The sequence below is a fragment of the Amycolatopsis sacchari genome, from assembly GCF_900114035.1.
GTDB lineage: Bacteria > Actinomycetota > Actinomycetes > Mycobacteriales > Pseudonocardiaceae > Amycolatopsis_E > Amycolatopsis_E sacchari.
On record NZ_FORP01000029.1, the window covers coordinates 1 to 84,750 of the forward strand.

An 84,750-nucleotide genomic window follows, 5' to 3' on the forward strand; every position below is an offset into this window, starting at 1 on the left:
GGACACTTCCTGGCCAAGCCAACCCCACACGGCGGCAGCGCCCTTGCCAGTCACCACGCAACCAAACCGGACCATAACCACCAAGCCACAGCCCATCCACACCCTCACACTGAGTGCCCTTGGGCCGCGCAGGCCAGCCGGCCGAACTCGCCCCGGTGTACGTGCTGCTCGCCTCCGACGAGGCCAGCTACGTTTCCGGAGCCCGAATCGCGGTTACCGGCGGCACGCCGGTCCTGTGACGTGACCCGCGCCCGCGGTCCGGTGAGGTGGTGCCCGGCGGGGACGGAGTGTGCCGCAGGACGACCAGGGCGGCTCGCTCCTCCCCCACCGCGCGGGCCGGGAGAACGGCCGCAGTTGTCCACAATGGACGCCGGAAGGCGGCCGCCACAGGCCGGGTCCCGGCCGTCCGGCCGCCGGTATGGATCACCGGCCCCCGCGCCGGAGCGTCCTCCTGATGGCCGCGAAGACCAGCCCGCCCGCCAGGACCCACGGCCCGGCGACGATGACCGGGTCCAGCATCTGGTGCTTGACGTCCGCGCGCTTCTTCCCCAACCGCGAGGACACGCCGTGCCGGGAGAACTCGCTGAGCACGCCGGTCTGCGTGACCGGGTTGTCGGGACGCAGGGTCAGCAGCGAACGGGCGTGGCTCTCCCACGCGTCCACCCGGTCCGCGGCCAGCAGGAGCAGCCAGTGCGCCGCGCGGCCCTCGCTGTACTTCCGGTAGGACAGTTTCCGCAGCATCCCCGAAAAACCCCTCGGCGGGCACGAAGTGCCGAAGACCGGGGTCAGGAACTCGTGCTCGATCGACCGTTCCCGGGGCCACTTCTCCGGCTGCCGCTCCGGGAACTCCCAGTGCGCGCCGGTGCGGTCCTCCTGCCACTGCAGCTTGGGCACCGACGGGCGGTCCTTCGGGTCGAGGTCGGCGCCCCAGCCCGGGATCCGGGCGCGCAGCTGGTCACTCGTCTCGGGCAGCGGCGGTCGTTCCGAGGTGTAGGTCATGGCACCTTTCCTTCCTTCAGCTGCCCGCGACGATGAGGGGCTTGATGCAGCCGTCCAGCTTCGCCGAGAACATGTGGTAGCCCTCGGCGATGTGCTCGAGCGGGATGCGGTGGGTGACGATGTCGCTGGGTTTCAGGTAACCGTTGCGGATGTGCTCGAACAGCCGCGGCCATTGCCGCTTCACGGGGCACTGGTTCATCCGCAGCGTCAGTCCCTTGTTGAGGGCGTCCCCGAACTTCACGGCGCTGAACACCGGCCCGTACGCACCCATCACCGAGATGGTGCCGCCCTTGCGCACCGAATCGATCGCCCAGTTGAGGGCCACCGGCGAGCCGCCCTGGAGCTTCAGCTTCGCCGACGTCACGTGCTGCACGAAGTTGCCGTCGGCTTCGGCGCCCGCGGCGTCGATCGCGACGTCGGCGCCGAGGTAGCCGGTGATCTTCTTCAGGTGCACGACGATGTCGTCGTACTCGCTGAAGTTGTACGTCTCGGCGTGGGCGAACGTGCGGGCCTTCGCCAGCCGGTACTCCAGGTGGTCGATGACGATCACCCGGCCCGCCCCCATCAACCAGGCGGACTTCGCGGCGTACAGGCCCACCGGGCCGGCCCCGAAGACCACCACCACGTCCCCCTCCACGATGTCGCCGAGCTGCGCGCCGAAGTACCCGGTCGCGAGCGCGTCGGTGAGCAGGACCGCGTCCTCGTCGTCCATCCAGCCGGGAATGACGGCGGGCCCCACGTCGGCGAACGGCACCCGCACGTACTCGGCCTGCCCCCCGTCGTACCCGCCGCAGGTGTGCGAGTAGCCGTAGATGCCGCCGACAGCGGTGGCGTTGGGATTGACGTTGTGGCAGTTGGAATACAGACCCCGAGCGCAGTACCAGCACGTCCCGCAGAAGATGTTGAACGGCACCATCACGCGGTCCCCCCGTGCGAGGTTCCGCACGCTGGAGCCCACCTCCTCGACGACGCCGACGAACTCGTGCCCGAACGTCATGCCGACCCGCGTGTCCGGCATCATCCCGTGGTACAGGTGCAGGTCCGAGCCGCAGATCGCGGCCCGGGTGACGTGGACGACGGCGTCGTTCGGGTGCTCGATGGCGGGAACGTCCTTCTCCTCGACACGGACCTTGTACGGCCCGCGGTAGACCATCGCACGCACGGCTTCTCCTCCGACCTGTGGTCGAACGGCCTCTGGGGCCCCCTCCCGGCACATACCCGTCCCGTCTCCGCGTAATCCTCCCGGGTGTTGCTCCGATGACGCCCGGCTGACCGGGCACCCCGGGTCAGGTCCCTCCACGGGCCTCCTGCTGGGCCTCCTCGACCCGGTGGGACACCCGGAGCAGCCGGATCGAGGTGACCAGTCCGATGCCCCCGATGATGTTGCCCAGCGAGGACCAGGCCAGCGCGAGGGCCCAGTCGGCCCACGAGTAGTGCGCCCTGCCTCCGAGCAGCCCGGCGAACATGAGGATCGAGTCGAGCACCGAATGGAACAGCTGCCCCCCGACGAGCAGGAACGGCATGGCCACCGCCGCGACGAGCTTGACCCCCATGTCGTTCGTGGCGTGCTGCATCCTGGTCATGAGAGTGATCACCGCGCCCGCGAGCACGGCCAGGAACAGCGAGCTCCAGGACACGCCCAGCGTCGCGTAGTGGTCGCCGGTCGCGGCGGCGGTGTCGCGAAGGCCGGGCAGCGCGACCACGATCATGCCGGCCATCACGAAACCCCCGGCGAGGTTCGCGGTGAGGGTGACCAGCCACAACCGGAACAACCGTGGCCAGGAACCGGTACCGGACGCCAAAGCGGTCACCGGCACCAGGAAGTTTTCGGTGAACAGCTCGCTGCGCGCGAGAAGCAGCGCGATGAACCCGATCGTGAACGCGGCGGCCGCCAGCAGCGGCTGGCCGGTCTCGTGCTTGACGACCAGGTAAGCCAGCACTCCCACGGCGACGTCGACGCCGCCGAGCAGGCCGGTGGCCAGCAACGGCAGCAACGGACGTCCCAGCCGGTCCCGCCCTTCGGCGATGATCCGGTCGAACGCCTCCTCGAGTTCCGGCTCGTCCCGGCTGCCGGCCTGGGACCGCAGGGGCAGAGTTGCGCGTTCGTCGTTCGAATCGTCTGACATCCTGCCTCCAACCGCGGCGGAACCCGGCGACCGACCGCATACCCGGACGGAGCGGACCTATTCGCGGGCGCCCCGCGGAGGTGCCACCGCGCCACGGCTGAGCGGGCCCTTGCAGGGCAACGGTTTCTTCCCGTGGGGTGGAGCACGGGAGTCGGCCGTGAGCGGGCGGCCGGTGACGACATGGCCAACGGCTTGCGGTGCTTGGGTCACGGCCGCAACGGTGCCCGCGAGTTCGATCCAGCTATATCCGCAGCCGAGCGGTGTGGGTGTCGTCGCCGGTGATCGTCAGCTCCGCCGGCTTCAGCATGACCGGATCGGGGCCGCTGGCCAGCAGATCCATCAACCGCGGCAGGTGCCCGACGAGCGCACCGTCGAGGTGTGCTTGGAACGCGGCGGGAGAGGCGTACTTCTCGATGAGCGTAAGTCGAAGCGGATCGGAGTCGGGCTCCACGTACAGCGCGAAGCGGAGGGTGCCGGGCTCGTCGCGAAGCACCTCGGTGCTCAGTTCGGAGAACTCCGCGAGCAGCTCGGCACCACGGCCAGGCTTGGCCTGGAACGTGGCGACAACGATGGTTTCGGCAGGAGACGGTTCGGACACGTGAAGCTCCTCAGGCGGAGAACGAACGGGGGAACTGCGACGGAGGCGGTTGGTGAGCGGCAGGTAGGCCGCGTCGGAACGCCATCAGGTAGCAGTGAAGGAGGCGGCATGCGCACGGGCGAAGCCCGCGAACGCGCGGGCAGGGCGACCGAGTAGTGCCGTCAGGTCGTCGGAGAGCCAGGGGGTATCGCCGTCGGCGATCAGCTCGAACGCCAGAGCGTTGTTCTCGGCTGCCGAGAGCGGCAGACCCGCTGCGCGGAAAGCGCTGACGTCCTCCTCATGCGACCGGGGTGTGAAGGTGATCCTGCGGCCCAGCACATCGGACAGGACGTCGGCGATGTCCGGGTACGACAGCAGCTGCGGGCCCGCAGCCAGTAGGTCTTGCCCGCGTGGGCACCGGGGTCGGACATCACACGCGCCGCCACGGCCGCGACGTCACGAGCATCGATCAGTCCGACTCGGCCCCTCCCTGTGGAGGCTGCGAAGCTGTCGGTCTGCGCGGTCCTCGGTGCCATGGCGAGCAGGTTCTGCATGAAGGCGTTGCTCCACAGGAGCGTGTATCCCATGTGGGTCAGCTTGACCACGTGCTTGACACGGGCCGCGGCGGTCGCTTCAACGACACCGAGCTCCTCGCCGGGCGCCGCGGGGCTGACCAGCACCACGCCGTCGGCATCTGTCACGGCGTCCTTGACGATCGCCGAGTCCCGCAGATCTCCAACGACGAGCTCGACGCCGGGAATACGCAGACCCTCGTGCCGCCCGACGTCGCGGACAAGCACACGCACACCGGCCCCAGCACTGGCCAACAACAGCGCCGCCTCGGTTCCGGCCTTGCCGGCCGTGGCCACCAGGATCATTGTTGCTCCTTCGAAGTCGGTCCGGGCAAGTCTGTCGCCGGCGGCGCGGGCGATCAACGAGACTTGTCGCAACGCAGCGATTAGTCTCAGTAATTGATGGAGATCTCGGTGGAGTTGCAGGAGTTGCGAATCTTCCTGGTCCTGGCAGAAGAGCGGCACTTCGGTCGGACTGCCTCGCGCCTGTTGCTGTCGCAATCCCGGGTCAGCCAGGCCATTCGGTCGCTTGAGCGCAAACTGGACGGCAGACTGTTCGAACGCACCAGCCGCTCGGTACACCTCACCGCGTTCGGCGAGGTCGTGCGTGACGACGTCGGGCAAGCGTACGCAGCCCTCGTCGAGGCACTTCAGCGCAGCAAGCACCGGGCGAGCTCGGTCGTCGGCACCGTCCAGCTGGGCATCTACAACAACTCGCTCAACGCCGGCCCGCAGATGACGGCGGTCGTGCGCGCCTTCACCGCCGCCCACCCCTCCTGCGCGGTTCATTTCGTCGACGTCGGTTCGGTACCCGATCCACTGGCGCTCTTGCGCAGCGGGCAGGTGGACCTCTACACCGCGAGGCTGCCACTTGATCAGCCCGACCTCACGATCGGCCCCGTGCTGGTGCGGCAACGACGCGTGCTGCTCGTCGCGGCGACCGATCCCTTGGCCGGCCGCGAATCGATCGACTACGACGAGATCGGAGAGCGCCCGGTGGGCACCCTCGGCCCCACACAGCCCCCCGAGTTCGCCGAGGCGTTCATCCCGTCCGTCACCGGCACCGGCCGACGGGTGCAGCGCACCGTCGGTAACCTCGGAACCGCCGTAGAGATCAACATGCAAGTCGCCCTCGGGCAGCTCGTCCATCCCACCGTGGAGGGCTGGACCGAGCACCACTACCACCCCGACGTCGTTGCGGTCCCGATCCGGGATCTCCCGCCGTCCGAGACAGCTCTTTGCTGGCTCACCGCCGTGAACAACCCGCGCACCAGCGCCTTCGTCGAGCAAGCCGTCGCGGTACTCGCGCAGTCGGACTCGCACCGCTGAGGCGATCTCAGCCAGGTCGTCGAGGTGGCGCGAGCGGACGCGCGGTCGCGGAGGGGCACCTCACCGGCGATTCCCCTTGGCCCAGCCCGCGTTCTGGACCCCGGAGCGCAGGCTGTCGAGGAGCACGGTGAAGCGCCCACAGCGTCGTGGTCACCAGGCGCGGGCCGAGGCCCCCGTCGCAGCGCCACCGCCTCGAGCTGCTTTTCCCGTGTTCCCCGGGCACGAGCAACGCTGCGGTCTCGTGCGGCGAGGTGGTGCGCGCACCTGGCGCCGATGGTGCCGGCTGGGAGGACCACGGTGTGCGCCCGGAGCCGCGAGCGGTGGTCCGGTGGGGCTGATGACGCGGGATGACCGTGCCTTGGATGTGACCAGCGAACGAGCACAGTGGACTCAACGACACATTGGCGATCTGGTCCACTCGGGGGCGGTGAACCACGACAACTGCGTGCGAATTCAGGTTTCCTCGCGGTGAGCTGAGCAGTTCCGCATCCCGCGCGGGCCTTTCGACGGGGCACGCTCCTCGGCTGCCCAACACGTTCTCGGGGCGATCCGTGCGCCCGCGTCGTTCAAGACCACGCAGATCGACTCGGTTCCGGGATTCTTCCCCTCAACGACCCGCTGGGGCGCGGAACCGTCAGGAGTGCCGTGCCGTCGATCTCGGCGCGCTTGCCCCACATCCGCAACACCTCCGGGTGCACATCCAGCCGGCCCGCGACCCCCGGCGGATCGCCGACCGCCGCCATCCACTGCCTCTCGGCCGCGATCGCCTCCGGTGCCAACCGCGTCGCCCATTCACGCAGCTCATCGCTGTACTTCCCCGGTGCCGGCATGCCCTGTGTCGTTCCTGGAATCACAGCCTGCACAAAACCCGGGGCGCATCACAAGCACGCCCCTGCGGATCCCAGGGCGGTGGATGCCAGCCGGCGCCGCGAAACCAAGCCAGATCATGACCGCCAATACCACAACGGCCGCAGTGATCGCCATCGCGGCGAAAGCTTCTTCGAAGCCCCGAAGTCGATAGTCCACATCGGCGGACCTCACTCACGCAATCGGATCAGTGCAGGAACCTCCGTGGGGCTGACGGGTGACGGCTTCCCTCCGCTGCGTCTGTGCCTCGTTGATCGCCTCGACCAGCGCGTCGATTACCGCGGAGCGGATCAACTACGCCGCAACCGTCTGGGCGGTCCTCGTTCCGCACGATGACGATCACTCCCGACGCCAAACGGGATCGCCATTCGGCCGCGATGCTCGGCCGTCGGTTCGGGGTGGCCACGGTCGCCGACGCCGGCCTCACGCGCCACCACCGATCCCCGTGCGGCGGTCAAACGATCGGATCAGGGTACACCGGGAGCGCCTCCGTGCTGTTCGCGTAGCTCTCCCACGCGCTCGCGAGCACAGCACACGCGTTCCGCAGCTCCGGCTCCGGGAGCGAATACGGCAGGCGGATGAACCGGTCCAGAACACCGTTCGGCGACAAGCGGGTGCCGGGCAGCAGGAGCAACTGGTGCCGCAGCGCGTGCTGGGCGAAGGCGCTGCTGGATCCGGAGGGCAGCATCGCCCAGCCCGAGAGTCCACCGGCCGGCCGGCTGACGGTCAGCCCGAGGGCGCGGGCGCTCTGAAGCGCCAGCTCGCGCTGGCGGGCCAGACGCTGCCGCCGGGTGACCAGGTACGTGTCCAGACCGCCTCCGAGGAAAAGACGTGCGGCCGCGAGCTGCTCCAGCAGTGGCGTGCTCAGGGTCGAGGTGAGCTTGAGGCTCGCGAGGGCCTGGATGGTCGTGGGCTCCGCGCGAACCCACCCGATCCTGAGCCCGGCCCACACGCATTTGCTCAGGGACCCCACGGTGATCGTGTTCCGCGCCGGCGCGAACGTGGCCAGGGGGGCCGGCATCACGAGGTCCTCGTCCACGGCGAGCTCCACGTTGGTCTCGTCCACGACGAGCGTGAGTTTCTCGCGTGCGGCGAACTCGGCCAGGTTCTCGCGAACGTCCTGTCCCATCAGGCGTCCCGTCGGGTTGTGGAAGTCCGGTGTCAGGTACGCCACCCTGGCCCGGTTGCGCCGCGCCAGGGTGGCCAGTCGTTCGACGTCCCAGGACGTCTCGCTGATGTCGAGACCGATGAGGTCGGCACGCGCTTGCCGGAGCCGGTCGATGACGCCAGCGTAGGCGGGTGACTCCAGCAGGACGGCGTCTCCCGGCTGGATCAGCAAACGGGTCACCAGGTCGATCGCATGCTGGGCGCCGGAGGTGACGAGGATCTGTTCGGAGTTGGTCGGAAGTCCCCGTCGCTCGAACCGGCGGGCGACGGCCTTCCGCAGTTCAGGAATGCCCAGCACGTCGTAGCCGTCACGGGCCGTGAACGACGCGACGTCGGCGGCGGCGCGCCCCAGGACCTCCACCACGACGTCGTCGGCACGGGTCGTCGCCTTCGACAGATCGAGGGGACCCGGCAGCGGCCCCGCCGCGGGGAGCCAGGAGCCGGATCTGGTGGTGGAGTCGTCGGGGAGCCGGACGTAGTTGCCGGAACGCGGATGGGAGTCGAGCAGCCCGGACTGCCGCAGCTCCTCGTACACCCTGACCGCCGTACTGCGGCTCAGGCCGAATCCCTCCGCGATGTGGCGGTGGGAGGGCAGCCGATCCCCGGGCGCGAGACGGCCGTCCAGGATGGCGTCCGTCAGCGCTCCGGACATTCGCCGGTACAGCGGCCCTGGCCTGCTCTGCCAAGGACCTAGAAGGCGTACCAGCCGGTCCAGTGACAGAGCAGCCTGCGATCTAGAGGTGACAGACATGGAAAAAACATACCAGCAATTGTCATCTGGCCTCTAATTATCAGGCCAGATTCGTCTTACCGTCAGCACCGTGAACATCACTACCTCGCTCATCCACGGTGACGACCACCTCCACTGGGACGCGGCTGTGACCCCGTCGATCGCGCAGGGCTCGAACTGGGAACTGCCCAGCACCGAGGTCCTGGCCCAGGTGGCGACGGAGCCGCTGTACCCCTACATGTACAACCGCAAGGGCAACCCGAATCACGAGCAGGTGGCCGCGATCCTGGCGCAGCTCGAGGGCGGCGAACGGGCACTGATGACCGCGTCCGGGATGTCGGCCGTGTCGACGCTGGCACTGGCACTGGTGCAGGCCGGCGATCACGTCGTCGTGCAGCGGAGCATCTACGCGGGGGTCAGCAACCTCTGTCACAACGTGCTTCCGCGGCTCGGCGTCGAGTGCACCTTCGTCGACCAGACCTCGACCGAGAGCTTCGAGACCGCGATCCGGGAGAACACGCGGCTGGTGCTGCTGGAGACGCCCAGCAACCCGCTGCTGGAGATCACCGACCTACCCGCGGTGGCGGAGATCGCCCACGCGGCCGGCGCCTACGTCGCGACCGACAACACCTTCGCGACCCCGCTGAACCAGCAACCGCTGGCACTAGGCAGCGACTTGTCCTGGCACAGCTGCACCAAGTACCTGGGCGGCCACTCGGACCTGCTCGCCGGCGCGGTGATCGGCTCCCAGGAGCTCATCGACCGGATCTGGCACACGCACGAGGTCCTCGGCGGGGTGCTGGCTCCGTTCAACGCCTGGCTCCTGCTGCGCGGTCTGCGGACGCTGTCCGTGCGGATGGCGCGGCACAACGCCAACGGGCTCGCTCTGGCCCGGGCGCTGGCGACCCATCCCGCCGTGTCCGCCGTCAACTACCCCGGGCTCGAGACCCACCCCGGGCACAAGATCGCCGCGCACCAGATGAACGGGTTCGGCGGCATGCTGTCCTTCACGCTTGCGGGTGGGTTCGAGGCGGCCTCGGCGTTCGTCACCGGCCTCAAGTACGCCAAGCACGCCTCCAGTCTCGGTCACGTGGGATCACTCGTCATCCATCCGGCCGCGATGTGGGGCGCGGCCATGACCCCCCAGGAACTCCGGGACGCCGGCGTCGATCCGGGTCTCATCAGGTTCTCCGCCGGTATCGAAGACGAGGAAGACCTGGTCGAGGACGTGCTCCACGCACTCGAGACGAGCGGGCGTCCTTGATGGCCACGGCCTTCCCTTCCCATGACGAGACCCGCGCCGAGATGGCGCGGCTCGTCGAGGCCGCGGTGAAGACTGCCGACATCGCCGCCGATGACGAGCTGATCGTGCGCGACCCGGACGACGGCAGCGCGGTGGCCTCCTTGCCGCAGCAGGATCACCGAGCGGTCGAAGCGGCCGTGACGGCGGCTTCGACCGCGGATGTCCCGCTGCCACTGGACGAGCGGATCCGCATCCTCGAGGCCGTCGTCGGCATCGTGTCCGCCGAGTTCGACGTGTTCGCACACGTGATCATGTCCGAGGGCGTCAAGACGATCCGTGAGGCCCGGGCCGAGGTGGACCGGTGCATCGAGACGCTGAAACTCAGCGCGGAGGCGGCCCGCACGGTTGCCGGACAGCTGATCCCGGTGAACTCCACGCGCCGGCTCCGCGCCCACACCGGCTACTACCGCTACCGGCCGCTCGGGGTGGTCGCGGCACTGACCCCGTACAACGACCCGTTGAATCTCGTCGCGCACAAGGTGGGACCGTCGTTCGCCGCGGGCAACCACACCATCTTGCGCCCGGACGAGCGGACCCCGGTGTCGGCACTTCTGCTGTGCCACGCGTTCTGGCGAGCCGGCACCCCTCTCCCGCAACTACAGATCGTCCTGGGTGAGGGGAAGACGGTGGTGCCCCCTCTCGTGTCGGACCCGCGGGTCCGGGCGATCACCGCGACGGGAGGACAGCGACTGCGACGCGAGATCGAGCGCGTCGCCGGGGCCCGGCGGATCCTGCTGGAACTGGGCGGAGTGTCCCCTGCCATCGTGACCCGGGACGCCGATCTCGCCCTTGCCGCGACCCGGCTCGCCGACGCCGCCCGGGGTGCCGCCGGCCAGAACTGCCTGCACCCGCAAGCTGTGTTCGTCGAAAGGCCGGTCCACACCGAGTTCCTCCGTTTGCTGTCCGAGCAGCTGGAAAAAACCGTGAGCGGGCCGAAGGCGGATCCCGCCACCGACATGGGCCCGCTGATCGACACTGCCGCTGTGTCCCGTGTGGACGCGCTGGCCGCCGACGCACTCGACCGGGGTGCGTCGCCGGTGTATCGGGGGCCAGAAGCGCTCTCGAGCCTGCATCGGCCACTGCTCGTGCTCCGGGACGTGCCCGGCGACGCGCGTCTCTGGCATGAGGAGGTCTTCGGTCCCGTGACAGCGACCCGGCCGGTGGACGATCTGGACCAGGCCCTCGCGCTCGCACGCGGAACCAGCGGCCTGCAGACGTCGGTGTTCACGAGCCGCCTCGACACGGCGGCGACGGCGGCGGCCGTCCTGCCGCACGCCAGCGTCGTGGTCAACGACACCGACACCAGGTTCGACGGGATGCCCTTCGGCGGCGACGGCAGCGCCGGACTCGGTCGCGAGGGGCCGTCGTTCGCGCTCAGGGAACTCTCCTCGGTCCAATCCGTACACCACAACCAGCCGATCGAGCGGCACCTGCCGCGCTAGAGAAGAGGCTCAACGATGAGTTCCGTCTCGACACCTGTCAGCAATGACGCCCGGCTGAAGAAGAAGCTGGGCTGGTTCTCGCTCGCGTCCATGACCTTCGCGAGCATGATGGGCTCCGGCTGGCTGCTCGCGTCCTACTACGCCGCTCAGACCGCGGGGCCGGCCTCGATCGTCTCGTGGATCATCGCGGGCGGCGCCACCGTCCTCATCGGATTCATCTACGCCCATCTCGGTGTGGCCTTGCCACTGGCGGGCGGGAACGTCCGCTGGCCACGGATGACCTCGGGGCCGTTCGTCGGGGCGATCGTCGGCTGGGCGGCCTTCGTCCAGATATCGGTGGCGACGCCCGGCGAGACGACGGCCATCATCCAGTACGTCTCCTCCTCTGTGCCCGGTCTCTTCGGCAACGGCCACCTGACTCCCCTCGGTTTGGCCGCGGCGGTCGCGATCCTCACTCTCTTCGTCGCGCTGAACTACTTCGGTGTCGTGCTGATGGCACGCTTGAACAACGTCCTGGTGGCCTTCAAGGTCGTCGTTCCGGTCGTGGCCGTGGTTTGCATCATCTACAGCGGGTTCGACTCGGACAACATCGCACTCGGCGGGGGCTGGGCGCCGTACGGACCGGGCTCGGCGTTGACGGCGACCACGAGTGGCGGCCTGTTGTTCGCCTTCGCCGGCGTGATGACGCCCGCCGTGATGTCCGGGGAGGCGCGCAACCCACGCAGGGACGTCCCACTCGGGCTGTTCGCGGCCGTCGGCGCCGTCCTCGTCATCTATGTCGGCCTGCAGATCGCCTACCTCGTGGGCGTGCCAGGCGACCTGCTCAGCGGAACGGGGTGGGCGGGCGTGAACTTCACGTCACCGTTCGCACAGATCGCCGTCCTGCTCATGATGCACTGGCTGGCGACACTGCTCATCGTCGACTCGGTGGTCGCTCCGGCGGGCACGCTGTTCACGAGTACCGCCTGGAAAGCGAGGGTGACCTACGGCCTGGCCGAGGACCGCATGCTGCCCGGGGCGGTGGCCGGCGTGCACCGGGGATCCGGAATCCCCCGGTGGGCCCTGCTGGTGAACCTCGCCGTCGCGATCTTTTTCCTGCTCGTGTTCCAGTCGTGGCACGAACTGGTGAAGGTCGCCGGATTCTTCCTGGCCATCGTGTACGCCGGCGCCTCGGTGGCCGCGGGCACGATCGACCTGCATCCCGGCAGGGCCGACACCCGCCCGTGGCTGCGGCACGCGTACCCGGTCGCGGGGCTGTCCTTCGTGGTGTCGGGGTTGTTGTTGTTCTGGTCCGGCTGGCGCAACGGGCGCGACGGCTTCCTGATCATCCTCGCGTTGTTCGTCGTCTACCTCCTCGTCAACCACGTCGGACCGAAGCGGCGCTCCCTGGCAGAGGTGAAGGACGGCTTGTGGTTCGGGGTGTTCATCACCGGTGTCGTACTGGTCTCCTTCCTAGGGACCTACGGCGGCCTGGGCGTCCTCGCGGAACCGTGGGGGTCGCTCGTCGTCGCCGTGATCGCGCTCCTGTGTTACCGGTGGGGAACTCTCAAAGCCCGAGCGCGGATAGCCGCCCAGGCCCCCGTCGAGGAAGCGACCGCTGCGCCATGAAAGCCACTCCCCCGCCCGCGACCGCGCGGCGAACCGAACACGACCTGCTCGGGACCGTCGACATCGACGCGACCGCCTACTACGGGGTGCACACCCGGCGTGCTGTGGAGAACTTTCCGATCACCGGCATCCCGATCAGCAGCCATCCCGACCTCATCGTCGCCCTGGCATGCGTGAAGCAGGCCGCCACGCTCGCCAACGCCCAGCTCGGGCTCCTCGATCAGGAGAAAGCCGACGCGATCGTGCTCGCCTGTGAAGAAATCCGCCGCGGCGAACTGCACACCGAGTTCGTGGTCGACGTCCTGCAGGGCGGGGCCGGGACGTCGACCAACATGAACGCGAACGAGGTCATCGCCAACCGCGCACTCGAACTCCTGGGCCATCGGCGTGGCGACTACGAAGTCGTGCACCCGCTCGAACACGTCAACCTGAGCCAGTCGACCAACGACGTCTACCCGACCGCGGTCAAGGTCGCCCTGCGGTTCACCGTCCACCGGCTGCGTACCGGCATGCTCCATCTGGCCGATGCGTTCGCCACCAAGGCCGAAGAGTTCGCCCACGTGCTCAAGGTGGGCCGGACCCAGCTCCAGGACGCCGTCCCGATGACCCTGGGCCAGGAGTTCGGCACCTACGCGGTGATGCTGGGCGAGGACGCCGAACGCCTGCTTGAGGCATCGGCGCTGATCGCCGAGATCAACCTCGGCGGTACCGCCATCGGAACGGGCCTCAACGCCGACCCCGCGTACGCCGAGCTCGCGTGCGGTCACCTCGCCCGGATCACCGGGCTACCGGTCACCACCGCGGCCGACCTGGTGGAGGCAACTCAGGACGTCGGTGCGTTCGTGCAGCTCTCCGGGGTGGTCAAACGGTCTGCCGTGAAGCTGTCGAAGGTCTGCAACGACCTGCGGCTGCTGTCGTCGGGGCCCAGAACCGGCCTGGCGGAGATCAACCTACCACCGGTGCAGGCCGGCTCATCGATCATGCCCGGCAAGGTCAACCCGGTGGTACCCGAGGTGGTCAACCAGGTCGCGTTCGAGGTCGTCGGCAACGACGTCACCATCAGCCTGGCGGCCGAAGGCGGGCAGCTGCAGCTCAACGCGTTCGAGCCGATCATCGCGCACAGCCTGTTCGAGTCGATCGCGCACCTGACCAATGCCTGCTGGACGCTCGCCGACAGGTGCGTCAGCGGGATCACCGCCAACACCGAGCACCTGCGCCATCTGGCCGAGCACTCGGTCGGCATCGTCACCGCGCTCAGCCCTCGCATCGGATACTCCGCGGCGGCGGAAATCGCGGCCGAGGCCGTCCAGACCGGCCGTCGTGTATCCGACGTGGCCATCGAGCGCGGTCTCCTCAACCGGGCGGAACTCGAGGAACTCCTCCTGCCGGAGAACCTCGTCCCGTCCTTGCGCACGCCGGGGAGCCGGCCCGCAACCGCACCGCCGGTGACGCGGCGGTCGTAGGCGGCGCGACCGGCGGAAGTGCGGGTGGGAAGGGCGGCCGACCCAACGGCGACGCTGGGTCCGGCCACGAACGGGAAGTAGCGGGCGCGGCACCCCCGCTCCGGGGCGAACCGGCCGGGGGCGTGGTACCGGTCGGGCCGTGGTGCCCGCGGGAAGGCGGAACCCGCCGGGTGTGATGTGCTCGACCACTGCTCGGGGAAGCCAACAACCTGGCGGGCAGGCGCAGTGCCTCCGTGATGAGGTGGCCGATCTCGTCAAGCTCGAACAGGTGCGCGAGGCACGCGGGTCCGGGGTTCAGCACCCGAATGACTCCGGTGTGCAGCCGTCGTTCAATATCGGGTTCCTGGCGAGCGGCGCCGGCAACAGGGCGCGTGATCGCCCGGGGCGGTCGCGCCGGGTGGCGATGATGTCGTGGACGGAGTGGCGCAGCGAGGCCCGGGAACGCCCGGAGCATCCCGTTCCCGGGGTGACGACTGCGGTCGTTTCGCTCGCGAGCAGATCGACGAGTGGCCACAGTTGCGGATTGTGATCGTAGTCGGGCGATACCGCGATCACGCCGGGCGCCGCTTCGAGGTAGTGGTGCATTCGCGCATGACCGAGCCAAGCGGGCCAGGCTTGTGACTCGGCCCGTGCGGGGTGCCGGAGGGGCTGAGGACGACATCACCCGGCTTGAGCTCCTGCGGAGGTCCCTCGGTCCTGATCAGCCAGGCGCTTCCTCGGTCGATTGGCTGTCACAGCGGCCCACCGTGGACACCTCGTGCGGGCGACCGACATTTCAATCGGATTGATCCGGCGTGCGGCGCAGCGCTTGTCGCCCTATCGCGGATGTTCCGCGGAAGTGATGGACGCGACCAGTCTGCAGTACAGCGATGACGAGTTCGACGCGGCATTGTCGATGTTGGGCGTGCTGCATCTCGGAAAAGCCGTGCCGAAATGGCTCGGGTGGTGCGACCTGGTGGCGTCGTCAGTCTGGTGCACCGGGCGGGCCCGGTGGGCGCAGGGTTCATTTTCGTGCCCCTGGCCCGTGCCCTCAATCGCCTGGAAGACCCCGAGGTCGGAAACATCTCGTTCGCCGTAACGTGGCCCACGAGCGCGCCCACCTGCACCTGCGCCACCACCTGTTCCTGATCACCGTGGCGCTGTCCTCGGCCCTCAACCCGCTGCTGCGCCCGCTCGGCACCGCCACCGCGTTCGCCCTCGAACGATGGGCCGACGAAACCGCGGCCACCCACCTCGGAGATCGCAGCCTCGTCGCGCGGGCAGTCGCGAAAGCCGCACTCGCCGGCCGCACGCCCCACCCGTTCGCCCTGGCCGCCAGCGGTGGTCCCGTACCCCGCCGGGTGTCCGCCCTGCTGGCGGCACCGGCCCCCACCAGGCCAGCCGCCATGCTGGCCGGCGCCCTCGTACTCGGCCTCGCCGCACTGTCGGCGCAGACCGCCCTCGACGGCGCATCCGACCTGCACGACGGCATCGAGATCGCGCAAGCAACAGCTCCCGGGCAGAACCCGGCCGCGCACCACGGCGCACCAGCCCACGTGGTTGTCTCGCATACCCGCTGATGCCCGCAGCCAGCCGGCATCGCACGCTCTGCCGCAGCGCCACCGAGCCAGCGAGCATCAGCCATCGACAGCGTCAGCGGGCCGCGTACGGCGGGCGTAGCCGGTTCCGGGGCGGGCCGTTCACCGCGCGGCCAGGGGCAGCCAGACCGCGTCCGCCGACCGCCGCTTCCTCCCCGTCGACGACGCCGACCCGTCGCACAGCCGGTGCCGAAGTGCGGAGTTGATCGCGGTGATCGGGCAGGTCGACTACTTCCCGCACCGGCCGACCTGGGACGAGGCCCGCCGGACCACGCCAGGCGTGGTCCGGCGGGCCTTCAGCTCATCCGTGATCGGCGCCGGAGTCCGCTGCGAGGAAGGGCAGGACCACATCGAGGAAGGCCTCGGGGTTTTCCTCGGCGATGTAGTGTCCCCCACGCAGGACGACGCCGGTGATCTCCGAGATGACCGGGCGCATCTCGGCTTCGACGTCGAGACCGGCGTCGGTGCCCGAGATCGCCAGCACCGGGATGTCGAGGGGGAGCTTCTTGCGCTGTTCGCTCTGCTCGAGGATCTGGTCGATTTCGCGGTAGAACTCGAAACTGGCGTGCAGGGCGCCGGGCATCCGCAGCGCCTGCACGTAGACGTCGACCGCGGCCGCCGGGATGGCGGTGGGGGTCGCGGCCTTCGTGGCGAACTGGTGGCCGAAGTAGAGGTGCTCGCGGCCTTCGACGAGTTTCTCGTTGATGTCGTAGGCGCGGTTGAACGGGAAATGCCATTCGAAGTCGTTCCACCAGCGGGTGCCGATGAGGGGCGGCGAGGTCGAGATACCGGGGATGATCATCTCGGCGAGCACCAGCCTCGTGATGGCGCCGGGGTCGTCGACGGCCATCGCGAACGCGGTCCACCCGCCGACGTCGTGGGCGACCATCGCGAATTGCTCGTAACCGAGGACCCTCATCAATTGGTGGGTTTCGCGGGCCAGGGTGGCCGAGTCATAGCCCTTGCGCGGCTTGTCGGACAGCCCGGTACCGCGGGGATCGACCGCGATCACCGTGTGGTTCCGGGCGAGGGCGGGCAGCACGAGACGCCACTGGTACCAGAACTGCGGCCAACCGCCCAGCAGCAGCAGCGGCGCACCTTCGCCACCGACGACGATGTGCAGGTGCACGCCGTCGACGTCGACGAGGCGGCTGGTGAAGGTGTCGGCGAACCCGTCCGGAAGGCCGGGAGTTCCGGTGACGGAACCGAAACCGCCGACCGGGTGACCGGCTCGCGCCGGGTTCGGGGATGTCGTGGTCATGGTGGATCCTTTCGTGTGCGGCAGGAACATGCGGTCAGGACGTGGGGCCGGGCCGTTGCACCCCCGGTGTGAAGGCGTGCTTCCGGGACACGAAGGTGATCACCAGTGCCGTGGTGACCAGTGCCAGCAGAGTCCAGGGGAAGGCGCCCGCACCGGCGGTGCCCAGCAGGATCGCGCCGAGGGCGCTGCCGCCGAAGATCGCGAGGTTCCACGCCGTGGAGACCAGTGCCGCGGCCGTGTCGACGTGCGGTGTGGCCGCATTGAGGACCGCGGTGTTGAGCTGTGTCGACGCTCCGCCGAAGGTCAGGCCCCAGACGACCACGGCGGCGTAGAGCACTGGCGTCACCCGGCTCGCGACACCCAGCACCACGGTGGCTCCCGCGAAAGCGGCCAGGCTGCACAGGGTCAGCCTCCGCAGCGCGCGGTCGACCAGCTGACCGGTGACCCAGATCCCAGCCAGTGCGGCGAGGCCGAAGACGAGGAGGACGACCTCCACCCGCCCGGGGCCGCCCACGGCGGCCAAGTAGGGCGCGAGGTAGGTGTAGAGCAGGTTGTGGGCCAGCATCCAGCCGAGGACGACCGCGAGCCCTGGCCGCACCCCCGGCGTGCCCAGCACCCTGAGGACGGGAGTCCTGGCCGTGGCGCGGCTGGCGCCGGGAACATCCGGCGCGCTCGACGCCATCCATCCGAGTGCCACGACCGCGAGGACGGACAGCGCGGCGAAGGTCCACCGCCATCCCAGGAGCGTGCCGCCGAACGTGCCCAGCGGAGTGCCGACGGACAGCGCGGCCGGAACACCGGCCATGGCCACGGCCAGGGCGCGGCCGGCGCGGGAGGGTGGGGCGATGCCTCGCGTGTAGCCGGGGATCAGCCCCCAGAGCAGACCGGAGCACATGCCGCCGACCGCACGGGCGACCAGCGTCAGCACGTAGGCGTCCGACACCGCGGTGACGGTGTTGGTGATCACGAACCCGGCGACGGCCGCGAGGTAGACGGGTTTGCGTCGAAGACCGCGGGTCAGCGCGATCACCGGTAGCGCGGCGACGACGGTCCCGGCCGCGTACACGCTCACGAGTTGCCCGGCGGCGCCCTCGCTCACCCTGAGGCCGGCCGCGATTTCGGGCAACAGCCCTGCGGGCAGCGTCTCCGTCATGATCACCACGAAGCCGGTCAGCGCCATGGCCGCGAGCGCGGACCACGGCAGGCGCGGTCCGTCCCGGCCGCTGCTCGAGCCGGCGGGACGCGTGGCTTGACGCGGCGGGCTGACCGTCGAGCGGCCAGCGATTTCTGGATTAGCCATGCCAGAAGTCTGCGCCGCCCGGCTCGCCGCAGTCAATGAATTCTGGATCACATGATCTGGAAATCGGCGCGGTTTTCGGTAGTGTTCTCCGGTGAAGCAGTATTGGAGGGGTAGCAGATGGCACGCACCGGACGCCCACGAGAGTTCGACGTCGACTCAGCTCTCGATACCGCGCTGCGCCTGTTCTGGCAGCACGGCTACGAAGCCACGACGCTCGCGCAACTGCGGGAGGCGATGGGCATCTCCTCGGCGAGCTTCTACGCCGCCTTCGGTTCCAAGGAAGCCCTGTTCGACTCCGTGGTCGGTCGCTACGCAGGCTCCTACGGGCAGGTCACCGACGACGTCGGCGATCCCGCACTGAGTCCCCGCGAGGCCGTCGAACGCGTCCTGCGCCGCTCGGCCGCTATGCAGACCGACCCCGCGCACCCCGCCGGATGTCTCGTCGTCCTGGCCGCGACCACCGGATCGGATGCGGGCCACCGGGCACGGGACCTCCTGCGCACGCGCCGGGACCTGGTCCGGCGGAATCTCGAGAACTGTGTCAAGCGTGCGATCGGCACCGGTGAGCTCCGCCCCGAGACGGACCCGGCTGCGCTCGCGTGCGCGCTGGAGAGCTTCCTGTGGGGCATCTCCACCGAGGCGCGTGACGGCGTGGACGTCGACGTCCTGTCGCTGGCCATCGATCACGTCCTGCAGATCTGGGACAACGCCCGGGTTCCGGCAGCGGTGTAGCCGACACGGGAGCAGGAGCCCGGAAGCTCCGGTCAGGGCACGACGACCGGCGGCACCGCTTTCGGCGGCCGGCGGCCACGGTGTGGCCCGCACCGGTGTTCCGGTGGGGCCTTCGGTTCATTTCGGGCGGTCCCGGCCGACCGTCCTTGCCGGGAGCGCCCGCCGCACAACGGTCCTGGTGCTGCTCCGGAGTAGCGCGAGCGGCAGGGGGACCTTCGTCCGGCGCGCCGAGAGGTCCGTGCGGCTACAGGTCTCCCAGTGCGGTGACCGGCGCTTCGACGCAGTCGGCGACGAAGCGGAGGAACCCGCCCGCCGTGCCCCCGTCGCAGACGCGGTGGTCGAAGGCCAGGGTCAGCTGGCACACCTTCCGCGCCCGCACCTCGCCGTCGACGATCCACGGCCGTGCCACGATCCGCCCGATGCCGAGGATCGCGGCCTCGGGGTGGTTGATGATCGCCGCGGAACCGTCCACTCCGAACACCCCGTAGTTGTTCACCGTGAACGTGCCACCCGTGAGCTGGTGGGGGGACAGCTGCCCCGCGCGCGCCGCGGCCGTGCGGGCCGCGATCGCCGCCCCGAGCTCGCGGGTGCTCATCCGGTCCGCGTCGGGCACCACGGGCACGACGAGCCCCCGCTCGGTCTGCGCCGCGAAACCGAGGTGGACCGCGCCGAGCACGACGATTTCCTCCCCTTCCACGCGGGCGTTGAGCTCGGGGAACCGCCGCAGCCCGGCGACCGTGAACCGCGCCAGCAGCGCGAGCAGGCTGACCGGGCGTGCGGGATCCGCCGCGTTGAGAGCCTCGCGCGCGGCCAACAGCGCGGTGGCGTCGGCGTCGACCCAGACCGTCGCCTCCGGAATCTCCCGCCGGGAGGTGCTGAGCTTGTCGGCAATCACCTTCCGCAGTCCCCGCAACGGAACCCGCCGGTCGCCGTCACCGTCCCGGCGTCCCTTCCGCTCCGCCAGTGCGGCCTCCACGTCCGCACGCCGGATAATGCCCCCGGGACCGGAACCGGAGATGCCGTTGAGGTCCAGGCCGTTGTCGCGGGCCAGCTTGCGGACCAGCGGCGAGATGACCCCGGCGGCCCCCGCGGGCCGGTCCAGCACCACGGTGCCCGCTCGCCTCTGGCGCCGTCGCGGGGCCGCGTTCGGCGTGCCGTACCCGATCAGGACGTTCCCGCTCCCTTCAGCCGCGGTCACCACGCCGGGTTCGGTGAAAGCGCTTTCTGCCACGGTGATCAACGGCTTGCCCACCTCCAGTGCCTCGCCGGGCTCGCCGTGCCGCGCCATGACGACCCCAGCGAACGGCGCCGGAACCTCCACGGCCGCCTTCGCGGTCTCCACCTCCACCACCGGCTGGTCGACGGTGATCGTGTCCCCCACCTCCACCAGCCACCGCACGATCTCCGCCTCGGTGAGGCCCTCACCGAGGTCGGGCAGCAGGAAGTCAGGCACCGTGCACGCCCCCGGCGGTCACGACCTCGTCGTCCCACTGCAACCGGTCCACGGCATCGAGGATGCGGTCCACCGTGGGCAGGTGGTGCTGCTCCAGCTTCGGGGCGGGATAGGGCACGTCGAAGCCGGTCACGCGCAGCACCGGTGCCTGCAGGTGGTGGAAGCACTGTTCGCTCAGCCGCGCCGCGATCTCCGCGCCGTACCCGCAGAACCCGGCCGCCTCGTGCACCACCACGGCGCGCCCGGTGCGGCGCACCGACTCGGTCATCGTCTCGTCGTCGACCGGGGCCAGCGTGCGCAGATCGACAACCTCCAGGTCCCGGCCCTCGGCGGCGGCCGCCTCCGCCGTCTCCAGCGCCGTGGCGACCATCGGCCCGTAGGCGATCAGCGTGGCGTCCGTGCCGGGTCGCCGCACCACCGCCCGGTCGAACGGGGTGCCGTCCCGTCCGAAGGACACCTCGTCCTTGGTCCAGTACCGGCACTTCGGTTCCAGGAACACCACGGGGTCCGGGCATTCGATCGCGTCCCGCAGCAGGTCGTAGGCGTCCTGCGGCGTCGCCGGTGTCACCACGCGCAGCCCGGCGGTGTGCGTGTAGTAGACCTCGCTGGAGTCGCAGTGGTGTTCCACGCCGCCGATCCCGCCGGCGTAGGGGATCCGGATCACCATCGGCAGCTCCAGCCCGCCGCGGGTGCGGTTGCGCAGCTTCGCGACGTGGGAGGTGATCTGCTCGAAAGCGGGGTAGGCGAACGCGTCGAACTGCATCTCCACCACCGGCCGGAACCCGCCCATCGCCAGGCCGACCGCGTGTCCGACGATGCCGGATTCGGCCAGTGGCGTGTCGAAACACCGCTCCTCGCCGAAATCCCGGGTCAGCCCGTCGGTCACGCGGAACACCCCGCCCAGGGTGCCCACGTCCTCCCCGGACACGAGGACCCGCTCGTCCTCCTTCAGCGCATCGCGCAGTGCCGCGTTGAGCGCCTGTGCCATCGTGATCTGCTCCACGTCACGCCTCCTGTGCGGCGAGTTCGGCCGCCAGCACCGCGCGCTGGGCGGCGAGCCGGCGCGGCGGCCCGGCGTAGACGTGTTCGAACAACTCCAGCGGCTCGACCGCGGGCTCGTCGTTCATGCCGGCCCGGAACCGGGCGGCGAACTCCTCGGCCGCGTCCTGGTCCGCCACCACGTCGGCGTCGCTGAGCACGCCGCGGTCACGCAGGTGCTTTTCCAGCCGTGTCACCGGATCGGCGGCACGCCACCGGTCCACCTCGGCCGGGTCGCGGTAGCGGGTGGCGTCGTCGGCGTTGGTGTGCGCGTCCATCCGGTAGGTGTGGGCCTCGACCAGGAACGGCCCCTCGCCACGCCGCGCGTGCGCCACCGCCTCGTCCAGCACGGCGAGCACCGCCACGAGGTCGTTGCCGTCGACCTGCTCGGACGGGATGCCGTAGCCGATCCCCTTGTACGCCAAGGACGGCGCCGCGGTCTGCTTCTCCAGCGGCACCGAGATGGCGTACCGGTTGTTCTGCACGAAGAACACGACCGGAGCGCGGAAGACCGCGGCGAAGTTGAGCGCCTCGTGGAAGTCGCCTTCGCTGGTGCCGCCGTCACCGATGAGCGCCAGCACCACGTTACCCGCACGCCGCCGCCGGAAGGCGTCGGCCAGCCCCGCGGCGTGGAGGGTCTGGGTGGCCAGCGGGGTGCACTGCGGCGCGGTGTGGGTGGTGCGCGGGTCGTAGCCGCAGTGCCAGTCGCCCCGCAGCAGCGTCATGACCTCCACGACGTCCAGGCCGCGCGCGACCAGCGCCATCGAGTCGCGGTAGGTCGGGAACAGCCAGTCGTCGCCGCGCAACGCCAGCACCGCCCCGATCTGACAAGCCTCCTGCCCCGCCGCGGAGGGGTAGACCGCGAGCCTGCCCTGCCGGGTCAGCGCGGTCGCCTGGGTGTCGAACCGCCTGCCCAGCACCATCCGCCGGTAGCCGTCCCGCAGCCGTTCCGCCGAGGGTTCCCCGTAGCCCGCGGGAGCCGGGCACGCGGTGCCGTCCTCGGCCACGAAGCGCACCGGCCCGGCTGTCGGCAGCAGGTCTGCCGGTGCCCGTTCCCCACCCGTCATCGCACATCGCCCTCCACCATCCGCTTGGCGCCGATGCTGGCCGATGGCAGACTACGTGTCCACAAAGAGCCGAAAATCAGCGACAACTGGTCGCTGTGAAGGGGGCAGTGCGGCGACATGTCCACGACGGATCCTCCTTCCCCGCCACAGCATGGACAAACGGCGAAGCGCCTCGACGCGATCGACAGGGCCATGCTCGCGGAACTGGTCGCCGACGCCCGGATCTCGATCCGCGCGCTCGCCGACCGGCTCAGCATCTCCCGCGCCAACGCCTACTCACGCCTGGACCGGCTGACCCGGGACGGGGTGATCACCGGGTACGGGGCACGGCTGGACCCATACCGCGCCGGACTGGGCACGAGCGCCTACGTGTGGTCAGCGTCGAGCAGGCCGCGTGGCGGCAGATGCGCGCGGGCCTGCGCACCATCCCCTACGTCGAGCACATCGCGATGGTGGGCGGGGATTTCGACGTGCTGCTGCTGGTGCGCACACCGGACAACGCCACCCTGCGCGATGTCGTGCTCGAACGCATCCAGGCGGTCGAAGGGGTGCGCTCGACGCGCACGTGGCTGATCTTCGAGGAAACGACGGGCCCCGGCGCGGTGACTTTCGGCCTCACTCCGTCGTGACGTCGCCGAAGCCCGCCTCGATCGTGCGCATCCGCTCGTCGGCGGCGCCGCCGAGCCGGGCGTGGACGGCGAACACCAGCGCTTCGACCAGCGCGGTCGCGGCCACGAGGCTGTCGAACGATCCGGCGGCCTCGACTCGGGCGGACAACACGACGTCGGCGAAGTCCGCCGCGGGTGAGAGCCAGGGGTCGGTGACCAGGACGATCTTCGCGCCCCGCCCGGCGGCGGCCTTCGCCAGCGCGATCGTGTCCCTCTGGTAGCGCCGGAAGTCGAAGACCACGCAGACGTCGCGGCGGCCGAGATCGACGACGAAACCCGGGTCCTCGTGCGGGTTCACGGCGTGCACGGAGGTGCCCGGGCGCATGAGGCGCAGATGCAGGTCGAAGTAGGTGGCCAGCAGGTGCGAGAACCGGCCGCCGAACACCGTGATCCGCTTCGCCGGACCGCACAGCAGGGCGACGGCCCGTTCGAACTCGTGCTCGGGCAGCACCGAGAAGGTGTGCTGGATGGCCTTGCTCGCGGTCTCCGCCACGACACTCGCGAGCTCCGACGTCGCCGAATCGGCGGTGATCCGCGCCGGCAGCGTCAGCGGCGACGCGCGCCGGGCCTGCACCTCCTCACGCAGCGCGTCCTGGAAGTCCCGGTACTTGCCGAAACCGAGGCGCCCGATGAACCGCAGCACGGTGGGAGCGCTGATGCCGACCTTCTGTGCGAGGGAGTTGGTGGACTCCAGCCCGGCCGCCGGGTAGTTCGCGAGCAGCGCCCGGGACAACTTGAGCTCGGCGGGCGAGAGGGACTGCTGGATCCGCCGGATCCGGTCCGCGACGGTCGGGCTGTCTCCCACTCCACCGGTCCGCGGCGGTGTGCTCACGGGCGACCTCCGGTCCCTTCGGCCGAGGCGTGCTTGCTGTCGGGAACCTTCTTAGCACCTCCGGTGACGACCTCGGCCGCCGCCAGGTACCCGGCCAGCAGCGCGCCGGCCACGTGTCCGACGTACTCGTCTCCCGGCGCGTAGGTCGCGGAGTGCAGCCGCTGCCCCGCTCCCCCGGTGCCGACGAACATCATCAGCGAGGGCATGGCCTGGGAGAAGTAGGCGAAATCGTCCGAGCCCGCCGAGCGCAGCGTGTCGTCCACCTCGGCCCCCAGCCGCCGCAACAGCGGGGCGGCCGCCCGGGCGATGCCTGCGTCGTTCTCCAGCACCGGTTCCCCCTCGGTGACCTCGACCCTGCCCGTGCAGCCGTGCGCGCGCGAGACGAGGTCCACGGTCTCCGCGAGCCGTTCGAGGATCACCTCGCGCGCCGCGGGGTCCAGCGAGCGGACGGTGCCACGGGCGGTGGCCTCGTCCGGCACGACGTTCGGCGCGGAACCGGCGGCGAGCGTGGTCACGCTGAGCACCACGGGCGTCATCGGATCCGTGCCCCGGCTGACCATGCTCTGCAGTGCCACGACGACGCTGGCCAGTGCCACCACGGGATCCGCTGTCTGGTGGGGGTAGGCCGCGTGCCCGCCGCGGCCCGCCACCGTCACGGTGAACTCGTCGGAGGAGGCGTTGACCGGACCCGGGCTGCACGCCACCGTGCCGGTGGGCAGCAGCGGCTGGACGTGCGCGGCCACGGTCGCGCCCGCCTGCTGTTCGGCGAGTACGCCCGACTCACTGATCTCCAGCGCGCCCGACGGGTAGGTCTCCTCGCGGGGTTGCAGCACGACCACCAGCGGCGCCGGGCCGCCGACGGCCTCGACTGCTCGTGCCAGCGCCACCGTGGCGGCCAGGTGCACGTCGTGCCCGCACGCGTGCATCACGCCCGGGTGCTCCGACGCCCAGGGCAGTCCCGTCCCCTCGGTCACGCTCAGCGCGTCGAGCTCCGCCCGAACCGCCACGGCGGAACCGGTGCCGCCGATCCGCAGCACGGCTCCGGTGCCGGCCACCGGCTGTGCCGACGTGCCTGAGGGCAACGCGGCCAGCACGGTGTCGCGCGTGGCGGCCTCGTCCCCGGAAAGGCGGGGTTTCCGGTGCAGCTCGTGCCGCAGCTGGACGGCGGCGGGCAGCTCCTGCTCCACGCGGTGCCGAAGCCGGTCGAAACCGTCGGTCACCGGGCCGCGCCTTCCCCGCCGGGCAGCCGGTAGACGCGGCGTGCGTTGCCGCCGCCGATCATCCCCGCGACCCGGATCGCGTCGGTGGCCGCCCAGTCCCCGTCGGCCACCCACGTGCCGAGCACCCGCGCCATGCCCCGGCGCCACAGCAGCGCACCGAGGTGGTGCAGTTCCGCGGGTCCCCACGCGTCGGAGGAGAACAGGATCTTGGCGAACGGGGCGAGCTCCAGCGATTCGGCGATCAGGGCGGCCGAGCGCACCCCGGTGTAGTTGATGCCGAGCCCGACATCGAAGTACACGTGCGGATACACCTGCGCCAGATAACCGGCGTGCCGGTGGTAGGGGTAGCAGTGCAGCAGCAGAACGTCCACTCCGGACGGTTCGACCAGTTCGAGCCAGTCGGCCAGCAGCAACGGATCACACCGGTTCAGCCGCAGATCCGGGTCGCCGTAGCCGGTGTGCAGCTGCAGCGGCAGCCCGCGGTCGATGCCGGACCACAGCAGGAACCGCAGCAGCACCGGATCGTCGAGCCGCGAGGTCCCGGCTTCTTCGGTGGTACGCAACCACTTCCCCGCCGCCACCTCGACCTCCGAGCCGTCCGGCCGGTGAGGTTCGAAGTCGAAGCCGTACCGGTAGGCCACGATGCTCTTGAGCCCGACGGCATCCGCCGTGCGCTCGGCCAGCACCTCCGGATACCGCCGGACGAACTCGCGGGCGGAGACCTGCGAGGCGGCGAGCTCCTCGGCGACCGCCTCCAGCCGCACGATCTCGTCCACGCGCGCGTTCGCCGCCGCGGCCATCTCGGCGGGGCCTAGGATGTCGTCTCCGCGGTAGCCGGTCTCCAGCAGGTAGTGCCCGGTACCGGAGGCCGCCAGCAACCGCCGGTTCACCTCGGCGGTGCCCAGCTCCGTCCGGCGCCGCACGTAGTCCTCGGGCGAGGCGTGTGGCTCCAGCCCGAGCACCGGCGCGCACCACCGGAGGACGGCGAAGCCGATCTGGGAGTCGAACTGGGTCGTCCCCGCCGGAATGGGCCGGTCGGACTCGGTCAGCATCCGTTCCAGCGCGTCCCGGCCGACGTCGTCGCGGAGCGCTCCGTGCACGTGGTGGTCGACGAGGGGCAGCTCGCCGAGGAAGTCCTCAATAGACATCGGCGATCTTCCGGATCCGTTGGGCCTCATCGAGACCGGCGACGGTGTCGAGCTCGTGCCGCTTCACCGCGAGGTAGCAGTCCAGCATTTCCCGGTCGAACCACGAGGCCGCCACCCGGTCCTCCCGCAACGACTCCAGTGCCCCGGACAGCGTGGCCGGCAGCCGGGGCACGTCCGCGAGATCCGCCTCCTCGGGCCACACCGCGGGATCGGGATAGACGTCCCCGCCGGTGAGCCCGGCGAGTCCCGCGCGCACCAGCACCGCGAGGGTGAGCCACGGGTTGGCCGTCGCGTCCGCGGCGCGGTACTCCAGGTTGAACTGCCGTGCGGGATCGCCGGGACGCGTGGGGCAGATCCGCACCAGTGCCTCCCGGTTGCGCTCCCCGAGGAAAGCGCCGCTGACACTCCAGTGGCCCGGCACGAGCCGGAGGAACGAAACGGGGCTCGGCGCCGTCCACGCGGTCAGCGCCGCGGCATGCCGCAGCAGCCCGGCGGCGAACCGGGAACCCAGGTGCGACAGCCGCCCCGGCCTGCCCTCGTCGAAAAGGACCGGATCCCCCTTCGCGTCGACCAGGCTCAGGTGGACGTGCACCCCGCTGCCGGTGCCGCCGGGGCGCTGCAGCGGGGCGAACGAGGCACGCAGGCCACGCCGGATCGCGAGATCGCGCACGAGTTCGCGCAGCACGACCGCACGGTCCGCGGCACGCAGGGCGTCGCCGGGCGCGAGCGTGATCTCGAACTGCCGCTCGCCGTACTCGGGCAGCCACGTCTCCGGCTCCAGCCCGCATTCGGTCAGCGTCCGCAGCAGGTCCGCGCCGAACGGTTCGGCATCGCGGTACCGGCGCAACGAGAACGGCGCGGACTCCGGCAGCCCGTCGAGCACGAACTCGTGCTCGAACGCGGCGATCACCTCGATCCCGGTCGCCTCGCGCAGGTCCGCCAGAGCGCGCTTGAGGAAGGTGCGGGGGCAGCAGTTCCACGGGGTGCCGTCGGGCAGGGTCTGGTCGGCCAGGTACAGCCGCAGGCCCGGCCGGTCCCCGTCGGCGGCCAGCTCGACCGCCGTCGCCTCGTCCGGCATCAGCCGGAGGTCACCGGTGGCGCCGAAGGGGCTTGCCGGGGCGATCTCCTCGAACGCGGTCAGGCCCAGGTTCGCCGGCACCCAGCCCAGCCCGGAGTCCAGCACCGCGTCGTGGGCTTCGGCCGGAACGGCGCGGCCTCGCACGTGCCCGGCCAGGTCGCAGGTCGCGACGAAGACGTCGGCGCTCACGCCGGTTCCCCGTCCGCGACGCCGCAGAAGTCCATCGCGGTCAGCGCGTAGGTCTTCGCGGCGGTGATCAGCTGGTGGATGGGCACGTACTCGTCCTCCGCGTGGGCGGTGCGGCCGACGCCGGGACCGTAGACGAGACCGTCGACGCCCTTGGCGTCCAGCCAGGTCAGGTCGCACACGCCGAGGAAGCCCTCCTGCACCGGCGGGGTGGAGACCTCGAACCCGCCGACCGCGTCGCTGTGCGCGCCGATCAGGCTGGCGACCAGCTCGTGCCCCGAGGGCGTGGTGTAGGGCGGCCACAGCAGTTTCCACTCGAACACCGGGGGGTGCTGCCGCAGCCAGGAGTCGTTCGCGCAGGCCCGCCGGACCGTCTCCTCGACCTCCGCGATGACTTCTTCGTTGGTGCGGTCCGGGTGGTGGTAGATGCAGTACTCGGCGGTGAGGGTGTCGGCGAGGAAGAACGGCACCTCGATGCCCTCGGGGTTGGCGCGCAGCACACCGGGCAGGATGTTGAAGTAGCCGGGGCGGAACAGCGGGTGCCGGTCCCGCAGTGCCCATTCGTTCTCCAGTTGCCGCAGCGCGCTGTAGACCACCCAGAACTTGTCGACGGTGTTCACGCCGAGCGCCTCACCTTCGAGCGTGGGGTGCACGGTCAGCCCCCGCAGTCCCGAATGCGCCGCTTTTCCTTCCAGGCTCACGGAAAACCACAGCAGACCGGGGGTCACCGGGACCAGGTTGGGGGCCTCCTCGCCGAAGTTCGACGGTTCGCAGACGATCGCGGCGTCGGCGGTGTACCCCGCCTCCAGCGCGGCCGTCGTGCCGCACTCGTGGTCGCCGATTTCCTCCCCCACCACGGCCTGGAGCACGAGGTCGCCGCGCAGCCGTACCCCGGCCTCCTTGAGCGCGAGCGCGGCGTAGGCGGCGGCCACGGTCCCGGCCTTGTCGTCGGTCGCGCCGCGGCCGAGCACGGCCTCGTCGGTGATCTGGCCGGAGAACGGCGTGGCGCTCCACTTGTGCTCCCGGCCGGGCGGGACCACGTCGACGTGACCGTTGAGCAGCAGGGAACGCCCGCCGCCGGTGCCGCGGATCCGCGCGCAGGCGTTGTCCCGCCCCTTCTCCACGGCCACCAGTTCGACGTCGGCACCCGCCCCGGCGTACAGATCCGCCATGAGCCGGGCGACCTCGCCTTCCGGGCCCACCACCCGGTCGTAGTCCTGGCCGGGATACTTCGGGTTCACGCTGGGAATCCGGATCGCCTCCGACAGCGAGGCTGCCAGGCGCCCGGCCAGGCGGTCGACGGCGTCGAGTACGGCGCGGCGGGAGGTCTCGTCAGGTCGCATGGGCGCGCTTTCCCTTCTTGGTGAGACTGCGGGCGGCCGCGGTGAACCCGTCGTGCAGGAGCCCGGCGAGGCCGCGGGGGAGGAAGACCAGCACCAGCACCGTGCCCAGCCCGATGACGACGGCGCTGTAGGCACCCAGCCCGGTGAGCTTTTCGTTGAGGAACGTCACGACGACACCGCCGAGGACCGGTCCCCAGGCGTAGCCGGTGCCGCCGAGGAAGACCATGCTCAGCCCGAGCGTGACGAAACCGAAGCTGAACAAGCTGTTGTCGGCCACGCGGAAGTACGACACGTAGAGCGCGCCGGCCGCGCCCGCGATCGCTCCACTGAGGACGAACACCAGCAGGTGCTGGCGGACGCGGCTGATCCCCCGGCTCACCGCCAGGTTCTCGTTGTCCCGCAGGGCGATGATGCTGCGGCCGAAGTCGCTGCGCAGCACCACCCCCAGCAGGATGAGCAGCAGCGCCACCGCCACGCCCAGCAGCCACAGGTAACCCAGCCCGTAGTAGCGGGCGAGCGAGAAGCCGCCGATGCTCAGCGACGGGACGCCGGTCAGCCCGACCGAACCGCCGGTGAGCCCCGGCAGCGCGAGCACCAGGTAGTAGCACAGCTGGACGAAGATGAAGGTGACGAGCGCGATGTAGATCCCCCGCATCCGCACCACCGGCAGGTACGCCAGGCCCCCGGCCACTCCGCCCACCACGGCGGCCAGCAGCAGGCCCGGCCACGGCGCCCAGCCCCAGCTCACCGTCGCGACCGCCATCGTGTAGCCACCGGCACCGAAGAACCCGACGTGCGCGAAGTTGAAGATCCCGCCGAAGCCGAGCGTGAGGTTCCAGCTCGCGGCCAGCAGGCTGTAGATCAGGGCGGTGATCGCGAGCAGCCGCGCCGGTCCCCCGGTCACCACGAACGGCAGCAACCCGGCCACCACGAGCAGCCCAGCCCAGCCGACGTAACGCCTCATGCGACCTTCCCCTTCACCAGGCCCTGCGGGCGCACGAGCATCACCACGACCAGCACGAGGAACACCGCGACCGGGGACCACTGCAACCCCAGCCAGTAGGTGGTCGCCGCGTCGAGAAGGCCGATCACGAAGGCGCCCACGAGCGTGCCCCACAGCGTCGCCGAGCCGCCGAACACCAGCACCACGAACGCGGTCAGCAGCGGTTCGAACCCCTTGGCCGGCGTGATCGTCGAGTTCGTGCCGTACACCAGTGCTGCCGCGCAGGCCAGCACCGAGGCGATCCCGAACACCAGCGCGTACACGCGGGCCGGGCGCACTCCGACGAGCATCGCCATGTCCCGGTTCTGCGCCACGGCCCGCAGCGTCACGCCCCATTCGGTGCGCGCGAGCAGCACGATGAGCCCGATCACCAGCACCAGCGCGAGCCCGAGCGCGACGAGGGTCGTCCCGGCGACCGCGACCCTGCCGACCAGGAAACTGCCCTCGACCAGCGGGGCGATCTGCACGTTCTCCGGTCCCCATACCAGTTGCGCCCCACCGCCGACCGCGTTGGCGACGGCCAGCGTGGACACCATGACCAGCAAAGTGCCGTTGGCGCGCCCGGCGAACGGCCGCACCGCGACGAACTCCAGCGCGATGCCCACCAGCGCCAGCAGCGGGACGGCGGCCGCGAACGCCAGGATCACCGGCAGCCCGGCCCGTGCCGAAAGTGTCCAGATGAGATAGGCGCCGACCAGCAGCAACGCGCCGTGCGCGTAGTTGAAGATGCCCAGGGTCGACCAGATCAGCGAGAGCCCGCTGGCGAGCAGCGAGTACAGCGAACCCAGCACCACCGCGGAGACCACGATGGACAGCAGTGCGTCACCCATCGGCCGCACCTCCGACGTACATGTCCATGACCTCCTCGTGGCTGGGTTTGACGTCCGCGGTGCCGCTGCTCGTGATGCGCCCCAGTTCGACCACGTGCCACCGGTCGGTGAGCGCGAACAGGAACTCCACGTCGCCGTCCGCGACGAGCAGGGACACCCCGGTGGTCCGGACCTCCCGCAACGTCGCGAGGATTTCGTGCCGGACCTTGGGCGCGAGGCCGAGCGTGGGTTCGTCGAGCACGAGGAGCCGGGGCCGCGTCATCAGCCCCATCCCGATCGCGACCATCTGCCGCTCGCCCCCGGACAGCGTGCCGACGAGCTGGTCCCGGCGCTGCTCCAGCTTGGGGAACAGCTCCTGCACGGTGGCCAGGGTTTTCGCGCGGTGCGGCTTCGCGTGCGGCAGCCGTCCGGCGAGCATCAGGTTCTCCCGCACCGTGAGCCTCGGGAACAGCGCGTCGCCCTGCGGGACGTGCATCATGCCCCGGCGGACGATGTCGTAGGCCTTCTCACCGGTGATGTCCTCGCCGTCGAACCGGACCGTGCCACCGCCGGTGCGGCCCAGCCCGGCGATCGCCCGCAGCGCGGTCGTCTTGCCGTGCCCGTTGGGACCCAGCAACGCCACGGCCTCACCGGGGGCGACGGAAACCGACAGGCCCCGCACCACCGGCAGACGGCCGTAACCCGCGTGGAGGTCCGTCACGGCGAGCAACGCGTCCTCGCTCACGCGACTCCCTCCCCCAGGTACGCCTCCATCACGCGCGGATCGCTGAGCACCTCGCGGGGCGTGCCCTCGACGAGCACGCTGCCCGCCGTGAGCACGATCATCCGTCCGGCGAGCTCCCGCAGCAGGCTGAGCACGTGCTCGATGATGAGCAGCGTGAGACCGGCGGCGTTGAGCCCGCGCAGCAGCTCGGTCAGCTCGCGCTGGTCCTCGGTGTTGAGGCCGCCGGCGGGCTCGTCGAGCATGAGCAGCCGGGGCCGGGCGACGAGCGCACTGGCGATCATCAGCTTTTTCTTGACCAGCAAGGGAACGTCACCGGCCAGGTCGGCGGCGTAGCCGGAGATGCCCGCCGTCTCCAGCGCGCGCTCGGCCTCGGCGCGGCGGGCTCGGTGCCCGAAGATCCCGCCGCCACCCAGATACGCCGCGGCGACCAGTACGTTGTCCAGCACGGTGAGCGCCGGGAACAGCTGCTCGGACTGGAAGGTCCGCCGCAGCCCGGCCCGGCTGATCCGGCTCGCCGCAAGGCGGTCGACACGCCGCCCGTCGAACCACACCTCTCCGCGGCTGGGGCCGAACGGCACCCCGGAGACGAGGTTGAACAGGGTGCTCTTCCCGGCGCCGTTGGGGCCCGCGATCCCGAGGATCTCCCCCTCCCGCACCTGGAGGCTCACGTCGGCCACCGCGGGAAACCCGCCGAAGAACCGGCTCACCGCGCGGACGTCCAGCAGCGGTGCGGTCACCGGATCCACGCCGGCTTCTGGAAGCTGCCCTCGGCGTAGTTCGCCGGGGTGATGGCGACGCGCTTGCCGCCCTGGATCTGGTAGTTGATGAACGGGACGCCGTCGTCGCCGGACACCGCGAGGTGGGTGGCGGGGTCGAACCGGATGCGGCCCAGCGTCGTGCCCTGGTCGTCGAGGGTGCCGATCGCGGGCCCGACCTTGTCCTTCTGCGCCGGATCGCCGACCTTGTCCGCGGCCTGTGCCCACATCCGCACCGCCTCGTAGACGATGAAGGCGTAGTTGGCGGGCGCGGACCCGTACTTCTGCGTGTACTTCGCGATCATGTCCTGGGTGACCTGAGTCTTCGTCACGGGCGCGATGGGCAGGTTGAACAGCACCCCGTCGGCGCTCGCTCCGGCCAGCGTCACGAACTCCGGCACGCTCGGCGCGTACTGTTCGAACACCAGCGACTGAGTGGGGTTCTGCCGGAACTGGGTGAGGAACTTCGCGGCGTTGGCGGTCTGGTAGTCCAGGTTGAGCACGAGCGCCGGGTCCAGCGCGTGGATCTTGTTGATCTGCGTGGTCCAGTCGTCCACCGCGCCGAAGGGCACCGTGTCCGGCCCGGTCACCTGCCAGCCCTTCGCGGTCAGGTTGGTCTTGAGCCCGCCGGCGATCTGGTTGGAGTAGGCGTTGTCGCTGGAGATCAGGTACGCCTTGCGGTTGCGCAGCGGGAAAGTGCCGTCGGTGTTCCACTGCTCGAGCTGGTTCGGCAGGTTGGTGCTGTAACCGTCGTACGACGGCGCGATGGACCAGATCCCCGGGTAGCGGTCCGGGGCCTTCGCCACGATTTCCTGGGTCTGCGCGCTGTTTCCGCCCAGCACGTAAGGGATCCCGGCCTGGGCGAAGGAGTCGATCTCGAAGTTGGTGGTGCTGGCGTAGCCGGTGAAGGCGGCCACCACGTTCGGGTCCGCGGTCAGGGTGGTCACCGCCGAGGACACCGCCGCCGACGTCTGGTCCTTGACGTCGATGGCCTGGAGCGTGAGCTTGCGCCCCTTGACTCCCCCGGCGGCGTTGAGCTGATCCACGGCCAGTTCGGCACCGTTCTGCATGGCCTTGCCATCCGCGGCGGCGGCGCCGGTCAGCGGCGCCAGCAGGCCGAGCGTGAGCTCGCCGTCGCCGGCGCCCTGTCCCCCGGAGCCGCCGGTGAGCGACGAGCAGGCGGACAGGGTCACGGCGAACGCGGCCATCGTCGCAACGGCGGCTCGTCGAACGGTGCGGCTGGCGAGAGTCATACCCACTCCTCACGGGGGACCGAGACCGCTCAAGTAACGTTTATTCCATCGCCGATGTCAACACCAGCGAATGTTACAAGTGTGCGAAGCGGGCAGCGCCTGCCCGCAAGGCACGAACGGCGGAAGCCCGGTGAGCGCATCGGCTTCCGCGGTCGTCTTGTCCTGGCGCCGGTACCCGTCCGGAAGGGCGATGCACCGGCACCGCGGGCGGGGACGGGCCGGATCGAAGCGCTGGCGATCAGCCGCTCGACAGATGACGTGCTCCGGCGGTTCCCCGTCACCCGACACGAACGGCAACGGCTTCTTCGGCCACCCGGAGCGCCCCGGCCCGCGCTCCCGAGCCAGGGACCACGCTGAGCACCGGACGATTTCCATCCTTGCAACGTGCGCAAAGCAGCAGTACGCTTTTTCAAACGATGGCAAAACAGCCGGGCGCTGGTCCCGGAGCAGAAAGCCTCCCCTCCCGACGAGCGGCGCTGAACGTCTCGTGCATCGACGGCACCCGGACAGCATGCGGAGTACGCGGGCGTGCTCGGTAATGCTGTGCGGCAGCACGTGGCATCCGAGAACACGCGTCCAGCGCGGCACGGCAGGCGCGGCAGCCGGCAGTGCTCGGCAGGGCCGGAGCTCGAACGGTTCCAGCGGGACGGGTGAGCCGTCCAGGGCTGTGGTGCCGTCCTGTCCTAGGAGTGAGGTCAATGGCGCCTGGTCCCCTGGTTATCCGTCACCACCACCCTGATCCCCGAGCGCGGCACCGCCGAGCGCGACGCGGTGCCGTGCTCGCCGCAGCCGTGCTGGCCGCCGCCGTCGCCGCCGCCGTTCCGGCGGCCGCGGCCACCGCGGCCACGACCTCCGGCGGGGTCCTCTACCGTCCGAGCACCGCGAGCGGGTCCACAGAGGACGCGAGCTACCCCCGCGTGATCCGCCTCGAACACAACGGCAGTGCGAACGGCACGTTGCTGGCCACGTTCTCCCATTCCGGCACGGGCGTGGCCAAGGCGAACTTCCCGATCTACCGCTCCACCGACAACGGCGTCACCTGGTCGTCCTCGCCCATCGGCACGGTCACCGACACCCAGCACGGCTGGGACCTCGACGGCCCGACGCTGTTCGAGCTGCCGCGTGCCGAGGGCTCGCTGCCCGCCGGCACGCTGCTCGCCGCCGGCACAGCCTGGAACCACGGCGACTACACCCAGCAGGCGGTCGAGGTGTTCGTCTCCACCGACCAGGGCGCGCACTGGACGTACCGCAGCTCCTGCGCGGCCGAATCAGGCACCGCCAACACGATCGGCCACGGCATCTGGGAACCGGAGTTCACGGTCACCGACCACGGGCTCATCTGCTACTTCTCCGACGAACGCCCCTCGGCGAACAACTACGCCCAGGTCCTCGCACACGTCGTCTCCACCGACGGCGGGCTCACCTGGGGCGCCGAGGTCTACGACGTCGCCCTGCGCAACGGCGTCGACCGGCCCGGCATGGCGACGGTGGTCGGGCTGCCCAACGGGACCTATGCGATGACGTACGAGGACTGCAAAGCCGGCGCCGACCCGGATCAGGCGTGCGACGTCTACTTCAAGACCTCGCCCGACGCCGAATCGTGGAACCCCGGCAGCCTCGGCACCCGGATCGAAACCAGCGACCACCGGTTCCTGCTCCACACCCCTTACCTGGCCTGGTCGTCCGCGGGTGGTCCGAACGGGACACTCATCGCGTCCGGACAACGGGTCGTCGCCGGGGCCGACGGCTCGTTGGCGATCCAGCCGGAGGACGGCCACGTGCTCTTCGTGAACCGCAACCTCGGGTCCGGTGCCTGGCAGGAGATCACGACCCCGGTCACCACGGCCCCGACCGGCGGCTACGACGCGGGGGAGACGGCCTGCGCCGGGTACAGTTCACCGCTGCTCGCCGCGTCCTCGGGCGGCACGTTCCTGATGCTCGCCGGCACCCACCTGTCGACGGGCAAGTGCGAGACGGACTTCGGTACGGCCACGCTGCCGAAGGCGCAGGGCCCGATCACGGGCCCTGGTGACACCGGCAAATGCGTCGACGTCAACACGAACACCTCCGTCAACGGCAACGCGGTGCAGCTCTACACCTGCGGGGTGGCGACCGGGCAACAGTGGTCGCTGGAGACCGACGGGACGATCCGCGCCTACGACAAGTGCCTCAACATCGTCGACGGCGGCACGGCCAATTCGTCCAAAGTAGAGCTGCGGGACTGCCTCGGCACGGCCGCGCAGCAGTGGCAGGCCCGCGCCGACGGTTCGCTCTACAACCCGCAGTCGGGCCGCTGCCTGGACGATCCCGCCGCCCAGACGGCGGACGGCACGCAGCTGCAGATCTACGACTGCAACGGCATGTTCACCCAGGTGTGGCACGTCCCAGCCTGACCGGGCAGCGCGAAAAGGGGAGGTCGGTCCACCCGGACCGGCCTCCCCTCCCCCGTACCGCTCAGTCCCGGCCGCCGCGCCGGTTCGGCTCCTCCACCACCGCGGCGTCCACGAACGTCCGCGCCACCACCCGGCCCTCCGCCTCCAGCCACAGGTGCAGGCGTGCCGGACCGCCGGGCGCCGGCACCCGCACCCCGATCGCGGCGGTGAGCCGGAACGGCTCCGCCTGCACCGCACGGGAATCCGCGGCCGCCCCGGGAAGACCGCGCGAACCCGGAGCCCCCCACGCCGCGTGCAGGGTCCCGGTGATCGGCGTTCGGCCGGTGTGCGAGACGTGCACGTCCAGGGTCAGCGGGGCGGCCGGCACCGGGATGTCGGCACCGGCGTGCGCGGGCACGAGATCCACCACCAGCGTGGTCGGGGCGAACGCGTCGGCCGGGTTGAGGCCGCCCCAGTCCTTGGGCCTGCGGTGCGCGTCCAGCAGGCCCGCCATTTCGTGCTCGACGTCCGTCAGTTCGGTGTAGATGTAGCCGGAGAACCGGTCGTGCCTGCGGATCTCCTGGGTCTGCCAGCGCACGTGCCAGGCCCGCTCCAGGCTGGTGAAGCCCGCGCCGAACTCGCTGTTGAGCACCGGCACTCCGGCGCGGGGGAAGTCGGGCGAGCCGTAAAAGGACTTGTCCACCACGAAGTCCGGCCGGAGCTTGACCTCGAACGTCTCCCGTGCGCCGGACGCGAGCGCGGCGAGGTTTTCCGCCCAGCGGCGCGGATCCTCGTCGTAGTAGTGCCAGTCGACGAGGTCGGTCTTCACATGCGCCCAGCCGGAGTTCTCCACGATCGGACGGGTGTCGTCGAGCGAGCGCATGAGGTCGTAGGCGTGCGCGGCCGCGGCGGCGCGTTCCGGGCTGCCCGGGATGTCCCAGTCCAGGCCCCACTCCTCGTTGTACAGCCCCCAGATCACGATCGACGGGTGGTTGCCGTCCCGGCGGACCAGGTCGGGCAGCTGCGCCTCGAACCCCGCCACCGCCGCCGGGCTGAACCGGCTCGGACAGGGTGGTTCCGCCCACACCAGCATCCCCGTGCGGTCGGCGTGGTCGAGCCACCGCGGTTCCTCGAACTTCAAGTGTTTGCGCACGAGGGAAAAGCCGAGTTCCCTGGCCAGGTCGAGATCGCGGAGCAGTGCTTCATCGTCCGGTGCGGTGAGGCCGGTCTCCGGCCAGTACCCCTGGTCGAGCACACCCCGCACGTAGAGCCGTTCCCCGTTGAGGTACAGCGCCTCGCCACGGGTCTCGATCCGCCGCAACCCGCCGGTCACGGTCAGCCGGTCGGCTTCGGGCCCTTCGCCCGTACGCAGCTCGACCCGGTAGAGGTGCGGCGACTCCGGACTCCACAACCGGGGAGACTCGACCTCCAGCCGTCCCTCGAACCGGCCCGCGCTCGCCGTGAGCACGGTCTCCCTGCCTTCGAGGCGGGCCACGACCACCGCGGTGTCCGGAGCGTCACCGGCCAGCTCACCGGCGATGTCGAACCCGGTCAGTGAATCCCCCCGCAGGGAGACTTCGGCGACGTAGGTGCGTCCGCGCGCCTCCAGCCACACGCTCTGCCAGATCCCGGACGTCGGCGTGAACGAGACACCGTCGTAGTCGTCGCGCGGGATCGAGCGCTGTTTACCGTGTGGGATCTCGCGCTTGTCCGCCGGGGCGTCCACCTCGACGGTCAACTCCGCGGGCCGTCCCGGCGCCAGCACGCCGGTCACGTCGAACTCGAACGAACTGTGCCCCCCGACGTGCGAACCGACCGCCACACCGTCGACCGACACGGTCGCCCGGTGGTGCACGGCACCGAAGCACAGCACCACCCGCCGTCCGGACCATGCGGCGGGCACGGTCACCGTACGCGAGTAGACCGCGTGCTCCAGCCAGGTGCGTTGGACGCCGGAAGCCGCTGTCTCCCAGGCGAACGGGACGATGATCGACCCGGGCGCGCCGTCGCCGGCGGTGAAGCGCCAGCGGCCGTTGAGGTTCAGCCACTGCGCGGAGCGGTCCCGGTCGGGCCGTGGGTATCCCGGCCGGGGCACCGCCTCCACGACGAGTGGGTCGACGGCGTTCTCGGCAATCGTCATGTCTTTCAGCCCTTTACGCTTCCGGCGAGGATGCCGTTGATGAAGTGCTTCTGCAGCACGATGAACAGGATCAGCAGCGGGATGAGCGCGATCGACGCGGCGGCGAGCAGCTCTCCGGTGATCGTCGCGTAGTCGGCCCCCACCCGGTTGCCCGAGATGTTCTGGGCCAGGGTCACCAGCACCACCTGGAGCGTGGCCATCCGGCTCGAACTGGCCGCCACCACCGGCCAGACGACATCGTTGTAGATGTTCATGATCGTCAGCACGCCGAGACCCGCCAGCCCCGGCCGGATCGCGGGGACGACCACGCGCCAGAAGATGCCGAACTCGCCGCAGCCGTCCACGCGAGCGGCGTCGAGCAACTCGTCCGGCACCGCCGCGATCACCTGGCGCATCCAGAAGATCGCGAAGGCGTCGACCGAGCCGGGCAGGATCAGCGCCTGGTAGGTGTTGACCCAGCCGAGCTCCTTCATCTCCAGCAGCAACGGGATGACCAGGACGATCGTCGGGAGCATCAACGTCAGCAGCACGGCGCCGAAGATCAGGTGCTGGCCGCGAAAGCGGTACTTCGCGAACGCGTAGGCCGCCAGCGGCGCGAAGAACATCGTGATCGCGCCCTTGCACAGCAGCACGACTCCGGTGTTGAGGAAGCCGCTGCCGATCGGCACGTCCTGGAACATGCCGCGGAAGTTGTCGAGCGTGAAGTCCGCCGGGTCGAAGGCGAGCGGATGCCGGATGATCTCGTTCGCCGGCTTGAACGACGACACCACCGCCCACACCACCGGCACGAGCAGTGCCACGGTCAGCACGAGCAGGAACACGTGCGAGCCGATCAGCGGACGGCCGGATCGCCGGCCCCGGACATCGAGGGTGGTCATGGTCAGTCCTCCGCCCGCAGCAGCCGGACGAACAGCAGCGACGCCGCCATCACAACGATCACCAGGAGGAACGAGTTCGCCGCCCCGGTGCCCAGGTCCGCGCGGTTGATGTGGTTGAAGAGGAAGAGCCCGGCCGTGGTGGTCGAGTTGTACGGCCCGCCCTTCGTCACCACGTACGGCTCGGTGAACATCTGGAACACCGCCAGCGTCTGCAGCACCACGCTGAACATCAGCGAGCGGCGCAGCAGCGGCACGGTGATGCTCCACAGCTGCCGCACCCGGCCCGCGCCGTCGAGCGACGCCGCCTCGTAGAGGCCGCGGTCGATCTGCTGGAGTCCGGAAAGGATGATCAGCACGACGAAACCCGTTGTCTTCCAGATGAACAGCAGCGCGAGGGTCGGCCTCGCCCACCCGCTGGTGACGAGCCAGCCGACCGGCGGCAGGCCGAGTGCGCCGAGCACCGCGTTCACCGGTCCGTAGTTCTGGTCGAACAACACGATCCAGATCTGGGCGACCGCGGCCAGCGGCGTCACGAACGGCACCACGAACGCCACCCGGTAGAACCCGCGCATCCGTTTGACGGCGCCCAGCAGCACCGCGACGACCACCGACACCACCAGCTGCACCGGCACGATCAGCAGCCACAGCAACCCCGAGTTGCCCAGTGACGACCAGAAGGCACCGTTGGTCAGCAGGTAGCGGTAGTTCCCGAGACCGACCCACTCCGCGGCACCTGTTCCGTGCCAGTTCGTGAAGCTCAGGCGCAACGTGAAGAACAGCGGGTACACGCTGAAGGCGAGGAAGACCGCCACGAACGGCAGCACGAACGTGTAAGGCGCGAGGCGGCGGCGCCACCACGCCGGCGTGCGCCTGCCGCGCCGGGTTCTCACCGGGCGGGGCCCGGCGGTGTCCGCCGTGACGGGTACGGCGCCGCGCTCCCGGAACACGGTCGCCGCACCGGTGGGACGGGTGGTCATTTGCGCTCGATCAGGTTGGTCTGGATGTCCTTGCTCGCCTGGTCGATGACCTGCTGCGGGGTCATGGTGCCGTCCAGCATCTTCTGCAGGTCGGTGCCCAGGTAGTCGACCGCGGCGGACCACCAGACCGGGATCGGCGCGCCGCCCGGAATCTGCCTGCCCGCCTCGACGGCGATCGGCCACAGGTCCTGGCCGCCCATCCCGTCGACCGGCTTGAACAGCGGCTTCGCCGGGTCGGCGGCGGGGTTGTAGGCGGGGATCGACGTGTTCGTCCCGCCGGGGTAAACGGCGTTCGGGCCGTAGACGGCGGTGTAACCGGCCTGGTCGAACGCCAGGAACCGGTAGAACAGCCAGGCGAGCTGCGGGTTCTTGGCGTCCTTCGGGATCACGAACGACGAGCCGCCCATCGCGCCGCTGCGTGCGCCGCCGGCGGTCCAGGCCGGCAGCGGCATCGCCCGCCAGTCGCCCTTCGTCGCGGTCAGCTGCTGCTGCGGGGCGAAGTCGAACCAGATGGCCCACGGGTAGAAGACCTCGTCGCCGGACTCCAGCGCGCCGACGTCGCTGGGCTTGAGGTATTCGGCGCGGGTGCCGAGGCCCTCCTTGCGCACCGTGTCGAGCCACGTCAGGATCTGCTGGTACGGCGGGGAGTTCAGCCGCAGCGCGCCGTCCGCGCCCGCCAGGCTGGTGCCGAACTGGCTGGCGAACATCTCCAGCTGGAGCTGGCTGTTGAAGCTGTCCTGCTCCAGGTGGATCGGTTTGGCGCCGGGCTTGTACTGCTGGTACTTCCTCGCCGCGGCGAGGAGGTCGTCGTAGGTCTTGATCCCGTTGGGATCGATGCCGGCCGCGCTCAGCGCTTTCGCGTTGTAGAACAGCAGGCCGGGGTCGAGGTCGAAGGGCACGCCGTAGATGCCGCCGTTGACGGTGTTGACGCCGACCTTCTGCTTCGCGATGTCCTTGACGTAGGGCGCGAGCACGTCCTTGAGGTTCCACAGGTGGTCGACGTAACCGCCGACCTTCGCGTCGTCGAGGAAGACGCCATCGGGCACGTCGGTCCCGGTGATCAACGTGTTCTGCAGCTTCGAGTCGATGTCGACGGCTTCGTGGTGGACCGTGACGCCCGGGTACTTCTCGGTGAACTTCTTGATCGCCGCGTCGAAGACCTTGAACAGGTCGCCGGAGCGGTCCCAGATCGTGATCTCGCCCTTCGGCGAGTCCTCGGCGGGAACCTGCAGCACGGAACCGACCGCCGTCGAGCCGCCGCCCGAACCGATGTCCGGGCCGCAGGCGCTCAGCCCGGCTGCGAACAGGGCGACAGCGGCCACGGCGGCGCCGCGACGGGCGAGGAGGCGTCCCCTCCGTCTGCGAGTGGGCATGATGGCACTCCTTTGTGCGGAACAACGGCAGGGCGGCGTGCGGAAGGTCTGCACGCGCCGATTTGCCAACGTGAGCAAACTCTACGACACGCTTGCACACGTTGCAAACGCTAGGATGACGGGTCGAGGAAGGGAGTGTCATGGCGGTGACCTTGCGGGACGTCGCGCACCGGGCGCAGGTCTCGGTGCGCACGGTGTCGAACGTCGTCAGCGGCTACGAGCACGTCAGCGCGAAGATGAGGCAGCGTGTGCTCCGGGCCATCGACGAGCTCGGCTACATCCCCAACCCCGTGGCGAGGACGTTGCGCACCGGGAAGACCGGGCTGCTGTCCCTGGTGGTGCCGGAGATCGACGTGCCGTACTTCAGCCAGCTCGCCCGCGAGGTCATCGACGCGGCCGCGCACCTCGGGTTCCAGGTGATGATCGACCAAACGGGGCACGACCACGAGCGGGAACGCCAGCTGCTGCGTGGCGGCGGACGGCGCAACCTGTTCGACGGGATGCTGTTCGCGCCACTGGCGACACGGGACGAGCTGCGCGACGTGGACCCCGCCACGTCCTCACCGCTGATCCTGCTGGGCGAGCACGTCTTCGACGGCCGTTTCGACCACGTCGCGATCGACAACGTCGTGGCGGCCCACGACGCGACTTCGCACCTGCTCGACCGCGGCCGCACGCGCGTCGCGGCGATCGGCGCGCAGCCGAAGGAGACGTACGCGACCCCGTTGCAGCGCACGGAGGGATTCCGGAAGGCGCTGCGGGAGCGCGGTCTGGCACCGGTGCACACCCTGGAACGCACGGCGGCCCACTACGGCCGCTCCGACGGCTACGCCGCGGCCACGTCGCTGCTGCGCGGATCGCCGCGCCCGGACGCCATCTTCTGCTACTCGGACCTGCTCGCGATGGGGGCGATCCGGGCGGTGTTCGACGCCGGCCTGAACGTTCCGGAGGACGTCGCGGTCATCGGCATCGACGACATCGAAGAGGGCCGGTATTCCCGGCCCTCGCTCAGCACGGTTTCGTTGGACACGCCCTTCATCGCCCGCACCGCGGTCTCCCGCCTCGCCGCACGCATCGAGGACCCGTCGCTGCCCGCGGAGGAGTTCATCGCCCCGCACACGCTGATCACGCGGGAAAGCACGGAGACCCGGTAGTGCCGGACAACTACATCGCCACGTGGGCCGCGTTCTTCGAGTTGCTTCCGCAACGTGGGCGTCGCCGGAGCCGACCGCTGCCGCGGGCTTGATCGTCTCTCAGCTGATCAACACCACCCCGGGTCCGTACTCCTCGAGCAACCCGGCCGGGTCCACCTACCCGCGCCCGTGGCGGGTGGCCGTTCTCGTCCGGAACGCGGCGAAGCCGAAACCCGCCATCACCCCCGGTACTGGGGAGGAGGAGCCCGTCCTCACCGGGTGAGGGCGGTGCGCACGAGCCGTGCGACGGCGTTCATGCCCGCCTCGTTCGGGTGGTACGGAGTGCGCCCGGACGGGACGGTGTACTTCTCCACCCACGGGGTGGCTGAACAGGCGTCGTGCCCCCGGCTGGCAGGGGTGACCTCGACGACGGTGGATCCGGTGCTCAGCGCGGCGGCGCGGGTGGAGTCAGCCAGCCGGAGGGCGATGCTGTGCTCGAACGCGAGCTGCTCACGCGTCAGTGGGACGCCGTCGCAGGCGACGGCAGTCGGCACGATGCTCAGGTACTCGACGAACACCATTTTCGCCTGTGGCGCGCGCTGGCGCACGGCGTTCGCGACGTTCTCCAGCCGGCTCTGCAGGACGCCGAAGGTCGCGTTGATGGCGTTCTGGTCCACGGTGCCGCACCCTGTGCGGCCGCTGGTCTGGCAGGAGTAGGTGTTCAGGCTGCCGATGTAGTTGACGTCATTGCCGCCGATGGTGGCCGTCACCAGCCGCGTGTCCGGTGTGACGGCCTGGATCTGCGGGGGCAGCCCGGCCTGGCCGGAGTCGAGGATGTTGGCCGTGGTGGCCCCGCTGCAGCTGACGTCGGTGAGCGCGAGTCCGAGCTGCGCCGCCAGAACGCTGGGGTAGTTGTGGTCCGACCGCGCGCACACCGACGGACTCCCCGGCTGGAGCGAGGGAATTCCGGGGCCCGCGGCGAAGGAGCTCCCCATGGCGACGTACTTCGTGCCATCGGCCGCGGCGGCCGTCGGCACGCTCACCGCGGTGACGATCAGCGCGAGCAGTGAAAGCACGACACCGCGACGACGCAACGAAGGCCTCCTCGAGTAGTGGAATGGTCTGAACCGGTTGCCCGGTCCACGACCGAGTGTCGACCGCTGGGGAACCCCGGTCAAGCGACCGCAGTGATTTTATCCGCCGGTTGGCCAGAAGTGCCCGGAACGGCCCCGGCTCGTGCCCGCGCCCAGGGCGGGCACGAGCCGGGGCGTTCAGGCGGGAGCGACGGCGGTGAGTTCGACGGTGTCGCCCTTCAGGGGGGCACCTGCGGGCCAGGCAATGGTGGTGGTGGAGCCGTCCGCGCTCGGCAGGTTCAGGTTCATCGCGGTGGGCACGAACGTCACCGGTGCCGCGGCGTCCTGGAGGAGGTACGACACCGCGGGGTGCTGCGCGGTCAGGTTCACCGGATCACCCGGCGCACCGGGTGCGTCAGGGGTGACGGTGATGTCGCTGCCGTTGTCGTGCCCGGCCACGAAGTTCACACCGGTGGGCACACCCTGCAGCTTGCAGTTCGTCGTCGGCGACGCCGCGGTGTAGCTGATCGCGTACGCCTCCTGCCCCGCCGCGGCTCCGGCATCCGGTGCCACCGAAACAGTCACGTCGTCGATACCGCACGGCCGGTCGGACGGCGAGGCGCCGGCCACCCCGGCGGCCAGCAACAAGCCCCCCGCGGCCATCCCACCGGCGACGACAACAGCAGCGGCACGTGCGCTCGTGCTGGTCATGATCTCCTCCTTCGGTTTCGATCCCGTCCACCCAGAGGATGCCCAGCACCACACTCAGGATGCGTCGCAGCGATCTGAACCTCATCAACGCAACCTTCACGCCCTTCAGACGTCCGTGTGTGCGAACTTTCCGCAGCGGCAAGGAGACCCCACCGTCCTTTCAGGACCGGAAGCCGACGCCGGGCGACGAGTTCGTCCTCAAGCAGGACGCCGTGAGACAGGGCGCGGCACGACCACGACCGACACTTCGGCAACCGCCGTTGCGGACATCGGTGACGATCCACCCGCCGCCGGACGGTGCGGCGGGGACGTCACTGGCCGCTCTCCCCCTCGCCGGCCACACCGGCTCCGCTTTGACCAGAGGCGGCGTGCCCGGCAGAACGCCATCCGGCCCGCACCCCGTTTCCGGACAGGTCCAGGACGAAACTCCGGCGATCGGCGCGCGGCCGCCACCGGTCGGTCAGGGTGCAACCGATGCGCCCAAGCCGTGCAGGGTGTGCCTGACGATCAGCCTGCGCCACGTCCGACGTCCGACGATCTTCAGGGTTGCTTCCGCGTGATCAATCCCATCCGGGCGCATCTCCACAGCGCATGTGGGCATCTTTCCTGATGCGTTCGATCAACGACGGTTGATCACGGAACGAGAGAGGAGAACGCCATGAAGCGCGTCATGATCGGGATTTCGGCGGCGGCGCTGACGCTGGCGGCTGGGGGTACCGCCGCGGCTGCTTCCACCGCACCAGCCTCGACGCCCCGGTGCGCCACCACGGATCTGGCGGTCTCGCTGGGTGCTCCGGTGGACAACGGCTCCGGGCAGTTCGATGTGCCGTTGACCTACCGCAACATCTCCGACCACACGTGCGGACTGTTCGGCGTCCCGGGCGTCGACCTGGTCGGCCCGGAGGACCCGATGGGCCCGGTGTACCACCTGCCGCGCGTCGACAACGGCGTCGAGTACAACGAGGTGACACCGGGGACGACGGCCTCGGCGACCATCACGGTGTTGCCCCCGGCCCAGGGCGATACGTCGTGGACGCCTTCGACGCTGGTGACGACGCCGCCGGGGCAGACGGAGCCACTGACCGTGGGCTGGCCGTCCGGCCTGCCGGTTCTGCGTCAGGACGCGGCGACCCACCCGGGCTCGTACGTGAACGGCATCCTCGCCGACCCGGCCTGACCCGCAGGTCCGGGGCGGCCCCCTGGGGCGTTCGGCGTGTCGAGGGAGCCGGACGTCTCGGCGCGTACCGGCCCATCGGGCGCTGGCGCGCTCGGCATCCTCCGGGGTGTCCGCGACGGGTGAGAACACGAACCCGCCCGCGCCGAAGTCGTTCACCGCGGTGGTGAGTTCGTCGACCCATTGCCGCACCGAACCACCCACCCCAGGTGCCATCGGGATCGATGACCTGCCTGGACGTACTGGCTCCGCCAGTCGTACCCGCCCCCGGGTTTCCACGCGTCCGCGAGCCTGCCCGTGACCGCGAGCGACTTCGGTCCCATCGACCCGCTCCAGATCGGTGGACACGGAACCCGGGAGGGAACCAGGTCGTCGACCCGGTGGAACTCGCCGTCGAAGGTCACCGGGTCACCACCGCCGGGGAGCAGCTTGAGTGGGTCGTCGCGCCGAGCACGTACCCCAGCGCCGCGTAGGCTTCGAACTGCTCGGCGGCGTAGGGGTGATCGGTCATCGTCACCACGTCCAGCCCGTCCCGGTCGGTGTTCCGCGCCTGCGAAACCAGGACGCCGGGCTCATGGATTCCCACCTCGACGCCGTTGAAGCCGGTGTCGAGCGAAATGCCGAAACGGACGCGTAGCGAAACGTGACCACAGCAGGTTTCCCGGGTACTCGCTACACGGCCGCCCAGGTGAGGAGGACTGCGCCGAAGGCGTCAGCGTCGAGCTCGAGACCCGCGGCGACGCGTTGCTGGAAGCCGCTGATCGCGCAGATGAGGACTTCCGCGCGTTGACCGCCACCGGGACACCGGCGTCCATCTGCGCCTTCAGCGGCGGTGTAGCCGTGGTCGATCCGCTCCACCTGGCACACGTCCAGCGCCTCCCGGACGTAGGAGGCGGGGCCTTCCTCACCGGCGTGGCACGTGGTGCGGTAGCCCTCACGGTGTGCGGCGGCGAAGTAGCGCGCGAACTTCGAGGGCGGGTTCCCGCGCTCAGCGCTGCCCAGGCGGACGCCGAGGATCCGGTTCCGCAACGGCCGGACCAGCTCGAGCAGCTCCAGGGCGCCGCACGCCCTGCGCGGCAGCGCGGCGAAGGTAGGCGCTGGCCAGATCGCGGAAGCCCGCGCGTGTGCGCGACACGCGGTGCGGGGAGGCCGCCCGGCCGGCCGGATCTTCGTGATCGAGCCGGCCAGACGGCTCCCCGTATAGGTCGTTATACGGTCCTCGTCAGCGCATCTGCTCCACCCGCACCCAGTCCACGGCGAGGTTCACGCCACCCGCCGCCACCTTGTCCACACTGGACTGCGGCAGCCCCCAGTACGGGGTGGCCACCTGGTTGTAGCCCGCCGGGTAGGCGCCGCCGAGCGCGAAGTTCAGGATGACGTACTGGTCGTGGTCGAACACCCACGCCCCGCGCGTCGCCTCGATCTTGGCGCGCAGCAGTTCCAGGTACTGGACGCCGTCGAGGGAGAACCGCATCCCCGAGGGTGTCCACTCGACGCTGTAGACGTGCCAGCCATCGATGCCCTGGCCCGCCGGGAAGTTCTCGATCGCGCCGATGTTGCCGTCGGCCGAGTACCCCGGTCCGTGCAGCGAACTGCTCGTCCACGTCGCGTAGCCGATGTTCTCCATGATGTCGGTCTCCCCGCAGCCCGGCCAGGACACCGACGGATCGTCGACGTTGCTGCCCAGCAGCCAGAACGCGGGCCAGAACCCGTCGCCGACCGTCATCCTGATCCGGGCGCTCACCCGGCCGTAGGTGAAGTTCACCGCGTGGCTCGTGTCGATCCGGGCCGACGTGAAGTGGTACGTCCCGCCACCCGGCGCGGCGTAGCCACCGGGCACGTACCGGGGCGTGATGACCAGCTGGCTGTCCGAAACCCTCAGCGTGCTCGAATCGTCGATGTAGGCCTGCGCCTCCCCGTTGACCGAACCCATCGTGGAACCGGTGACGACCACCCGCCACTTGCTCCGGTCCAGCCCCGGCCCGGTGAAGTCGTCGAAGAACACCGTCTGGTAGGTGCCCGCCGGATCCGCCGGGGGCGGCGCGTAGTCCGCCGCGGCGCTACCCCCCGTGCCCCACACCTGGAACTCGTACAGCGAGTAGCCGAACTGCGCGGTGGCGGGCGCCGGGTTGTAGAAACTGCGCCGCCGCAGGCCCTGCAGCCGCACGTACCGCCCGGTCACCGCGCTGGGCAGGGTGATCGCGTCGTGGATCCCCGTCGAGCTGCCGGGCGTGCCGACGTCGGCGGCACGACGCGCCACCTCGGCGGCACTCGGCTGGTACACGGTCTGCCAGTTCTGGTTGTCCTGCGACACCTCGATCCGGTAGTCCACCGCGTAGGCGGACTCCCAGTACAGGTCGAAGCCCGTGATCCGGGCTCCGGCCCCGAGGTCGACCGCGATCCACCGGTTGTCGTTCCAGTCACTGGCCCAGCGGGTCGCGTCGCCGGTGAGCGGGTTCGGGACGCCGCCGTCGAAGGCGTTCTGCGGGGTGTGCCCGGCGTCCTGGTAGTAGTTGCCGAACGCCGGTTTGCCGAGCGCGAGGTTGGCGGTCGCCGTCGCCGCCGGGGTGGGCACGGACCCGAACACCTGGAAGGCGTACAGCGAATAGCCGTACGGGGTCGCGCGCTGGAGGCCCCGCATCCGCACGTACCGCGCGAGCGAGGGCCGCGGATAGGTGTGGATGGTGACCGTGCCGCCCGTTCCGGCGTTCTCGGCGTACACCGGTGTCCAGCTCGTGCCGTTCGCGGACACCTCGACGACGTACCGGCTGCCGTAGGCGGCCTCCCACACCAGCGTCACGCCGGTGACGCGGATCGTGGTGCCCAGGTCGATGCGGATCCAGGCGTCGTCGGCGAAGTTGCTGGCGAACCGCGTCGAGGGGTTGCCGTCGAAGGCCGCGCCCGGCCCGAGTGCGGAGCTCTCGGCCCCGGAAGCCGTCGCGGCGGCGGGGTTGGCGGCGTAGGCGGCGGCCGCCCAGTCGTCGTTCCAGCCCGGCGCGGCCGCGGCGGCGGGAGCGCTCCGCAGCGTGCCGAGCCCGGTGGCGGCGAAGGTGGCCGCGGCGAGCAGGATGGCGTCACGGCGGGGAAGTGCGGACATTCCTGTCCTCCGTTCTGGGGGGAGGTGGGGATCAGGGGTACGACACGACGGTGCTGGGACCGCCGTTGCCGGAGTTGACGGCGGCGCCGGTGCCGTTGATCACCGAGTCGATGCCGCCGGATCCGTTGAGGAACACGGTGAGGAGGTCGTTGAACCGCACCCCGGGCGTACTGGGTGCCTGGAACGCCATCGAACTGTGGATGTCGGCGCCCTGGTTGAAGTAGGAGTAGCTGCCCATGCCGTAGCCGGTGAACGACGTGACACCGGCGGGGAGGTAGAACGCCGGGTAGCCCTTCTGCGCCGGGCTCGCCATCCACGCCGCCTGGTCGGGCACCTCGTACGGGTTCTCGTTCTGGAAGAAGATCACCGTGCCCTGCTGGCCGTTCCACACGGTTTCGTACTGCTGGAAGTGCTCGACGAACAGCCCGTAGGCGGTGACGCGGGCACCGTTGACGACGACCCCGGTCGGTGCCGGGCTCGACGCCCAGGTACCGGCGCCGGTGCCGTGGTCGGCGCGCCACGCCCATACGTCGTCGAGCAGCGCGTCGTTGCTGTTGACCACCAACGCGGTCTGCGCGGTGCCCGCCTGCGCGCCGCCGACGCGGAAGAACACGTCGTGCACCGCGGCCGGGTCGGCCGGGTGGTCGGCCGTGCCGCCCTGCGCGCCCAGCCGCAGCAGCGCCGGTGAGCTGACCGGGCCGGCGTCGAAGATCATGCCGGTCACATCCACCCCGTCGACGTCCGCGACACTCATGGTCACGTTGCCGTTGGTGGGGATGAGCGTCGGGAAGCCCAGCCCGAGGACCTTCGTGCCCGGCCTGGTGACGTTGATCGTCGTCGGCACCCGGTAGACCCCCGGCGTGAACAGCAGGTTGTCACCCGCCGCCAGCGCCGCGTTGATCTGGTCCACTGTGGACGAAGGCTGGACGACGAAGAACGCGCTCAGCGGCAGCGAGGTTCCCGGCGTGCCGCCGTTGGCCCAGCTGGGGCCGGTGGAGTTCGTGCGCACCGACGGCACGAACACACGGTAAGCGCCGCTCGCGTCGGTGTAGAGGTAGGGCGCCTCCCTGGTGACGGGACAGGTGGCGAGCGTCGTGTAGTGGTCCGCCGGGAACGACTGCGGGGGCGCCCCGTTGGTCCCGCAGAACACCTGGTTCCACACGCCGTTGCTCCAGCTGCCGAGACTGCTGTTGCGCGTCAGGAACTGCTGCTGCGAACCGTTGGTGACGGTGCCGCTGATCACGGAGTCGGCCAGGAACCCGCCGCTGGCCCACGCGGGCGAACCGGTGCAGTAGTCCATCAGCGTCAGGTTGCCGTTGATGTGCACGCGCCGCATCGGCGCGGCCTGGGAAACCGCCCAGAAGTCGTTCCCGCTGTAGCAGCCGCTGTTCCCGGCGACGTTGATGGTCAGGTTCGACAGCGAGCGCCAGAAGTTCGTGGTGGCGTAGCACTGCGACTGGTCGCCGCCGTTGCACTGGTTGAAGACGTTGACCGCGCCGTTGATCACCACGTCACCGGGGTTCTGCCCCAGCCCGGCGACGCTTTCGTAGAAGCCGACGGTGAAGTTCAGCGGGTCGGCGGCCGAGCCGTAGGTGCCGGGCTTGAACAGCACGGCGTAGCGCTGCGGGCCGAACTCGTTGCCGGCCTGGGCGTTCCCGATCGTGTCGAGGGTGCTCTGGATCTGGGACTGCGGCATCGCCGGGTCGAAGACGTAGACGTTCGGGCCGAGGTCGCCGCCCGTCGCGGGCGGCGTGGTCGTGGTGCCGTGGACGGACAGCTCCCACAGCGAGTACCCGTAGGTGGTGGTCCGCGCGGTGCCGTAGAGCCGGAGGTAGCGGCCGGAGCCGGAGACGGTCAGCGTCTCGGTGCCGCCGGTGGCGTTCGCGGTCGAATAGACCGTGGTCCAGTTCGCCGCGTCGGCGGAAACCTGGATCTGGTAGGACTTCGCCGCCGCGGCCTCCCAGGTCAGCACCACCTGGCACAGGTCGTGCGTGCTGCCCAGGTCCACCTGCAGCCACTGTGGATCAGACCACTGCGAGGACCAGCGGGTACCGGTGTTCCCGTCGGTCGCCGCCGCCGCGGCGGTACCGGGGTTCTCGGCCGAAGAGGCCGTCGTGGGCTGGTTCAGCGCGAGGTTCGTACCGGTGTCACACGTTGCGGCAGCAGCGTCAGTGGTATGGACCAGCGGCACCGTGAGCACGGTGCCGAGTGCGGCGAGCAGGGCGAGCAGCACCCTGGCGCGGGGGACCTTCATGATCTCTCCTGGGACGGTCGTGGGGGCCCGAAGCCCGCACGGCGGAACCGGCTTCGCGCCGGCCCCGCAGCCCCGTCCAGAGAGCGCTCTCCGCACGCAGCATGATGGGCCGCCTCAGGGCGGGTGTCAACGCCGCGCCCGGGAAAAGCCCGCAGCCACGCGCTTTCTCAGCCCGCCACCCGGCCGGGTGCGGGCAGTGCGGGCCGCTGTCCGCCCGAGGCGAGGAAGGCGGCGACCGGCAGGGTCGCCGCACCGCGGGCGACGGCGTCCGGTCCGAGCGCGCCCAGTTCGATCGAAACCTGCGAGAACGGCAGGCGCAGGGCGTGCTCCCGCGCCGCCTCCCGGATCCTCGGCAACAACGGCGCGAGGGCCAGTCCCGCCCAGCCGCCGATGATCACGCGCCGCGGGGTGAGCAGGTTGACCAGGTTCGCGATGCCGACGCCGAGCAGCAGGGCGGTCTCCCCGAGGACGTCCCTGGCCGCCTGCCCCGCGGCCGAGGGATCCCGCTCCGCCAGCTCCAGGATCCGCCCCAGCGCCCGCTCCTCCTCCGCCGGGTCGATGCGGGCCGCGCCCTCGCTCTCCAGGTAGCGCGCGATCACCGACTCCGCGCCGACGTAGGCCTCCAGGCAGCCACGCGCACCGCAGCGGCAGCGCCTGCCGCCGATCTGCACCGTGGTGTGGCCCCATTCCCCGGCACTGGTGACCGAAGCTCCGTCGGCGATGAGGGAGGCACCGGCACCCGACCCGAGCAGCAGGAAGACCGCGCTGCCGGTACCGGCACCCGAGCCGAACCACAACTCGGCCTGCCCCATGGTGGCGGCCCCGTTGTCGATGAACAGCGGCAGGTCGGTGTGGGCCCGCAGCAGGTCCTCGAGCGGGACGCCGTCCCAGCCGACGGTCTGACCGTGCACGACGGCCGTCGGGTCCTGCCGCACGATGCCCGGCACGCCGATCCCGGCGCCCAATACCGGGTGCGCGTCGGCGGCCAGCTCCGCCAGCCCCACCGCGATGCCCTCGACCACCTGCCGCGGATCAGGGCGGGCACCGTCCACGGGGAGATCGGCCGACGCCTGCTCCGCCAGGCCGAGGTCGAACCGCTCCACGCGGATCCGCGTCTCCCCCACGTCGATCCCGATGACCTGGAACCGCGCCGTGTCCACGCGGAGCAGGATGCGGGGCCGCCCGCCGTCGGACTCCACCGCCCCCGCCTCGACCACCACACCGGCCTCGATCAGGTCGGCGGCCACGTTGCTGACCGACGCCGAGCTGAGCCCCGTCGCGGAGATCAGGTCCTGGCGGCTGAGCGGGCCGCGGAAGTACAGCTCGCGCAGCAACCGGGACCGGTTGGCCCGGCGCAGGTCACGGACGTTCCGGCGGCCGGCGTCGGTCATGCGTCTCCCCTTCACACCCTGGCGCGGCCGTCGCGGCCACTCCCCGATTCTGCTCCACCTGTTGACGTGAGACTTACCTCACAGGTTAAATCACGTCGTGAACTAACCCTCGAAGAAAGTGTTCACCACCGTACCCGTCCCCCGCGGCCTCCCCCGTCCCCCGCCGCGCTCCGCAGCCCGTCCCCCTCGAACCTTCCACCGCTGAAAGGTCCGGAATGCGCCCTCCCCACCGACTACGCTCCGCCCTGCTCACCGTGGCCGTTTCGGTCACCCTGCTCGCCACCGCGTGCGGCGGGGGCGGCTCCTCCAGCTCCGGCGGTCAGCCCACCATCACCTACTGGGCCAGCGACCAGGGCAGCTCCATCGCGCAGGACGTCAAAGTGCTCACGCCCGAGCTCGACGAGTTCACCCGGCAGACCGGGATCAAGGTCGACCTCGAGGTGATCGGCTGGAACGACCTGCTCAACCGGATACTCGCCGCGGCCACCTCCGGCCAGGGCCCGGACGTGGTGAACATCGGCAACACGTGGTCGACCTCGCTGCAGGCCACCGGGGCGTTCGTGCCCATGTCCGGCGAACTGCTCGACCGGATCGGCGGCAGGAGCCGCTTCCTGCCCAACGCGCTCGCGGCCACCGGGGAACCCGGCAAGGACCCGGTCGGCGTGCCGCTCTACTCGATGGCTTACGCGCTCTACTACAACAAGGCGATGTTCGCGGCGGCCGGGATCGCGAACCCGCCGGCCACCTGGGAGGAGTTCGTCGCCGACGCCCAGCGGCTCACGCACGGCGACCAGTGGGGCGTCAGCGTCGAGGGCGCGAGCACGTCCGAGAACGCCCACCACGCCTTCACCTTCAGCCAGCAGCAGGGCGGCAGCTTCTTCGACGCCGCGGGCAAGCCCACGTTCAACACGCCGCAGAACGTCGCCGGGATCAAGCAGTACGTCGACTTCATCGCGAAGGACAGGATCGCCAACCCCAGCGCCGCCGAGTACTCCAACGGCACCGAGGCGGTCCAGGACTTCGCCACCGGCAAGGCGGCGATGCTGCTGTGGCAGACCGCCGACTCGCAGCTGGCGAACTACGGCATGGACCCCGCGCAGTACGGCGTCGCCCCGATCCCGTTCCCGGCGACGCCACCCGCCGGGAGCAAGCACGTGAACTCGATCGTCGCGGGCATCAACCTGTGCGTGTTCGCCGGCACGAAGAACCAGGACGCGGCCCTGCGGTTCGTGCAGTTCATGACCAGCAAGCAGACCCAGATCGACCTCAACAAGGCGTACAGCTCCCTGCCTTCGGTGACCGACGCCTACTCCGACCCGGCCTTCCAGACCGAGACCGCCGCGGTCTACCGCAAGATCCTGACCGAATCAGCCGCGCCCATGCCGGCCGTCGCACAGGAAAGCCAGTTCGAGACGGCGATGGGCACGGTGCTGAAGAACCTGTTCGCCGCCGCCGCGAGCGGCAAGCCCGTCACCGAGCAGACCGTGGCGGCCCAGCTGGACCAGGCGCAGCAGCAGCTGAACGCGGGCGGCTGACCGCGCACCTCCTCGTCGTGGGCCGGGGTTCCGCCACCCCGGCCCACGGCCTTCGCCGCCCTCGTACCGCCCGGGAGGACAACCGATGACCGTCGCCGAAGTCGCCAGGCCACCCGCCCCCGCGCCCGCGCCGCCGCGGGCGCGCCGGTCGTGGGTCCGGCTCCGCCGCGTGGGCCTGCCCTACCTGCTCCTGCTGCCCGCGGTGGTGTTCGAACTGCTCGTGCACGTCGTGCCGATGCTCGTCGGCATCTTCATGAGCTTCAAGCAGCTGACCCAGTTCTTCATCCGGAACTGGAGCGCCGCCCCGTTCACCGGACTGGCCAACTACCGTTTCGCGCTGGACTTCGACGGCGCGGTCGGCCGCCAGCTGCTGCACTCCTTCACCGTCACGTGCGCGTTCACCGTGCTGACGGTCGGGCTGTGCTGGCTGCTCGGCACCGCCGCGGCGGTGCTGACGCAGGACCCGTTCCGCGGCCGTGGCCTGCTGCGCACCTACTTCCTCGTGCCCTACGCGCTGCCCGCCTACACCGCCGCGATCACGTGGGAGTTCCTGTTCCAGCGCGACAACGGGCTCGTCAACCACGTGCTGGTGGACCAGTTGCACCTGTTCGCCGAGCCGCCGTTCTGGCTGCTCGGCGGCAACAGCTTCGCCGCGCTGGTGATCACCGCGGTCTGGCGGATGTGGCCGTTCGCGTTCCTCGTGGTGACCGCGGGGCTGCAGAACATCCCCGGCGAACTGTACGAGGCGGCGGCGATCGACGGAGCGGGTGTGTGGCGGCGGCTGCGCTCGGTCACGCTGCCCCAGCTGCGCCCGGTCAACCAGGTGCTGATCCTGGTGCTGTTCCTGTGGAACTTCAACGACTTCAACACCCCGTACGTGTTGTTCGGCAACGTCGCACCGCCGGAGGCGAACCTGCTGTCACTGCAGATCTACGACACCTCCTTCCACAGCTGGAACTTCGGCGCCGGATCGGCGATGTCGGTCCTGCTGCTGCTGTTCCTGCTGCTGGTCACCTCGGCCTACCTGCTGGCCACGTCACGCAGGGGGAAGGCCGATGCCTGACCGCCGCTCCCCCATGGCCCCACCGCGTTCGTTCCTGTGGACGCGCCGGATCGGGCTGAGCCTGCTCGCGCTGCTCACGTCGGTGCCGCTCTACGTCATGCTCTCCAGTTCGGTCAAACCGCTGAGGGACGTCCAGGCGGCGTTCACGTGGATCCCGACGCACCCCACGCTGGCGCCGTACGTGGACATGTGGAGCACCGTGCCCCTGGCGCACTACTTCCTGAACAGCCTCGTCGTGTGCGTGTGCTCCACGGCGGTGTCGGTGGTGGTGGCGGTCCTCGCCGCGTACGCGGTCAGCCGCCACCGGTTCCCCGGCCGGCGCCTGTTCAGCGTGACGGTGCTGTCGACGCAGATGTTCCCCGGGATCCTGTTCCTCCTGCCGCTGTTCCTGATCTACGTCAACATCGGGGCGGCGACCGGGGTGCAGCTGTCGGGTTCCCGGCTGGGCCTGGTGATCACCTACCTGACGTTCACGCTGCCGTTCTCGATCTGGATGCTCGTCGGCTACTTCGACTCGATCCCGCGCGAGCTGGACGAAGCGGCGAAGGTCGACGGCAACGGCCCGCTCGGCGCGCTCGTACGGGTCATCCTGCCCGCCGCCGTGCCCGGCATCGTCACCGTCACCGTCTACTCGTTCATGACGGCCTGGGGTGAGGTGCTGTTCGCGTCGGTGATGACCGGCGACGCCACCCGCACCCTCGCCGTGGGCCTGCGCAACTACGCGTCGCAGAACGACGTGTACTGGAACCAGATCATGGCGGCCTCGCTGGTGATCAGCGTGCCCGTCGTGGCGGCGTTCCTGCTGCTGCAGCGCTACCTCGTGGCCGGCCTGACCGCCGGTTCGGTCAAGTGAGTCCCCGTCCCCGCGATCCGAGGAGTCCCATGCGCCTTCCCGACCTCACCGCCTTCGGCCCCGGGTTCCGCTGGGGTGCCGCGACCGCCGCCTACCAGATCGAGGGCGCCGTCGCCGAGGACGGCCGGTCACCGTCCATCTGGGACACCTTCTGCGCGGTCCCCGGCGCGGTGGACGGCGGCGACACCGGTGAACACGCGTGCGACCACTACCACCGCTGGCGCGAGGACGTGGGGCTGATGCGCGAGCTCGGCCTCGGGGCGTACCGGTTCTCCGTCGCGTGGCCCCGGGTCGTGCCGGGCGGCACCGGCGCGGTGAACCGGGCCGGGCTGGACTTCTACGACCGCCTGGTGGACGCGCTGTGCGAGGCGGGGATCCGGCCGAACGTCACGCTGTACCACTGGGACCTGCCGCAGGTGCTGCAGGACCGGGGCGGCTGGCCGGTGCGGGAGACCGCGCAGGCGTTCGCCGACTACGCGGCCGTGGTCGCCGCCCGGCTCGGCGACCGGGTCACCGACTGGGCGACGATCAACGAACCGTTGTGCACCGCGTGGATAGGGCACCTGGAGGGCCTGATGGCCCCGGGGCTGACCGACCTGACCGCGGCCGTCCGGGCCGCGTTCCACCTGCACCTCGCGCACGGCCTGGCCGCGCAGGCGGTGCGCGCCGCGTCCCCCGGGCCCGTGCGGCTGGGCATCACCAACAACCTGAGCACGTGCGAGCCCGCGACGTCCGGGGAGGCCGACAAGGCGGCCGCCCAGCGCGCCGACGGGCACATCAACCGCTGGTGGCTCGACCCGGTGCTGGGGCGCGGCTACCCGGGGGACATGCTGGAGGTGTACGGAGTGGACCTGCCCGAGCGTCCCGGTGACCTCGCCACGATCGCGCAGCCGCTGGACTGGCTCGGCGTGAACTACTACTTCCCGCAGATCGTCGCGGACGATCCGGGGGCCGTCCCGTACTTCCGGCAGGTGCCGGGGCCGGGGCCACGGACGGGAATGGACTGGGAGGTGCACGCGGCGGGCCTGGAAGAGCTGTTGCTGCGCCTGGCCCACGAGTACGGGGTGCGTGAGCTGGTGGTCACCGAAAGTGGCGCGGCGTACCGGGACGTCGTGTCACCGGACGGCGCCGTGCACGACCCCGAGCGCGCGGCCTACGTGACCGAGCACGTGGCGGCGACCGCGCGCGCCGCAGCCGCGGGAGCCCCCGTGACGGGGTTCTACGTCTGGTCGCTGCTGGACAACTTCGAGTGGGCGTACGGCTACGACAAACGCTTCGGCCTCGTCCACGTCGACTACGCCACCCAGCGCCGCACGATCAAGGACAGCGGTTACCTCTACGCCGACCTCATCGGGGAACACCGGCGCCTTACGCACAGGCCCACTTCGTCCGGGTAGCAAAGGGTGGGCTCGCCGCCAGCGCGGTCACGGCAGCGAAACCCGCCGCCGTATGACGGGCGGCCACATCTCCTGTGCCACGGTGCGCGCAGGCGTGCTGGTGCGCGGCCGCGAGCCACATACCTGGCGCTCGCCGTACTTGGCGGCTGTCGGACCGGCAACGCGCGAGCCGGCGGATCCGCCGATCCACGGTACGGCAAGTGCGAGTCCGTACTGCCACGGCGCGAAGTGGAGGTCACACAGCACGAGCACCCCAACCAGCGGATGGCGACGAGGGCGCCGAAACACTGGCAGGGCTCGAACGCACGACGCTGAGGGCGATCAAGGGCGAAGGCGCCGAACCCGAGACCGGAGCCGTAGGCACTGACCGCATACGCGGCCCACAGCCATCCGAATCCCGCCCGAGCTTCCGGTGCGCCACGTCGTTCCTTCATCGGGTGTGTCCGCGACCGCCGGTTCTGCCCGGGTTAGGCAATCCCGAGTGGCGACTTGGGAGGTAACAACCGATCTTCTCGGAAGGACGGTTCCAGAGCGCGGCCGACGAACTCGGCCTCACCCAGCAGGCCGTCTCGAAGCGCATCGGTGCTCTAGAGCGTGAGCTCGGCGTGGTCCTCTTCGCCCGCGGACCCCGCGGCGCCACGCTGACCGTCGACGGCCAGGCGTTCCTGCCGCACGCCCGCGAGCTGCTCCAGGCCGAGGACCGCGCCCTCGCATCGGTGCTGCCCGGACGCCGGGCGCTCCGCGTCGGCGTGCGGAACCGGCGGACGGCACCGGCCACGCTCCTGCACGCCTTCTACCAGCAGCGCCGCGTGCGCGACCTGGACGTTGTCACATTGCCCGACCTCAACCTCGAGGCGGCGCTGGCCGCCGTCGCGGACGCCGTGGACGCCACGTTCCGCGGTCTGACCGACCCGAGGAGGCAACTCTCAGGCACGGGACTCTCGAGCGCCCTGGTCATCGAGGACCGCCACGAGCTGCTGGTCGGCCCGAAGCACCCGCTTGCAGATGCTCCGTCTGTGACCCCACACCAGCTCGCCGATCACCCGATCTGGATGCCGGGACTGCCCAGCGGGGACGAGGTCTCGGCCTACTACACCGAACTCAGCGCCACTTCCGGGATCACCATCGACGTCCTCGGCCCCGCGTTCGGCGCCGAGGTGCTGATGACCGAGATCGCCGAGTCGGCGACGCCCGCCAACCTCGTCGGCGAAGGCTCCCGCTATCTCTGGCCCACGCACTACGACCTTCGACGCATACCGATCGTCGACCCCGGACCGGTCTTCCCGCTGTGGGGCATCTGGCGTACCGACAACCGGCAGCCCGATCTGGCCGAGCTACTCGCCTTCCTCGAAGCCGACTCCACTGGCCGGCAACGCAGCGACACATGGCTCCCGTCCTGGGCCCGCCAAGACCACTAGCCAGAGCTGCTGCAACTTCGGTGAGCAGCTACGACGCCGTCGTCGTGTCAACGGGCCCCAGTCCGCAGTTCTAGTCGCGCGGATAGTGTCGCAACCCCCCCTCGGGCACGGACGCCACAACAGTTGAGCCTGCGTGAACTCCTCAACGCTGCCAATCGCCGGGCTCGCCGGTGTCCGGCAACGGATGACCCGATCCGGCGCCGGTTACCTCGCTCTCAAGGCCGCGGTGGCGACCGGGCTCGCCGTGCCGCGCTCACCCTTCCCCCATGACCACTCCCCTGAACTCCGAAGACCGCATCGACCGCTCCCTGCGCACGCTGATCTGGGTGGGGGTGATGGGGGCGTTCGCGCTGGGGTGATCACCGAGCACCTCCGCGGGTTTGCCTCCTCGTGTACTGGAGGAAGCACCTGCAGCTTGACACTTAGACCTCTAACAGTTAGTCTTCTAAGTGTCAGCGGAGTCGACCGACAGGAGTACGAGATGCATGCGAAGCAGCCGGGAATGGTGCTGAAGGTCAAGGCGAAGCCCGGAATGGGGGACGAACTGTTCAAGGCTTGCCACGAGCTCCACTTCAACGGTGACCCGGACGGCCCCGTCGAGTGGGTGCTCGCTCGCTCGGACGAAGACCCCGACCTCATGTGGGCCTTCGAGTTCTACCGCGACGACGCGTCGTTCGACCGCCACTATTCGAGTGCGGCGCTCCAGGAAGGGCAGCTCGACGAAGGGCACCAGCGAATCGCCGACCTCGTCGCCGACGGTGCCGACGAATGGGGCGTCCGGGCGCCGGTGCACGTCGTCTCGGCCAGTTGAGGGTTCGACGTATGGATGCGCGGGAAACGACCAGCAGCCTCGAACTGATGCGCTGGATCGTCTGGGCACAACGGAAAAGCGGCGAGGACTGGATCCGGGAGCGCGGGCTCACCCACGAGCAGAGTGCCGCGCTCGTCTACCTGGTCCACAACCCCGGGGCGATCCAGCGTGACATCGCCCAGATGAGCCGCACCAGCGCGGCGAGCGTGTCCAGCCTCCTGCAGGGGCTCGAGCGGCGCGGTCTCGTCGAGCGGCGCACCGAACCCGGCAACGAGCGCAGCAAACGCGTCTACGCGACACCGGCGGGGCGCGAACTCATCGCCGGGTTCGACACCGCGATGACCGGCGTCGAGGAGACGATCCTGGCCCCGCTGGACCAGGCCGAGCGGGCCACCCTGCAGACCCTGCTCGGGAAGATCGCCGCGGACCTGCCGCAGCCGGCCGGGTCCTGACCCCGCGCGTGACTTCCTCGCGCGTCCGAACAGGAGCATCATGACCACCCCTCACGTGACGATCATCGGCGCCGGTCTCGGCGGCCTCACGCTCGCCCGCGTCCTGCACGTCCACGGAATCCCGGTCGCGGTCTACGAAGCCGAGCCCGCGCCGACGGCCCGCGCGCAGGGCGGGATGCTCGACATCCACGACTACAACGGGCAGCTCGCCATCGAGGCGGCAGGCCTGATGGACGAGTTCCGCGGCATCATCCTCCAGGGCCGCCAGGCCATGCGGATCCTCTCCCCCGACGGGACCGTCCTGCTCGACAAGCCCGACGACGGCGACGGCGGACGACCCGAAGTGCAACGGGGCGACCTGCGGCGGATCCTGCTCGGCTCACTGCCTGCCGGCACCGTGCAGTGGGGCCGGAAGGCCGTCAGCGCCCGTTCCCTGGGCGAGGGGCGCCACGAGGTGACCTTCGCCGATGGCGGCACCGTCACCACGAGCCTGCTCGTCGGAGCCGACGGCGCCTGGTCACGGGTGCGGCCACTGCTTTCCGAGGTCACCCCCGAGTACACCGGTACGTCCTATGTGGAGACATATCTGTTCGATGTGGACATCCGGCACCCGACTGCCGCACACGCCGTCGGCAGCGGCTCCATGGCCGCGCCGGCGGCGGGCAGCAAGGGGATCCAGGCCCACCGCGAGAAGGGCCAGACCATCCACACCTACGTCGTACTCCGCCAGTCGCAGGAGTGGTTCGGCGCCATCGACTTCGCCGACGGTGCGGCCGCCGCCGCACGGATCGCGAAGGAGTTCGACGGGTGGGCGCCGGAGCTCGCCGCGCTGATCACCGATGGCGACGTCCCACCGTTGCTGCGCCCCATCTTCACCCTGCCGCTCGGGCACAGGTGGGAGCGGGTGCCCGGGGTGACCCTGCTCGGCGACGCCGCCCACCTCCTGCCACCGAACGGCGAGGGCGCCAACAGCGCCATGTACGACGGCGCCGAGCTCGGCAAGGCCATCGCCGCACACCCCGGCGACATCGAGGCCGACCTCACCCGGTACGAGGAAGCCATGTTCTCCCACAGCGTGGAGTTCGGTTCCATCGGCGCGGAACTCCACGACGTCGACGACGACCCGGCCGCCGCTCTGATCAAGTTCTACACGGAGCACACACCGCACTAGCCGCCGGGAAGCGGGCACGGACGCGGCGGCGTCCGAGGTGGACGGTGTGCCGGGCGTGCTTCTTCCCGGGGGTCAACCGCGGGGCACGACCACCCCCGCGGACGTGCCCCCTCGCCGCACGGGCTCCCCGGCCGCGAGCACCTTGCCGTGTCCCAGGAACTCCAGGCCCGCCGCCACCCCGATGTCCGGCGGGATCGTGATCGACGGGTCGAGCGGCGAGGTCGTGTTGACCGTGAAGCGCTGACCGAGCCGCTGCAGTTCCGGCACCGCGGGATCGGCGAGGAAGCCCGGCTCCGCCTGCGTGGTGGTCGAGTTCCGCTGGGACGCCCTCGGCGCGGCGATCGCCTGCGGCAGGGTCATCCCGAAGTCGATCCGGTTCACCAGGACCTGCAGCACGGTGGTGATGATCGTGGCCCCGCCGGGCGAGCCGAGCGCCAGCCACGGCCTGCCGTCGCGCAGCACGATCGTCGGCGACATGCTCGACCGCGGCCGCTTGCCCGCCGCGGGCAGGTTCGGGTCGGGAACCCCGGGCTGCAGCGGCGTGAAGTCGAAGTCGGTCAGCTCGTTGTTCAGCAGGAACCCGCGGTGCGGGACGACGATCCCGCTGCCGCCCAGCTGCTCGATGGTGTTGGTGTAGGACGCGACGTTGCCCCACCGGTTGGTCACGACGAAGTGGTTGGTGTGGGTCTCCCCGTCCGGCTGCCGCGCCTGCACCGGCCCCGCCGGCGTGCAACCGCCCGCGCCCGCGGCCGGATCGCCAGGGGCGACGGGACTGGTCAGCGCGTGCGCCGGATCGATCAGGCAGGCCCGCTGCCTGCCGAACCCCGGCGACAGCAGCCCCGCCAGCGGCACGTCCGTGTAAGCCGGGTCGCCGACGTAGCGGTTCCGGTCGGCGAACGCCAGCCGGGTCGCTTCCAGGTAGTGGTGCAGCGCCTGCGCCCGGCTCATCTCGCCGAGCGCGAAGTTGCCGAGGATGTTCAGCGACTCGCCCACGGTGGAACCGCCGCTCGACGACGGCACCATGCCGTAGACGTCGTAACCGCGGTAGTTCACGTGCGTCGGCGCCACGGGCAACGCGCGGTAGGTGGCCAGATCCCGCAGCTGCATGAGGCCCGGCCGCGGCCGCAGCGTCGCCCCTGGCGCCAAGGGCAGCTCGTGCACGGTGCGCACGACGTCCGCGCCGATCGGACCGCCGTACAGCGCGGTGATCCCCTCGCGGCCGATCTGCCGGTAGGTCGCGGCGAGATCCGGGTTCCGCAGCGTCGTCCCCACCTCGGGCAGCTGCCCGCCGGGGAGGAACAACGCGCTCGTCGAGCTGAACTGGGCGAACCGCGCGGCGTTCTGCCGCGTCTGCTCCCGCAGCGTCTCCGTGACCCGGAAACCGCGCTCCGCGACGTCCACCGCCGGCCGCAGGTCGTCGGCGAGCCGGAAGCGGCCCCACCGGGCGAGTGCCTGCTGCCAGGTGGCCAGCATCCCGGGCACGCCCACGGACAACCCGCTGGTCACGGCGGCGGGGAAGGCGAGCGGCTGCCCGGTCGCGGGGTCGAGGAACAGGTCGGCGCCCGCGGCGGCAGGGGCCGTCTCCCGGCCGTCGATCGTGTGCACGGAGCGCGTCCGCGCGTCGTAGTACACCAGGTACCCGCCCCCGCCGAGCCCGGCGACGTAGGGGTCCGTGACGCCGAGCGTCGCGGCGACGGCGACCGCCGCGTCGGCGGCCGTCCCGCCCGCGCGCAGGATCCGCAGGCCTGCCGCGGTCGACTCGGGCGTGTCGGACACGACCGCGCCCCCGCTGCCCACGGCCACGGGGCCGAGCACCGGGGCAGCCGCCGCCGGCGTCAGTGATGAGCCGAGCAGGGTGACGGCCACGGCCGCCGAGACGACCGCGAAACGCGAGGTTCCCATCGGGCATCCTTTCCGGGGTGGGGCCGGAGCTGCTCCTCCGATCCTGTCGCACATCCGGCGAGAGCGCTGCCCGCCGGCGGAGGGAACGGCCCCCGCGCTATCGACCCGCGGCTCCACGGCGCGAGCGGCGACGGCTGCGCCACAGCTCCAGGAAAAGCGGGACCAAGGACACCACGACGATGATCGCGATGATCGGCAGCAGGTACTGGTCGATGCCGGGGATGCTCGCGCCCAGCAGGTAGCCGGCGAGCGTGACGCCGATCGACCACAGCAGGCCCCCGAGCACCTGCCACAGCGCGAACTTCCGGGCCGGGACGGCCAGGATCCCGGCCATCGGGTTGAGCACCGTCCGGACCACCGGGATGAACCGCGCCAGGACGATCGCCTTCGCGTAGCCGTAGCGGCCGAGCAACTCCTCCGCGCGCTCGACCCCGCGGTGCAGGTGCGGGTTCCGGACCCGCGCCAGCAAGGGCCGGCCGCCACGACGGCCCAGCACGAAACCGGCCTGCGCGCCGCTGATCGCGCCCGCCGCCGCGGCGAGCAGCACGACCGGCAACGAAAGGTGCACGACGGTGGCGCTCGTCGTGCAGAACAGTCCGGCGGTGAACAACAGTGAGTCGCCGGGCAGGAAGAACCCGATCAACAGACCGGTCTCCGCGAACAGCACCAGGAACACGCCCGCCGCACCGAGATCGGCCAGCCAGGACGTCGCACTCAACGGGTTCACGCCGACCGCCACCGGCCTTTCAGCGCCAACACTTGCGCGCCCGTCCCGACCAGCGGGGACAGCCGCCCCTCGCGACCCCGGCGGACCAGAGCCGCGAGTGGCCGCCGGGCCACGAGGCCACAGGCCGCCACCGCCGCTCCGAGGACAGCGCCGGCGAGGACGTCGTGCGGATAGTGCGCCCCGACATACACCCGCGAGAACCCGACGAGCGCCGCCAGGACGAAGGCGAGCAGGCCGACCCGCCACGCGACCAGCAGCAGCCCGACCGCCGCCGACACCGCGAGCACCACGTGGTTGCTCGGGAACGAGTAGTCCGTGGCGAAATCACACGGCGCGACCGTCGGCGTGCCGGGATAACGCAAACACGGCCGGGGCTCCCGGACGAGGACCTTCACCAGGTTGCTCAGGCCGTAGGCCAGCAGGACACCGAGCGGAACCCACAGCGCTGCCGCCATGGCCTCGGCCGGCCTGCCGCGCGCCCGCCACCACATCGCCGCCACGAGAACGGCGAGCAGCACCAATCCGGCATTGGTATAGACCTCGAAGAAACCGTGCAACCACGGCGTCGACCGCGCGAACCCGGCCACGTCGAGGTACCAGCCACCGTCGATCACTCCTCCGTCCACGTGAAGGCCTCCTTTCCGGCATCTACTTCTACACGAGTGTAGAAGTAGCGTCGGGGAGACGAGCTCGGCGGGTACGACAGCGGTGTAGATTGACGTCATGCGGAACCGGCGGAAGGACGCGCTGCGACGAGCACCCGGCGCTCTCGAGGCCGAGGTGCTGACGGTGCTGTGGAACGCGGAGGAACCGCTGTCACCCGCCGAGGTCCAGGCGCGCCTGGAGGACGACCTGGCTTACACGACCGTCGTGACCATCCTCACCCGGTTGCACGACAAGGGCGTCGCGACGCGGGAGAAGCACGGGCGGTCCTTTCGCTACCACGCGGTCGACGACGAGGCCGGTCTCGCCGCGCGGAAGATGACCAAGGTCCTGGAAAGCGAGCCCGATCGCGGCAGTGTGCTGGCCCGGTTCGTGACGCAGCTGTCCGAGTCGGACGAAGAGGTCCTGCGCGCGTTGCTGCGCGGCGACTCCGGGGGCTGACCGCGTGGACGCCGACATCCTGGTCCCGCTTCTGCTGCCCCTGCTGGCCTGGCCGGTGTCGCGGTTCGTCGCGCCCCGGCTCCCACCCCGGGTGGCCGGCTGGCTTCTCACCGGCAGCAGCCTCCTCCTGGCCGCGGCCAGCACCGTCGCGCTGCTCCTGCTGGCGTTCGCCGGGCTCTCTCTGATCCCGGCCGTCGCCGAGGCCGGACACTGGTCGCCCGGCGTCCTGCGGAACCTGGACGCCGTGAACGTCCCCGTCTCGATCGCCAGTGGTGTGCTGCTGGTGGTCCTGGGCGGCCGGTTGTTCCGCACCGCCGTTCGCTACCGGCGCTGGGCCCGGCAGTTGTCGCGGGAGCTGGACGAGCACAGCCGGGACGGCGGCGTGGTGATCCTGCCCGGCGCGGAGCCGGTCGCGTTCTCCGCGCCCGGCCGGGGTGGCCGCATCGCGATCTCCAGCGGCATGCTGGCCGCCCTGAGCCCGAAGGAACGCGGCGCGCTGCTGGCCCACGAGCGTGCCCACCTGCACCTGCGCCACCACCTGTTCCTGATCACCGTGGCGCTGTCCTCGGCCCTCAACCCGCTGCTGCGCCCGCTCGGCACCGCCACCGCGTTCGCCCTCGAACGATGGGCCGACGAAACCGCGGCCACCCACCTCGGAGATCGCAGCCTCGTCGCGCGGGCAGTCGCGAAAGCCGCACTCGCCGGCCGCACGCCCCACCCGTTCGCCCTGGCCGCCAGCGGTGGTCCCGTACCCCGCCGGGTGTCCGCCCTGCTGGCGGCACCGGCCCCCGCCAGGCCAGCCGCCATGCTGGCCGGCGCCCTCGTACTCGGCCTCGCCGCACTGTCGGCGCAGACCGCCCTCGACGGCGCATCCGACCTGCACGACGGCATCGAGATCGCGCAAGCAACAGCTCCCGGGCAGAACCCGGCCGCGCACCACGGCGCACCAGCCCTGCGGTGAGCACGCCTTCTGTCAGGACGTGCGTTCGGCGCCGACGAGGACGTAACACATGAGCGCGGGCTTGTCGCTGCGGTTGTGCCAGGCGTGGCGGGTTCCCTGCTGCACGACACAGGCCCCGGGGGTCAGTTTGACCTCCTTGCCGTTGTCGAGCTCCAGGTGGAGTTCCCCTTCGAGGCAGATGCCGTAGTCGACCGTGTCGGTGGTGTGCATTCCCGGGCTGTCCGGTTCGAACACCCCCATCAGGCCGGGGAGCCGCTCTTCGGCCTCGGCGGCGAGCTGGTGGGGTCGCCGAGTTGCTCCGGTGCCGAGGACTCCGGCGCCCAGCGGAGAAACAGCACCCTGGTGCCGCCGGGGCCCGGGAAGAAGGGGAACAACTTCGGCTGCTGTGGTTTCGTGCCGACCGTGGGTCCAGAAGTTCAACCAGGCCGTCGCCCAGCGGCCGGACCTCCTCGTCGTGTCCATCTTGGACACACAGGCGATGGCGGTGCCGATCAAGAAGGCCCGGAGCGCCGGGATTCCCGTGCTCGCCGTCGACGGGCCGCCCGACCCGTCGGTGGCGGGCGACGTGATGCCCATGTTGTCGGACGACGAAAAGCTCGGTGAGTTCGCCGCCCAGAACATCATCGAGGGCCTGAAGGCCCAGGGGCGCGACTCCGGCAAGATCATCGTCCTCACCGGCACGAAGTCCATGCTCGTCACGCAGGACCGTATGAAGGGCTTCGGCCGGGTGCTGGCGACCGCCCCACGTTCGTCGTGGCCGGGCTCGTACGCTGGTTCACCAGGCTGGGGCGTGAGCTGCGCGCGGTCGGCGGTGACCGCCGGGCCACCCGGGTGGCGGGTGTCGCCGTCGAGCGGCGGCTCGCCGGGATCTTCACCGCGTCCGGCACGCTGGCCGCACTGGGCGGTGCCCTGCTCAGCTACAGCTTCGCGTCGGCCAACCCGGCTCCCGGGCTGCAGCCGCTGATCCTCGCCGCCGTCGCCGCGTTGCTCGGCGGTGTCTCGCTGGCCGGCGGCCGTGGCACGGCGGCCGGCCTGCTGGCCGTGATCGTCGCCATCGAAAGTCCGGGGCTGCACAAGCTGCTGCCGCGGCGAGGAGCACCGTCCCATCCGGACAGCCGGGCCGAGGTCACGGAATGAGGCCGAGACGCCGTGCCCGGACCACGGCCTCCATCCGCCCTTGGGCGCCGAGCTTGACCAGCAGGTTCTTGACGTGGTCCTTCACCGTGTAGACGCCGATGCCCAGCCGCTCGGCTATGGCCTGGTTCGGCAAGCCCGTCGAGAGCAACGCCAGCACGTCCTTCTCCCGTGCGGTCAGGTGCGGCACGGGCGCGTCCGGTGGCGGCTCGTCGACCAGCAGGCGGGCGGCGTTCAGCAGTCGCGCACGCAGCCGGGGATCGCCGATCTCCCCGGCGAGCGCACGCAGGTCCGCGTAGGCCTCGGCGACCCGTGACTGCCGGACGCGCTCTCGCGGCCCTTCCTCGTCACCGTGCCGTTCAGGCAGCCGCCGCAGAACGTCGTCGACAGCCAGATCTTGTTCCAGGACACGGGCTTCCTGCGAGACCGCGTCGAGGAGCCTGCCCAGCTGCCGCTGCGTCGCGCGCAGGGCGACGTAGAGGACCGCGACCGACCGGCGTCCCACCACCACCGGGGCCGCCGCCATCGCCCGCAACGCCTCGGCCCTGATGACCTGGTCGTAGTGGTGCGTGATCGCGGGCGAGCCGACGTAGTCCGGGAGGGACAGCGCGCGCTGCTGGTAGGCGACCCGCCCGCCCATCCCGTGCCCGGCGTTGAGCAGGACGCCGCGGAGCGGCCCGACCACGTGACCGTCGAACGCGTCCAGCAGCACGCCTGATGGCGTCACCCGCCCGGCGAACGCCAGGCTCACGCCGGTCCTGGCGCGCAACCTCGCCAGTGCGGCGGTCACCGGATCGACCCCCCTCTTCGGAGGGTGGCTCGCGTCGTTGCTCACGGCCACAGTGTTACCCGCGTGCCGACGCGCTGACAATCACCCGCCGTTCCGACCCGGAGAGCCCGATGCAGCCTCGAACCCTCGACGTACAGCCCGTTGTCGACGCCTGGCTGGCTGCGTACGACACCGCTGACACCGATGTCGCCCACCTGCTGTGTGACCGCCACGACGCTGACGCCGTCGCTTTCACCTTCGTAGAGCCGGATCTCACCTCCCGTGACGTGACGTACGGCGAGCTGGCCGACCGCTCCCGCCGTCTCGCGACCGTCCTCGCCGGGCGGGGCGTCGAACGGGGTGACCGCGTACCGGTCCTGATGGGCAAGCGCCCCGAACTGGTGACGACACTGCTGGCGATCTGGCGGCTCGGCGCCGTGCACGTCCCGTTGTTCACCGCGTTCGCCACGGGCGCCATCCAGATGCGTGTCGAAGCGTCGCGTGCCCGGCTGGTCGTCACCGAGCCGTCGCAGCGGGCCAAGCTCGACCCCATCGAGGGCATCGAAGTCCTGGAGACGGGCGACGCGTTCGACCGGCTGATCGACGAGGCCGAGCCGCTCGCGTCTTCGGTCGCTATCGGCGGCCGCGGCACGATGCTGCAGCTGTTCACCAGCGGTACCACCGGCAAGCCCAAGGGAGTCCCGGTGCCGGCCCGCGCGCTGGCGTCGTTCCACTGCTACCTGCACTACGGGCTCGACGTCGGCGAGGACGACGTGTTCTGGAACGCGGCCGACCCGGGTTGGGCGTACGGGCTGTACTACGGAATCCTGGCCCCGCTGGTCGCCGGACGCCGCAACCTGCTCCTCAACGCGGGCTTCACCCCGGAGTCCACAGTGGCCGTCATCGAGAAGTTCGGGGTCACGAACTTCACCGGCGCGCCGACGATGTACCGGGCGCTGAGCAAGAGCGGTCTGGTGCGGAACCTGCGCCTGCGCCGGGCCTCGTCGGCGGGTGAACCGCTGACGCCGGAAGTCGTGGACTGGGCGCGCGAAGCGCTCGGCGCCGAAGTCCGCGACCACTACGGCCAGACCGAGCTCGGCATGGTCATCAACAACCACTGGCACGCCGACGTGGCCCTCCCGGTCAAGCCCGGCTCGATGGGGCAGCCCATGCCGGGTTACACGGCCGGCATCGTCGACGGTCAGATCGCCATCGACACCGAGAACAGTCCCCTGCTGTGGTTCACCGGCTACCACGAAGCCCCGGACAAGACCGCGGAACGGTTCACGCCCGGCAACCGCTGGTACCTCACCGCCGACTCCGGCCGGCTCGACGACGACGGGTACTTCTTCTTCACCGCCCGCGACGACGACGTGATCCTGGCCGCGGGCTACCGGATCGGGCCGTTCGACGTCGAAAGCGTCCTGATCACCCACCCGGCCGTCGCGGACGTCGCGGTCGTCGGCCGCCCCGACCCCGAAGGGATCCGCGGCGAGGTCGTCGAAGCCTTCGTGGTCCTCGACGCCGGAACCGAAGCACACGACGACCTGGCGCGCGAACTCCAGCAACTGGTGCGGGACAAGTACTCCAAGCACGCCTATCCGCGCACGGTCCACTTCGTCGACACCCTGCCGAAGACGCCCAGCGGCAAGGTCCAGCGCTACCTCCTGCGCAAGCGCTGAGAGGAGCACCCAGGCGAGCCGTCCACGCGGATGTACCAGCGTCCTTGATCCGGTCCGGTGACCCCGGCCGTCACCGCACCGGATCGCGCACCGGCTGTGACTTCCGGCTTCACCTGTCCGCCGGGGTCTTTCGACCCGGGCTGCCTATCGCCACGGCGTCCAATCAGGACGATGCTGAACCGCGTCCACACAGGACCTCACGAGGGGATGCCACGATGGCGAGCGAATTCCAGCGGCACAAGATCGCGGGCGTGTTCGAGGCGATGGACTCCGAGGACCGCGGGTTCCTCGTCGAGGGCGACTTCGAGGCCCTCGCGGCGCGGTGGACCACGCTGCGGGGCGTGGCACCGGGTTCCGGACAGTACGCACGTCTCCGGTCGATCATGCTGGGCTGGTGGGAATCCCTCAGCTCCACCGCGCGGGACCGCGAACGCGTCCGGCTGGACGACGTGCTGGAGGTGGTCGACCGGCTGCCCGCGATGACCGACGCGGTGACCGCCACCGCCGACTCCATGTTCGAGGCCATCGACGAGAACGGCGACGACCGGATCTCGCGGAGCGAGTACCGCCAGCTGATCGAGGCGTGGACGGGACGGGAAACCGACACCGACGAGGTCTTCCCGTTGCTCGACCTGGACGCCGACGGCCACCTGTCCCGTGAGGAGTTCCGGCTCCTGTGGACCCAGTTCTGGGCGGGCGACGACCCGGAGTCACCCGGGACGTGGGTGTTCGGCCGCGTCGGGACGACGCCGACCACCCGCTGACCGCGGTCCGGCGGCGGAGCCGCAGCTGACCGATAAGCTGGCGGACGATGCCCGAAACCCGCCTGCCCGGCACACCGCCTCCGGCTTTCCCCGCGAAGGCTCCCCAGGGCGCGGGCTGGCTCGACCACGGCTTCCACGTCGACAACCACTCCCACACCGACGGCCAGCTGGTCTACCCCGCTTCCGGCGCCCTGGCCACCACGACCGAGCGCGGCACCTGGCTCGCTCCCGCCAACCGGGTGACGTGGACGCCGCCCGGGTTCGACCACTCCCACCGCTTCTACGGCAGGACCGACGTCCGCCTCGTCGTCATCCCGGCCCACGAGTGCGGCGCGCTCGTCGCGCACCCCAGCGTGTTCGCGGTGAGCCCGCTGCTGCGGGAGGCGCTCCTGGCGCTGACCGACCGGCCGGAGACCCGCCCTGGTGCCCACGAACGGCTGCGCGCGGTGGTGCTCGACGAGCTCGCCGCGGCGCCCGAGGAGTCCCTGCACCTGCCCGAACCGCGCGACGATCGGCTGCGTGCCGTCACCGACCTCCTGCACGCCGACCCCGGCCGGGCCATCACGCTGGCCGAGCTGGGGCGGACCGCGGGCGCGAGCGAGCGCACCCTGAGCCGCCTGTTCCACACCGAGCTCGGGATGAGCTTCCACCGCTGGCGCACCGTCCTGCGCATCCATCACGCCCTGGTCCACCTCACGAACGGCCACTCCGTCACCGACACCGCGATGGCGTGCGGGTGGTCCAACCCGTCGAGCTTCATCGAGGTGTTCACCGAGGTCGTCGGCCAGACGCCCGGCCGCTACCAGGCCGACGTGCGCCAGGGCTGAACTTGGCGGGTTTCCGGTATCCGTTGTCCTGAGAGCGGTTGGCGCGTTCCGGTGCCCCGGCGAAAGTGGGCGCATGACCGAAACGAACGAGAAGACCACCGTCGTCGTCGTGGGTGGCGGAGTCGCCGGGCTCGCAGTCGGCAATTTCCTGTTGCGCAGCGGAATCGCTTGTGTGGTGCTGGAAAAGCACAGCCGCGAACACGTCGAACAACGGCAGCGGGCGGGGGCGCTCAACGGCCGCGGGGTGCGCATGTTCCGCGAGTGGGGACTGGACGAGGTCTTACCGGAACCGTCCTCGTCCGACTCCATCGATGCGCCGGGCATGCCGATGCGGATCGACGGAAAAGAGCGGATGTGGAAGGACATGGAGGACGACGGGGAAGGCGTTTTCTGCCCGCAGCAGGTGCTCGTCCGGAACCTCATCAAGGTTTTCCTCCCCGACGGCGGAGACCTCCGTTTCGAGGCCGACGACGTGACACTGGACAATCTCGACAGTGACCGCCCCGCCGTGCGTTACCGGGACGCCACCGGCGCGACAAACGTCCTCGACTGCGATTTCGTCGCCGGCTGCGACGGCTACCACGGCGTCAGCAGGCAGTCCATTCCCGCCGGCGCCCTCACCCGCTACTCCCACGAGTTCGGCTACGCCTGGCTGGCGGTTCTGGCGGAGGTGCCCGCGGATCCGCTGGCGACCATGGCGGTGCATTCCCGCGGCTTCGCCGCCCAGATCACCCGCGGACCGAAAGCCAGTCGCCTGTACCTCCAGGTCCCGCTCACCGACACCGTGGACGACTGGCCGGAAACGCGGATTTGGACCGAACTCGAAACGCGTTTCGGGGATCCGGTGTCCCCCAAGGGCCCGATCACCACCAAGCAACTCGTACCGCTGCAAGGCGTGGTGTACAGCCCCATGAACTACGGCAGGCTCTACCTCGCCGGCGACGCAGCGCACCTCATTTCCCCCATGAGCGCGGAAGGGATGAGCCTCGCGCTCCACGACGCCGAAGCGTTCGCCCGCGCCGTCGTCCACCACGTCGAAAAGGACGACCCGAGCCTGCTCGAAAGCTACTCCGGCGTCTGCCTGCGCAACACCTGGGAACGCCAGGCCGCCGCGGTCTGGATGACCGACACGATGCACGATTCCGGCGACGCCTCCCACCGAGGGGAATTCCTCAGGCAGGTCGCCCGGGTGAATCTGGAGACCCTGCTGGAACCGCCCGCTGAGCCGTCCACGGCGTGACGGGTCAGGAAGCGGTGCGGGGAATCGCGCTGTCGAAAGCCAGATGACTGGCGCCTTCCCCGCGGCCGATGCTCGTGCGCCGGGCCGTCCAGCGCTCGTAGCGGCCGTCGGCCCGGCGGGCGAGCACCGGGACGCGCTGTGCCCGCACGCCTTCGCGCGGGATCTCCTCGTCCTGCACGGTCAGCGGCCGGCCCGGCTCCAGCAGGCGGCCCAGCGGCTCGACGAGGCGGTTCCCCTTGCGGAGGGCGCCTTTGCGGAGCGCCACGACGCCGGGGGCGACGGCCACCGGGACGAACGGGATCCACCACTCCGGCACGGGCGAGGCCAGCAGGTAGTCGTGCGTCGCGAGCGGTTGGGCGCCGGGCGCGGCCGACGGTGGCGCCGCCTCGGCGAGCCGCGTCCGGGGGTCGCCGCTGGGTGCCTCGACGACGCGCTCGACGGCCCAGACCATGTTGGCCGCCTCGTCGCGCAGGTAGTGCACTTCCTCCAGCGGCCGGCCTTCGAGCGTGGCCGGGGCCGCGGGCGGCACCAGGAGCCCCGGCACGCCCGGGATCTCGTACATGCTGAAACCTTCGTCTTCGGCACGGGAAACGGTGATGGTGTCGCCGAAGGTGGTCGTGTACGACAGCTCGCCGAGCGTCGTGAGTGACCCGCACGGTACCTCCAGGGGGACCACCAGCCAGTCCTGGCTGTGCACCAACCCGAACTCCGCGATGATCAGCCGGGCCAGGTCGTGCGGCCGCACCTCCAGCGCGCCCAGGTTCACCTGGCCGTCCTCGAACTGCCAGTACCGGTCGGCCGGCATGCCCGTGTAGCGCAGGGGTGTGGCCAGTACCGTCGGGGCGCGGCCGGTGGCCGGCGCGTCGCCGGTGTCGAGGGTGGGTGCCGTGGGCGCGAGGTCGAAGTCGTGCCAGTCGATCCGGCCGCCGCCGTAGGACGAGGTGAGCACCTGGCCGGCCACGCTCAGGTCGAACCCGTACTCCAGCCGCGGGGCCGTCCAGCAGTCCGCCGCGGGCGCACCCTGGTACCACTCCAGCCACTCCCGCGCGGCGGCCAGCGCGGTGGCGGGCAGCCAGCCCGGGGCGGCGGGCGCGCGGAGCGCCTCGGCGATCTTCTCGCCGTCCGGCACGCGCCCGGCGAACAGCCGTGCCAGCGGCGCACCGGTGCTGTCGTAGGGATCGGCATCGGCGTCGTGTTCGAGCGGGCAGGCCGCCAGCACCGCTTCGCGGACCGCCGCGTCCTGGACCATCGCGAGGAACTGGGCCCCGCCCATCGCACGCCGACGCAGCCCGGCCTCGCCGGCCGGCATGCGCTCGACCAGGGGCTCCAGGAGGTCGTCCGCGGTCAGTGCCTGGACCGTCCCGGTCGCGGCCGACCGCAGACCGGTGATCCGGTCCGAACTCGCCGCGAGCCGGACGGAGATCGGGCTGCCGCCGTCCTCGCCCTCGAACTCACCGAGCTGCCATTGCCTGCCGCACAGGAACAGCGGGTCGGCGACGCGGGCTTCGAGGGCGGGGCTCGGGTCCCAGGACACCGACTGCGGTTCCAGCCGGGTCCAGGCCGGGGGCTCCTTGATGGCGATCAGCTTCTCCGCGCTGGATGCCAAGGGGACCGCGGAAAGCCCGTCTGCGATAGGCATCGTCAGTGCCTCACTTCCTTGACATACGGGATCATGTCGGCGGGGTCGCCGATCTCGTTGACGAGGCGGGCGGCGTCCAGCCCCTTCTCGCCGTTGAGCGAAGCGTTGCGGGTGACGAGCGCGGGCAGCACGCGGCCCACGACCTGGGTGCGCTCCAAAGTGATCAGCCGGGTCCTGGCCAGGTCGAGGGTGTCGTTCAGCGCCTCGGCGAGGGTGTCCGCCGTCCACGGCGAGCCGTCCGGCGACACGGCGAGCAGCACGCACTGCGGCGGCCGGGCGCCGGGCGCATCGGCGTGCACCGCCACCCCCGTCGTGATCAGCGCTTCGGACCCCTGCTCCCGCGGCAACCGCCTGGGCACGGTCTCGACCCATTCGTCGATCACGAGCCCCGCCAGGGGTCCGGCGCCGGGCGCGCCGTCGACCACGAAGCTCGTCACGGGCGAGTCCAGCGGCGGGCCGGAGGGGTCGAAGGGCAGCGCGATCCATCGTTCCGGCGTGCCGAGCTGGGCGACCCGGAGGCTGTCCGGCGTTCCCGCCGCCATCAGCACCTCGACGTGCCGGGCCACGCCGTCCCGCACGGTCGCGACGTCGAACAGCAGCCTCGTGATGTCCGCGCGGTCCGGGTTCAGCCGCCCGAGGGCGGCCTGGAAGCCGTCGTCGGCCGGCTGGATCACCGGCAGGATCCGGAAGTCCTCGCCGAACAGCGCCTCCCCCGCGGCGATGGGATCGTCGTCGAGAAGTGCTGTCGCTTTCGCCTCCCGCCGCCGCGCCTCGGCCGGGTCATCGATGCCGAACCCGGTGGCTTCGCCGTGAGAAAGCGCTTCCAGCGCATGGGAAACCCGGTCACGCAGGTCGCCGTGGTCGATGCCGCAGGCGGCCTTGTCCCCGGGGCGCGTGAGATCCGCGGGCAGCAGGGGCCGCGCCCCGGCGAGCAGCCGGTGCAGCGACCGGGCCTTTTCGGCGGCGGTCAGGACCGGATCCGCGAGCGCGCCCAGGCCCGGCAAGGCCGCGCGCAAGCGGCGTTCGAGGACGCCCGGCCGGGCGGCGTCGTACACGAAGTCCAAGGCGCTCAGTCCCGCCAGGTCCAGGCTCTCGCCCCCCGCGCCCACGGTGATGGCGGTGGCGGGACCCAGCATGGTTCGGGCCCATTGCTCGAGCCGGGGTTCCACCAGCTGGCGAGGCGTGCCCACAGCCCATCCCCCGGAAGCTCCGGTGGCAGGCTCGCCGGCGATCACCAGGTCCCGGTGCGTGACGGGGATGCCGCGGGTCGGGGTGCGGACCACGTCGAACTCCGCGGGCGGCGGACCTCCGGCCGCGACCACGTCCATGACGGCGGCGGCCCGCGCGGAGTTGCCCGACGCGAACTGGTGCACGCCCTCGGCGACCAGCAGGTCGGCCACCGCGTCGTACGCGGCCAGCGCCTGGTCGAGGACCTCGTTGACGGCCGCCCATTCCCCGTCGTCGGGTCCGGTCCACCCGTCGAGGAACGGGTTGTCTGCCGGGCCCTGGTCGAGTGCCGGGCGGATCACGGTCTCGCGGTCGAGGGTGAGCAGCGCGACCCCGTCGACGACATCGGCCACCACCATCGCCTCGACGTCGGCGCGCGGCGGGGTGCCGCCGACGTCGGTCAGCTTTCCCGTGCGCAGCGGCGCGAGTGCGCGCAGCGAAAGCACGAACCGTGCCAGCGCACCGCCGGTGGCCGGGTGGTCGTGCAGCCCCCGTTCGACCGTGTAGCCGAGCAGAGCCCCGAGCTGCTGCCCCTGCCGCACGCCCTCCAGCAGCCGCAGCCCGGTCCGGACCTGGCCGCTGGACAGGTCGAACGAGAACGCCCCGCTGGCCCGGTGCGCGAGGTTCGCCGCACGCAGCACACCGGCGGTCGTGGCCTGCGCCAGGCTGGGGGCGTGGATGTAGCCGCCAGGGCGCTCGGCGGGATCACTGGGGACGATGTCGTGCACCCAGCCGTAGGCGCCCAGTGCCAGGCCCCTCGGCTCGCGTGACCGGAGGACAGCGAGCCGGCGGGTGGCGAGCGCCGTCAACCCGGCGTCGATCCGGTGGGAGCAGCAGTCCAGTGTCTGGGCCACGAGGAGGGCGCGCTGGGCGGTGTCGGCCGACAGGACCAGGTCGAGGGCGGACCGGAACGCGTTCCGCCGGTCGCTCGCGCGGAGCCAGGCCTGTGCCGCGGCGATCGCCAGCTGGTGCCGGGCGTCGGGCACCGGGTGGTTCACCGCGACGTCCGCGAGCGACGTGCGGGTCGCCTCCAGCGGCTGGTACTGCGCCAGGAGACTGCTGCCGGCGAACCCGGACTCCGCGGCGAGCCGGTCGGCGAGGGGCCTCAACTCCGAGGCGGAGGCCCGCCCGGCGAACGCCTCCGTGACCGCGGGAGCGTGTGCGGCCGCCGGCCCGGTGGCCAGCAGTGCGCTGACGGCGTCGAACCGCTCCGGCGGGATCGCCGTCCCGGCGGCCCGCGCTTCCACGTCGTCGGCGATCTCGACGAGGGCTTGCAGCACGCTCCGCACCTGGCGTGGCTGGTCCTGCCGGAGTGCCGCCACGAAGTCCGCGTCGGTCCCGTCCGCGAGCGGCAGGCCCAGCGGGCGCGTCGTCGGGCCGGGCACGGCGTCCGCGAGGTTGCCCATGACCAGGCCGAGCTTGTCGTAGAGGGTGTCCAGGAACGAGGTCGTCTGCTCGTAGACGCGGCCCGGCACGTTGTCCACGAGCGTGGCGTACATGTTCATGGTCTGCGACAGGATCGACCGGACCCGCAGGCCGAGCATGGCCGGCGCGGAGCCCAGCACGTCCAGCAGCGTCTCCGGCGAGGAGTCCGCGCGGACGGCCGGTGCGACGGCGTCGCCGTAGAACGCGTGGATCGTGGTGAGGACCCGGTTCAGCTGGGGTTCCACCGGATCGGCCTCGTCGGGGGCGAACCGGTGGACCGCGGTGACCGGGAGCAGCCCGTACGGCTGGTCACCGATCCGCAGCGTCGGGAGGGGTCCCGCGCCCCGCACGTGGTCCTGGAAGAAGTCGCGCACCGCCTCGAGCTGCTGCGGCGTGATGTTCGCACCGGAGGGTCCCACCTTGAGGAGTTCGCTGAGGAAGGTGCCCCAGGTGGCCGGCCACAGCACGGTGTGCGCGGCGCGGGCCAGGTCCTGGTCGCGGTCGAACGCACCGGGGACGTCGGCGAGCACGGCCGGATCGATCCCCAGCGCCGCGGTGAGCAGCGCACCGTCGGAACCCGGGGTCGGCGCCCAGCTCACGCCCGCGGGCGGGGGCGCCGGTGGCTGGCGCCGCTGCCACGCGCTCCGGTCGGTCTCGGTGTTGTTGGTGGGGGTGCCCTGCGGGACGAAGGCCATCCCGGCGGTGTAGCGCTGCGCGGTGAGCAGCCGTTCCAGCTCCGCCTGCCCGTCCTCGCGGACGCCGAACACGACCAGCCGGTCCACCTTTTCCGCGGGCCGCGGCAGCGGCACGGTGACCGCCATGCCCACCCGTTCGGCTTCGGCGTAGTCCACGAGCCACGACATCCCCTCGGCGAGGGGCAGGTCCCCGTGCCGGACGACGGTGCCGCCCGCCGCGGGCGCCACGACGAGACGGTCCGGGATCGGCCGCCCCGCCGCCTTCGCCGTGTCGGTCCCCTGCCGTACGACGGCCACGAAGTAGGCGGGCAGCCCGCGTGCCGTGACCGGCCCGCCTTGGCGCGGTGGGACGTCCGGGAAACGGAGCTCGCCGCTGAACGGGTCGTCGAGGTTCAGGGGCGTCATCGCCTTGGCGACCCAGGGCGCGCGGTCCGGTTTGGTCCTCGTGGCGAGCAATGCGAACGCGGCGTCGCTGTCGCCGCCGCTCGCGACCGACGTCCAGTACTCCCTCGCCGCGGTCCGCTCGGTGTCGTCCAGACCGGGGTCGAGCCGGTCGATGTGCGGGTCGTCGGGGTAGACGCGGACGCGCAGTGCGCCGTCGGTGAAGCGGGTTTCGAGCCGGACCGGCAAGAGGACCAGCGGGCGCTCCGGCGGCGCGGTGAAGGGCGTGGTCATCGTCAGCCGGCTCCCATCGGTCCGAGCAGGTCGTGGATGTCGAAGGCGGCCCGTACCGGTTGCTGGAGCAGTGCGCGGGCGGTGCCGGCGGCGTTCGCCACGGGCGGGGTCAGGAAGGGTTCGGCCGACTCCCCCGGCCCGAACCGGGGCGCCGTCGGGTGCTCGGCGAGGACGAACCACCACGGGGTGCCCGCGCTGTGCGCGTCTCGCACCTCGGTGACGGTGAGGTCGAACCCGGCGAGCAGCGCCCCCGAGCGCAACCTCCGCTGGAACAGGAGCGGAGCGGCGGTGTCCCCGGTCTCGGGCGACCCGCCGCGCAGTGCCAGCGCCACGGTGTCGGGGTAGCGGCGGATCAGCTCACCGCGGACCAGCATCACCAGGCGGCCGTCGAGGTCGGCCGAGATGTGCGAGCCGAGCGGCCCGTCGTCGTTGAGGTGCAGTTCGCCGGTCAGCTCGTCGCCGTGGTGGTCGCCCCAGAACCGCCGGAAGTACGTCCCCCGCTGGTCGGTCGGGTAACCGCGCCACAGCAGCTCCCGGGCCATCTCGTGGCTGAGCCCGGCGAAGAACGCTTCCAGGAAGACCGCGTTCGACACCAGGGTGGTGACCAGGTCCGGCTCGTCGAGCGTGGCCGTGCCGGCGATCAGCCAGTCCGGGTCGTAGTCCTCGAGCGCCTGGTACATCGGCCGGTCGAAGCGCGGCGCGGCCATGATCGGCTCGGCGGGCCTGCCGTCGAACCAGTTCCCGGGCACCCAGCCGGGCAGCCGCAGGCGCTCGGCGACCTGCGCGGCGGTCGAGCGGTCCGGGTCCAGCTCGGTGAGCAGCTGGTCCTTCGCGACCGCGTAGGCGGGCCGGATGGGCGTGCCCTGCCAGTCCGGTGACACCAGTGCTCCGGTCGCCGGCTGCATGGCGGCCTCGATGTCGCGGGGCTCGATACGTGCCTGCAGCGCCTGTTTGAGGGGTTCCGTGGCGGTGATCCCCGCGCTGTCGACGGCGAGCCGGGCGCGCGTGGCGGGAGCGAGGTGCGCGCGCCCGAGATCGGCGAGCGCCGCGACGCTCATCCGGTCCTTCGCCAGCTGGGCCAGCGTGGCGGTGTCCAGGTCGAGGCGCGCCAGCTCGGCCAGCGTGGTGTCGGGCAGCTCGGTGCGAGCCGCCTCCGCCAGCACGTCGGGGTGGAGGTCCAGCGCCAGCCGCGCGAGCGCGCCGGTGGGCAGCTGCGCGCGTGCCATCTCCGCGCGCACACCGGTATCGAGCCCCGCGGACACCCCCAGTTCGGTCGTGGCGGCGCGCGCCAGGGTCTCGGTGGCCGCGTGCTCCCTGGCGATCCCGGCGAGGGTGGTCTCGGTCAGGGCACTCTGCGCGGCACCGGCGAGCGCTTCCGTCCTGGCCCCGGTCCGGGCGGCGTCGGCCAGGTCCGCCGTCTCCAGGTGCTGACGGCCCGCTGCCGCCAGCAGGTCGTCGCTCACGCCGCCGTGCCGCACCACGCCCGCCACCGCGTCGTCGCCCGGTCCGAGGCCGAGCTGCTCGGTGACCGTGGCGAGCTGTTCCCCGGCGAGATCGCCGGCCTGGCCGCCGACCTCGGCCACCGCGGCGATGTCGCCGAGCAGGCCGGCCGCGAGCTCGGGGTTCACCTCCGGATCGGACGGCATCGCCTGCTGCAGCACGTCGAGGGCCTGCTCCGCCGCCCACTGCTCGATGTCGAAGTCCGGGTCGATGTCCGGCATGGGCCAGAAGCAGTGCAGGACCATGGCCTCCCACTCGTCCCACCAGGCGAGGAACTCCTCGGCGGTCATGCTCTCCCAGTCGGGCGGCGCGGCCAGCTCGTAGTCCCGCGCGATCTCGACCACGCGCAGCTGGGAAAGCCGGGCGATCTCGCCGTCGTCGTAGGGGCGCTGGAAGTCGCGGGGCACGTCCCCGGGGGCCAGCAGGTCCGCCGGGCTGGTGCGCCGCACGACCCGGCGGAAGGCCTGCGTGGACGCCATCGGCGCGGTGCTCGACGCGGCGAGCTCGGAACGGGCGCTCCCGTTCTCCGCGCCCGGCACCGCGTCCTGGACGGGCCTGCCGATCTGGAGGAGGTCGCCGTATCCGAGCGGGCTCAGGTGCCGCGCGAACATCGACGACCGGACGGCGCGCGCCAGCTGCGCCTGCCGTAGCCACTGGTTCACCTCGCCCAGCCGGCCGACCTGGGCCCACGCGGACTGCATCAGCTGTTCCTGGTCGCGCTGGACGACGCGGGCGCCGAGCGCGGCCACGATCCGGTTGGCCGGGTCGAGGTTGAGCTGCGGCAGCCACGCGGTCGCCGGTGCGGACACCAGTCGGCCGGAGCCGGCCTGGGACCCGGCGTAGACCGGCGGGCAGAGCGGCAACGGCTCCCCCGGCTCGTGCGCGCCGGGCTTGCGGGCGAGGACGGTCGGCAGGAGGAGCAGGTCCCGCAGCTCGCCGGTCACCTCCGCGGGCCAGCCTCCGGCGCGGGCGGCCGCGGCCTCGGCGGGATCGTCGCTGGCGGCCCGCGGCGGGATCGGGGACACCAGCGGGCCGCGGACCAGCTGCAACTGCCCGGACGGGATAGCCGGGGCCTCGTCGCCGAACAGGTCGCCCCACGGCCGGGAGGTGTCGACCAGCCTGCGGCCGACCTGCCAGGGCGCCGGGCTGGGGACCAGTTTCCCCGCCAGCATCCCGAAATCGCCGCCCTCGCCGGTGTCGAACCGCCACGAATGCAGGACCGGCAGCTCGATCTCCTCGTCGTCGCCACCTTTCCGCCACGCGGGTTCGAGGGTGCCGGTCTCGTCGCCGGGGTTCAGCGCGGCCCGCCTTCCCGCGTCGAACGCCGGTACGACGCAGGCCAGGTAACGGGTGAAGGGCTCGAGGCGGCGGGGGCACATCAGCCGGGACAGGTTCGTCGGCGCGAAGTGCGCCGACAAGCGGTCGTCGATTGCCGGGCCCGCGATGGGCCCGTGGATCTGTGCGTGTGCCCACGCCCAGGAGTCGTCCAGCGCCTGCAGCTCCGAATACCGGGCGAGGACGGTCGGTACCTGCCCGGCGCCGGGCCGGTAGCGGCCCTCGCGCAGGACCACCAGTGCCAGCCACGGCGCCAGGCGCTCGCCGTCCGGTGCGAGCGGCGTGAACTGCCACAGCGCCTCCGGGCTGTCGAACTCGACGTGCACCAGGTGGGTGGTTTCCGCGCTGGTCGCGCCGGGCTCCGGGTAGCGGCGCACGATCTGCTGGTCGACGAGCGCGCGCACGTCCGCGGGGCCGCGCAGCCGCAGCTGGTAGGTCGCCGTGACATCGGGCTGTCCCGGTGCCTGGACCGGCACCACGATCTCCACGCTCGCCCGGGTGCCGCCCGGTTCCGGACCGCGCGCCGCGGCGGCCAGCCCCGTGCGCACGTACGGCAGGAAGGTGTACGTGCCGAGGACCGTGCTCTCCGCGGCGAACGCGGTTTCCGGTGGCGGCAGGGTGAAGTCGGTCGTCATCGGAGCTCCACGGTTTCCCGTACGGTGGCGTAGCTGTTGCCCAGGCGGCCACGGCTCCGCGCGACCGGTGACAGGTTCACGACGGCGGCGACCAGTTCCCCCGGCAGGTCGAGCGACCCGGCCAAGGGCTGACCGGGCGCCGGGTGGCGCGGGTACACGGTCTTCCAGTCGTACTGCGCCTCGGCCGGCGCGCCGAACCGGGCTTGGTCCGAGCCGTACAGGCGCTTGCCCGAAACGCACTCCGTGAACGCGGGCTCGTGCAGCTTCTGGTCGTCGGTGAGGTCGCGGAACTGGCCCAGCGGGAAGGGGTCCCGGGTGTCTTCCGCGGTGCGCAGGGCGTGGCCGCCGACGAGCGGCTCGCCCAGCGTGACCCGCGGGGTGGACACCTGGCTGCCACCGATGTGGGTGATCTCGGTGTCCAGCGGGACGACGTGTTGCCGGAGTTCGAAGCCGCTTGCCGGGTCGACGACCGGACCGTCGCCGGCCGCCGGGGCGTGGAAGATCGCGACCGGCTGGACGCCCTCGGGCAGCCGCGGTGCACAGGCGCCGGGTTCGCCGAGTGCCTTCACGACCAGCTCCCGCGGATCGATCCGTGGCGGCGTCTCGTGGTCCTCCTCGCCCCACCGGAGGGGGCCGAGGTCGAAGTCGATGTCGGGGAGGATCGGCAGCTCGAGGGTGGCCGTGCCGTGCGCGATCCACGGCGCGGGGCCGGACAGGTGCAGGCTCAGCTCGACACCGGCGAAGCTCTCGCCCGCGAACAGCAGCGACACCCCGGCACGCAGGTCGATCGCGAAGCCGAACGGGTCCCACATCAGGAGGGCGTCGAAGGACAGGTGCCCTTCCGCGCCGACGCCCGCCACCTCGGCCCGCAGCTCGGCGCGGCACCCGAACATCACCGCGTTGGTGGTCAGCGCCAGGTAGGCCTCGGCGCGCAGGGACAGCAGCGCGGGCGGGGACAGATCGACGCTGAGGCGCCGCATCCCGGCCAGTTCGGCAGGCGCGTGGTAGGCGGGGTGGAAGCCACCCGCCGAGATCGCGAAACCGGGCTCCGCTCCCCAGGAGATCAGCAGGCCCAGGTCACCGGACAAGGTGAAACCGGCGAACCGCGAACGGCCGAGCCGGACCAGCACGAGCAGGTGGTCCTCGTCGATCTCGCCGTAGACGTCCGCGTTGAGGTCGACGACCGGTGTCTTCGGGGTGGGCAGCGTGACCCGGACCGCCCCGAGCAGGAGCACGGCCGGAGCCGGGAGCGTCAGGATCACGGCCACCTTGGCGGTCGCGTACGAAGTCGGTGCGCCCCAGCCGAGTTCCAGGGCCGGGCCGACCGCGACGGCACCCGCGCGCGGCTTGAAGACGCCGGACAGGGTGTCGGCGATCCCGGCGGCGTCGGCCTGCGGGTCGGCGGGGAACAGCAACCGGTCGGCGGTGTGGTCGGACAGTCCGGCGCGGAGCGCGTCGGGGTCCGGTGCGCGCTCGACGGCCAGCAGGCCACCGACCCCGTTCAGCGTGAACCCCAGGCCTAGCTGTATCGCGGGCACGAACTCGGCGAACAGCAGCACGACGAAGGAGAACGGGTCGGTGCCGATCAGGCCCATGGCTTTGACCTCGACCGGTCCCACGGTGAGATCGAGCGTCCCGGCGTACTCGGAGCCACGGCGTTCAAGCGAGCCGCCGCCCTTGATCCGGCCGGCGTCGATCCGCACCCCGGCCCCGGCCGGCAGGACGTGCTCGACGGCGATGTCGTGGCCGTCGTCCAACCCCAGCCGGACGCCGGTCTCCTGGACCGTCACCGCGATCACGCCGTTGAGCGTTCCCGCCAGCGTCCCGGTCAGGTCGAACCCCGCGTCGCTCGGCAGCAAGCCGAGATCCCGCAGCTCGTAGCCGGGCAGGCGGGGCCTGCCGGGCAGGGACAACCGTCCGCGTACGCCGGGCCCCAGCGTCACACCGTCCCTGGTGTCCACGGTGACCGCCAGCGTGGCGGTCACGTCGGCGGTCCCGGCGAACGCCGCCACCAGCGCGTCGCCTGCCGCCAGCCCCGCGGTGACCTCCGTGCTCATCGCGAACGTGAGGCGCGGGTCGCCGAAGTCCAAAGTGGCCGACAGGACGGAGTTCGCGAGCTTCACCTCAGGCGCCAGCGCGCGTTCCGCCGGATTGGCCCACCGCCACGACACGGTCGTGCCGTTCACGGTCAGACCGTCCGCCGGGGTCAGCCCGGGTGGTACCAGACCGAGGCGGCTCACCAGCCCGCCGAACGGGAGGGCGCGGAGCACGCGGTCCAGGAGCCGGGTCAGGGCCGGTTCGGCGGAGGCGCCGCTGACCCGGCGGCAGGCGTCATCGAGTGCGCTCAGGGCGGCGGACAACTCCCCCAGAGCCGCGCTCGCCGCATCGAGGGTGTCGGGAGGTGGCTCCAGCGCCGCGGCGAACGCGCTCGCGTGTGCCCTGGCGCGTTCCAGGTCGTCCTTGAGGGCCACCAGGAGATCCGGCGCGGCCGGGGCGGCGCCGGGGGCGATGAGGTCCAGTAGCGCAGCCGGGTCTGTAGGCACCAGCTCGGTGAGCAGGCCCCGGGCGAACCCCAGTCCGGCGGCGACCACCCTGCCGGCGAGATCACTCATGACGGTCCCCGGCTCAGCCGCGGCTGGAAATGATCAGCACGGAGGGGTCGAGGCCCTGTTTGTCCACTGTGGTCGCGTTGTGGAAGCACTGCTGGTCCATCGCGTTGCGCAGTTCGATCGTGCCCCGGTGCGGCCCGAAGACGCACTCCTCGGCCGCGGTCTCCCAGTCGCGTTGCGCGACGGCGTCCTGGAAATGGGGAAAACGGAACCCCGCGCCGAGCGCCCACGCCATGCTGAGCAAGCCGAATTGCGCGTCCGCCGGCCACGAGTCGAAATCGGCGAATTCGCTGCGGTTGGTCAGGAACCTTTCGTTGGACGACAGCTTGTCGCCGACGATCCGGTCGATCTCGTCGCTTTCGATGTGCAGGGACGTGAATGGCGCGAAGGCGCCCCCGCCCCGATCCGCGAGGTCGGTCCGCTTCTTGACCGCGTCCCATTCGTCGGCGACCTGCTCGAAGGTGGCCGTGTCGCCGTTCTCCGTGAGCCAGTTGATTTCCGCGGCCAGCGCATGTGAGGCGTCACGTTGCGCGTCGGTGGGCGTGGCGGGAATCGGCTTGCTCTTGTCGATGAGGTTTCCCATTCCTGTGGTGACCAGACCTCGCACGTCCAGATACATGAACGGGAGCACCCCTTCGAGGGGCTCGTTCAGCGCCACCCAGTTCTCACGCACCGAATCCCACATCGTCCGCCCCTTTCTCCGGCAACCGAGTGTCCGCGAGGCGCGGTGGTGTCCGGAAGGGGGCGGTCCGCCCAGTGAACCGCGGACTGGGGTGCCGGCCGTTTCGGTGCTAGTTGTTGCGGGTCGTGACGTTGGTGACGTGGGTGAGGGCCTGAGGTGAGGGGACGGGTCTTTCGGCGGCAGGATGAGAAGTACCACCAACTCGTCCGTCACGACTGAAAGACCCGTCCATGCTCCACCGTAATGCCCCGCTGTCGGTCGAAGGCCGGCGGCGGCTGGTCCAGCGTTGTCAGA

General features: G+C 70.8%; 72 protein-coding genes and 2 pseudogenes. 29 read left to right on the top strand and 45 right to left on the bottom strand.

The window, feature by feature from the left end:
• Positions 1-113: 113 nt before the first annotated feature.
• The gene (locus BMZ92_RS31585) at positions 114-239 is read left to right on the top strand and encodes an SDR family oxidoreductase (protein WP_281245242.1); all 126 of its coding nucleotides are present in this window, start codon (positions 114-116) and stop codon (positions 237-239) included.
• A 184-nt stretch (positions 240-423) separates the two neighbouring features.
• On the opposite strand, the gene BMZ92_RS31590 is transcribed toward BMZ92_RS31585, so the two are convergent.
• The 5 genes from BMZ92_RS31590 to BMZ92_RS31610 all read right to left on the bottom strand — a co-directional run bounded on the left by BMZ92_RS31590 (position 424) and on the right by BMZ92_RS31610 (position 4,580).
• The gene (locus BMZ92_RS31590) at positions 424-999 is read right to left on the bottom strand and encodes a hypothetical protein (RefSeq protein ID WP_091515168.1); all 576 of its coding nucleotides are present in this window, start codon (positions 997-999) and stop codon (positions 424-426) included.
• Between the two features lie 16 nt (positions 1,000-1,015).
• Positions 1,016-2,152 (bottom strand): zinc-dependent alcohol dehydrogenase, encoded by a 1,137-nt coding sequence (locus tag BMZ92_RS31595; RefSeq protein ID WP_245783383.1) that lies wholly within the window; start codon positions 2,150-2,152, stop codon positions 1,016-1,018.
• A 133-nt stretch (positions 2,153-2,285) separates the two neighbouring features.
• Entirely contained in the window at positions 2,286-3,125 is an 840-nt protein-coding gene (locus tag BMZ92_RS31600) for a formate/nitrite transporter family protein (protein WP_091515173.1), read from the bottom strand.
• Between the two features lie 241 nt (positions 3,126-3,366).
• Complete coding sequence (locus BMZ92_RS31605) at positions 3,367-3,723, bottom strand: putative quinol monooxygenase (protein WP_177228958.1); 357 nt, start codon at positions 3,721-3,723, stop codon at positions 3,367-3,369.
• Between the two features lie 200 nt (positions 3,724-3,923).
• Positions 3,924-4,580 carry an SDR family oxidoreductase gene (locus tag BMZ92_RS31610; RefSeq protein ID WP_245783374.1) on the bottom strand — a complete coding sequence of 219 codons (657 nt, stop codon included), beginning with the start codon at positions 4,578-4,580 and terminating at the stop codon, positions 3,924-3,926.
• 96 nt (positions 4,581-4,676) lie between these two features.
• Between BMZ92_RS31610 and BMZ92_RS31615 the strand changes: the two genes are divergently transcribed.
• Positions 4,677-5,603 carry a LysR family transcriptional regulator gene (locus BMZ92_RS31615; RefSeq protein WP_091515178.1) on the top strand — a complete coding sequence of 309 codons (927 nt, stop codon included), beginning with the start codon at positions 4,677-4,679 and terminating at the stop codon, positions 5,601-5,603.
• A gap of 1,321 nt (positions 5,604-6,924) precedes the next feature.
• On the opposite strand, the gene BMZ92_RS31625 is transcribed toward BMZ92_RS31615, so the two are convergent.
• Positions 6,925-8,289, bottom strand: coding sequence for an aminotransferase-like domain-containing protein (locus BMZ92_RS31625; RefSeq protein ID WP_177228959.1), 1,365 nt, complete (start codon positions 8,287-8,289; stop codon positions 6,925-6,927).
• Between the two features lie 169 nt (positions 8,290-8,458).
• Here BMZ92_RS31625 and BMZ92_RS31630 point away from each other — a divergent pair, with 169 nt between their 5' ends.
• Genes BMZ92_RS31630 through BMZ92_RS31645 form a run of 4 tightly spaced genes read left to right on the top strand, consistent with a single transcriptional unit; the run spans position 8,459 to position 14,183 of the window.
• Entirely contained in the window at positions 8,459-9,631 is a 1,173-nt protein-coding gene (locus BMZ92_RS31630) for a trans-sulfuration enzyme family protein (RefSeq protein WP_091515184.1), read from the top strand.
• Positions 9,631-11,112: an aldehyde dehydrogenase family protein gene (locus BMZ92_RS31635; protein ID WP_091515186.1), complete on the top strand. Its 1,482-nt coding sequence runs from the start codon at positions 9,631-9,633 to the stop codon at positions 11,110-11,112. Before BMZ92_RS31630 ends, BMZ92_RS31635 begins: the two co-directional genes overlap by 1 nt.
• A gap of 15 nt (positions 11,113-11,127) precedes the next feature.
• On the top strand, positions 11,128-12,720 hold the full coding sequence (locus BMZ92_RS31640) for an APC family permease (protein ID WP_091515188.1): 1,593 nt from the start codon (positions 11,128-11,130) through the stop codon (positions 12,718-12,720).
• Positions 12,717-14,183: an aspartate ammonia-lyase gene (locus BMZ92_RS31645; protein ID WP_091515191.1), complete on the top strand. Its 1,467-nt coding sequence runs from the start codon at positions 12,717-12,719 to the stop codon at positions 14,181-14,183. Before BMZ92_RS31640 ends, BMZ92_RS31645 begins: the two co-directional genes overlap by 4 nt.
• 294 nt (positions 14,184-14,477) lie before the next feature.
• On the opposite strand, the gene BMZ92_RS37085 is transcribed toward BMZ92_RS31645, so the two are convergent.
• Together BMZ92_RS37085 and BMZ92_RS38890 are read right to left on the bottom strand one after the other, a co-directional pair.
• Positions 14,478-14,768: a hypothetical protein gene (locus BMZ92_RS37085; protein WP_143249989.1), complete on the bottom strand. Its 291-nt coding sequence runs from the start codon at positions 14,766-14,768 to the stop codon at positions 14,478-14,480.
• On the bottom strand, positions 14,735-14,908 hold the full coding sequence (locus tag BMZ92_RS38890) for a cupin domain-containing protein (protein WP_091515304.1): 174 nt from the start codon (positions 14,906-14,908) through the stop codon (positions 14,735-14,737). Before BMZ92_RS38890 ends, BMZ92_RS37085 begins: the two co-directional genes overlap by 34 nt.
• Between BMZ92_RS38890 and BMZ92_RS38895 the strand changes: the two genes are divergently transcribed.
• A complete protein-coding gene (locus tag BMZ92_RS38895; protein WP_143249990.1) occupies positions 14,908-15,261 on the top strand; it encodes a class I SAM-dependent methyltransferase in 354 nt (117 codons plus the stop codon). The two genes, BMZ92_RS38890 and BMZ92_RS38895, sit on opposite strands and share 1 nt — an antisense overlap.
• Before the next feature lies 1 nt (position 15,262).
• Entirely contained in the window at positions 15,263-15,742 is a 480-nt protein-coding gene (locus BMZ92_RS31655; protein WP_245783375.1) for a hypothetical protein, read from the top strand.
• Positions 15,743-16,061: 319 nt separating this feature from the next.
• On the opposite strand, the gene BMZ92_RS31660 is transcribed toward BMZ92_RS31655, so the two are convergent.
• Together BMZ92_RS31660 and BMZ92_RS31665 are read right to left on the bottom strand one after the other, a co-directional pair.
• The gene (locus BMZ92_RS31660; protein WP_091515193.1) at positions 16,062-17,021 is read right to left on the bottom strand and encodes an alpha/beta fold hydrolase; all 960 of its coding nucleotides are present in this window, start codon (positions 17,019-17,021) and stop codon (positions 16,062-16,064) included.
• Between the two features lie 34 nt (positions 17,022-17,055).
• Positions 17,056-18,321 carry an MFS transporter gene (locus BMZ92_RS31665; RefSeq protein ID WP_091515196.1) on the bottom strand — a complete coding sequence of 422 codons (1,266 nt, stop codon included), beginning with the start codon at positions 18,319-18,321 and terminating at the stop codon, positions 17,056-17,058.
• A gap of 117 nt (positions 18,322-18,438) precedes the next feature.
• On the opposite strand from BMZ92_RS31665, the gene BMZ92_RS31670 reads away from it, so the two are divergent.
• Positions 18,439-19,053: a TetR/AcrR family transcriptional regulator gene (locus tag BMZ92_RS31670; RefSeq protein ID WP_091515199.1), complete on the top strand. Its 615-nt coding sequence runs from the start codon at positions 18,439-18,441 to the stop codon at positions 19,051-19,053.
• Between the two features lie 244 nt (positions 19,054-19,297).
• On the opposite strand, the gene BMZ92_RS31675 is transcribed toward BMZ92_RS31670, so the two are convergent.
• Genes BMZ92_RS31675 through pdhA form a run of 3 tightly spaced genes read right to left on the bottom strand, consistent with a single transcriptional unit; the run spans position 19,298 to position 22,611 of the window.
• Positions 19,298-20,506, bottom strand: a complete 1,209-nt coding sequence (locus BMZ92_RS31675; RefSeq protein WP_091515202.1) for a dihydrolipoamide acetyltransferase family protein — start codon at positions 20,504-20,506, stop codon at positions 19,298-19,300.
• The gene (locus tag BMZ92_RS31680) at positions 20,499-21,494 is read right to left on the bottom strand and encodes an alpha-ketoacid dehydrogenase subunit beta (protein ID WP_091515305.1); all 996 of its coding nucleotides are present in this window, start codon (positions 21,492-21,494) and stop codon (positions 20,499-20,501) included. The genes BMZ92_RS31675 and BMZ92_RS31680 overlap by 8 nt, the downstream gene beginning before the upstream one ends.
• 16 nt (positions 21,495-21,510) lie before the next feature.
• Positions 21,511-22,611, bottom strand: a complete 1,101-nt coding sequence (gene pdhA, locus BMZ92_RS31685) for a pyruvate dehydrogenase (acetyl-transferring) E1 component subunit alpha (RefSeq protein WP_091515204.1) — start codon at positions 22,609-22,611, stop codon at positions 21,511-21,513.
• Between the two features lie 192 nt (positions 22,612-22,803).
• Between pdhA and BMZ92_RS31690 the strand changes: the two are divergent.
• Positions 22,804-23,240 (top strand): annotated as a pseudogene (locus BMZ92_RS31690) (Lrp/AsnC family transcriptional regulator).
• On the opposite strand, the gene BMZ92_RS31695 reads toward BMZ92_RS31690, so the two are convergent.
• Genes BMZ92_RS31695 through BMZ92_RS31740 form a run of 10 tightly spaced genes read right to left on the bottom strand, consistent with a single transcriptional unit; the run spans position 23,227 to position 33,651 of the window.
• Complete coding sequence (locus BMZ92_RS31695) at positions 23,227-24,111, bottom strand: MurR/RpiR family transcriptional regulator (protein ID WP_218153588.1); 885 nt, start codon at positions 24,109-24,111, stop codon at positions 23,227-23,229. The pseudogene BMZ92_RS31690 and the gene BMZ92_RS31695 sit on opposite strands and share 14 nt — an antisense overlap.
• A complete protein-coding gene (locus tag BMZ92_RS31700; RefSeq protein WP_091515208.1) occupies positions 24,108-25,331 on the bottom strand; it encodes a M20 metallopeptidase family protein in 1,224 nt (407 codons plus the stop codon). The genes BMZ92_RS31695 and BMZ92_RS31700 overlap by 4 nt, the downstream gene beginning before the upstream one ends.
• On the bottom strand, positions 25,328-26,479 hold the full coding sequence (locus BMZ92_RS31705) for an amidohydrolase family protein (RefSeq protein ID WP_091515210.1): 1,152 nt from the start codon (positions 26,477-26,479) through the stop codon (positions 25,328-25,330). Before BMZ92_RS31705 ends, BMZ92_RS31700 begins: the two co-directional genes overlap by 4 nt.
• Positions 26,469-27,746, bottom strand: a complete 1,278-nt coding sequence (locus tag BMZ92_RS31710; RefSeq protein ID WP_177228961.1) for a glutamine synthetase family protein — start codon at positions 27,744-27,746, stop codon at positions 26,469-26,471. Before BMZ92_RS31710 ends, BMZ92_RS31705 begins: the two co-directional genes overlap by 11 nt.
• Positions 27,743-29,086 carry a M20/M25/M40 family metallo-hydrolase gene (locus BMZ92_RS31715; protein WP_091515212.1) on the bottom strand — a complete coding sequence of 448 codons (1,344 nt, stop codon included), beginning with the start codon at positions 29,084-29,086 and terminating at the stop codon, positions 27,743-27,745. The genes BMZ92_RS31710 and BMZ92_RS31715 overlap by 4 nt, the downstream gene beginning before the upstream one ends.
• Positions 29,076-30,050 carry a branched-chain amino acid ABC transporter permease gene (locus BMZ92_RS31720; RefSeq protein ID WP_091515214.1) on the bottom strand — a complete coding sequence of 325 codons (975 nt, stop codon included), beginning with the start codon at positions 30,048-30,050 and terminating at the stop codon, positions 29,076-29,078. The genes BMZ92_RS31715 and BMZ92_RS31720 overlap by 11 nt, the downstream gene beginning before the upstream one ends.
• The gene (locus BMZ92_RS31725; RefSeq protein ID WP_143249992.1) at positions 30,047-30,919 is read right to left on the bottom strand and encodes a branched-chain amino acid ABC transporter permease; all 873 of its coding nucleotides are present in this window, start codon (positions 30,917-30,919) and stop codon (positions 30,047-30,049) included. The genes BMZ92_RS31720 and BMZ92_RS31725 overlap by 4 nt, the downstream gene beginning before the upstream one ends.
• Entirely contained in the window at positions 30,912-31,643 is a 732-nt protein-coding gene (locus BMZ92_RS31730; protein ID WP_091515218.1) for an ABC transporter ATP-binding protein, read from the bottom strand. The genes BMZ92_RS31725 and BMZ92_RS31730 overlap by 8 nt, the downstream gene beginning before the upstream one ends.
• Positions 31,640-32,389, bottom strand: a complete 750-nt coding sequence (locus BMZ92_RS31735; protein WP_091515310.1) for an ABC transporter ATP-binding protein — start codon at positions 32,387-32,389, stop codon at positions 31,640-31,642. The genes BMZ92_RS31730 and BMZ92_RS31735 overlap by 4 nt, the downstream gene beginning before the upstream one ends.
• Complete coding sequence (locus tag BMZ92_RS31740; RefSeq protein ID WP_091515221.1) at positions 32,377-33,651, bottom strand: ABC transporter substrate-binding protein; 1,275 nt, start codon at positions 33,649-33,651, stop codon at positions 32,377-32,379. Before BMZ92_RS31740 ends, BMZ92_RS31735 begins: the two co-directional genes overlap by 13 nt.
• Before the next feature lie 776 nt (positions 33,652-34,427).
• On the opposite strand from BMZ92_RS31740, the gene BMZ92_RS31745 reads away from it, so the two are divergent.
• The gene (locus tag BMZ92_RS31745) at positions 34,428-36,044 is read left to right on the top strand and encodes a sialidase family protein (protein WP_245783376.1); all 1,617 of its coding nucleotides are present in this window, start codon (positions 34,428-34,430) and stop codon (positions 36,042-36,044) included.
• A gap of 61 nt (positions 36,045-36,105) precedes the next feature.
• Here the strand turns inward: BMZ92_RS31745 and BMZ92_RS31750 are convergent, their stop codons facing one another.
• From BMZ92_RS31750 to BMZ92_RS31765, 4 genes are read right to left on the bottom strand one after another with little or no spacing between them, the layout of a single operon-like run.
• On the bottom strand, positions 36,106-38,163 hold the full coding sequence (locus BMZ92_RS31750; protein ID WP_091515223.1) for a glycoside hydrolase family 2 protein: 2,058 nt from the start codon (positions 38,161-38,163) through the stop codon (positions 36,106-36,108).
• Between the two features lie 5 nt (positions 38,164-38,168).
• Positions 38,169-39,041, bottom strand: a complete 873-nt coding sequence (locus BMZ92_RS31755; protein ID WP_091515226.1) for a carbohydrate ABC transporter permease — start codon at positions 39,039-39,041, stop codon at positions 38,169-38,171.
• Between the two features lie 2 nt (positions 39,042-39,043).
• A complete protein-coding gene (locus tag BMZ92_RS31760; protein ID WP_091515228.1) occupies positions 39,044-40,018 on the bottom strand; it encodes a carbohydrate ABC transporter permease in 975 nt (324 codons plus the stop codon).
• Entirely contained in the window at positions 40,015-41,391 is a 1,377-nt protein-coding gene (locus BMZ92_RS31765) for an ABC transporter substrate-binding protein (protein ID WP_091515231.1), read from the bottom strand. The genes BMZ92_RS31760 and BMZ92_RS31765 overlap by 4 nt, the downstream gene beginning before the upstream one ends.
• A 140-nt stretch (positions 41,392-41,531) precedes the next feature.
• Between BMZ92_RS31765 and BMZ92_RS31770 the strand changes: the two genes are divergently transcribed.
• Positions 41,532-42,545: a LacI family DNA-binding transcriptional regulator gene (locus tag BMZ92_RS31770; RefSeq protein ID WP_091515235.1), complete on the top strand. Its 1,014-nt coding sequence runs from the start codon at positions 41,532-41,534 to the stop codon at positions 42,543-42,545.
• Positions 42,546-42,796: 251 nt separating this feature from the next.
• On the opposite strand, the gene BMZ92_RS31775 is transcribed toward BMZ92_RS31770, so the two are convergent.
• Together BMZ92_RS31775 and BMZ92_RS31780 are read right to left on the bottom strand one after the other, a co-directional pair.
• Positions 42,797-43,618 carry an SGNH/GDSL hydrolase family protein gene (locus BMZ92_RS31775; protein ID WP_218153589.1) on the bottom strand — a complete coding sequence of 274 codons (822 nt, stop codon included), beginning with the start codon at positions 43,616-43,618 and terminating at the stop codon, positions 42,797-42,799.
• A 177-nt stretch (positions 43,619-43,795) separates the two neighbouring features.
• Positions 43,796-44,308, bottom strand: a complete 513-nt coding sequence (locus BMZ92_RS31780; protein WP_091515238.1) for a DUF4232 domain-containing protein — start codon at positions 44,306-44,308, stop codon at positions 43,796-43,798.
• Between the two features lie 658 nt (positions 44,309-44,966).
• On the opposite strand from BMZ92_RS31780, the gene BMZ92_RS31785 reads away from it, so the two are divergent.
• Entirely contained in the window at positions 44,967-45,485 is a 519-nt protein-coding gene (locus tag BMZ92_RS31785) for a DUF4232 domain-containing protein (RefSeq protein ID WP_091515240.1), read from the top strand.
• Positions 45,486-45,637: 152 nt separating this feature from the next.
• Here the strand turns inward: BMZ92_RS31785 and BMZ92_RS38410 are convergent, their stop codons facing one another.
• From BMZ92_RS38410 to BMZ92_RS31810, 6 genes are all read right to left on the bottom strand, one after another.
• Positions 45,638-45,886, bottom strand: coding sequence for an LLM class flavin-dependent oxidoreductase (locus tag BMZ92_RS38410; RefSeq protein ID WP_245783377.1), 249 nt, complete (start codon positions 45,884-45,886; stop codon positions 45,638-45,640).
• Entirely contained in the window at positions 45,883-46,068 is a 186-nt protein-coding gene (locus BMZ92_RS38415) for a hypothetical protein (RefSeq protein WP_245783378.1), read from the bottom strand. Before BMZ92_RS38415 ends, BMZ92_RS38410 begins: the two co-directional genes overlap by 4 nt.
• A gap of 86 nt (positions 46,069-46,154) precedes the next feature.
• Entirely contained in the window at positions 46,155-46,694 is a 540-nt protein-coding gene (locus BMZ92_RS31795) for a hypothetical protein (RefSeq protein WP_091515242.1), read from the bottom strand.
• A 10-nt stretch (positions 46,695-46,704) separates the two neighbouring features.
• Positions 46,705-48,579, bottom strand: a complete 1,875-nt coding sequence (locus BMZ92_RS31800; protein ID WP_091515245.1) for a discoidin domain-containing protein — start codon at positions 48,577-48,579, stop codon at positions 46,705-46,707.
• A 31-nt stretch (positions 48,580-48,610) separates the two neighbouring features.
• The gene (locus tag BMZ92_RS31805; RefSeq protein ID WP_091515246.1) at positions 48,611-50,833 is read right to left on the bottom strand and encodes a discoidin domain-containing protein; all 2,223 of its coding nucleotides are present in this window, start codon (positions 50,831-50,833) and stop codon (positions 48,611-48,613) included.
• A gap of 167 nt (positions 50,834-51,000) precedes the next feature.
• Complete coding sequence (locus BMZ92_RS31810) at positions 51,001-52,224, bottom strand: ROK family transcriptional regulator (RefSeq protein WP_091515249.1); 1,224 nt, start codon at positions 52,222-52,224, stop codon at positions 51,001-51,003.
• Positions 52,225-52,478: 254 nt separating this feature from the next.
• Here BMZ92_RS31810 and BMZ92_RS31815 point away from each other — a divergent pair, with 254 nt between their 5' ends.
• From BMZ92_RS31815 to BMZ92_RS31850, 8 genes are all read left to right on the top strand, one after another.
• Positions 52,479-53,759, top strand: a complete 1,281-nt coding sequence (locus BMZ92_RS31815; protein WP_245783380.1) for an extracellular solute-binding protein — start codon at positions 52,479-52,481, stop codon at positions 53,757-53,759.
• 85 nt (positions 53,760-53,844) lie between these two features.
• Entirely contained in the window at positions 53,845-54,822 is a 978-nt protein-coding gene (locus BMZ92_RS31820) for a carbohydrate ABC transporter permease (protein ID WP_091515254.1), read from the top strand.
• Positions 54,815-55,675: a carbohydrate ABC transporter permease gene (locus BMZ92_RS31825; RefSeq protein WP_091515256.1), complete on the top strand. Its 861-nt coding sequence runs from the start codon at positions 54,815-54,817 to the stop codon at positions 55,673-55,675. The genes BMZ92_RS31820 and BMZ92_RS31825 overlap by 8 nt, the downstream gene beginning before the upstream one ends.
• Before the next feature lie 29 nt (positions 55,676-55,704).
• The gene (locus BMZ92_RS31830; protein ID WP_091515258.1) at positions 55,705-57,072 is read left to right on the top strand and encodes a GH1 family beta-glucosidase; all 1,368 of its coding nucleotides are present in this window, start codon (positions 55,705-55,707) and stop codon (positions 57,070-57,072) included.
• A gap of 506 nt (positions 57,073-57,578) precedes the next feature.
• Positions 57,579-58,490, top strand: a complete 912-nt coding sequence (locus BMZ92_RS31835) for a LysR family transcriptional regulator (protein ID WP_091515261.1) — start codon at positions 57,579-57,581, stop codon at positions 58,488-58,490.
• A gap of 481 nt (positions 58,491-58,971) precedes the next feature.
• The gene (locus tag BMZ92_RS31840) at positions 58,972-59,301 is read left to right on the top strand and encodes a putative quinol monooxygenase (RefSeq protein WP_091515264.1); all 330 of its coding nucleotides are present in this window, start codon (positions 58,972-58,974) and stop codon (positions 59,299-59,301) included.
• An 11-nt stretch (positions 59,302-59,312) separates the two neighbouring features.
• Positions 59,313-59,753: a MarR family winged helix-turn-helix transcriptional regulator gene (locus tag BMZ92_RS31845; RefSeq protein ID WP_091515267.1), complete on the top strand. Its 441-nt coding sequence runs from the start codon at positions 59,313-59,315 to the stop codon at positions 59,751-59,753.
• Positions 59,754-59,793: 40 nt separating this feature from the next.
• Positions 59,794-60,924, top strand: coding sequence for an FAD-dependent oxidoreductase (locus BMZ92_RS31850; protein WP_091515270.1), 1,131 nt, complete (start codon positions 59,794-59,796; stop codon positions 60,922-60,924).
• A 72-nt stretch (positions 60,925-60,996) separates the two neighbouring features.
• On the opposite strand, the gene ggt is transcribed toward BMZ92_RS31850, so the two are convergent.
• The 3 genes from ggt to BMZ92_RS31865 all read right to left on the bottom strand — a co-directional run bounded on the left by ggt (position 60,997) and on the right by BMZ92_RS31865 (position 64,179).
• On the bottom strand, positions 60,997-62,826 hold the full coding sequence (gene ggt, locus BMZ92_RS31855; RefSeq protein ID WP_091515272.1) for a gamma-glutamyltransferase: 1,830 nt from the start codon (positions 62,824-62,826) through the stop codon (positions 60,997-60,999).
• A 97-nt stretch (positions 62,827-62,923) separates the two neighbouring features.
• Positions 62,924-63,553 (bottom strand): DedA family protein, encoded by a 630-nt coding sequence (locus BMZ92_RS31860; protein ID WP_091515316.1) that lies wholly within the window; start codon positions 63,551-63,553, stop codon positions 62,924-62,926.
• Entirely contained in the window at positions 63,550-64,179 is a 630-nt protein-coding gene (locus tag BMZ92_RS31865; protein WP_091515275.1) for a phosphatase PAP2 family protein, read from the bottom strand. The genes BMZ92_RS31860 and BMZ92_RS31865 overlap by 4 nt, the downstream gene beginning before the upstream one ends.
• Positions 64,180-64,276: 97 nt before the next feature.
• Between BMZ92_RS31865 and BMZ92_RS31870 the strand changes: the two genes are divergently transcribed.
• Both BMZ92_RS31870 and BMZ92_RS31875 read left to right on the top strand, forming a co-directional pair.
• On the top strand, positions 64,277-64,657 hold the full coding sequence (locus BMZ92_RS31870; protein ID WP_091515277.1) for a BlaI/MecI/CopY family transcriptional regulator: 381 nt from the start codon (positions 64,277-64,279) through the stop codon (positions 64,655-64,657).
• A 4-nt stretch (positions 64,658-64,661) separates the two neighbouring features.
• Positions 64,662-65,618 (top strand): M48 family metalloprotease, encoded by a 957-nt coding sequence (locus BMZ92_RS31875; RefSeq protein ID WP_091515280.1) that lies wholly within the window; start codon positions 64,662-64,664, stop codon positions 65,616-65,618.
• 12 nt (positions 65,619-65,630) lie between these two features.
• Here BMZ92_RS31875 and BMZ92_RS38420 read toward each other — a convergent pair whose 3' ends face one another.
• Positions 65,631-66,080 carry a cupin domain-containing protein gene (locus BMZ92_RS38420; protein WP_091515318.1) on the bottom strand — a complete coding sequence of 150 codons (450 nt, stop codon included), beginning with the start codon at positions 66,078-66,080 and terminating at the stop codon, positions 65,631-65,633.
• On the opposite strand from BMZ92_RS38420, the pseudogene BMZ92_RS38900 reads away from it, so the two are divergent.
• Together BMZ92_RS38900 and BMZ92_RS38425 are read left to right on the top strand one after the other, a co-directional pair.
• Positions 66,073-66,318 (top strand): annotated as a pseudogene (locus BMZ92_RS38900) (hypothetical protein); the annotation flags it as partial. The gene BMZ92_RS38420 and the pseudogene BMZ92_RS38900 sit on opposite strands and share 8 nt — an antisense overlap.
• 53 nt (positions 66,319-66,371) lie before the next feature.
• Positions 66,372-66,755, top strand: a complete 384-nt coding sequence (locus tag BMZ92_RS38425) for an ABC transporter permease subunit (RefSeq protein WP_245783382.1) — start codon at positions 66,372-66,374, stop codon at positions 66,753-66,755.
• Here the strand turns inward: BMZ92_RS38425 and BMZ92_RS31890 are convergent.
• A complete protein-coding gene (locus BMZ92_RS31890) occupies positions 66,745-67,542 on the bottom strand; it encodes a helix-turn-helix transcriptional regulator (RefSeq protein WP_143249993.1) in 798 nt (265 codons plus the stop codon). The genes BMZ92_RS38425 and BMZ92_RS31890 overlap by 11 nt on opposite strands.
• A gap of 110 nt (positions 67,543-67,652) precedes the next feature.
• Here BMZ92_RS31890 and BMZ92_RS31895 point away from each other — a divergent pair, with 110 nt between their 5' ends.
• The 4 genes from BMZ92_RS31895 to BMZ92_RS31910 all read left to right on the top strand — a co-directional run bounded on the left by BMZ92_RS31895 (position 67,653) and on the right by BMZ92_RS31910 (position 72,034).
• Positions 67,653-69,203, top strand: a complete 1,551-nt coding sequence (locus BMZ92_RS31895) for an AMP-binding protein (protein ID WP_091515286.1) — start codon at positions 67,653-67,655, stop codon at positions 69,201-69,203.
• Between the two features lie 215 nt (positions 69,204-69,418).
• Positions 69,419-69,967: an EF-hand domain-containing protein gene (locus tag BMZ92_RS31900; RefSeq protein WP_091515288.1), complete on the top strand. Its 549-nt coding sequence runs from the start codon at positions 69,419-69,421 to the stop codon at positions 69,965-69,967.
• Between the two features lie 47 nt (positions 69,968-70,014).
• Positions 70,015-70,794, top strand: a complete 780-nt coding sequence (locus BMZ92_RS31905; RefSeq protein WP_091515291.1) for an AraC family transcriptional regulator — start codon at positions 70,015-70,017, stop codon at positions 70,792-70,794.
• Positions 70,795-70,867: 73 nt separating this feature from the next.
• Positions 70,868-72,034, top strand: a complete 1,167-nt coding sequence (locus tag BMZ92_RS31910; RefSeq protein ID WP_091515292.1) for a 4-hydroxybenzoate 3-monooxygenase — start codon at positions 70,868-70,870, stop codon at positions 72,032-72,034.
• A 4-nt stretch (positions 72,035-72,038) separates the two neighbouring features.
• Here the strand turns inward: BMZ92_RS31910 and BMZ92_RS31915 are convergent, their stop codons facing one another.
• The 5 genes from BMZ92_RS31915 to BMZ92_RS31935 are packed head-to-tail and all read right to left on the bottom strand — an operon-like array spanning position 72,039 to position 84,459.
• Positions 72,039-73,673, bottom strand: a complete 1,635-nt coding sequence (locus BMZ92_RS31915) for a hypothetical protein (RefSeq protein ID WP_091515294.1) — start codon at positions 73,671-73,673, stop codon at positions 72,039-72,041.
• Positions 73,674-73,675: 2 nt separating this feature from the next.
• Entirely contained in the window at positions 73,676-77,695 is a 4,020-nt protein-coding gene (locus BMZ92_RS31920) for a hypothetical protein (RefSeq protein ID WP_091515295.1), read from the bottom strand.
• Positions 77,696-77,697: 2 nt separating this feature from the next.
• The gene (locus BMZ92_RS31925) at positions 77,698-81,165 is read right to left on the bottom strand and encodes a hypothetical protein (protein WP_091515297.1); all 3,468 of its coding nucleotides are present in this window, start codon (positions 81,163-81,165) and stop codon (positions 77,698-77,700) included.
• Entirely contained in the window at positions 81,162-83,777 is a 2,616-nt protein-coding gene (locus tag BMZ92_RS31930) for a DUF6603 domain-containing protein (protein WP_091515300.1), read from the bottom strand. The genes BMZ92_RS31925 and BMZ92_RS31930 overlap by 4 nt, the downstream gene beginning before the upstream one ends.
• Before the next feature lie 13 nt (positions 83,778-83,790).
• On the bottom strand, positions 83,791-84,459 hold the full coding sequence (locus tag BMZ92_RS31935; RefSeq protein WP_091515301.1) for a lysozyme family protein: 669 nt from the start codon (positions 84,457-84,459) through the stop codon (positions 83,791-83,793).
• Positions 84,460-84,750 lie beyond the last annotated feature (291 nt).

What these genes read in the sequence shown, in the direction of transcription:
- BMZ92_RS31840 (WP_091515264.1), top strand. Translation starts at nt 58,972, where the DNA reads ATGCATGCGAAGCAGCCGGGAATGGTGCTGAAGGTCAAGGCGAAGCCC.
- pdhA (WP_091515204.1), bottom strand. Translation starts at nt 22,611, where the DNA reads ATGACGGGTGGGGAACGGGCACCGGCAGACCTGCTGCCGACAGCCGGG.
- BMZ92_RS31640 (WP_091515188.1), top strand. Translation starts at nt 11,128, where the DNA reads ATGAGTTCCGTCTCGACACCTGTCAGCAATGACGCCCGGCTGAAGAAG.
- BMZ92_RS31920 (WP_091515295.1), bottom strand. Translation starts at nt 77,695, where the DNA reads ATGACCACGCCCTTCACCGCGCCGCCGGAGCGCCCGCTGGTCCTCTTG.
- BMZ92_RS31720 (WP_091515214.1), bottom strand. Translation starts at nt 30,050, where the DNA reads ATGAGGCGTTACGTCGGCTGGGCTGGGCTGCTCGTGGTGGCCGGGTTG.
- BMZ92_RS31610 (WP_245783374.1), bottom strand. Translation starts at nt 4,580, where the DNA reads ATGATCCTGGTGGCCACGGCCGGCAAGGCCGGAACCGAGGCGGCGCTG.
- BMZ92_RS31925 (WP_091515297.1), bottom strand. Translation starts at nt 81,165, where the DNA reads ATGACGACCGACTTCACCCTGCCGCCACCGGAAACCGCGTTCGCCGCG.
- BMZ92_RS31900 (WP_091515288.1), top strand. Translation starts at nt 69,419, where the DNA reads ATGGCGAGCGAATTCCAGCGGCACAAGATCGCGGGCGTGTTCGAGGCG.
- BMZ92_RS31705 (WP_091515210.1), bottom strand. Translation starts at nt 26,479, where the DNA reads ATGTCTATTGAGGACTTCCTCGGCGAGCTGCCCCTCGTCGACCACCAC.
- BMZ92_RS31905 (WP_091515291.1), top strand. Translation starts at nt 70,015, where the DNA reads ATGCCCGAAACCCGCCTGCCCGGCACACCGCCTCCGGCTTTCCCCGCG.
- BMZ92_RS31760 (WP_091515228.1), bottom strand. Translation starts at nt 40,018, where the DNA reads ATGACCACCCGTCCCACCGGTGCGGCGACCGTGTTCCGGGAGCGCGGC.
- BMZ92_RS31845 (WP_091515267.1), top strand. Translation starts at nt 59,313, where the DNA reads ATGGATGCGCGGGAAACGACCAGCAGCCTCGAACTGATGCGCTGGATC.
- BMZ92_RS31670 (WP_091515199.1), top strand. Translation starts at nt 18,439, where the DNA reads ATGGCACGCACCGGACGCCCACGAGAGTTCGACGTCGACTCAGCTCTC.
- BMZ92_RS37085 (WP_143249989.1), bottom strand. Translation starts at nt 14,768, where the DNA reads ATGCACCACTACCTCGAAGCGGCGCCCGGCGTGATCGCGGTATCGCCC.
- BMZ92_RS31765 (WP_091515231.1), bottom strand. Translation starts at nt 41,391, where the DNA reads ATGCCCACTCGCAGACGGAGGGGACGCCTCCTCGCCCGTCGCGGCGCC.
- BMZ92_RS31870 (WP_091515277.1), top strand. Translation starts at nt 64,277, where the DNA reads ATGCGGAACCGGCGGAAGGACGCGCTGCGACGAGCACCCGGCGCTCTC.
- BMZ92_RS31800 (WP_091515245.1), bottom strand. Translation starts at nt 48,579, where the DNA reads ATGTCCGCACTTCCCCGCCGTGACGCCATCCTGCTCGCCGCGGCCACC.
- BMZ92_RS38420 (WP_091515318.1), bottom strand. Translation starts at nt 66,080, where the DNA reads ATGGACACGACGAGGAGGTCCGGCCGCTGGGCGACGGCCTGGTTGAAC.
- BMZ92_RS31825 (WP_091515256.1), top strand. Translation starts at nt 54,815, where the DNA reads ATGCCTGACCGCCGCTCCCCCATGGCCCCACCGCGTTCGTTCCTGTGG.
- BMZ92_RS31915 (WP_091515294.1), bottom strand. Translation starts at nt 73,673, where the DNA reads ATGCCTATCGCAGACGGGCTTTCCGCGGTCCCCTTGGCATCCAGCGCG.
- BMZ92_RS31770 (WP_091515235.1), top strand. Translation starts at nt 41,532, where the DNA reads ATGGCGGTGACCTTGCGGGACGTCGCGCACCGGGCGCAGGTCTCGGTG.
- BMZ92_RS31635 (WP_091515186.1), top strand. Translation starts at nt 9,631, where the DNA reads ATGGCCACGGCCTTCCCTTCCCATGACGAGACCCGCGCCGAGATGGCG.
- BMZ92_RS31725 (WP_143249992.1), bottom strand. Translation starts at nt 30,919, where the DNA reads ATGGGTGACGCACTGCTGTCCATCGTGGTCTCCGCGGTGGTGCTGGGT.
- BMZ92_RS31895 (WP_091515286.1), top strand. Translation starts at nt 67,653, where the DNA reads ATGCAGCCTCGAACCCTCGACGTACAGCCCGTTGTCGACGCCTGGCTG.
- BMZ92_RS31830 (WP_091515258.1), top strand. Translation starts at nt 55,705, where the DNA reads ATGCGCCTTCCCGACCTCACCGCCTTCGGCCCCGGGTTCCGCTGGGGT.
- BMZ92_RS31680 (WP_091515305.1), bottom strand. Translation starts at nt 21,494, where the DNA reads ATGGCACAGGCGCTCAACGCGGCACTGCGCGATGCGCTGAAGGAGGAC.
- BMZ92_RS31595 (WP_245783383.1), bottom strand. Translation starts at nt 2,152, where the DNA reads ATGGTCTACCGCGGGCCGTACAAGGTCCGTGTCGAGGAGAAGGACGTT.
- BMZ92_RS31600 (WP_091515173.1), bottom strand. Translation starts at nt 3,125, where the DNA reads ATGTCAGACGATTCGAACGACGAACGCGCAACTCTGCCCCTGCGGTCC.
- BMZ92_RS31590 (WP_091515168.1), bottom strand. Translation starts at nt 999, where the DNA reads ATGACCTACACCTCGGAACGACCGCCGCTGCCCGAGACGAGTGACCAG.
- BMZ92_RS31780 (WP_091515238.1), bottom strand. Translation starts at nt 44,308, where the DNA reads ATGACCAGCACGAGCGCACGTGCCGCTGCTGTTGTCGTCGCCGGTGGG.
- BMZ92_RS31615 (WP_091515178.1), top strand. Translation starts at nt 4,677, where the DNA reads ATGGAGATCTCGGTGGAGTTGCAGGAGTTGCGAATCTTCCTGGTCCTG.
- BMZ92_RS31935 (WP_091515301.1), bottom strand. Translation starts at nt 84,459, where the DNA reads ATGTGGGATTCGGTGCGTGAGAACTGGGTGGCGCTGAACGAGCCCCTC.
- BMZ92_RS31820 (WP_091515254.1), top strand. Translation starts at nt 53,845, where the DNA reads ATGACCGTCGCCGAAGTCGCCAGGCCACCCGCCCCCGCGCCCGCGCCG.
- BMZ92_RS31785 (WP_091515240.1), top strand. Translation starts at nt 44,967, where the DNA reads ATGAAGCGCGTCATGATCGGGATTTCGGCGGCGGCGCTGACGCTGGCG.
- BMZ92_RS31805 (WP_091515246.1), bottom strand. Translation starts at nt 50,833, where the DNA reads ATGAAGGTCCCCCGCGCCAGGGTGCTGCTCGCCCTGCTCGCCGCACTC.
- BMZ92_RS31740 (WP_091515221.1), bottom strand. Translation starts at nt 33,651, where the DNA reads ATGACTCTCGCCAGCCGCACCGTTCGACGAGCCGCCGTTGCGACGATG.
- BMZ92_RS31645 (WP_091515191.1), top strand. Translation starts at nt 12,717, where the DNA reads ATGAAAGCCACTCCCCCGCCCGCGACCGCGCGGCGAACCGAACACGAC.
- BMZ92_RS31910 (WP_091515292.1), top strand. Translation starts at nt 70,868, where the DNA reads ATGACCGAAACGAACGAGAAGACCACCGTCGTCGTCGTGGGTGGCGGA.
- BMZ92_RS31715 (WP_091515212.1), bottom strand. Translation starts at nt 29,086, where the DNA reads ATGCGACCTGACGAGACCTCCCGCCGCGCCGTACTCGACGCCGTCGAC.
- BMZ92_RS31625 (WP_177228959.1), bottom strand. Translation starts at nt 8,289, where the DNA reads ATGTCCGGAGCGCTGACGGACGCCATCCTGGACGGCCGTCTCGCGCCC.
- BMZ92_RS31750 (WP_091515223.1), bottom strand. Translation starts at nt 38,163, where the DNA reads ATGACGATTGCCGAGAACGCCGTCGACCCACTCGTCGTGGAGGCGGTG.
- BMZ92_RS31755 (WP_091515226.1), bottom strand. Translation starts at nt 39,041, where the DNA reads ATGACCACCCTCGATGTCCGGGGCCGGCGATCCGGCCGTCCGCTGATC.
- BMZ92_RS31930 (WP_091515300.1), bottom strand. Translation starts at nt 83,777, where the DNA reads ATGAGTGATCTCGCCGGCAGGGTGGTCGCCGCCGGACTGGGGTTCGCC.
- BMZ92_RS31810 (WP_091515249.1), bottom strand. Translation starts at nt 52,224, where the DNA reads ATGACCGACGCCGGCCGCCGGAACGTCCGTGACCTGCGCCGGGCCAAC.
- BMZ92_RS31850 (WP_091515270.1), top strand. Translation starts at nt 59,794, where the DNA reads ATGACCACCCCTCACGTGACGATCATCGGCGCCGGTCTCGGCGGCCTC.
- BMZ92_RS31660 (WP_091515193.1), bottom strand. Translation starts at nt 17,021, where the DNA reads ATGACCACGACATCCCCGAACCCGGCGCGAGCCGGTCACCCGGTCGGC.
- BMZ92_RS31665 (WP_091515196.1), bottom strand. Translation starts at nt 18,321, where the DNA reads ATGGCTAATCCAGAAATCGCTGGCCGCTCGACGGTCAGCCCGCCGCGT.
- ggt (WP_091515272.1), bottom strand. Translation starts at nt 62,826, where the DNA reads ATGGGAACCTCGCGTTTCGCGGTCGTCTCGGCGGCCGTGGCCGTCACC.